Genomic DNA, 114,755 nt, shown 5'->3' on the forward strand with positions numbered 1-114,755 from the left:
TCCTCATGGCGGTCGCCGCCGGACGCTGCACCATGGGCCCCGAGCAGGGCGAGGGCCTCATGGTCGACGGGCGGCCGTGCTCGGACCAGTTCGCCGGCCACCGTCTGGTCCGGGCGGGCCTGGTGCGTCTCGTCGCCCAGCCGCCCGGACGGCCGAGCACCGTCGTCCTCTCGCCCGCCGGCGTCGCCCTGCTCGGGCTGCCGATCACCGTGTGACGGCCGTCCGACCCGGCTGGACCGGCATGTGCTCGTACCCGCGCAGGATGCGGGTCGGGCGGCGCACGGCATCGCCCGCCGGGGCGACGTGCGGGAAGCGCTCGAACAGCGCGCGCAGCGCGACCTCACCCTCCATGCGTGCGAGGGCCGCGCCCAGGCAGTAGTGGATACCGCTGGAGAAGGCCACGTGGTCGCGGGCGTTGGCCCGCCCGACGTCGAAGACGTCCGGGTCGGCGAACACCTCGGGGTCGCGGTTGGCGGCGGCGATGACGGTGACGACGAGCGCGCCCGCGGGGATCTCGCGGCCGGCCAGCACGGTGTCGCGCCGGGCCCGCCGCGCGGTCCGCGAGACCGGCGACTCCATCCGCAGCATCTCGTCGACCGCGTTCGCCCAGAGGGTCGGGTCGGCGGCGAGGCGCTCCCGCTGGTCGGGGTGGTCGAAGAGCAGGCGGCTCCCGTTGGCGATCAGGTTCACCGTGGTCTCGAACCCGGCGGCGAGCACCAGCAGGGCGGTCCCGACGAGCTCGCGCTCGGAGAGTCCCGACCCGTCGTCGTCGGTGGCGCTGACGAGGCCGGAGAGCAGGTCGTCCCCCGGCTCGGCCCGGAGCCGGCGCAGGTGCGCGGTCATCCACTCGTTCAGCGCCGCCACGTTGGTCTGGACCGTCGCCCAGCGGTGCCGCGGGAGACCGAGGTCCAGCGAGGCGGCCGCGCCGTCGCCCCAGGCGAGGAACTTCTCGCGCATCGAGGTCGGCACGCCGAGCATCTCGGAGATCACGGTGACCGGCAGCAGGCTCGCGTAGCGGGACACGAGGTCCACCGGGCCGGAGTCGTCGGCGAGCCCGTCGAGCAGCTCGGCGGCGATCTCCTCGGTGCGCCCGCGCAGCGCCGCGACCCGCTTCGCCGTGAACGCCCGGGTCACCAGGCGGCGGTACCGGGTGTGCTCCGGGGCGTCGACGGCCAGCATCGACGGCGGGTCGATCGGCCCGGGGTGCGGCGGCGGCCCGGCCAGCCGCAGGGCCAGCCGCACCGGTGCCGGCATGGCGGAGTCCCGGTTCGCCACCCCGAGGTCGTCGCTGCGCAGCACCTCGGTGCACACGTCGTGGTGCACGGTGACCCGGGAGAACGCGCCGTGGGCGAACGGCCGCTCCGCGCGGAGCCGCTCGTACTGGGCGAAGGGGTCGACGCCCAGCTCGGAATCGAGCAGGAGCGCCGCGTCGGCATTGCCCCGGCGGGCCTGGCGTCGGATCGCGGTCCGCATGACCCCGTGCGTGGCCGCCCACCGGAGGGTGTCCCGGATCATGGCGTAGATGGTACGCGTCTGTACCTGTGGCGCGGGTACACCCCGCAGCGTGCGCACCACCGTCGCCGCCCGAGGCCCGCTGCCCGCCGACCAGGCGTGGGAGCGCTACGCCGACCTCGACGCCTGGCCGCGCTGGGCGCCCCAGCTGACGGGTGCGAGCGCGCCGTCGCGTCGACTCGTCCCGGGGCTGCAGGGGGTCGTGCGGGCCGTCGGGGTGGTGCACGTGCCGTTCGAGGTGCTGGCGGTCGACGAGGCGGCCCGCACGTGGTCCTGGCGGGTGCGGGTGGGCCCGGTCCGGCTCGTGCTGCACCACGGCGTCGAGGCCGACGGTGCCGGATCGCGCACCTGGCTCGTCACCGAGGGCCCCGCCGTCGTCGTCGCGCCCTACACGCCCCTGGCCCTCGTCGCGCTGCACTCCCTGGTGCGGCCGTGACCGCGTCGGAGCGCCTCGTGCTCGTCTCCGACACCCACGCCCGCACGATCCCGGAGCAGGTCTGGGCCGCGGTGGACGACGCGGACCTCGTCGTGCACGCCGGCGACTGGACCGACGCCGCCACCGTCGACGCGTTCGAGGCCCGGGCACGACGGCTGGTCGCGTGCTGGGGCAACAACGACGGGCCCGAGCTCCGGGCCCGGATGCCCGAGGTCGCCCGGCTGGTGGTCGGGGGTCTCCGGGTCGCGGTGCTGCACGAGACCGGTGACGCCCGCGGGCGCGAGCGGCGCTGCGACGCGTGGTTCGGCCCGGGGTCCGACGACCCGGCCGACGTGGTGGTGTTCGGCCACAGCCACATCCCCTGGGACACCACGACCGCCGGTGGGGTGCGCCTGCTCAATCCCGGATCACCCACGGATCGGCGACGTCAACCCTTCTGTACCTTCATGACGGGTGCCGTGCGCGACGGAGCGCTCGCCGTCACCCGCCACGACCTCCCGCCACGCCCCGCCCGAGGGACGCGATGATCACGCATCGTCACGTCATCTGTCCTGCTCCGGGTCGTCAAGACGGTGTGTGATCGGGGATCCGACCCGATTTCCGGCACCGGGGCAACGTCGGGGTGCTCCCGACCGTCCCCCTTCACGAGCACGGTCAGTGATGCCCGTACCGTTCTCCCGGCACCGCGCGTGCGGGGCGGATGCACGACGCGGGACACGGCGACGACCAGACGACGGGAGGACGGCGACCGGCAGGCGCCCCGACTCGGGGCGGTGCGCCGAACGCCACGAACGACGAGGTACCCAGGGACAGCTCGAGTCGCTCCCCGATCCTTGCCTTCGAGACGAAACGGCCGATGACGCTTCTAGCCGAGAGACCTGCCGACGAGGTCGACGAGAGCGAACTCGTCGTCGGTCGTCGCATCCAGGAGTTCTCGCAGCTCGCCGGACCGGTCCGGGAGCTGGACGGGGACGGCAGCGACTACCGCGTCTCCTACCGCGGGGTCGACGCCGTGCACGGCAAGGGCCGTGTCTGGCGCTCCCTCCTCGTCGCCGGCCTGAACTTCGCGTTCGAGGCGCTCTTCTTCCTCTGGCTGCTGCACCCGTCGCACCGCCCCGGGATCGACCCGAACGCTCCGGTGTTCGCGACCTACGCGAACTGGGTCGTCATCGGCTCCATCGGCCTGATGGAGCTGCTGCGGCTGATCAACGTCTTCTCGTTGTCGCTCGCCTCGGTGATCTCCCGCGATCCCGTCCCGGTGCCTCCGGTGGCGAACCAGCGGATCGCCTTCCTGACGACGATCGTGCCGAGCAAGGAACCCATCGACGTCGTCCGCGGGACGCTGCAGGCCGCCCTGCGCATCCGCTACCAGGGCATCCTCGACGTCTGGATCCTCGACGAGGGCGACGACCCGGCGGTGCGGGCGATGTGCCGCGAGCTCGGCGTCAACCACTTCACCCGCAAGGGCATCGAGAAGTACAACCGCAAGAAGGGCGCCTTCAAGGCGAAGACGAAGCACGGCAACTACAACGCCTGGGTCGCGGAGCACGGGGACTCCTACGAGATCTTCCTGTCCGTCGACCCGGACCACGTGCCGCTGCCGAACTACGCCGAGCGCATCCTCGGCTACTTCCGCGACCAGGACGTCGCCTTCGTCGTCGGGCCCCAGTGCTACGCGAACGACGAGACCTTCGTGACCCGCGCCGCGGAGTCCCAGCAGTTCCCGTTCCACTCGCTGATCCAGCGCGCGGCGAACCGCTACAACGCCGCCATGCTGGTCGGCACGAACAACGCCATGCGGATCAGCGCGCTCAAGGGCATCGGCGGGCTGTCCGACTCGGTCACCGAGGACATGGCGACCGGGCTGAAGTTCCACGTCCGCCGCAACCCGCAGACGAAGGCCCGCTGGAAGTCGGTCTACACGCCCGACGTCCTCGCCGTCGGTGAGGGCCCCTCGTCGTGGGGTGACTTCTTCAGCCAGCAGATGCGGTGGTCCCGGGGCACCTTCGAGGTCCTGCTGACCGAGTTCTGGCGGCGCCTGCCGCTGCTCTCGCCGGGGCGCGCGCTGCACTACATCCTCATCACGACGTTCTACCCGTCGATGGCGATCGGCTGGGTCCTCGGCGCGGTCAACGCGGTGCTCTTCCTCGCGCTCGGCGTGCAGGGCGTCGTCGTGCCCGTCCAGCTCTGGCTCGCGCTGTACGTCGACGCCACGGCGTTCCAGCTCTGGGTCTACCTGCGCAACCGCCGCTACAACGTCAGCCCCTACGAGGCCGAGGGCTCCTCGGGCGTCAAGGGCATGCTGATGTCGATCTTCGCGTCGCCGATCTTCGCCGCCTCGCTCATCGCGACGCTGCTCCGGCTGCCGGCGAAGTTCGTGGTCACGCCCAAGGGCCTCTCCTCGAGCGCCGACCACATCCTCACGTTCCGCCGCCACCTGCAGTGGGCGGTGCTGCTGCTCGGCGCCATCGTCACGTCGATCTTCATGGGCTACGCGACGCCCGCGGTGCTGCTGTGGCCGGCCGTGGCGCTCTGCGCCTGCCTCGCGCCGCCGGCGCTGTGGGTCGTGGAGCGCGTCGTCGGTCGCCAGCCGGTGATCACGGCCGAGCCGACCCGCACCTCCACCGGCCGGACCGGCATCACCACCGAGTCGCTCCAGCGCGCCGCGCTCGACGCGATGATCGCGGAGGGCCCGGCGTCCGCACCGTTCCGTTCGCCGCTGGTCGGCAAGCTCCCCGAGGGCTGGATCCGCTCCGGTGGGGACCGCCAGCCGGTCGCCGCCACGGCCGTCGTCGGGGCCGACCGGGGCGGACGCACGGAGGCCGTCGTGCCGCGGGACGGTGGCGGCGACCGCTACCGCCCCCTGCCGCCCGGCTGGGTGCGCCAGGGTGAGGCGCCGGCCGGACCCGCACCGGTGTCCCCGGCCGTCGGGACCCCCTCGCCGGGCCCGCGCCCGCCGTCCCCCGGCCCGCGCCCGACCCCACGGCCGACCGCCGACGGTGCTCCGCGCCCGGGAGGACCTCGCCCGCACCCCGGGCCGGCGCAGCCGCCCGTGACGCCGGGGCAGCCGGCTGCGGCGCAGGCCACCGGCCAGCCGGGCCAGCCGGGCCAGCCGGCCGCCGGCACGCCGGGGCAGCAGAACGGTCAGCCGGGTCCCGCGGCGCGTCCCGGCGGGCCGGCAAAGCGTCCGACGCCGGTTCCCCGCACGGGGACACCGCGCCCCGGTCCGCAGCCCGGTCAGCCCGTGCCGCCCGCTCCCGGCCAGCCGCCGCAGGCCGACCGGCCGGCCGCCGAGCAGCCCGGTCCGGGACGTCCCCGCCCGACGCCGCCCCGGCCGGAACAGGCCCGCCCGGACCAGGCCCGCCCGGACCAGGCTCGTCCGGATCAGGCTCGTCCGGATCAGGCCCGGCCCGAGAAGCCCGCGGCCGAGATGCCTCGCCTGCGTCCGGCTCCCGCACCCGGGACGACGCCCGAGGCGCCGTCCGAGACGGCGGCGACGGTGCACCGCAACGGGATCGCGCCGCCCGAGCGCCGGTCGCGGCCCGCGGCGGAGGGTCGTCCCGCGGCCGCCGCCCGCCCGACGCAGAACGGTGCCTCGAACGGTGCGGCCGTGAACGGTGCGGCTCCGAAGAGTACGGCTCCGAAGAGTGCGGCTCCGAAGAGTGCGGCTCCGAACGGCGTCGTGACGAACGGTGCCTCGGCGGACAGCGGCCCGGAGAACGGGACGAACGGGGTCCGGCACACCGTGGTCTCACCGGTCGGCGGCGACGATGCCGACGGGCACGACGACGGCCTGACGACGAGCGAGCGTGCCCTGCACGCGTCGACCGTCGCCGTCCGGGTCGTCGCGCTCGCCGCCGTGGCGCCGCCCGCCGGGCGGCCGGACGACGCACGTCGCGTCCGCCGGCCGGAGCAGACGGAAGCGAGCTGATCCGTTCGGTCGCCGCGTGCGAAGACCGACGGGTACCTCGGCCGGGAGCAGGGGTGCGAGCGGGTCACATCGAGGTGGATGGGACTCTGAGCGGCAGGACTCGACCACGCCGCCGACCGGCGGCGACGAACGGACACCGGGGGTGGCTCGGCAGGATGTCGGCACGACGGAGGCACATCGCCGCGGGCGCGCTCGCCATGATCGCGGCGTTGACGCTCGCCGGATGCTCCGGGGGCGGAGGGTCCGATCAGCCGGCGCCGCCGCAGACGGTCGTCCCGGCCGCCGCCGGGGAGTTCTGGGTGGACCCGGCGTCGACCGCGGCCAAGCAGGTCGAGGAGTGGCGCGAGCAGGGCCGGACCGCGGACGCGACGGAGCTGGAGAAGATCGCGCGCCAGCCGGTGGCCCGCTGGATCGGCAGTGACGGCAACACCGGCGACGAGGTCAAGGGCCTCGTCGGCCAGGCGAAGGCCGCGGGCCGCACGCCCGTCCTGGTCGCCTACAACATCCCCAACCGCGACTGCGGGCTCTACTCGCAGGGCGGCGCCTCCGACGAGGGCGCCTACAAGGACTGGATCGGCCAGTTCGCGTCCGGGCTCGGCGGGACGAAGTCGATCGTCATCCTCGAGCCCGACGCCCTGCCGCAGACGCTCACCAACTGCGAGGGCCAGGGGGAGCAGGACGGCCGGGAGGCGCTGCTCGCCGACGCGGTGCGCACGCTGTCCCAGGCGGGCGGCGAGGTCTACATCGACGCCGGCAACCCCGGCTTCGTGACGGACACCGGCAAGCTGGCCGACGGCCTGCGCAAGGCCGGCGTCTCGCAGGCCGCCGGGTTCGCGCTGAACGTGTCCAACTTCCAGGACAACGAGGCGGTCGAGTCCTACGGCAAGAAGGTCTCCGACGAGCTCGGCGGCGCCAAGTTCGTCATCGACACCAGCCGCAACGGCAACGGGTCCTACGACGGGCCGCAGCAGCCGACGTGGTGCAACCCGCCGGGGCGCGCCCTCGGGACCCCGCCGACGCGCGACACCGGTGACTCCCGGGTGGCCGCGTTCCTGTGGGTGAAGGAGCCCGGCGACTCCGACGGCGAGTGCCGGGGGTCGCCCAAGGCGGGCGAGTGGATGCCGGACTACGCCCTGAGCCTGGCGAAGGCCGCCAAGTCGTCCTGACGACGAGCCTGACCGAAGGGCCCCGTCGCTCGAGTAGATCGAGCGACGGGGCCCTTCGGTCGTCTCCGGGGGACGTCCTCAGGTGCTGTAACCGTGGATCACGGCCGCCATGTCCTCGGCGCCGTGTCCCGCGGCGCTGGCGGCCGCGAGCCGGTCGGCGACGGCGTCGGCCAGCGTGCTCGCCGTGCCCGCCTCGGCGAGCGCGTCGCGGATCAGGTCGGTGTCCTTGATGACGCCGTCGAGCTCGAACGAGGGCGTGTAGTCGCCGGTGATCATCGCCTTGCCCTTGAGCTGCACGTAGGGCGAGTCCACGGCCTGCCCGTCGACGGCGTCGAGGAACTGCTGCGGGTCGAGACCGAGCCCGCGGGCCAGCGCGATCGACTGCGCGGTGCCGTTGACCATGACCCCGATCCAGGCGTTCACGGCCAGCTTGAGCTTGCTCGCGTCGCCCAGGGTCTCGCTCACCCACTGGGTCCGGGCGCCCATCGCGTCGAACGCCGGGGCGACCTTCTCCCGCAGCGACGACGGGCCCGACGCGAGCATCACCAGCTTGCCGTTCTCCGCCGGGGCCTTCGTGCCGAGCACCGGGGCGTCGAGCACGTCGATGCCGTGGTCACGGGCCAACGCCTCGACGCGCCGGGTGCCCTCGATCCCGATGGTGCTGGCCTGCACCCACACCGCGTCGGGACGCAGCGAGCCGGCGGCGTCGGCCATGACCGAGAGCACGGGCTCGACGTCGAAGAGCATCGTGACGACGACGTCGGCACCCGAGACGGCCTCGGCCGCGGTGCCGGCGACGGTCGCGCCGTCGTCGGCCAGCGGCTTCGCCTTCTCGGGGCTGCGGTTCCACACGGTGACGTCGAGGCCCTCGCGCAGGAGGCTGCGCGCCATCCCCGCGCCCATGATCCCGGTGCCGAGTACTGCCACTCTCGACGGTCGAGCTCCGCTCCGCTCCGTCTCCGAAGATGTCATGGACGTCGGTTACCCCTACCGACCCATGGTGAAGAACTCCGCGTTGGGTCGCAGCGCCGTGAGATGGGCCAGGCGGTTGGACATCGCGAACAGGGCCGTGATGGACCCGACGTCCCAGATCTCGTCGTCCGAGAGCCCGGCCTCGCGGGCCGCGTCGACGTCGTCGTCGGTGAAGGACGCGGAGTCGACGGCCAGCGCGAGCGCGAGGTCCACGATCGCCCGGTGCCGCCCCGTGAGCTCGGCGCCGTAGGGGTTGGTGCCGACGAGGTCCGCCAGCTCCGGGTCCTTCGTGCGCACCCGCAGGATCGCCCCGTGGGCGATGATGCAGTAGCTGCAGTGGTTCGCCCCCGACGTCGCGACGACGACCAGCTCGCGCTCGGCCTTGGACAGCCCGTCGTTCGAGTCCATCAGTGCGTCGTGGTAGTCGAGGAACGCCCGCAGCTCGCGGGGGCGACGCCCGAGCGCGCGGAAGATGTTCGGCACGAAGCCGGACTTCTCGGCGATCGCACCGACCCGCTCACGCAGGTCGTCGGGCAGGTCCTCGAGCTCCGTCACGCCGAAGCGGCTCACCTGGTCGGCCATGCCCCGAACCTAGTGCGCGGAGCCTCCTATGCCGACGGCCGGAACGTGACGTGGCAGCGGGCCGCGGTCACGTCCTTGATGCGCTGGACCGCGGGCTGCGACTGCTGCTCGAGCCGGGTGAGCGCGGCGCGGTCGATCCGGTTGGGGTCGCCCCTCGTCGCGGCGAGCGAGGACAACGCCTCGTCGTTCAGGTCCTTGACGGTGCGCCAGTCCGCAACCAGCTCGGGCGGCGCGGTCGCGACCAGGTCGGTGACCTGCTTGCGCGCCGCGTCGCCGGCCACCTGCACGCCGCCCTGACCGGCCTGCGGGGAGGTCTGCTCGGCCTGCACGCGCACGACGGTGTCGCAGTAGGACTTCACGGCGGGGTCGACCGGCGGCGGCCCGGCCGCCTCGTCGGTGCCGCCGCACCCGGTGAGCAGCAGCGCACCCACCGCGCACCACCCGGCCAGCACCCGTCGTCGCACCATCGCCGCCTCCCGCTCGCGTGACCCGTTCGAGATCGTGTCAGCCTCCCCGTCCGGTTCCGTCGCCGGGCTGCCGTCGGCGGTGGCCCGGAGCGCGGCGAGGGTGACGAGGAGGGGACGGGGCTCCCGCGCGGAAGGGTGGCCGTGTCACAGTGACCCCGTGCAGCCCGTGGCCGCGCGACACGGAGCGTGGTCGACGCCAGGGACGAGGAGAAGGGGCCGAGCCGACGTGCAGGTGACCGACGAGCACCGTGCGATCGTCCGCCGCTGGTGCGTGGCGCGGGTGCCGGACGCGCAGCGCGACTCCGTACAGATCTCCTACTCGGAGCGCGCCGGGCGGATCACGCTGTCGTGCCGCCGGGCGCCGGTGTTCCCCGAGCTCGACACCGAGTGGTCCACCGCCCCGATCGCGCAGCTGCGCTTCGACGCCGCCGACCAGCGCTGGGTGCTGCTCTGGCCGGACTCCGGCGGCCGCTGGCACCGCTACCCGGACGAGACCAAGGCCGCCACGCCGGCGCCGCTGCTCGACATCGTCGACGCGGACCCGACCGGCATCTTCTGGGGGTGAGTGGGGCGAGCGGAGCGACGGGGGAGCCGGGCCCTCCCGATCCGGCGACCGTCGCCGCCCGCGTCGCCGCGTTCTCCTCCCGGTCCCGACGGCGGGTCGACCCGGCCGGGCTGCCCGAGGTCCCGTCCCGGGACGGCTCGATGCGCCCGGTGCGGCGGGCCGCCGTGGCGGTCGTCGTGCTCGACGACCCGGAGCGCGGGCCCGGCGTCCTCCTCACGCGGCGCACCTCGAAGCTCCGCGACCACCCGGGCCAGTTCGCCCTGCCCGGTGGCTCGCTCGATCCCGGCGAGGACGAGGTCACCGCCGCCCTGCGGGAGCTCGACGAGGAGCTCGGCCTGCCGCTCGCCGCCCCGGACGTGGTGGGCCTGCTCGACGACTACCCGACCCGGTCGGGCTTCGTCATGACCCCCGTCGTCATGACCAGCACCGCGCCGCTGGACTCCCTGGTGCCCTCCCCGGACGAGGTCGCCCGGATCTTCCACGTGACGTTCGACGAGCTCGACGTCGAGCCGTACTACCTGGACATCCCGGAGTCCGACCGGCCCGTGGTGCAGCTGCCGATCGTCGGGCACCGGGTGCACGCGCCGACCGCGGCGGTCCTGCTGCAGTTCACCGAGGTGGCCCTGCGCGACCGCCCGACGCGGGTCGACGGGCTCGAACAGCCGGTGTTCGCCTGGCGGTGACGGCGGGCCGACGAGGAGTACCCGTTCCGTCCGGGTTTTCGTCCTGGACCGTTAACGATGCGTGACGAGCGCCCCGATCTGAGGCGTCGCGGGAGCCACCCGTGTATCTGTGGTCAGGCACCCTGACGAAGGAAGCGTGACGCTCGTGTGCGGAATCGTCGCTGCGTACGGTGACATCGACCCCGACAAGTGCGAGCGCATGCTCGCCCGGATCAACCACCGGGGCCCGGACGACTCCGGTCGGATCCAGCTGGAGAACGCGTGGCTCGGCCACCAGCGTCTCTCGATCATGGACGTGACCGGCGGCAAGCAGCCCATCGCCGACGAGACCGACTCGGCCTACGTGGTCGGGAACGGCGAGATCTACAACCACGAGGACATCCGGGAGGCGCTCTCCGAGGTCCGCTTCGCCACCGACTCGGACACCGAGTCGGCCTTCCGCCTGGTCCTGCGGGACGGCTCGGCCGCGCTGCACGACCTGCGCGGGATGTACGCGCTCGCGATGGCCCACACCGACGGGCACGGCGTCGTCGCCCGCGACCCGATCGGCATCAAGCCGCTCTACTGGGCCAAGCTGCCCGGGGTCACCCTGTTCGCCTCCGAGCTGCGCGCCTTCGACGAGGCCGACCAGCCCTTCGTCGAGGCCTTCCCGCCCGGGTACGTCTGGAGCCCGGGCCTGCCCGGTACCGAGGTGGCCGACGGCACGATGGTCCGCTTCGCCGACGCGGTTCCGGTCCACGTCCGCCCGGCGCGCTACGCGCCGGACAAGGACTGGGACGAGGCCGTGCTCTCGCACGTCCGGATGGTCCTGATGGACTCGGTGCGCCGGCACATGATGTCCGACGTGCCCGTGGGCGTGTTCCTCTCCGGGGGCCTGGACTCCGCGATCGTCGCCGCGGTCGCCGCGAAGGTCGCCGCCGAGAAGGGCGAGACGCTGCCGACGTTCGCCGTCGGCACCGAGGGCAGCGGGGACCTGCTCGCCGCGCGGGCCGTCGCGAAGTACCTCGGCACGGACCACCACGAGATCGTGCCCACCGCAGAGGACCTCGAGGAGGCCCTCGACGAGGCGGTGACGGTCATCGAGCACTTCGACCCGGCCCTGGTCCGCTCGGCCGTGCCGAACCTGCTGCTCGCCCGCGAGGCGGTCAAGCACGTCAAGGTCGTGCTCACCGGTGAGGGCGCCGACGAGCTCTTCGCCGGCTACAGCTACGTCCACACCGACCCGGCCTTCGCCACCCCGGACGCGCTGCAGGCCGAACTGGTCCGCTCGATCGAGACGCTGCACGAGCTCAACCTGCAGCGCTGCGACCGCACCACCATGAACTACGGCCTCGAGGCCCGCGTGCCGTTCCTCGACGCCACCGTCATGGAGGAGATGCTCGCGATCCCGGCCGAGTGGAAGCTCATGGGCGAGGGACGCACCGAGAAGCAGCTGCTGCGCGAGGCGTTCCAGGACATGGTCCTCGACGACATCCTCTGGCGCGGCAAGGAGCAGTTCGGCGACGGCTCCGGCGCCGGCGACGTCCTGGCGAAGCTGGTCGAGAAGGAGAAGGCCAAGGAGGGCGCGCAGGGCGCCGAGCCACCCGCCGTCGAGAACGGGTGGGATCTGCGCAGCGACGAGGAGATCGCGTACTACCGGACGTGGTACCGGTCGTTCTCCGGCGTGAAGCCGAACGCCACGCTCGGGGCCTTCGCCACGGCGTGACGCGATCCGCGGGCGCGTCGCGGTTGACGCCGCGACGCGCCCGGGTATGCGCAGGTATGACCAACGTTCCCGGCATCGAGCTCAACAGCGGCGCGACCATCCCGCAGCTCGGGTTCGGCGTCTTCCAGATCGACCCGTCGGACACGGCCGAGACCGTGCAGAAGGCGCTGGAGATCGGCTACCGCCACATCGACACCGCCCAGATGTACGGCAACGAGGCCGAGGTCGGCCAGGGCATTCGGACGTCCGGCATCGACCGCGGCGAGATCTTCGTGACGACGAAGTGCAACAACTCGAACCACGGGCGTCTCGACGCGCAGAAGGCACTCGACGAGAGCCTCCAGAAGCTCGGCCTCGACTTCGTCGACCTCTACCTCATCCACTGGCCGCTCCCCGGCAAGGACCTCTACGTCGACACGTGGAAGGGCTTCGAGGAGGCCGCGGCCGACGGCAAGGCCCGCTCCATCGGGGTGTCCAACTTCCAGGACCACCACCTCGACCGGCTCGCCCAGGAGTCCGACACGGTCCCCGCGGTGAACCAGATCGAGCTGCACCCGCACCTGCAGCAGATGGCGATGCGCTCGTACGACCAGCGGCACGGCATCGCCACCGAGGCCTGGAGCCCGATCGGCCAGGGCAAGGGCGTCATCGACGAGCCGACGATCGAGGGCATCGCGAAGAAGCACGACAAGAGCGGTGCGCAGGTGACGCTGCGCTGGCACATCCAGCTCGGCAACATCGTCTTCCCGAAGTCGGTGACGCCGTCGCGCATCCAGGAGAACTTCGAGATCTTCGACTTCGAGCTGTCCGACGAGGAGATGTCGTCGATCGCCGAGCTCGAGCGGGCCGAGCGCCTGGGTCCGGACCCCGACCAGTTCGACCGCTGAGGCCTGTCCTCCTCGCACTCCCTCGTCGAGGAGGACCCCTGATCGGCCCGGGCACCGCCGTCGCCCCCACGTCGGTGTCCGGGCCGATCCATGTCCGCACCACCCGCCGGTGGCAGCAGAGCCCTATCGGCGTGCTCCCCTTGATTTGCATCCAGTGGCAGAGAACCCGCATCGTCGGTCGCCATGATCACGAGTGCTGACCTGCGCCACCGGCACGCCGAGGTCTGGGACGCGGCCGTGCGGCACCGGTTCGTCGACGAGCTGTGGGCCGGCACCGTCGACGACGCGGTGATGGCGCGCTACCTGGCCCAGGACGCGCTGTTCCTCGACGCGTTCGTGGCCCTGCTCGGTGCGGCGGTGTCGTCGGCGGACGAGCCCGGGGCGCGCATGGCGGTCGCCCGGCAGCTCGGTCTGGTCGCGGGCGACGAGGACGACTACTTCACGCGTGCCCTGGCGCGCCTCGATGCGGCCGGGCCGGTCGAGCCGCTGCCCCCGACGGCGGGATTCCTGACGCTGATGGAGTCCGCCCGCCGCTCCGGGGAGTACGCGACGATCATGACGGTGCTCCTGGTCGCGGAGTGGCTATACCTCGACTGGGCCGACCGCCCCGACCCCGCGCCGACCGACTGGCTGCACGCCGAGTGGATCGAGCTGCACCGCGGGCCCGCGTTCGCCGCCTGGGTGGCGCTCCTCCGGACCGAGGTCGACCGGGTCGGCGCGGACGAGGCGGTCTTCGCGCGGGCCGTCGACCTGGAGCGGGCGTTCTTCGACGCGGCCTACGGCTGACCGGCCGGCCGCGAGTGCGACGTGGCGCAGGTTCCCGGGCGCCGGGACCTGCGTGGTGTCGACCTCGCGGAGCCGAGCCGGCCCCTCAGGCCGCCCGGTCGGTCCGCTTCGCCAACCGGCGGCGCTGGGCGTCGAGGTGCGGGCGGGCGCGCCGTTGACCACCGCGGTCGGCGATGGCGGCCTCCAGGTCGTCCAGGACGCGGGCGAGTCGCCCGACGTCCGGGGTCCACCCGCGTCGTTCGCACTCCTCGAGCCAGTCCACCGCGCCCCGGTGCCCCCGCTCACCGTTGCACCGCCGGCACGCCGCGACCTCGTTCTCCAACCACGACGGCCCGCCCTTGACCTTCGGGATGACGTGGTCGGTCGTGGCGGTCACCCGCCCGTCGAGCGGGCGCCCGCACCACAGGCACGTCGACCCGTCACGCGCGTGCGCGGCCACGAGACGGGCCGCCCGACCGGGTTGTCGCATCGCCCTCCAGCATCCCCCGCCGAGCACGAGATCGCCTGTCCTCGTTCGCCGCAAGCGCTTGCGGTCCGCCCCGTCACGACCCGTACGCTCGACGTCGTGACTCCCGAGACCTCCGAGGCTCCGTGGTGGCGCGAGGCCGTCATCTACCAGGTCTACATCCGCAGTTTCGCGGACGGCGACGGCGACGGGATCGGGGACCTCGCCGGCCTGCGGGACCGGCTGCCCTGCCTGCGCGACCTCGGCGTCGACGCGCTGTGGATCAACCCGTGGTACGCCTCCCCGCAGGCCGACGCCGGCTACGACGTCGCCGACTACCGGGCCATCGAGCCCGCGTACGGCACGCTCGCCGACGCGGAGAAGCTGATCACCGACGCCCACGAGTACGGGCTGCGGATCATCCCGGACATCGTCCCGAACCACCTCTCCGACCACCACGTGTGGTTCGTCGAGGCGCTCGCCGCCGGGCGCGGGTCGGCGGCCCGCGAGCGGTTCGTGTTCCGCGAGGGTCGGGGTCCCGACGGTGCGGAGCCCCCGAACAACTGGCTCTCGCACTTCGGCGGGCCGGCGTGGACGCGCGTCGAGGACGGGCAGTGGTACCTGCACCTCTTCGCGCCCGGGCAGCCCGACGTGAACTGGGAGGACCCCGACGTCGCCGCCGAGTTCGAGGCGGTGCTCCGCTTCTGGTTCGACCGCGGGGTGGACGGGTTCCGCATCGACGTCGCCCACGGTCTGGTCAAGGACGTCGACCTCCCCGACCTGGAGGACCCGCACGACTTCGGCGGTACCTCGGTGGGCTCCGGGCAGCACCCGTACGTCGACCGCGAGGCCGTCGTCGACGTCTACGAGTCGTGGCGCCGGATCGCCGACGAGTACCCGGGCTCCCGGATGTTCGTCGCGGAGGCCTGGACGCCGAGCCCCGAGCGGCTGTCGCGCTACGTCGCGTCGGGCCGGCTGCACACCGCGTTCAACTTCGACTACCTCGTCGCCCCGTGGGACCCGACCGCGCTGCGGGAAGCCATCGACACGACCACCGGGTACCTGCACGCCGTCGGCGCGCCGGCGACGTGGGTGCTGGAGAACCACGACGTCGTGCGCGCCCCGAGCCGCTACGGCCGTCCCGCGACCGACCGTCGGGGCAACGTCACCTTCGACGAGTCCGACCCGGTCGACGTCGAGCTCGGCGTCCGCCGTGCCCGCGCCGCGTTCCTGCTCTACTCCGCGCTGCCCGGCGGCATGTACGTCTACCAGGGCCAGGAGCTCGGCCTGCCGCAGGTCGACGACATCCCCGACGACGCCCTGCAGGACCCGACCTGGGAGCGCTCCGGGCACACCGACCGGGGGCGCGACGGGTGCCGGGTGCCGATCCCGTGGACGGCGTCCGGCTCGACGTACGGGTTCGGTCCCGACGGCGGGGCGCGCCCCTGGCTCCCGCAGCCGGACTGGTTCGGCGCCTACGCGGTCGACGCGGAGACCGGGGTGGACGGCTCGTTCCTCGAGCTCGCCCGGGCCGCGCTCGCGACCCGACGTCGGCACCCGGCCCTGGGCGAGGGCGACCTGAGCTGGGAGTCCGCCCCGGGGGACGCGGTGCTGGTGTTCCGGCGGTCGCCGGCGTTCTGCTGCGTGGTCAACCTGTCGGACGCCCCGGTCGACCTGCCCGACCACGACGGCGTGCTGCTGGCCAGCGGCCCGCTCGACGACCGGCGGCTCCCGCCCGACACGGCCGTCTGGCTCGCCGCCCACTGAGGCGCCGCCCGGATTCGAGCGGCCCCGTGGTGAACGAGCGGCACCCTCGCAGCTTCTACGTGCGCGAGAGTGCCGTTCGTTCACTCCGGGCGGGGGCCCACCACCGGCAGATCGTTCGCCGTGTCGGCGACGAGCGCCCGGGCGGCCGAGTCGGTCGGGGCCTTCTCGGCGAGGGCCTCCAGCGCCGCGTCGGTGCCCACGTCGTGGCCCGCGTTCTCGGAGAGCAGCCAGCGCACCTCGAGGAGGTCGCACCAGGCCTGCACCGCCGTCCCCACGTGCCCCACCGCCGCGTGGGCGCGGCGCATGCCGGGGGTGAGCACGTCGTGCAGCCAGCTCGGCGCGGCCTCGTCCTCGTTGACCGCACGCCCCTGCTCGCGGGCGAGCGCCCCGCGGTGGGCCTGCAGGTCGCCGAGGAGCACCCGCGCCTGCCCCTCCCCGACGTCGAGCCCGGTCAGCTCGCGCAGCCGCTGGGCGTGGAACCGGCGGTCGCCGACCCCCACCCGCAGCCGCACCCCGCCCCCGTCGACCGGCGCCAGCGTGACCTCGTCGACCACGAAGCCGAGCTCCTCGAGGCCGCGCACCGTGCTCTCCACCCGGTACCGGTCGGAGAACGCGAACTGCGGCTCGGCGTGCAGGGCGTCCCACAGCGCGCGGTAGCGCTCCGGCACGCCCAGGGCCTCCTCGATCAGACGCGGCTCGATCTCGGGGGGCCGCCCCAGCTCGGCGGCGACGTCGATCAGCCCCGAGGCCACGTTCTCGACGAGGATGTCGAGGTCGTGCTGCCGCTGCCCGTCGGACAGCGTCTCGTGGATCTCGGTGGTCTCGGCGTCGACGAGCTGGGCGGCGAGGGCCTGCCCGTCGCGGGAGAAGAGGGTGTTCGCGAGCGAGCAGTCGCCCCAGAACACCCCGTGCCGGTGCAGCTCCACGAGCAGGCCGGCCATCGCGTCGAGCAGGCGCGCGCGGTGCGCGGCGCGGTCCGGGGGAAGGCGGGCGAACAGCCGGCGGTACTGCCACGAGCCGGTGAGGAAGCGTGTGACCAGCACCGCCGAGTCCTCCGCGACCGACCGGACGACGAGGCCGGCGGCCCGCACCGACGGCAGCCCCATCGCCTCCATCCGCCGCAGGGCCGCGTACTCCTTGTCGGCGAGCCGGACCGGGAGCTCCTTCATCGCCCACAGGACGCCGTCGGCCACCACGAAGCGGACGAGATGCCGGCTCGGCCCGACGGCGAGCTCGCGCAGCGCGACCCGGTCCGGGTCCCACTCGACCAGAGGGACCTCCCAGGGCAGGGCCAGCAGCTGCGGGGACGGCCGCCGCAGCCGCAGCTCGGGGTCGGTCACGGCGCCGCCTCCCGCGGGGGCGCGGTCGTGCCGCGGAGCACCAGCTGGGTGGGCAGGACGCGCGACGGGGGCGGCTCGCCGCCCGCCAGCAGCGTCCGCACCATCCGCCCGGCGACCACGCCCTGCTCGTGGACCGGCTGTGCGACGGTGGTGAGGTCGAGGAGCTCGGCGATCGGGTGGTCGTCGATCCCGACCACCGACACGTCCTCGGGCACCCGCAGGCCGGCCCGCCGCAGGGTCCGGACGGCGCCGGCGGCGATCTCGTCGGAGTAGGCGAAGACCGCCGTCGGTGGGCGGCGCAGACCGAGCAGCCGGCTCATCCCGTCGGCACCCCCCGGGGCGCCGAACGCGACCCGGACGAGGAGCTCGGGATCGTCGGGGACCCCGGCGTCGACGAGGGCGGTCCGGTAGGCCTGCGTCCGGCGGTCCGGGCCGCGGTCGGCGGGATCGAGGGTGGCGAGCATCCCGATGCGCCGGTGGCCGAGGTGCACGAGGTGGTCGACGGCCTGCCGTCCGGCCCGGTGGTCGTCCACGGTGACCGACGGGAACGGCTCGGACGGCCCGCCGGCGGACACGATCGACACCCCCAGCAGCTCGAGCCGGCGCTGTTCGGCCTCGTCCACCTCGAACCCGACGACGACGGCCGCGTCGACCCGCCGTCGGGCCGGGAGGTCCTCGAAGAACGCCCGGCGCCCGGCCACGTCGCCGACCAGGAACAGCAGCTGGTCCACGCCGCGGGGATCGTCGCCGCGCAGGCCGACCTCGAGCCCCTCGAGCAGCCGCCCGAAGAACCACCGGGACAGGTGCGGCACGACGACGGCGACCCGCGCCCGGGAGCTGCCGCCGGCGAGCCGGGACGCGTCCGGCGACACGACGTAGTCGAGTCCCGCCGCGGCGGCGAGCACGCGCTCGCGGGTGGCTGCCGCGACCTGCGGGTGGTTGTTCAGCGCCCGCGACGCGGTCGACAGGGACACGCCCGCCAGCCGGGCGACGTCGTCGAGCCCTGCCCCGCCGGCCGCGCCGGTCCGTCCACCATGGTGAACCACGTCACTCAGCCTAGAGGGTTCCGCAAGCGCTTCCGGATCGATCATCCTGCAGATCGCCCTGAGCACCGGAGCTGGTGCGGTGGGTGACGTCTGCGTCCTTCTGTGCCGTTCGGACGCTTGACACCTGAGACCTGGGTCACCAAAGTTCCACCGCAAGCGCTTTCACGACGGCGGACGACGGCTGCGAGGAGAGACGGTGATGCGCCTCCAACGGTGGCGGCGGGGACGATCCGGAGCGGCCGCGGCCGTCCTGGTGCTGTCCGTGCTGGCCCTGCTCGGCGGGTGTGCGAGCGGGCCGGTCGGCCCGCCGACCCTGACCTGGTACATCAATCCCGACGACGGCGGCCAGGCCGAGATCGCGAAGCGGTGCACCGACGCCGCCGGCGGCCGGTACACGATCGCGACGTCCACGCTGCCCCGCGACTCCGGCGACCAGCGTCAGGAGCTCGTCCGCCGCCTCGCCGCGAACGACTCGTCGATCGACATCATGAGCCTCGACCCGCCCTACATCCCGGAGTTCGCCGAGGCGGGCTTCCTGGCGCCGCTGCCACCGGGGACGGCCGCGCGGGTCAGCGAGGGCGTCGTGCCGTCGGCCATCGAGGGTGCGTCCTGGCAGGGCCAGCTCGTGACGGTGCCGTTCTGGGCGAACACCCAGCTGCTCTGGTACCGCAAGTCGCTCGTCGCCGACATGGGGCTCGACCTCACGAGGCCGGTCACCTGGGACCAGATCATCGACGCCGCCGTCGCGAAGGGCACCAAGGTCGCCGCGCAGGGCAAGCGGGCCGAGTCCCTCATGGTGTGGACCAACGCGCTCATCCGCTCCGGCGGCGGGCAGATCATCACCAACCCCGGGGAGTCCAACCCCAAGCTCGTCCAGCTCGGCCTGACCGACCCGCCCGCCGTCGAGGCGGCCCGGATCATGAGCAAGCTGGCGAAGTCCCCGGCGGCGCCGCCGGCCTTCTCGACCGCGGACGAGGACGCGAACTCCGAGTCGCTCCAGGCCGGCGAGGCCGCGTTCATGGTCAACTGGCCGTTCGTCTGGTCCAAGGTCACGAAGGCCGCGGAGGAGGGTTCCGTCCCCGCCGACGTGCCGAACGACTACGGCTGGACGCTCTTCCCGTCGGTCCGCCCGGACCTGCCGTCGGCCCCGCCCTACGGCGGTATCAACCTCGGCGTCGGCCACTCGAGCCTGCACCCCGACCTCGCGTACGCGGCCACGGAGTGCATCACCAGCGCCCAGAACACCGCCTACTACTTCGAGAGCAACGGCAACCCGTCGGCGCGCGTCGCGAGCTACTCCGACCCCGCCGTCCTCGCGAAGTACCCGATGGCGCCGGTGATCCTGCAGTCGCTGACCCAGGCCAAGCCGCGTCCGCAGACCGCGTACTACGCCGAGGTGTCCGGCGGGCTGCAGCGCACGTTCCACCCGCCGGAGGCGATCGTCCCCGGCCCGACCAACCAGGCGGCCCAGGACCTGATCCTCGGCGTGCTGCGGAAGGACAGGCTGCTGTGACCGCGATCCAGGACCGTCCGGCCGCCCCGACGGCCCCGAAGCACGCGGCGAGCGACAAGTCCCGGTCCGAGGCCCGCCTCGCCTGGATGCTCGCCGGACCGGCGTTCGCGGTGATGCTGCTGGTCACCGCCTACCCGATCCTGCAGGCCTTCTACGAGTCGCTGTTCGACTACCGGCTCACCGACCCCGCGAACCGGTCCTTCACCGGGCTGACGAACTACGGCGTGATCCTCACCGACCCGGTGTGGTGGGACGCCTTCGGCGTGACCGTGCTGATCACCGTCGTGACGGTGGCGGTGGAGCTCGTCCTCGGGTTCGCCCTCGCGCTGGTGATGGTGCAGGCGCTCAAGGGCCTGCGTCCGGTCCTGCGGGCCGCGATCCTGATCCCCTACGCGGTGATCACCGTGGTCTCGGCGTTCGCGTGGCAGTTCGCGTTCGCGCCGGACTCGGGCTTCGTGAACTCGTGGTTCTCCTTCCTCGGGGTCGCGCCGGACACCGACTGGTTCGGCAGCCCGGGCTCGGCGATCTTCGTGATCTGTCTGGCCGAGATCTGGAAGACCACGCCGTTCATCTCGCTGCTGCTGCTCGCGGGCCTCGCGCAGGTGCCCGAGGTGCTGCAGGAGGCCGCGAAGGTCGACGGCGCGACCTGGTGGCAGCGGATGCGCAAGGTGACGATCCCGAACATGAAGGCGGCGATCATGGTCGCCCTGCTGTTCCGGACCCTGGACGCCTTCCGCGTCTTCGACTCGGTCTACGTCATGACGGCGGGTGCGAACGGCACCGAGGTGCTCTCGTTCCTCGCCTACCGGCAGACGATCGCGCGCCTGGAGATCGGGCTCGGGTCGGCGGTGTCGGTGCTGTTGTTCATCTCGGTCGTCCTGATCTGCGCCCTGTTCGTCAAGGGCTTCAAGGTCGACCTGTCGCAGGCCCGAGGGGAGTGAGCGCCATGTCCACACGGGAGAAGGTCGGCTGGGGGATCGGCGGCCTGCTGATCATCGTCTACTGCCTGTTCCCCATCGCCTGGATCGTCTCGCTGTCGTTCAAGTCGTCCGCGGACATCTCGAACGGTGAGTTCCTGCCGACCACGGCCACGTCGGAGAACTACGACACGATCCTGACCGGGGACGCGGCGGAACTGTTCCTGCCGGCGCTGCGGAACTCGTTCGGCATCTGTCTCATCGCGACGGCGCTCGCGTGTCTGCTCGCGATGTTCGCGGCCTACGCGATCGCCCGCCTCGACTTCCGGGGCAAGAAGCTCATCCTGTCGACGGCGCTGGCCGTCGCCATCTTCCCGGTGATCTCCATCGTGACGCCGCTGTTCAACCTGTGGCGCGAGATCGGGCTCTACGACACCTGGCTCGGGCTGATCCTGCCCTACCTGTCGCTGACCCTGCCGATCTCGATCTGGACGCTCTCGGCGTTCTTCCGCGAGATCCCCTGGGAGATGGAGCAGGCGGCCCAGGTGGACGGGGCCACGCCGTGGCAGGCGTTCCGGAAGGTGATCGTGCCGCTCGCCGCGCCCGGCGTGTTCACGACGGCGATCATCGCCTTCTTCCTCGCCTGGAACGACTTCGTCTACGGCATCTCGCTGACCTCGACGAGCGCGTCGCGACCGGTGCCCGCCGCCCTGGGCCTGTTCACCGGGGCCTCGCAGTTCGAGTCGCCGACGGGTCCGATCGCGGCCGCCGCCGTGATCGTGACGATCCCCGTCGTCGTCCTCGTCCTGATCTTCCAACGGCGCATCGTCGCCGGTCTGACCAACGGCGCCGTGAAGGGCTGAATTCTTCTCCGAAAGGAACTATTGGCCATGGCCGCGATCGAGATGAGCCACATCGTCAAGCGGTACGGCGACGGGTTCCCCGCCGTCAACGACGTCTCGCTGGACATCGCCGACGGGGAGTTCATGATCCTCGTCGGGCCGTCGGGCTGCGGGAAGTCGACGCTGCTGCGGATGATCGTCGGCCTGGAGGACATCACCTCCGGCGACATGGTCATCGGCGGCACGCGCGTCAACGACAAGGCGCCGCGCGACCGGAACCTGTCGATGGTGTTCCAGAACTACGCGCTCTACCCGCACCTGTCGGTCTACGAGAACATCGCCTTCCCGCTGCGGCTGGCGAAGGTCCCCGACGAGGAGGTGCGCCGCAAGGTCGAGGAGTCGGCCAACATCCTCGAGCTGCACGAGCACCTGCAGCGCAAGCCGGCCAACCTCTCCGGCGGGCAGCGCCAGCGCGTGGCCATGGGCCGGGCGATCGTGCGTCAGGCGGACGCGTTCCTCTTCGACGAGCCGCTGTCCAACCTCGACGCCAAGCTCCGTGGCCAGATGCGCGCCGAGATCGCCCGCCTCCAGCGCCGGCTCGGGATCACCACGGTCTACGTCACCCACGACCAGACCGAGGCCATGACCCTCGGCGACCGCGTCTGCGTGCTCAAGAAGGGCATCATCCAGCAGGTCGCGTCCCCCCGGGAGCTCTACGAACAGCCCGCCAACCTGTTCGTGGCCGGGTTCATCGGCTCGCCGCCGATGAACTTCCTGCCCGCGTCGGCGTCGGGCGGGAAGCTCGACACCCCGTTCGGTTCGATCCAGCTCGACGAGACCCGGGCGTCGAAGGTCGGCGACCGGGACCTCGTGCTCGTCGGCGTCCGTCCGGAGATGTTCGAGGACGCGTCGCTGGTCGACGAGGCCCTGCTCGACAAGGGTGCGCGGTTCACCGCGCAGGTCGACGTCACCGAGTGGCTGGGCGACTCGCAGTACGCCTACATCCCGTACGAGTCCTCCCCGGAGGCGGCGGCGAAGCTCAAGGAGCTCGCCCAGGAGCTCGACGGCGACCAGCTGCGCACCCAGGCGATCGTGTCGATCGACTCGACGTCGCGGATCCGCGAGGGCAACGAGGCCGAGTTCTGGTTCGACACCCGCAAGATCCACGTGTTCGACCCGCAGAGCGGCGAGAACCTGACGCGGGACGTCGAGGCGGGCGCCGAGCTCACCCGGCAGGCGAGCGAGGACCGGAAGGCCCAGGTCGAGCGGGCGCGGGCGAAGGCCTCCGCCTGACACCCCGGCCGGGAACGGCCCTCCCGCTCAGCGCGGCGTGAGGGCCCGTTCCCGCCGGGCCGGGACCCGGACCCCGGACAGGAACAGCACCCGGGCGAGCAGGAACACCACGACCGAGATCAGGTCGGCCGCCGTGACGCCGTGCGTGGCGTCGATGACGAACAGGGTCGGTCCCTCGATCGCGTGGTTCAGCGGCAGCCACGCGATCGCCGCCACGACCAGCAGGACGGCGACGACCTGGCGGGCACGTCGGGACCTCATGGCGGTGGGACGCCGGCCACGGCGGGGTCCTGACGGCGGGTCGTGCGGGCTTCACCCGACGGGGTCGCCGCCGTTGATCACGTGCCGGCGCTCAGAGCGTCAGCAGCGGGATCACGCCGGCGGCGATCGCGGCGACACCGACGACGACCCCGGTCGCGGCCAGCCGACGCCGCCGACGCTGGCGGCCGAGACCGAGCGCCGCGGTCCCCGTGCCGAGGACGGCGAGCCCGAGCTCGATCAGCAACGTCACGTGGGAGGCCCCGCGCGCCGCGGCGACGGCGGTGACCAGGGCCGCGACGAGCGCCACCACGGACACGACGAGTCCGACCAGCGCCGGTGCCGCGCCGGTGCCGGGTCCGTCCGGCAACGCGTTCCGCCCGGGGCGGGCGACGAGGTCGGTGACGGCCTCCTCGGCGGGCTCGTCGGTCGGCGTCCCGGTCACGACGACGGGTGCGGTGGGTTCCGCGGGCCGCGACGGCGCCGTGGGCACGGCCGACACCGCGGCCGACACCGCGGACGGGTCCCGACGGGCCACGCCCGGCCGGGACGCCGCGGCCCGGGCCGCCTCGACCCGGGCGAGCGACCGCGCCGGCAGCCCACCCGGCCCCGGGCCGTCGTCGGCGGTGTCGGGCCGGGCCCGGCGGTGTCGCGGCGGCCCGACCAGCGCCGCGGCGGCGAGCACCGGTCCGCCGTCGGTGGCGTCGGGGCTGCGGTGCCGGCCCCTCGTCGGCACCTCGGCGTCCCCGGCCGGCGCACCGCCGCCGGGCCTCGCCACCTGGACGGACACCCGACCCGGATCACGGCGGGTCGGTGGACGCGACATGGGCGAGGACTCCCGGGAGCCGGCGGACGAGGGCGTACGGAAGATCGACCCGGCCGCGCGCCGTGTTACCCGACCGTGACGGAGCGGGGTGCGGCGTCGTCCTGCATCCGGTGCCACGCCATCGCGAGCTGGGTCGCGATCGGGCGGATCACCCGGACGTCGTTCCAGTAGAACGGGTGTGCCAGCGGGGTCCAGCCGAGCCACCACGGGGCGACGTGCACGGTCCGGTCCTCGGCCACCGCGTCGCCGTAGGCGCCGTTGAGGGGACGCAGCGGCGAGGAGATGACGTCGTCGGGGTCCCAGACGTTGACCCACTCGCCGCCCACCCGGGGGTGGCGCTGCGCGAGCGCCGGGTGGGGCACCGTGAGCGGCGTCCCGAAGTCGGGGTGGCGCTGGGCGAACAGCGCCAGCGGCGAGCCGAGCGTGTGGAACCACCCGAGCGTCTCGCCCCGCTCGAGCGGGGTGTCGTCCAGCTCGTCGGCCACCTCCGGGGAGACCCCCGCCGAGCCGGAGGTGTGCAGCCCGCCCGCGACCTGCAGGTCGTAGAAGAAGTTGCTCGCCACCACGGTGCCCAGGGAGTGCGCCAGCACGCACAGCGGGGCATCGGTGCCCGCCTCGCCCGCGAGGTCGTGCAGGCACTGGGCGAGGTGCCGATGGACGCCGTCGTACAGCGTCCGGTCCACCGCGCCCGCCTGGTAGCTGATCGCGTCGCCGAGGTAGTGCACGATCAGCCACCGCAGCGTCGGGAAGTGGAAGTCCGGGGTGCCCGGCAGGCTGCGGACGAGGCCCGACGCGACCAGCCCGAGCAGCGCCCCGACCGAGCCGCGGTCGGCGGCGCCGCCCAGCGAGTCGAGCAGGTCGAACACCCCCTCGGCGCGGGCGCCGCCCATGCGGCGCAGCAGGGTGTCCTGGCGCCGCTCGTACTCCGGGGCCCAGAACGCCGTGTGCAGCGCGAGGGCGTCGTCGGCGTCCACCCCGGCGATGCGGGTGAACTCCTCGCGCAGCAGGGCGATCGAGGTGTCCGCGAAGCGGGAGTCCGCGATCTCGACGCCGTGCACCCACATCACGGCCAGCTTCGTCACGCGTTCTCCTTGGCGAGCTCCGAGTAGGGCGTCCGCAGCCCGTCGCGGACCAATCCCACCAGAGCCTTCCGCTGCCGGACGAAGAGGATGATCGCGAGCACCAGGTACACCCCGGAGAGGATGAGCAGCTCGGTCTCCTGGAGCGGCGCGGGCAGGAAGGCCGCGAGCAGGAACTGGGCGACGAACAGACCGAGGAGCGCCAGGGCGCCCTTCACCGAGATCGACAGGGTGACCAGCAGCGCCACCGCGAACAGCGACTGGGCGGCGGTGAGCAGCAGCTCCTCGCGCTGGTCGACGTCGATCGGCAGGCCGTTGAACGAGCCCGCCGCGATCGCGAAGACCAGCGGCAGCGTGCCCACCAGCAGCGACCACTGGTTGACCTTCGAGGAGACCAGGGTGGCCAGCGCGTCCGTCGTCTTCAGCCGCCACGCGTAGAGGCCCGCGACGAGCAGCTCCGGAGCCTCCGAGGCGAGCGGCGCGAGCCACTGGACGAGGAAGAACTGGCTGATCCCGAGTTCGGTGCCGGTCTCGACGAGGGCGTCGGCGAAGTGCTCGGCGCACGCGATGATGATCGCGGCCGCGAGGACGAACAGCCCGATGTACCAGGTGCGCCGCGGCGTGGTGGTCTTCTCCCCGATCCACGCCGACGGCCCGATGAGGTCCGGGTCCTCGGCGGGGGCCCGCGCGACCCGGATGCTGTAGGCCACGAAGATCCCGACGAGCACCACCAGGTCGACGAACGTGATGCTCACCCGCAGCGGCAGCGTCAGCGAGTAGAGGGTGGCGAGCAGCAGGAACATCAGCGGCACCGAGTCCGTGCGGCTGAGCGTGACGCGGGTGGCGTGACCCTCGCGATGGCTCGTCCCGCCGTCACCGATCGCGCCGTTGCGGCCGGCGGAGGTGCGCAGCCGGATCGCGGCCAGCAGCACGACCAGCGCCCAGCCCACGCCGACGAGGATCCGGTTCGCGCCGGTCATGTTGGCCAGCGCGAGGCCGCAGGGCGACTGCTCGGTGGAGCCCGGTGGCAGGCAGGTCGGGCCGAACTCGGCGTAGGCGTTGCCGCCCTGGATGGTGAAGACGAAGTCGACCGCGTACTCGGGCAGCACCGCGACGAGGGCGAGCAGGGCGATCGCGAGCCCGGCGGAGATGTCGACCTGGGCCGCCTCGGCCGCCCACGAGAGCAGGAAGGCGGCCCCGACGATCGCGAGGCCGTAGAGCAGGGCGTCGACGGGCGGGGTCAGCGACAGCCCCCCGAGACTCATCACGACGCCGGGTACGGCGACGAGGACGGCGCCCCCCACGAGCAGGGGCGAGCTGTTGCGGGCGGCCGACATGTCCGAATCACTACCCGAGTCGGGGCAGGTCCACCCGCCGGGCGCGCCGGAGCCCCCCGGTGTCCGTGCACCCGGCGTGGTCGGGCACCGTGGCGAGGCCTGCACATCAGCTCCCCGATCTGCACGCCGAGGTGATCCGTGCTCGCCCAGGCTCCCGGAATCCCTGCTCCGGACTGCGTCGCCGACGCCGGCTCCTGGTGCGCCCGCGTCTACTCCTGGACCGGAGTGGCGTGGCTCTCCCGCGACGCCGACTCGACGATCTCGGTCCTGGTGTCGGTGGTCCTGATCGTCGCCGTCGCCGCCCTCGTGCGGCTCGTGGTCAACCGCGTCATCACGCACGTCGCGACCGGGGCCGGCGTCCCCGGTCTCCTGTCGTTGCTCCGCCGACGGCGCGGGATGAGCGACGCCGAGCGGATCGAGGCCTTCGGGTCCGCCCGCCGCGCCCAGCGGGCCCGCACGGTCGCGTCCGTGCTGCGCTCGGCCGCGAGCATCCTGATCCTGGGGACCGCCTTCATGATGGTGCTCTCCCGGTTCGGGGTGAACCTCGCGCCGGTCCTGGCGTCGGCCGGGGTGCTCGGCCTCGCGGTCGGCTTCGGGGCGCAGAACCTCGTCAAGGACTTCCTCTCCGGGATCTTCATGCTGCTGGAGGACCAGTACGGGGTCGGTGACCACGTCGACCTCGGCGACGCCGTCGGGACGATCGAGCGGGTCGGGCTGCGGACGACGTCGGTCCGCGACGACGCCGGCGTGGTCTGGTACGTCCGCAACGGCACGATCGAGCGCGTCGGCAACGCGTCGCAGGACCACGCGGTCGCCGTCGTCGACGTGCCGCTGGAGCTCGACGCGGACGTCGAGGAGGCCGGCCGCGTCGCGGCGGAGGCCGCGCGGGAGGCGGTCGGTGCCGGCCTGGCCCACGACGTCCTCGAGCCGCCGCGCGTGCTCGGCGTGCAGTCGGTCACCGAGAGCGGCATGACGCTGCGGCTGACCACGAAGACCCGTCCGAACCGGCAGTGGGCGGTCAAGCGCGCCGTGACCGAGCGCGTCGTCAGCGACCTACGCACCGCCGCCTGACCCAGCCCACCGATGACCCTGCTGTCCGATCGCTCACGTTCCGCCGCCACCGGTGTACGGAACGGACACGGGCGCGGGCATCATCGGGGGGTGACTCGCGCGCGGTCCCGCTCGGCCGGGCGCCGCGCCGCGCCGTCCCGACGGCGGGGACTGCTCCGTCCGTCGCGCCGTCCCGGGTTCCGCCGGTCGGGCGGACTCCTGCTGACGGCGGCCGTCGTCGCGGTGCTCGTCGTCGGCGGACCCCTCCTGCTCGGGCTGCTCGACCCCCGGGTGGAGACCGAGCAGGTCGCCCCGGCCCCGACGCCGGTGGCGGCGCCCGCCCCCGTCCCGACGGTCACGCCGCCCCCGGCCGCGGCCCCCGCCCCGTCACCGGCGCAGGCCGCGGTGGAGGCGGCCGACGCGACCGTGACCCGGCGGGGCGCCGACGTGGGCATCGCCGTCCTGGACCGTGCCACCGGAGCGCTGGCGCTCAACGACGAGGCGGACGAGGCGATGAACTCGGCGTCGCTGTCCAAGCTGCTCACGGTCGTCGACCTGCTCGACCGGGGTGCGGAGGGCCGCGAGACGGTCACCGCCGGGGACCGGCGGCTGATCCGCGCCGCCCTCGGACCGAGCGACGACCCGTCGATGAACGCGCTGTGGAGCCGCTTCGGCGGGCAGTCGGGGATCACCCGGGTCGTGGAGCGGCTCGACCTGCAGGACACGGCCGTCCCGGACGACCCGTCGCAGTGGGGCGAGGTCCAGCTCTCCGCCCGGGACATGACCACGGTGTTCCGGCACGTCCTGGAGACGATGGCACCCGCCGACCGCGACCTGGTGCTCGGCGCCATGTCCGACGCCCCCACCACCGCCTCGGACGGTTTCGACCAGGGTTTCGGCCTGCTGGCCCCCGACCAGCGCGGTGTCGCGGCGAAGCAGGGCTGGCTGTGCTGCCTGCAGAGCTCGATCGACCTGCACAGCGCGGGCGTGCTCGATCCGCAGGGGCGCTTCGTCGTGGCGGTGCTGTCCAACCAGCCGTTCGGCTACGGCGCCGCGCGCGCGGTGATCGACGACGCCGTCGGCGCGCTGCGGGCGGCGCTGGTCTGAGCGGCGTCGGTGTGGCGGCAAAGCGTCGTTGCTGTCGTCCAGTGGCAGGATCGCCGCATCGTCAGGAACGGATCTCGGCCAGGACCGCGTCCGTGAAGGGTGGCCACGCCTCCTTCGCCCAGTCGCCGAAGTCGCGGTCGGTCAGGACCACACTCGCGGCGCGCACGTCCGGGTCGACCCACAGGAACGTGCCCGACTGCCCGAAGTGGCCGAAGGTGGACGGCGAGCTGTCCGCGCCGGTCCAGTGCGGCGACTTGTGGTCGCGCAGCTCGAAGCCCAGGCCCCAGTCGTTCGGCTTCTGGTAGCCGAGCCCGGGCAGCACGCCGGTGAGGCCGGGGAACTGCACCGAGGTCGCGTCGGCGAGGGTCTCGGGCGCGAGCAGGGACGGGGCGAGCAGCTCCCGGGCCAGGAGCACGAGGTCGTCGACCGTCGAGGTGGCGCCGTGGCCGGCCGAGCCCTCGAGCGTCGTCGACGTCATCCCGAGCGGCGCACAGACGGCCTCGTCGAGGTACTCGGGGAACGCGATGCCGGTGCGCTCCGCGATGTGGTCGGCGAGCACCTCGAACCCGGCCGAGGAGTACAGCCGCCGCTTCCCGGGCTCGGCCATCACCTTCTGCTCGTTGAACGCCAGGCCCGAGGTGTGCGCGAGCAGGTGGCGGACGGTGGATCCCTCCGGCCCGGCCGGCTCGTCGAGGGTGATCGCCTCCTCCTCGACGGCGAGCAACGCGGCCACGGCGACCAGGGGCTTGGTCACCGAGGCGAGGCGGAAGGCCCGGTCGGTCGGTCCGTGGGTGGTGGTCCCGTCCGCCGTCACGACCGCCGCTGCCACGTGGTCCACCGGCCAGTCGTCCACCCGCGCGAGGCTGTCCACGGCGGGCCACCCTAGAGGAGCTGATGTCAGCGGTGCGGCCATGCTGACACCGGACGTCACGGACGTCGGCGGTATCAGCGCGGCACGACGAGGAGCAGCGACGTCTCGCCGGCCCGCTCCACCCGCAGCCCCGCGTCGGCGAGCACCGCGAGGACGGCGCCGGTGTCCTTCGGGCGACGGCGGGTCGAGGCGAGCAGCCGGGCGGCGCGCCCCTTGAACGACTTGTTCGCGTGGCTGACCGTGCTCCGCGACCCGTCGGGCGCCTCGGAGACGACGTCCAGCGTGGTGGCGCCGCGGGCGGGCGCGAGGGCCATGTACCCGCCGGATCGCAGGTCGACCACGTGCTCGTCGAGATCGGCCAGCACCGGGCCCAGCACCGGCCGCCACACCGTGCGCAGCCCGCCGTACCCGGGCACGGCGGAGTCGGCGGACAGCCGGTAGGCCGGGATCGGGTCGGTACCCATGACGAGGCCGAACAGCGCCGAGCACACCGCGATCCGCCCACGGGCGCCCGGCGTCAGGGACGGGGCGTCCAGCGCGTCGTAGAGCACCCCGGTGTAGCGCCGCAGCGCCGGGGCCGTCCGGGCGGTCCACAGCGCGGCGTTGCGCTCGATCTCGTCGTCCTGGCGCTCGCTCACGCCGAGGGCGGTCCGCGAGGCGGGGACGTCGTCGGCGAGGGCGACGACGGCGTCGACGAGCTTCGCGCGGGTGTCGGTCAACGACGGGAACGACAGTGCATCCAGGTCGAGCGGCGTCCCGCGGCCGCCGGACGCCTTCGTCTCGGAGGGTGGGAGGACGACGAGCACCCCGGCATGATTCCTCCCCGGGCAGCGGGAGGTGACCGATGGGTGGGGTGGAGCAGCGGTTCGCGGCCGAACTCGCGTGGGCCGACGCCCGCACCACGCGCACGGGACCGCCCACGGCGCGTGAACGGTCCTGGGCCTCCGTGCTGCGCCTGCCGACCGCGGACGGCCCGGTGTGGCTGAAGGTCACGACGCCGCCCACGCGCCCCGAGGTCGGCCTGTACCGACTCCTGGCCGCGACGGTGCCGGACGCGGTCCTCGTCCCCCTGGCCCTCGACGAGGGTCGGGGGCTGCTCCTCCTTCCCGACGGCGGATCGACGCTCGCGGACGGTCCGCGCGAGCGGCTCGCGCCCGATCTCGCGGAGGCGTTCGCGGCGTACGGGCGGCTGCAGCGCGCCATGGCCCCGCACCGGGCGGAGCTGGTCGCGATCGGGCTCCCGGACGCCGCGCCCGCCGCGCTCGACGCGCGCTGCGCCGAGGCGGTGGCCGTGACGGGCCTTCCCGACGCCGAGGCCTGCCGGGCCGCCGTCGCCGGCTGGGCCCGCGTGTTGGCCACCGCGCCGGCTGCGGACCTCGTCAGTGTCGACCACCAGGACCTGCACCCGGGCAACGTGCTCACCTCGGGCCGCTTCTACGACTGGGGCGACGCGGTCGTCGCGCACCCCTTCGCGAGCATGCTCGTCGGGCTCGGCGCCCTGGCCCGGACACTCGGGGTCGATCCGGACGACCGCGCGGTGCGCCGGGTACGGGACGCCTACCTGGACGTGTTCGCCGACCTGGCCCCGCACGCCGAGCTGGTCGCGACCTGCACGCTGGCGTGCCGGGCCGCCGTCGTCGCCCGCGCGTTGGTCTGGCACCGCGCGGTCGGCGGGGAGGGGCCCTACGCCGACGCGGCCCGCGAGACCCTGGCGACGTACTCGGCGCCGTCGCCCTTCGCAGGCGCCTGAGAGGGGTTCCGTACCCTCCTCCGGGTGGATTCCCCTGCCCGGTGGCAGCCGTCGCGCGCCGGGATCCTGAACGTCTACCAGTACCAGGACGAGGTGCTGGACTTCGGCGGCGGCCGTCTGCTGCTGCGCGGGGTGAACGGCTCGGGCAAGTCGACGGCGATGAACATGCTGCTGCCGTTCCTGCTCGAGGCCGACGTGCGCAAGATCGACGCGGCCGGGGAGCAGCGCGGGGTGCTCCGCTCCTGGATGCTCTCGGACAACGAGGACACCCAGCGGACCGGCTACCTGTGGATCGAGTTCGTGCGGGCCGGGGAGTACCGCACGGTCGGCTGCGGGATCCGCGCCAACCGGTCGACCGACCGCGTCACCACCTGGTGGTTCTCCACCGACCGGCGGGCGAGGCTGGACTTCCGGCTCACCGAGGCCGACGTGCCGTTCTCGGCGGACGCGCTGCGCTCCGAGCTCGGCACCCGAGGGCAGGTGTTCACCTCCACCGCCGAGTACCGCGCCGAGGTCGCCCGCCGGTTCTTCGGCGGCACCGACCCGACGGCGTACTTCCGGCTGCTCCACCAGGTCCGCAACCCGCGCGTCGGTGACCGTATCGACACCGACCTGCCCCGCACCCTGCGCGAGGCCCTGCCCCCGGTGCCCGAGGACGCGGTCAACGACGCCGCGCAGCCCCTCGAGGACCTCGAGGACCACCGGCGCAACGTCACCGACCTGGCCACGACCGCTGAGGCGCTCGACGGGGTCGTGGAGGTCTACACCGACTACGCGCGCCGCGTGCTGATGACCGCGGTCGAGGGCGCCGCGGCCGCGGTCGACGCGGCCCGGACCGCGACCCGGCGCGTGGAGCGCGAGCGGAACGCCGCGCAGCGGGCCACGACCGCCCGCGACGAGGCCGTCCGCGTCGTCGGCGAGCTGACCGACGAGCACGCCCGCGCCACCTCCGAGCGGCAGGGCCTGGTGAGCCTGCCGGAGTACTCCGCGCACGCCGACCTCGTCCGCCGTCGCGACGAGCTGTCCCGCGCCGACGAGGCGGCGGGCACCCTGGACGGCGTCCGCGGCCGCGCGCTCGCGCGGGTCACCACGGCCGCCGGGAGCGCCGCCGGGGCGAAGGGGCAGGTGGAATCGGACCTCGCCGGGGTCGCGGAGCACCTGCGTGAGGTGGCGACGGCGGCCCGGGCGGCCTCCGCGCCGGTCCGGCTCCCCGACCCGCCGGCGCTCGTCACCGAACCCCGCGACGACGCCGCGAGCGGGACCTCGCTGGACGTCCCGGAGGACGGCGGCACCGAGCCCGCCGAGGACCTCCCCGCCGCGCTCGTCGGGGTGGCCGACGGGCTGCGTACGCACCGCACGACCATCCGCGACCTGCGTGAACGCGCCGGCGCGGCCGATCGCGAGACCGCCTCCGCCGCCCGCGCCGAGGACGAGGCGGCCGAGGCGGGCGAGCGCGCGGCCGAGGCCGCCGAGCAGGCCGACGTCGCCCGCCGGGCCGCGCGGGTGGCGGCCGACGAGCACACCGAGGCCGTTGCGGCCTGGCAGGAGCGGTTCCGGGCGCACCTCGCAGCGGTCCCCGCGGCCGAGCCGGGCGGCACCGCCGGCTGGCTGCCGGCCCCGGCCCGCGAGGCCGAGGGCGAGCCGGTCGACGACCTCCGGGCCCGCGCCGAGGCCCTCGTCGGCGCCGCCCGGCGTGCGGCCGACGACGCCTCCGGCGCACTGTCCGCGGCGCGGGCCCGCGCGACCGGCCGGGTCGGCGAGGTCGACGACGAGCTCGCCGCGCTACGCGCCGAGCACGCCCGGGTCGAGGCCGCCGGGGAACTGCCGCTGCCCCGTGAGCCGTGGCGGACGGATGCAGGCGTCGACGACGCCGTGCTGTTCGCGTCGCTGGTCGACTTCGCCGACGACCTCGACGACGCCGCCCGCGCGGGCCTCGAGGCGGCCCTGGAGGCCTCGGGTCTGCTCGCCGCCCGGGTCGACCCGGACGGGCAGCTGCGCGGGGAGGGTGGCGAGCTGCTCGTGACGGCGGGTCATCCCGTCGGCCCGGGACCCCGGCTGGTGCCCGTCGACACCGGCACGGTGCCCGTGGAGGTCGTGGCGGGCGTGCTCGGGGCCCTCGGGACGGCGCCGGGCGCGGCGCTGTGGGTCGGCGAGGACGGGTCGTTCGGGGCGGGCCCGCTGCGCGGCCGGCACACGAAGCCCGCCGCGGAGTACGTCGGCGCCGGAGCGCGCGAACAGGCCCGCGCCCGGCGGCTCGCCGAGCTGGCGGCGCAGGTGGACGACGCCGAGTCGCGCCTCGCGGCCGCCCGGGGGGTCGCTGAGGCCCTCGACGAGCACGCCGAGACCCTCCGGCGCCTGGTCCGCGAGCTGCCCGGCACCCGCACCGTGGACGACGCGGTGGTCGCCGCGACCGGCGCCGACCGCTACGCGCAGGAGGCCCGCGGCCGCGCCGCGGAGCGGACCGCGGCGGCCGCCGAGGCACGCCGTCGGGCGGACGATGCCGTCGCCCGGCTGCAGCAGGAGGCCGCGGAGACCGGCCTGCCCACCGACCCCGAGCGGCTCGAGGGCCTGCTCGAGGCGATCACGGACGCCGAACGGGCCCTGGCGGCCGTGGAGGCGGCCGGGGAGCGGGTGCGGCGCAGCACCCGGTCGTGGCGCGAGGCGATCACGGCGTGGGAGCGCGAGGTCACGGACCTGGGCGCGGCCGTGGCGGACCACCGCGCCGCCGCCGGCCACGCGGCGTCGGTGCGCACGGAGCTCGAGACCGCCGAGTCGGCCCTGGGCGAGGAACCGGCCAAGGTCGCGGCCCGGGTCACCGAGCTCGACGGGCACCTGCGGGAGACCGCGGGCCGGGTGGACGCGGCCCGCGAGGAGCAGACGACCGCGACGGTCGCCGTGCGGGAGGCGGAGCTGCGCGTGGAGTCCGCCCGCGAGACGCTCGCCGAGCGCGAGAAGGCCGCCGTCGGCGCGCGCGCCCGGCTGGTCGATGCGCTCGAGGTACCGGGGCTGCTGGCGGCGGCGGAGCGCGAGCCTGCTGCCGGTGGCGACCCCGCTCCTTCTGCACGAACGGGCCGTTCGTCACCTTCTTCCGTGACGAACGGCCCGTTCGTGCCGGAGGGCGGGGACGGCGAGAGCGCGGACAGCGCAGCCGACTGGTCCGAGGAGCCGATGCCGGTCACACCGGACACGGTCGAGGGTGCCGCGGAGCTGGTCGACGCCCTGCGCGAGCGGCTGCCCGCGCCGCGGCGTCAGGTCACCGAGGACGCGCTGGAGAAGGCGCTGCGCGAGACGCGCGACCGGCTGGCGTCGGGCTGGGACATCGAGTCCCGGCGCGGCCGGGACGGTGCCGACGGCACCCCGCTCGCCGTGCACGTCACCGGCCCGACGCGTGCGGTGCTCGCGCAGATGGTGCACCGGGTCGCGGTCCAGCGGCGGCGGGCGACGAGCCTGCTCTCGGCGCAACAGGACCAGGCGCTGCGCAACCTGCTGCACGGCCGCATCGCCCGCGAGGTCGCGGACGCACTGTTCGCGGCCGGTGAGCTGGTCGAGCGGATGAACCGGATCCTGCGCGGGGTCACGTCCAGCCAGGGGATCGGCGTCCGGCTCCAGTGGCGCCCGCGGGGCGATCTCGAGTCGGAGACGGCGACGGCTCTCGAGCTGCTCGGCAAGCACCCCGACCTCCGGTCCCCCGAGGAGGACGACCAGGTCCGCGAGGCGGTGAAGACCCTCGTCGAGCAGGCCCGCGCGGCCGACCCGGAGGCGTCCTACCGCACCGTCATCTCCGACGTCCTGGACTACCGGACCTGGCACGAGATGCGCATCTACCTGCGCCGTCCGGGGCGCAACGACGAGCTGCTGACGCGGCGCACGACGCTGTCCGAGGGCGAGAAGAAGCTGGTCACGGTGCTGCCGATGGCCAGCGCGGCCGCCGCGAGCGCCGCCGCCCACGACCCGCACGCGGTCGGTGCGCCGCGCCTGGTGCTGCTCGACGACGCGTTCGCGAAGGTCTCCGAGGACAACCACGCGAAGCTGTTCGGGCTCCTCGTGGACCTGGACGTGGACTTCGTCGTCACCTCCGAGCGGCTCTGGGGCACGCACCCCAACGTCCCCGAGCTCGCGATCACCGAGGTGCTGCGCGACCCGGAGCTGCGCGCGATCGCGCTGGTGCACTACCGCTGGAACGGCCACGAGCTGTCCGTGGGGGCCTGACGTGGGCACCACGATCCGGCCGGTCGTCTTCTCCTACGTCACCGAGTCGCCGGAGTACCGGTGGATCCTGGCCGTCTTCGCGGGCACGTTCTTCGCGGAGCTGACGCCGGGGGAGGTCGCCGCGCGGCTGGCCGAGGCCGGGCACGAGCTGGACGAGGCCACCGTCAAGATCCGCCTCGACCAGCTGCGGACGTGGGGCAACCTCGAGGTTTCCGCGTCGGTCGGGCAGGTCGGCACGGTCGAGGACTACTACCGCCGTCGGGACCGCTACCTGATCACGCGGGTCGGCCAGGAGGTGCACGACCTCGTCGAGGGGGTCCTCGCGCAGGTCGACGACGTCCGGGACGTCTCGCTGGGCCGCCTCGAGCAGCTCCGCGCCGCGCTGGATACGCTGTCCGGGCTGGACGCCGCGACCGCCCCGCCGGACCGGCTCGCCGAGGCCGTCCGTGCGGTGTTCGACCCGCACGTCGCGTTCTCGGCCGAGATCACCCAGTTCTTCGCGGCGATCAACCAGTGGCAGTCGCGGTTCGACCTCGACGAGGACGAGTTCGCGTTCTTCTCCGAGGTGCTGATCGGCTACGTCGGCGAGCGGCTGGAGACGCTGCGGCGGTCCGCGCGCCCGATCGCGGGCCTGCTCGTCGAGCTCGGACCCGTCGTCGGGACGATCGTGGACCGGGCGGCCGACGGCCTGGCCGCCCGCGTCGCCGCGGCCGGCCTGTCGGCGGTGCGGGTCCGGCGGGAGCCCGGTGGGGCGACCGCGGACTGGGACAACCTCGCCTCGTGGTTCGTGTCCACCCCGGGCCGCCCGAGCCGGGTCCAGACGCTGGAACGGGACGCGGTCGACGCCGTCCGGACCCTCACCCAGAACCTGACCCGCCTCTCCCGCACCGGGACGGCGGGATCGTCGCGGCGGGTGGACTTCCTGCGGCTCGCGGGGTTCTTCGCGCACGCCCCCGCGCCGCGCGCGCACGAGCTGGCCGCCGCCGCGTTCGGGCTCTACGGCGCCCGGCACCTCGGTGTCGCCGGCGGCGACGACACCGATCCCGTCGACCCCACCGTGTCGTGGTGGGACGCGCCGGTCGCGACGGTGCCGGTGTCGCTGCGCGAGCGCGGCGACACGACCAGCCGTGGCCGGACCTCCCGCGTGCAGGACCGCACCCAGGAGCGTCGGCACCTGCTGGCCCGCAAGGCCGAGGTCGAGAAGCGGGCCGCCGCGGCGCGGGCGGAGCTGCTCGAGAGCGGTGCGGACGGGTTCGCCGCCCGCCTCTCCGAACCGGCGCTGCGCGAGCTGCAGCGGGTGCTCACCCGCGCGGTGGCGGACCTGGGCCCGGACTCGTCGTCGGGAAGCATCGTCCTCGACGGCGTGCGCTGCGAGGTCCGGCGGGAGCCGGGGACGACGACGTCCGTGCCGACCCACGCGGGCGCGCTGCGGGTGGAGGGTCTGGTGCTGACGGTCGAGGCGGCGCCGTGAGCGCATCCGGGGTGAACGAACGGCACTCTCGCGCGCCTGGAGGTTGCGAGAGTGCCGTTCGCTCCGGACGAGGCAGTGCCCCGTGAGCGCGCCGGCCACCGACCCGCAGCGCGACGGCGAGCTCGTCGCGGCGACGCGGGCCCTGCTCGCGCGGCCGTGGCGCACCGCGGAGACCGACCCGGACCTCGTCGCCCTGATCCGGCGGCACGCCGACGCCCTCGACGCGTGGTTCACGCAGGAGCTGAACTACCGGCTCGTCGTCACCGCGGACACCGTGCGGCTGGTGAAGACGGGGCACGTCCCGGCGGACCGCCCGCTGCGCACGGTGTCCGCCTCGCCGCGGCCGTTCACCTCGGCCGAGTACACCGCGTTGGCGCTGGTCCTGGCGGCGACGACGTCGGGTCCGGACCGCACCAGCCTGCGCGACCTGGTCAACGCGGTGCACTCCGCGGCAGCGGAGGCGGGGGTCGTGCTCGACACCGACGCCGCGTCGCGGCGGGCCCTGGTGACGGCGCTGCGCTGGCTGATCGCGCAGGGGATGATCCGCGAGCTCGACCGCGGGGTCGCGGTCTACGAGCACGACGCGGACGCGGATGCGCTGCTCGAGGTGCGTCAGGACCGGATGGCGCTGCTCCCGACGGGGGCCGTCGTGGGCGCGGAGACGCCGGACGAGCTCGTCGACCGGGCGCGGGAGCGGGGCTCGGCGGCCACGGCGGCGCGGCGGCGGCTGGTCGAGGACCCGGTCGTGCTGGCGTCGGACCTGGACACCGCGCGGTTCGCCGAGCTGCGTCGCCGCGCCGGGGACGAGGGCCGCCGGATCGAGGCGCGCACCGGTCTCGTGCTCGAGGCGCGCGCGGAGGGGCTCGCGGCGCTCGACGTCGACGGTGGGTGCTCCGACGTCGCGTTCCCGACCGGCGGCACCGTCCCGCACGCGGCGTTGCTGCTGGTCAGCGAGCTGGTGTACCAGTTCCGGCCCGCCGAGGACCCGGAGCCGATCCCCTGGGCCTCCGTGCGCGAGGTCCTCGACGAGCTGGTCGCCGAGCACGGCCGGTACTGGTCGAAGGCCGCGCTCGCCGATCGCGACCGGTTCGCCGCCGACGTGCTCGCCCTGCTGGTGTCGATGCGCCTGGTCGGGGTGGCCGACGACGGCGCCGTCCGGGTGCTGCCGCCGGCCGCGCGGTACACGCCGGACGTCATAGTCGTCGAGGGCGAGGACGTCGAGGAGCAGCCGACGCTGCTGTAGCCGTCGCCCTGGTGTCAGCAGTGCGGCCATGCTGACACCGGACGTCACACATGCCGCCATGATCACGGCGCCCGGTGGCACACCGCCTCCAGGTTCACGCCCTCCGGGTCGCGGACGAACGCGCCGTAGTAGTCCGGGTGGTACTCCGGGCACACGCCCGGCTCGCGCAGCACCGTGGCCCCGGCGGCGAGCGCGGCCGCGAAGAACGCGTCGACCACGTCGCGGTCCGGGGCCGTGAACGCCACGTGGGTGTCGCTGTCGTGGTGCACCTCCCGCCCGGCGTCGATCACCCAGAAGAAGGGCTTCGCGTCGACGCCGAACGCGTGCATCGCCTTCTGCCCCGACGCCGGGTCGGGCAGGACGTGCAGGAGGCTCGTGATCCCGAGCGGTGCGAGCGCGGCGGTGTGGAACGCGATCGCGCGGTCGAGGTCGGCGACGGGCAGGTTCAGGTGGTCGATCGACGATCCTTCGAGGCTGGTCATGTCCGCACGATGGCAGCAGGAGCGGCCGCCGGATGGCCGCTTGTCCGGCAGGATGCAGGATCGTGGCCACCACCTCGGCGAGGACCCTGCGCCTGCTGTCGATGCTCGGTGCGGGACGGACGTGGTCGGGGCCGGAACTGTGCGACCGGCTGGGCGTCTCGCCACGGACCCTGCGCCGCGACGTCGAGGTGCTGCGCGAGATGGGGTACGCCGTCGACCCGGTCAAGGGCATCGGCGGCGGCTACCGGCTCGGCCCCGGCGGGGCGCTGCCGCCCGTCGTGCTGGATGAGGACCAGGTCGTCGCGGTCGTGGTGGCGCTGCAGACCGCGTCGACGGCGTTACGGGGGATCGAGGAGTCCGCGCAGCGCGCACTCGCCGCGCTGCGCCACGTCATGCCGCGCCGGCTGCGGACGGACGCCGACCTGCCGATCATCCCCGTCGTCAACCAGTGGGAGTTCCCGGCCGAGCCGATCGAGGCCGCGCTCGTGCGCGAGGTCGGGGCGGCGGTCCGCCGCCGGCAGGTGCTGCGCCTGGACGACGACGGGGACCCCCTGCGGGTCGAACCCCACCACCTCGTGGTCTGGGCCGCCCGCTGGTACCTGGTCGCCTTCGACCTGTGGGCCGCACGGTGGCGGGTCCTGCGGCTCGACCGGATCACGGTGCACCCCCCGACCGGGGCCGGGTTCGCCGAGCGACCCCTTCCCGACGGCGGGCCCGTCGAGTTCGTGCGCCACACCGCCGACCGCGGCGACCGGCCGGCGCCCTGGCCCTGCCTGGGCCACGTCGAGCTGGCGCTGCCCGCCGCGGTGGTCGCGGAGTTCGCGCCGGGAGGGGCCGTCGTCGAGGCGGTCTCGACGACGAGTTGCCGCCTCACGATGGGCGCGTGGTCCTGGAGCGGGCTCGCCGGGTTGTACCTGACCTTCGGAGCGGAGATGACCCACGTCGAGCCCGCGGAGCTGCGGGAGGCGTTCGGCGCGGCGCACGCACGTCTCGCGCGGGCCGTGGTCGTCGGGGGGTCGTCCTAGTGTGCGGGGCGTGGACGTGATGGCGGAGGTCGGGGCGGCGGTCGAGCAGGGGCGGGCGGGCGAGGCGGCCGAGGCACGGCGTCGGCTGACGCAGCTGTGGCACGACCCGGCGGCGCAGGCCGACCCGTTCCGCCGGTGCGCGCTGGCCCACTACGCCGCCGACCTCGAGGAGGACGTCCTCGACGAGATCCGTTGGGACCTCCGGGCGCTCGACGCGGCCGACGCGATCCCACCGGACCACGGGACCCCGGTCGACGTCGCGGCCATGTACCCGTCGTTGCACCTCAACCTGGGCGACGCCTACCTCCGGGCCCGGGATCTGCCGAGCGCCGTCCACCACCTCGAGCGTGCGCGGGCCGCGGTGGGCGCCCTTCCCGACGACGGGTACGGCCGCATGATCCGCGGTGGCATCGACGGCCTGGCGGAACGCGTCGCGGACGAGCACGCACGTCAGGGTCGTCGCTGGTGAACCGGTCGCTCGGTGAGGAGCCGGACCACACCGCGGTGGTGCACCCGGGATGACGCTTCCGCCGGTCCTGCTGCAACCTGAATTCCTCCCGCTGTGGCAGCACGTGTCGGCAACGCTCGACCGGCGTGGCCTGCACGATCGTGGCTGGGTGTCCCTGCCCGACGGACTCCCGCCGGCCGTCCGCGCCCGCCTCCGGGAACTGGTGCCCGGCCGCTCGACCCGCCGTCTGGACCTCGCCCAGCTCGACCGCGCGCTCGATCGCCACGGCGCCGACCTGCTCACCCTGCTCGTGGCCGCGGGCTGCTCGCCGACGGGCCGGCGCGAGGCACGCGATGCCGACCGCGATCGGCGGGCCCGGCGCGACGGCGCACTCGTGGACGCCGCGCGGGCGTCGCTCGGGGAGCAGCCGTGGGTGACGGCGTGGGTCGAGGTGGTCCGTCCGGGGCTCCCCGACGACGAGGCGGCCCGGGCCGCCGTCGACACGGTCGCCCGCGTGCTCGCCGTCGCCGGCGAGCCGGGACCGCGCAGCCGGGCCGAGGTCGCCGCGCAGGCGCTGGGCGACGCCCACGAGCTCGACCGCGGCACGCCCTCGCGCCGGCTGGTCGGCCAGGCGCTCGCGTGCCGATCGGGTCGGGACCGCTGGGACGACCCGGCCCTCTGGGAGGACGCCGGGCTGCCCGGGGACCTCGTCGCGACCCCGGTCCTCACCTGGGGGCTGCCGCTGCTGGGCGGCGGCCTCGCGGCCGCGACCCGGGCGGCCACCGGAGCCGGCGCACCGAGCTACCTGTCGACGCTGAACCTCCGGGACCTCGCCGTCGACGTCCCGCCCGGCACGGTCGTGCTCGGCGTGGAGAATCCCCGGCTGCTCGAGGCGGCCGTCCAGCGCGGACTGGACGTGCCGATGCTGTGCACCCTCGGCAACCCGACGACCGCGCCGCTGACGCTGATCCGGGCCCTGCTCGAGGCCGGCGCGGAGGTGCGCCACCACGGCGACTTCGACCCGGCCGGCGTCGCGATCACGGCCCGCCTGGCGCAGCTCGGCGTCGTCCCGTGGCACATGACCGCGGCCGACTACCGGCAGGCGCTGACCCCCGACCTGCGTCGCTTCACCGACCCGGTCCCGCCGACGCCGTGGGATCCGGAGCTGCAGCGCGCCATGACCGAGCACGGCCGTGCCGTGGACGAGGAGCGGGTGATGGACGAGCTGCTGGCGAGCATCGACGGGTGACCGGGACCGGTCGTCGTGCCACGCTCACCGGATGGGGGATGCGCAGGCGGCGATGGCCTTCTACCAGCTGCTCGCCTCGGTCAGCTTCACGCTGCTCGGGCTGTGGTTCACGGCGCTCAACCTCGCGCACGCCGACTGGCGGCACCCGGGTCGACATCGCGAACGGCTCCACGTGGCGCTGCTGTTCCTGCTGCCCGGAACCCTCGGTCTGACCTCGGTGCTCGCCGGCTCCAACCCGATCGCGTGGCGGGTGGTGTTCGTCCTCGGGGGCGTCATCGGGCTGGGGGAGTCGCTGGTCTTCCTGATCCGGCGCCGCGGGCTCCCCGGCGCCGGTGAACGGGTGCTCGCCGTCCTCGCCCCGGTGCTGTACGCCCTGGTGGTGGCGACGGCGTTCGTGCCCACCCCGGTGGCGGGACTCGTGCCCCTGCAGATCGAGGGGTTCGTGGTCGCGGCCGTGTTCCTCGTCGGTCTGACGCACGTGTGGCGCGCCTTCGCCGAACGTCCGGCGCCGGCCACCTGACCGTCCGCTCCGTCCGGCGGTGGGCGCCCACGGCCCGCCTAATCGACTGAGGGGGCCCTCCGCTCGACGGGTGGCGGCGCGGGGCGGGCCGGGACGCCCGTCGGCTCGCCGAGCATCTCCCGGGCCACCAACGTCGCCGCGGCCGCACCGATCGGCACCGCGACGATGCCGACCAGCGGGATCAGGCAGAGCAGGTAGGTCGGCACCCCGACCGCCCAGCCGAGCACCCGACGGGACCGCACGACCCGTCGTCGGGACCCGAACCCGACGCCCCGCCGCTCCAGGGCGGGCGCCGTCAGCTCCAGGACGAGCAGGCGTCCCCCGACCAGCGCCGCGACCACCGGCACGACCGTCTGCCCCACGACCGGCAGGAACCCGGCGGCGAACAGCGGGATCGCCACCAGCACCGACATCCCCACCAGCAGCAGCCCGTCGCGCGCGCCGCGGGCCAGAGCCACCGCCCACGACCGCTCCGGCCCGGCCGGCACCCCGCCCACCGTGTCGTCCACGATCTCGGAGAGCTTCTCGTAGAACGGTCCGCCGATCGCGAGGGTCACGGCGACGAACGTCAGCACCGCGACCAGCGCCACCGCCGCGAGCACCGCGATCCCGACGACGACCTCGGTCGCCTCCCGCGCAGTGGGGGACCACGCGTCCGCGAACCCCGTGAGCACGCCGACGAGGTCGCCGAGGTACCGGACGAGCACGACCAGGGCGACGGCGTAGAGCAGCGCCGTCACCACCGCGGGCAGGGCCCCGAGCCGCAGCAGCCGCGGCGAGCGCAGCACCATCCCGGCCGCCCGCAGGTAGAGGCGGACACCGAGCGCGAGGTCGGACACGTCCCGGATCGTCCCACCCGCGCAACTCGGGTGACGGGCGGCGCGGGCGCGTGCTTGCCTGGTGGGCGTGGAGGTCGAGTTCACCAGGCGGGCCGACGGCGGATCGGTCGCCGAGATCGCCCGCGTCGACGGGGTCCGCCTGCGCATGCGCTCCTACGACGTGACCAACCAGGTCCCGCACGACGCCATCCACCTGATCGGCGAACGCGCGCTCGGCATGTCCGACGGCCTCTTCGGCTCGATCGCCGCCGGGGCGGTGTTCGAGTCCATGGAGGTGGTCGGGGGGAGGCAGCGGCACGACCGCCGGCAGCGCTCCGAGGAGATCCGCCGTCGGCACGCGGGGTCGCTGCGCCTCGCGGAGACGCTGGTGGGCGCGCTGCAGGGCAGCCTGGACGCCGACGCGGCAGGGGCGAAGGACCGGCTCGACGCCGCCTGGGGGATCACGCGCACCGGCGCGAGCCCGTTCTCCGCCGAGCAGGCCGACCGTGCGGTCCGGGAACTGCGCCGGCTGCGCACCGAGTGGGCCGGGCTCGCCGTGGGCGGTCCGGGTGTCCGCTACACGTGGCCGGAACCCGCAGGGCGACGCCGGCCCCGGGGGTCGAACTAGCCTCGACGGTCATGCGGATCGCGTCGCTGCTGCCGGCCACCACCGAGATCGTGGGCGCCCTCGGCCGCGCCGACGACCTCGTCGCGATCACCTTCGAGTGCGACCACCCGCCGGGCCTGACCGCGCCCGTCGTCGTCCGGTCGGCACTCGCCGGCGACCTGACCCCGGGCGAGATCGACCGCACCGTGCGGGAGCGGGCCGCGGCCGGGCTGCCGATGTACGACCTCGACCGCGAGGCGCTCCGCGCGGCCGCCCCGGACGTCGTCCTCACCCAGGACCTCTGCGGGGTCTGCGCCCTGCCCGGCCACACCGTCACCGAGGTGCTGGCCGAGATCGGCCTGCCCGACGTCGCGGTCCACTCCTTCGACCCGCACACCTTCGACGAGGTCCTCGGCGGGATCGCCGACCTCGCCGCGGCGATCGACGCCGACGCGGGCCCGCTGCTGTCCGACCTGCGTCGACGCCTCGCCGCCGTCGAGACCGCGCTCGTCGACGGCCGCGTCCGCGCACCCTCGTGCTGGAGTGGACCGACCCGCCGTTCCTCCCCGGCCACTGGGTCCCCGAGCTCGTCCGCCGCGCCGGGGCCGTCCCGACGGCCGGTGCGGACGGCGGGCGGAGCCGCGCGGTGGCGTGGGAGGACCTGGACGTCCCGGACGCGGTGATCGTCACCCCGTGCGGCTACGACCTCGACGGGGCGGTGGCGCAGGCCGGCCCGATCGTCGAGCGCTACCCGGAGGTGCCGGTGATCGCGATCGACTCGGCGTCCTACGTGGTGCGGGCCGGCCCGCGTCTGGTGGACGGGGTCGAGGCGCTCGCGCGCGCCCTGCACCCGGCGTGCTTCGCCGACGGGCCGTCCGACCACGCCGTGCTCACGTGCCGAGCACCCGCGGCCCCGGGCCCGCCTCCCCGAGCCGGTCGCCCGGGTTGACCATCTGACAGCGGTCGATGGACAGGCAGCCGCAGCCGATGCACCCGCTGAAGTCGTCCCGGAGCTGGGTCAGGCGCCGGATGCGCTCGTCGAGCTCGGCCCGCCACGACGCGGAGAGCCTCTCCCAGTCCGCGCGGGTCGGGGTCCGGCCGTCCGGGAGCGCCTCCAGCGCCTCGCGCACCTGCGCCAGGGGCACGCCCACGCGCTGGGCGATCCGGATGAACGCGATCCGGCGCAGCACGTCCCGCCGGAAGCGGCGCTGGTTGCCCGCGGTCCGGCGGCTGGAGATGAGCCCCTCGCGCTCGTAGAAGTGCAGCGCCGAGACGGCCACCCCGCTGCGCGCCGCGACCTCCCCGACGGACAGCTCGCCGGCGCCTGGCGTCATGATCCGACGGTGGACCTCGAGAATGGTCCAGGTCAAGGGGGACGCGTCACCACGCGTCGCGCACCGGGTTCCGGCCGGGAGGGCGGACGCACCACACGCCCGCCCTCCCGGACCGGTCGGACGGGGGAACGGACCCCCCGGTCCCGACCCCGTCCGATCCGCCGTCGCCGGCGGAGGTCCCCCGCGGGCGGCGTGCCGCCCACACGGGTCCCAACGGCCGGGCCGCCCGCGGAGCACGGCTGCGCGCCACGAACCCCCTCGAACGGATGAGTCGAGTCGTACGGCAGACGTGTCGCGCGTCGGTCGGCGCGGGATCAGCCCCGTCCCGCGAGCACCCGCACGGTCGCGACGGCGGCCTCCTCGGTGGTGACCCCCTCCGCCTCGGCCCAGTGCGAGGCGGGGCGCTCACCGCCGAGGGCGGCACCGAGCCCCGGTCCGGGCGTCGGGTCGAGTCCGGCGAGCACGGTGTCGCACGCGGCGAGGATCTCGGGTCGACGGCGGGCCAGGTGCTCGGCGAGCAGGTGGCGCAGCTCGGTGAGGGCCTCCTCGCGACCGTCGGCGAGGTCGGCCCCGGCGCGGCGCAGGAGGCGCTCGAGGGTCTCGGCCGGGAGGCCCCGGCCCAGGTCGGCGTCGGCGGGCCGCGACGTCACGCCGCGACGCCGGTCCCGCTGGCGTTGCTTGGCGGCCCGACGCTCCCGGTTCGACAGACCCATGGCGACGATGGTGGCACCTACTCCCGCAGCGCCTCCCGGCCCACCCGCAGGCTCGCGGCGTCGGCGGCGTCCCGGCCCGCCCGCCACCCGGCGGCGTTGCCGACCGAGAAGCGCTTGGTGGTCAGGCGCGGGAACAGCTCGGACACCGTGCGCTCCACCACCTCCCCGCGCGCGGCCAGCACCGGCAACAGGGCGTCGCCGCTCTCCGCCCGCGCCGCCGCCTCGGCGGCCGCGCCGGCCTCGCGCAGGCGCTCGCCGATCCGCGTCGCGTAGGAGAGCAGGAAGGCGTGCCGGAACGAGCGGGTACGCGAGCCCGGGCCGGCGCCCGCCATCGCCCGGCCGGCCTGCACGAGCAGGGAGGTGGTGAGCAGCTCGACGGTGTCCAGGTCGGTCGGGTGCCCGACCACGGTGACCAGGTCCAGCGCGGTCAGGCCGACCGCGCGGCACCGGTTCGCGACGGCGACCTGGTGGACCAGGCTCGACTTGGCCGAGACGTAGGGCGCGTCGAGCCAGAGCCGCCGCACGCCCGCCGTCGGGACCGAGGGGGAGTCCGCCCCGACGACGGCCGCGGCCAGGGCGTGCCGGGCCATCAGCTCCTGCGCCTTGGCCGAGAGCGCCTCCGCCTCCTCGGCGAACGTGGTCGACTCCGCCTTCGCGAGCAGGCCGCGCACCCGCGCGAGCACCCGGGGGTCGATGCCGGTGGCGTCCGGCTCCTCGGCGGGCACGGCCGGCAGTGCGGGCAGGACGAGCAGGGTCCCGACGAGGCGCACGACGGCCGCGCTCGCCTCGGCTCCGGTCAGTCCGCGCACCGCCCACGCGGACAGCATCGGTGCCGCGTCGTCCCACCAGACCCGCGCCTCGACCCCTGCGGTCGACCAGGTGGCCGGCCGGCGCACGGCGTCGGCCGCGACCAGGTCCTCGGCCAGCGGCACCGTCGCGGACCCCAGCCGCCGCCGGACGACCTCGACCACGTCGTGCGGGGTCCAGCCCCGGTCCCACAGCGGGTCGATCGCGTCGAGGAGGGCACGGTCGGCCCCCGGTCCGAGGGCGGCCGGCGGCACCCGCTCCGCGAGCAGCGCCACCGCCCGGGTCACGGCGTCGGGCGCCACCCCGCCCCGGGCGAGCTCGGTGATCAGCGAGGCCGCCACGGCGACCTGGTCTCGGGACATCAGGGCTCCGATCATCGTCGTCACCCCCTTGGAGGGGACGGCGGCCCCCGCGGTTCCCGCGGATGATGAACTTGGGCCGAACCGCAGCGCCCACTGCGCCGTTGAGCCCCCGGGAGGTGGAGCAGGAGTGACGGCCATGGCGGAGCGGGGTCCCTCGCCAGACACGGGGGACGACGGACCCCGACCGGGTGGGTCGAGCCCCGCCGCGGAGCTGGCGGCTCCCACCACCGCGGTGCGTCCCGGACCCCCGCCGCCCCCGCATCGGACGGTCGCCGACCGCCTGCGCGCGGAGCCGGGCGGCCTCGTCGTCACCGGCCTCGACGACGAGCACCGCACCGCCCTCGTCGACGGGCTGCGCACCGCCGGGCACCGGCCGCTCGTGCTCGCCCCGACCCCCGCGGCGGCGCGGGCCTGGCGCGAGCGCCTCGGGGAGGCCCCGCTGCACTCCCACCGGGTCGCCGCGGGCGTGGTCGGGACCCTCGACGAGATCGCCGAGCAGCTCGCCGCCACAGCTCAGGACGCGTGGCTGACCGACCTGCTCGGGCCCGACGACCCCCTGGATCCGCCCACCGCGACCGGTCCGACGCCGCCCCTCGAGGCCCGCGAGCTCGCCACGCTGCGCCGGCTCCTGCTCGCCGAGCACGGCTCGCGCGCCCTCGACCCGGCGCGCCGCCGGCAGGTCCTGCCGCCGCCCGCCGAGCTGCCGCCCGAGCAGCACGTCGAGCAGCTCGCCGCGGAACTCCTCGACGTGGCCGGGCCGGCCGGCTCGCCCGCCCGCGAGGCCGCCCGCCCGCTCCTCGCCGCGCTCGCCGGGCTGCCCCCGGACTCCGCGGCCGCCCTCGGGCCGACCCTGGGCCGCATCGACGAGACCGTCCTCGCCCTCGGGCGCGGCGGTGAGGACGCCGCGTGGGCGCGGGCCACCGTCGACGCGGTCCTCGGCGGCCGGGCGGCCCCGGCCTGGGCCCGTGCGGTGGCCGCGCTCGCCACGGTGGACGACGTCGCCGACCACGACCGGCGCAGCGGCTCGGCCCAGGTGCGCGTCACCGACGACGCCCTCGACCTCGACGCCGCGGCCGACACCGTGGAGCGCTTCGCGGCCTTCCTGACGGCGGGTGGCTCGCTGCGGCGGATGTTCAAGTCCGAGGAGCAGCGGGCGGTGGAGTCCGTGCTGCCCGCGCTCGCGGTGAACCGGGTCGACCCGATGACCGCCGAGGGCGCCGACGCCGTGGCCCACCACCTGCGGCTCCGCTCGATCGAGGCGACGGTCGGTGCGGCGCTGGCGCCGCTCGGGCGGGTCGTGCGGCCCGCCGAGGCGCGGGCGCTGCTGGTGCACCGGCTCCTGTCGGTGCGCGAGGTCGTCCGCCGGGTCGGGGACGTCCTCGACGCCGTCGGCCGGCTGCGCGGTCTGCTGGTGGGCCTGCCCGCCGACGTCCGTCCCCCGACGGACACGCTGCCCGCGGTCGGGCGCGTCGTCGCGACCGGCCGGCGGATGACGTCCCGGCCCTCCGCCGACCTCGCCCGTCGGGAGCTCGGCGAGGTGCTCGTCCGCCTCGGCGACGGGGCGCTCCCCGCCGAGCAGGCCCCGGAGCTGCGGGTCACGATCGCCGCGTTGCGACGCCTGGACACCGCCGGCTACGCCGAGGCGGTCGAGGCCGTGGACGCCGCCCGCGTCGAGCAACGGGACCTGCGCCGCTCCGACGCGCTGGCCGCCCGGCTCGCGGAGTGGCCCGCCCTGCTCGAGGCGCTCGACCGGGACACCTCCGACGAGACCTGGGTGCCGCGCGAGGAGCGCTGGTCGCAGGCGTGGTCGTACCGCCGGGCCGCCGCGTGGCTCGCGCACCAGGACCGGGCCGGGTCGGCGGTCACCGTGCCGGCGCTGCTGGCCACCGTCGAGGGGCACGACCTGCTCGTCGTCGGCCCCCTGCGCGACGAGGTGCCGGCCGGGATCGAGGTCCCCGAGCGGGTCGCCGACCTGGCGGGCTTCCCCGACGACGGACGCCGCCTGTTGGTCCTGCCGGTCGTCTGAGCGGCGCCTACGCCCAGCCGTCGGGGTCCAGCCCGGCCGTGCGGGCGAGCCGCCGGTGGTGCCCGGTCCGGCGCGCGAGGCGGGCGAGCCCGCCGAACACGGCCCGCTGGACGGCGGGCGGGATCCCGACGACGTAGCCGTCCTGGAGGTCCCAGAGCAGCCCCAGGGCCAGTGGGTCCCACGGGATCCCGCCGGGTCCGAGCCGCCCCGCGCGGTCGAGCGCGTCCCGTGAGTCCACGCCGACCTCCTACGACGCAGCGTAGGAGACCAGCTCGTCGTCGGGAAGGGCGTACTTCTCGCGGAGGAAGCGCTCGGTGTAGAGGTGCTCGGCGGTCTCCAGGACCCGCGCGACCTGGCGGCCCGACAGCCACACGCCCAGGCCGATCCCGATCGCCGGCAGGGGCTTCACGACGACCGGTGGGGCCGGGGCGAGCCCGGCCGCCAGCACGGCGAGGGCGAACTCGCGCTCGGAGGGTTCGGCGGTGTCGTAGCCGTAGTGCGCGGCGACGCGGGCGACCGCGCGGGCGCAGGTCGCGGCGGTGAGCACGCTGTCCAGCGCGAGGGCCGCGAGCCCCGCGGTCAGTCCGATCGCGGCGCTCGAGGCCCCGGCGGCCGCCCCCGCGGCCGCGCCGGTGAGCCCACCGCGCAGCCCGGCCGCGGCGACGTGCACCCGCTCCAGGGACCCGCGGGCGGCGCGGAGCACGTCGACGTCGAGGTGGCGGAGGTCGTCCAGCGCGACGACCTCGTGACCGGCGGCGGCCAGGACGGCGACGACGCGGTCCGCCCGACCCGCCGTCCACCAGCCGAGGGCGAGGCCGGCGTCGCGCAGCGGGTCGCCGACCACCCCGAACACGCTCGTCTCGACGACCTGGTCGACCAGCCCGGCACCCGGGAGGTGCCGCAGCCCGGTGACGACCCAGGACCCGAGCCGACCCCACCAGCCGGGTCCCCGATCGGCCGTGGCCCGCCAGCGCTCGACGGCCTCCCACGCGCGCGCGTCGCCGTCGGACATGCAGCCGGAGAGTGCCGCCGCGGTCATCTACGCGACGGTAGGGACACCGGTGGGCGACGTCGTGGAGATCACATGGACGGCGGGTGAATCAGCGGTATCGGTCGGGCGGAGTCGTCCGCGACCCACTCCGGGGGATCGTCGGTGAACGGGACGTCGTACTTCTCGTACAGGAACCGTTCGCGGTAGAGGTGCTCGGCCGCGTCGACGACCCGGGCCAGCAGTCGCGCGGACAGCACGGCGCCGATCCCGATCCCCGCGAACGGGACGAGTTGGGCGAGCTCGCGCTGACCGATCTGCGAGAGCAGCCGCTGGTGCACCGCGGTGGCGAGGCGCCGGAGCTGGCGCTGGCGCCGCTTCTTCTTGCCACCCTCGGCGACCTGCGTGATCAGCGACGAGACCTCCTCGTACGCCTCCGGAGCGTCGGCGTCGCTCGACAGCCCGACCGCGAGGATCGCGAGCGCCAGGATCTGCTCGGAGCGCCTGGTGACGTCGTAGCCGTAGTAGGCGCCGACGTGCGCGACCGCGCGGGTGCACGCGCCGACGGTGAGCAGCGCGTCGGCCGTGAGCGACGACGCGATCACCGCGACGCCGGGCAGCCCGCCGATCCCGAGCAGCGACGACCCGCCCGTGGCCGCCGTGGCGCCCGAGGTCATGAGCAGCGAGGTCGTCCCGCCCTGCACGGCCGCGAACACCGGGTAGGCGAGGTCGAGCCGCGGCATCGCGGCCTGGACGTCGGTGACCTCGAGGCGGCGGATGTCCTTGAAGTCGCGGACGTCGTGGCCGAGGTCGCGGAAGCGGGCGAACACGGCGTCGCGGCGCAGCGTGGCCGCCCCGGCGCCCGCTCCGGCCGCCGCGATCTGGTGCAGGACGTCGTGCACCCCGTCGTCGACCTGCTGGATGCCCGGCACCCGCCGCAGGAGGGACTGCAGGCCGGCCCGCACCTCACCGACGGAGTCGCGCAGCGGGGAGAGCAGCGGGTTCGAGGACTGGACCCGTTCCTTCCACTGCTCGACCTCGCGCCACTGGTCGGCGTCGGTGCTGACCGGGGCCTCGGTCGTTTCGGCCGTCACACCGGGCAACGTACCCACTCACGGCCGTCGCGCCGCACGATCACGTCCACCGCGGCCCGCGTGCCCTGTCTCGCCTCGAGGTCCCGCTCCTGGCGTTCGAAGGCGGCGCGGTGCGGCGCGTAGTCCGCCCAGTCGCCGCGGGCGTGCAGCCGGGCCTCCCGCTCGGCGGGCGTGGCGTCCACCCAGACCGAGAGCGCCGCGACGTCGCGCAGCGGGCGGGCGGCGGCGCCGACCCCCTCGAGGACGAGCGGACCGGGCACGACCCGCCGTCGGGACGGGGCGATCTCGTCGCGGCGCCAGTCCCACACCGCGACGACGGGCACCTCGCCCCGCAGCAGCGGGGCCACGAGCTGCTCGAACGCCCGTCGCGGCCCGGCCGCGAGCCCGTCCCACCCGAGGTAGAACTCCTCGATCGACTGGACCGTCACCGCGGGGTCGGCACGGCGCAACTCGTCGGCCAGGGTCGTCTTCCCGGCCCCGGAGAACCCGTCGACCAGGACGACGGGCCGGTCGGCGCGGGCGCGGGCGAGCGCCAGCAGGTCGGCGGCGGTGATCACCTCGATGCCCGCAGGGTAATCGGTGGGGACCGCGCGGCTCTGCCACGATCACGTCCATGACCACCGTGACGACGGCGGGTCTCTCCGCCGCCGAGGCGGCGCGGCGTGCCCGGGACGGGCGGGCCAACACGCCGGTCCGCGGCTCGAGCCGCACCACCGCGACGATCCTGCGGACGACCGTCTTCTCCTTCTACAACAACGTCCTGTTCGTCATCGGCATCGCGCTGCTCGCGCTCGGCCGGTACTCGGACGCGCTGGTCAGCGTCGGACTCGGCATCATCAACGCCGCGCTGGCCGCGGTGCAGGAGCTGCGGGCCCGCCGGGCCCTGGACCGCCTCCAGCTCCTCGCCCGGGAGCCGGTGACGGTGCTGCGCGGCGACGTCGAGGTCGACCTCTCCCCGGCGGAGGTGGTGGAGGGGGACCTGCTGCGCGTGCGCGGCGGGACCCAGGTGGTGGTCGACGGGCCCCTGGTCGAGGGGGCCGTCGAGGCCGACGAGGCGCTGCTGACCGGGGAGTCGGACCCGGTGCCGAAGCCCGTGGGGGCGACGCTGCTGTCGGGGAGCGCGATCTCCTCGGGGGAGGGGTGGCAGCGGGCGGAGGCGGTGGGTCCGGCGAGCCACGCGGGGCGGCTCACGCTGGCCGCGCGGGCGGACACGACCGACGTCACGCCGCTGCAGTGGCGCATCGACCTCGTCGTGCGGCTGGTCATCCTGCTCGTGGTGCTGATGAGCGGCGCGATCCTCGCGCAGGCGCTGCTCGACGGCTCGACCGTGCTGCGCTTCGTGCAGACCTCTGCCGTGCTCTCCGGGCTGGTGCCCTACGGGCTGTTCTTCCTCATCGCCGTCGCCTACGCGGTGGGCGGCGCGCGCATCGCCGGCCGGGGGGCGTTGGTCCAGCAGACCAACGCGGTCGAGGCGATCAGCCGCGTCGACGTCGTCTGCACCGACAAGACCGGCACGCTGACGAGCGGGAACCTGGGCCTGGTGGAGGTCGTCGCGATCTCCGACTCGCCGGTGCGCGAGCTGCTCGGCACCCTCGCGCGGTCGGTGCGGAGCACGAACGCCACCACGGCCGCGCTGACGGGCCTCCCCGGCCGGCCGGTGGAACCGGTCGACGAGGTCGAGTTCCGGTCCGCGCTGCGCTGGAGCGGCCTCGGGCTGCCCGTCGAGGCCGCGCCCTCCGCGTCCGCCCGGCGCACCCTGGTCCTGGGCGCGCCCTCGGTGGTGGTCGACCGGCTCGCCGACGACGAGGTCACCGTCGATCTGGTCCGGCGCGAGTCGCGGGCGCGGGCCGAGCGGGGGTTCCGGGTGCTGGTGCTGGCCTCGTCGTCGGGACCCCTCCGGGACGCCGGGGGCCGGCCGCAGCTGCCCCGGCTGCGCGCCGAGGGCCTCGTCGTGCTGGGTGACGAGCTGCGGCCGGGCGTGGAGGAGACGCTCGCCGGGCTCGCCGCGGACGGGGTCGCGGTGAAGGTCATCTCCGGTGACGACCCGGTCACCGTGGCCGCGCTGGCCCGCCGCGCCGGACTGGTCGGTGCGGCCCTCGGGGGCGCCGAGCTGGCCGAGCTGACCGGGGAGGCCTTCGACGACGCCGTCGACGCCACCACCGTGTTCGGCCGGGTCGCGCCGGAGCAGAAGGAGGAGATCGTCGCCGCCCTGCGCCGCCGCGGCCACCACGTCGCGATGGTCGGCGACGGGGTGAACGACGCCCGGGCGCTCAAGCGCGCGCACGTCGGCGTCGCGATGCGCTCGGGCAGCTCGGTGACCCGCGACGTCGCCGACATCGTGCTGCTCGACGACTCGTTCGCGACGCTGCCGCCCGCCCGGACCGAGGGCCGGCGCATCGTCGCCGGCGTCGGCTCGTCGATGTACCTGTTCCTGGCCAGGGTGGTTACCCAGATGCTGGTCATCCTCACGGTGACCCTGCTCGGGCTGGGCTTCCCCTACACCCCGACCCAGGTGGGCCTGACGCTGTTCACCGTCGGGCTCCCGACCTTCTTCCTGACGATGTGGGCGCGCCCGGCCCCGCCGTCGGAGGACCTGCTCGTCTCGCTCGCCCGCTTCGTGCTGCCGGTCGGCGTCCTGACGGCGGGCTTCGCGACCGCGGTCTACGCCTACCTGTTCCGCCTGGTCTCCGACGGCCTGTCCGACGGCGGGTCCCGGGGGGTGGCGATGTGGGAGCAGTACACCGGGCTGGCCGCCGACGACCCGGACTTCGTCACCGCCGCGGCGACGCTCGGCGGGCAGAGCGGGCTCTCGGTGTTCGTCTCGACGACGGCGATCGTGCTGATCCTGCTGCTCGAACCGCCGCACCGGGTCTTCACCGCGTGGCGGCCGGTGTCGGAGGACCGGCGGCCGACCTGGCTCGCGCTCGGTCTGTTCGTGGCCTTCGTCGTCGTGCTCGTAGTCCCGGCGACGCGCAGCTACTTCGGCCTGACCGCGCCGGATCCGCCCGTCGTCTACGTGAGCCTCGTGGCGCTCGTCGCCTGGTTCGTGGTGCTCACGCTCGCCCTGCGCTACCGCCTGCTCGAGCGGGCGATCGGGCTGACGCCGCCCGGCCGGGAACGGGCCGGGACGCGGACCCACCACGCGGGGTGAGCGCTCAGAAGACGGTGACCCCGTCGCCGATGCGCAGGTGGTCGAAGAACGCCGTCGCGTCGGCCGCGGAGAGGTGGATGCAGCCGTTCGACGACGTCGTCAGGCTGCCCTCGTGGAAGGCGATCCCGCCCGGCGCGAAGTAGACGGCGTGGTTCATCGGCTCGTCGAACTCCGAGCTGTATCCGTCCGCGTCCTTGCGGAGCACGTGGAAGGCGCCGGTCGGGGTGGCCGAGGAGGTCGGCCCCGGCGGCCGCTTGAAGGTGTCCGCGCCCGGCAGCATCGGCACCGGTCCGAGGACCACCTGCCCGTCGCGCTGCAGCCACGCCGTGCGGGCGGCGAGGTCGACGCACGCGCCGGCCGTGGCTCCGCACCGCGCCGCCTCGGCGGGGGTGACGACGTCGGGTGCCGGCCGGGGCTCCTGCGCGACCGCGGGTGCGACGGGTGCTGCGGGCACGGCCGTCACCGCCGCGGCGGCCGGCGCGACGGCGGTGTGCGTGGTGGCGACCAGGGCGATCACCGTGCCCATCGCGAGCAGCACGCCGAGGGCCGCGAGCAGGGCCGGGGCGCCGCGCCGGCGGGGGCGGGCGGCCCGGGAGGCGTGACGGGGTGCGATGGCACGACTCCTCTCCGCACGGCGACCGACCGGCTCACGGTAGCCAGCTGCCCGTCCGGGGTGCGGCACGGGTGCCCGCGCCGCGCCCCGGACAGGGGGACGAACACCCCTCTCGGGACGATCAGCGCCTCTCGAGCAGCACGACCGGGATGGTGCGCGTCGTCTTCGACTCGTAGTCGGCGAATCCGGGGTAGCGCTGCTTCTGGGTCTCCCACACCGGGTCGCGCTCGTCGGCGGGCAGGTCCCGGGCGTGGACGTCCACGGTGTCGATGCGCGTGCCGTCCCCGAGCTCGACCGCGACGTCGGGCTGCGCGAGCAGGTTGTGGTACCAGTCCGGGTTGTCCGGCGCGCCGGCCTTGGATGCAAAGACCGCCCACGCGTCGCCGACCTGCTGGTACATCATCGGCGTGAGACGGTCGGCGCCGGTCCGACGCCCCACGTGGTGCAGCAGGAGGAGCGGAGCGCCCTCGAACTGCCCGCCGACGTGTCCGCCGTTCGAACGGAACTCCTCGATGATCTGCTGGTTCCAGTCGCTCATGACGTCAGTGTGGCCTCGGGCGTGGCCTCGTGGCTGACGTGCTCGCCGGAACGGTGGATGCGGCACTGCTCGCGGAGTTCGGGGAGCTGGAGCTCTGGACGGCGACCGCCACGGTGGCCCGGGCCGCCACGGCCGCCGGGCACGCGCGCCTGGGCCGGCTCTCCGGCTCCTTCCACGCGGCCGAGCGGATCCGGGAACGCGCGGGCCGGCTGCTCGACCCGGCCTACCCCGCCTTCGAGCGGCAGACCGGCCTCGACGCGACGGTGCCGCCCACGGCGCTGGAACGGGACGCGCGGGAGGTGGTGGTGACCGGGGCCCTGCGGGCCGACCACGCGGTCGACGCCGCCCGGCTCGCCGTCCTCGCCGAGGTCGGGGTGCCGCTGATGGCCCTCGACGCGGGCCGCACCGACGGGCCCTGGCGCCTGACCGCCACCGCCGGCGAGCCCTACCGGGACGGGACCGGCTCGGCGCCGGGCGACCTGGTGGTGGCGGACGCGGTCGGGCCGGTCGCGCCGGTCGTCGGGGACCCGCCGGGTCGGCTGGTGGCGGGCGCGAAGGCGCGGACGGTGCTGCTCTACGCGGTGCGGGTCCCGGGCGTCGCGAGCTGGGAGGTCAGCGAGGCGGTCTGGCGGGCGGTGCACTACCTGGCCGCGACCTGACCTGGCGCTCACGCGCGGCGACGCGCACACTCTCCGGGGTCCCACCGAGGGAGGTGCACGTGACCTCGACCGAACCCCGCCCGGATCTCGCCCTGGAGATCCTCGAGGGCCTCGACGCGTCCGAGACGGCCGCCTCCCGGCGCGGGCTGCGCGAGCAGGTCGCGTTCCTGTCCGAACGGCTGCGGACGGTGCTCGAGGCGGACTGGGCCCCGGAGGTGCTGGCCGCGGCGGCCGTGTCGCCGGTGGCCGAGCGCCCTCGGCTGCTCGACCTCGGTGAGCTCGAGCGGGTGCGCGACGAGCTCGTGACCTGCCTCGACGCGGTCCGGGTCGCCGCACTCGCCCGCCGCGAGCGGCAGGCCGCGAACCGCGCCCTGCTCGAGCGGATGTACGCCGACCCGGACGCCCACCGCGGGATCCGGCTCACCACCGACGACCTGGGCCTGCCCGGGTGCTGCCGCTGGCAGGTGAGCCCGGTGCTCGGCGTCGTCGGGCGACTCGCCGGCTGGTGGCGGGTGAAGGTCTCCTCCGGCTGCCCTTGACGTCGCCCGGGGTGCTCCGGGTGGGCCTCCACGAGACTGTCGGAGGGCGCGGCTAGCGTGCCGGGCATGGCGCTCCTGGTCCACCGCGCGGAACGGGCGGACACCCTCGCGGAGGCGCTGGCGGACGTCCTGGCGGTGCCGCCGGACGACCCGTTCACCCCCGACGTGGTCGCGGTGCCGACACGCGGGGTGGAGCGCTGGCTGGCCCAGCGGCTCTCCCACCACCTGGGCGCGCGGGCGGGCGACGACGGGGTCTGCGCCAACGTCGTGTTCCCCCCGCCCGCCGAGCTGGTCCGCACCGCCCGCGGGTCGCAGGACGAGCCCTGGCGCCCGGAGCGGCTGGTGTGGCCGCTGCTGGAGACGATCGACGCGTGCGCCGGCGAGGCGTGGCTCGCGCCGCTGAACACCTACCTCGGCGTGGTCGGGGACACCGCCGGGACCCGGGCAGGGCGGCGGTTCGCGGCCGCGCGCCACCTCGCCCGGCTGTTCGACGCCTACGCCGAGCACCGGCCGGCCACGGTGCGGGCGTGGGCCGCGAAGGACGACGAGGGCGTCCCGGCCGACCTGGCCTGGCAGCCCGAGCTCTGGCGGCGCCTCCGGGAGCGGCTGGGGGTCGCCGGGCCGGCCGAGACGCTGCCCGAGGTCGCCGGTCGCGTCGCGGACGCCGACCTGCCGGCCCGCCTGTCGGTGTTCGGGCCGACCCGCCTCTCGACCACCGAGCTCACCGTCCTCGAGGCGCTCGCCGCCGACCGCGAGGTGCACCTCTGGCTCCCGCACCCGTCGCCGGCCCTGTGGGATGCCGTGCGGGGCACGCGCGGGGTCCTGCGCCGCCGCGACGACCCGACGGCCGACGCCGCGGCCCACCCGCTGCTGCGCTCGCTGGCGCGCGACGCCCGCGAGCTGCAGCTGCGCCTCCCGGCCGACACCGTCGACCGGCACCACGCCCCGGCCGGCCCCGCCCCCGCGACGCTGCTGGGGCGGCTGCAGGACGACCTGCGCCACGACCGGGCGCCGGCCCTGGCCGACCTGCCGTCCGACGAGAGCGTCGTCGTGCACTCCTGCCACGGGCCCGACCGGCAGGTCGAGGTGCTGCGCGAGGCCGTCCTCGGGCTGCTCACCGACGACCCCACGCTCGAGCCGCGGGACATCGTCGTCATGTGCCCGGACGTCGAGACGTTCGCCCCGCTGGTCACGGCGGCGTTCGGCGGCTCCGCGGAGGACGGCGGGCACCCGGGGCACCGGCTGCAGGTCCGTGTCGCCGACCGGTCGCTCACCCAGGTCAACCCCGTCCTCGGCGTGCTCGCCACGGTGCTCGACCTCGCCGACGCGCGGCTCACCGCGAGCGAGCTGCTCGACCTCGCGGAGAGCGAGCCGGTGCGGCACCGTTTCCACCTCGACGACGAGGCGTGCGAGCGGCTGCGCGTCCTCGTCGGCCGCGCCGGGGTGCGCTGGGGCCTCGACCGCGAGCACCGCGCGGAGTACAAGCTCGGCCGGGTCGGGGAGAACACCTGGGAGGCGGGCCTCGACCGGCTGCTCGTCGGCGTGGCGATGTCCGGCGACGAGCAGGTGTGGCTGGACTCGGCCCTCCCGCTCGACGAGGTCGACTCCCGCGACGCCGACCTCGTCGGCCGGCTCGCGGAGTTCGTCGACCGGGTCGCCGAGGTCCTGGGCCGGCTCCGGGGTGAGCAGCCGCTCTCCGCGTGGCTCGACGCGCTCACCCTCGCGCTCGACGCGCTGACCGCGACCGTCCCGGCCGACGTCTGGCAGCTGACCCAGGCGCGGGCGGTGCTCGCGGAGGTGCGCGGGTCCGCGGCGGGCTCGGACGAACCGCCCCGGCTGACGCTGCACGACGTCCGGGCGGTCCTGTCCGACCACCTCGCCGGGCGCCCCACCCGCGCGAACTTCCGCACCGGGACGCTGACGGTCGCCACCCTGCTGCCGATGCGCAGCGTCCCGCACCGCGTGGTCTGCCTGCTCGGCCTCGACGACCAGGTGTTCCCCCGCGACACCCGCACCGACGGCGACGACGTCCTCGCCCGTGACCCGCGGGTCGGCGAGCGCGACGCCGCGTCCGAGGACCGCCAGCTCCTCCTCGACGCGATCACCGCCGCGACCGAGCGCCTCGTCGTCGTGCACGCCGGGGCCGACGAGCGCACCGGCGCCACGCGCCCGCCCGCGGTCCCGGTCGGCGAGCTGCTCGACACCCTCGACGCCACCGCGACCCTCGACGGGCGCCCGGCCCGCGAGCACGTCGTCCGCCGCCACCCGCTGCAGCCGTTCTCCCCGGCGAACTTCCGGACGACGGGTCGGTCGGTCCGCCCGTTCAGCTTCGACGCGACCGCCCGCGACGGCGCCCGCTCGCTCGTGACCGGACGGACGACCCCGCCGGCGTTCCTCGCCGGGCCGCTGCCCGAGCGCCCCGCGGCCGAGGTGGACCTGGCCGACCTGGTCGCGTTCGTGGAGCACCCGGTGCGGGCGTTCCTGCGCCAGCGGCTCGCGCTCGTCACACGCGGCGACGAGGAGGAACCCGACGAGGCGCTGCCCGTCGAACCCGACTCCCTCGCGCGCTGGTCGATCGGCGAGCGCCTGCTCGCCGACCGGCTCGCGGGCCACGACGTCACGGCGTGCATGGAGGCCGAGCGCCGGCGCGGGAGCCTGCCGCCGGGTCGGCTCGGCGTCCGCCTGCTGCGCTCGGTGGGGCGGCAGGCCGAGGAGCTCAAGCGCGCGGCCGACCCGCTCTGGGCCGAACCCGCGCACGACCGCACGGTCTCGGTCACCCTCGACACCGGCATCACGGTCGTCGGGACCGTGTCCGGGGTGCGTGGCTCGACGCTGGCCGCGGTGAGCTTCTCCCGGCTCGCGCCGAAGCACCGGGCGGCGGCGTGGGTGCAGCTGCTCGCGCTCGCGGCCGCGTACCCCGACCGGGCCTGGTCGTCGACGACGATCGGCAAGGGCGGCAAGGACTCTCCCACCGCCCGGGCCACCGTCGCGCAGATCGACCTGGCGCACGCACGGGCCGTGCTGGCCGACCTCGTCGCCCTGCACGCCGAGGGCATGCGCGAGCCGCTGCCGCTGTTCGCCAAATGCTCCGAGCGCTACGTGAGCGAACGCGGACGGCGGACGACGAAGCAGGCGTTCGACTCCGCGCGCCGCGAGTGGTCGGGGCGGTTCGGCGAGGCCCTCGACCCGCCGCACGTCCTCGTCTGGGGCCGCGCCCGGGCCCTGGACGACGTGGCGGGTCCGGCCGGTGCCGTCGAGTCGACCCGGTTCGGGGAGCTCGCGGTGCGGTTCTGGAAGCCGCTGCGCGAGGCCGAGAGCGGCCGTGAGGAGCACTACCGGTGACGACGACCCTCGAGGAGGCCCCGGCGTTCGACGTGTGCGGTCCGCTGCCCGACGGCACGACCGTGCTCGAGGCGAGCGCGGGCACCGGCAAGACCTACACGATCGCGGCGCTCGCCGTGCGCTACGTCGCCGAGGGCCGGGCGGGCCTCGACGAGCTCATGCTCGTCACGTTCGGTCGTGAGGCCACCCGCGAGCTGCGGGAGCGGGTGCGCGAGCGCTTCGTGGCCGTGGAGCGGGCGCTGCGCAGTCCCGGCGACCCGACCGACGCGGTGACGGCCCTGATCACGGAGGTCGACGACACCGAGCGGGCGCGGCGCCGCCGCCGGCTCGCGCACGCCCTGGCGCACTTCGACACCGCGACCATCGCCACCACCCACCAGTTCTGCCAGGACATGCTGGCCGGGCTGGGGGTCGCGGGCGACACCGATGCCGACGCGGTGTTCGTCGAGACCATCGACGACGTCGTCACCGAGGTCGTCGACGACTTCTACGTCCGCGCCTACGCCCCCGAGTCGGCGGGCGACCCCCCGTTCGACCGGGCGACCGCGCTCACGCTGGGCCGCGCCGCCGTCGGGGACCCGACGGCCCGGCTCGCACCCGCCCCGGGCGAGACCACCGGCACCGCCGACGTCCGTGCCCGCTTCGCGGCGGCCGTGCGCGAGGAGGTCGAGCGGCGCAAGCGCCGCCGTCGGCTGTTCACCTTCGACGACATGCTCACCCGCCTGCACGCCGCGCTGACCGACCCCGCCCTGGGCGAGGCGGCCTGCGCGCGGCTGCGGGAGCGCTACCGCGTGGTGCTCGTCGACGAGTTCCAGGACACCGACCCGATGCAGTGGGACATCCTGCGGGCCGCGTTCCACGGGCACGTGGCGCTCACCGTGATCGGCGACCCCAAGCAGGCCATCTACGCCTTCCGCGGCGCGGACGTCGTCAGCTACCTCGCGGCCGCCCGGTCCGCGGGCACCCGCGCCACGCTCGCCGTCAACCACCGTAGCGACGCCGGGCTGCTCACCGCCCTCGAGCGCGTCTTCGACGGCGCCGCCCTGGGCGACGACCGCATCGTCGTGCACCCGGTCGGCGCGGCCCACGAGCACGCCCGGCTCGCGGGCGCCCCCGACCCGACGCCGTTCCGGCTCCGGGTGCTGCCGCGAGGGGGCCTCCGGGCGAACTACCGCACCGGGCTGCCGGAGATCGGCCCGGCGCGGGCGAAGGTCGTCGCCGACCTCGCCGCCGAGATCGGCACGTTGCTCGCCGCCGACTCGACGTGGGACGGCCGCCCGCTCGGGCCGGGTGACCTCGCGGTGCTCGTGCGCACGAACGCGCAGGCCGACCTGGTCCGCGACGCCCTCGCCGCCACCGGGGTGCCCGTCGTGCTCGCGGGCGCGGCCGGCGTCTTCGCCACGGACGCCGCGCGGGAGTGGCTGACGCTTCTGGAGGCCCTGGAGCAGCCCGGGCGAGTCACCCGGGTCCGGGCGGCGGCGCTGACCTGCTTCGTCGGGCGGCGGGCCGCCGACCTGGACGCCGCCGGATCGGACGCCGGGGCCGCGTCCGAGGTGCTCGCCGACGTCGGTGAGCACCTGCGGCGGTGGGGGACCGTCCTGCGGGAGCGGGGCGTGGCGGCCCTGCTCGAGGCCGTCTCGACGGCCACCGACCTCACCCGGCGCGTGCTGGCGACGACCGGCGGGGAGCGCCTGCTCACCGACGTCCGCCACGTCGGCGAGGTGCTGCACGCCGAGGCGTCCGCGCACCGGCTCGGCGTCGTCGCCGTCGCCGAGTGGCTGCGGCTGCGGATCGCCGAGACCAGCGGCTCCGCCCGCGAGGCCCGGCCCGAGCGCACCCGCCGTCTCGAGTCGGACGCGGACGCCGTGCAGATCCTGACCGTCCACAAGTGCAAGGGCCTGGAGTTCCCGGTCGTCTACGTGCCCTTCGGCTGGGACCGCTGGACGCGGGACGCGCCGGAGGAGGTGCTCCACCACGACACCGCGGGCACGCGGGTCCGGGCGGTCGGCGGGTCGACGGACCCGGCGTGGGTGGAGCACTGCACCGCGCAGCGCCGGGAGGACGACGGCGAGGACCTGCGGCTGCTCTACGTCGCTCTCACGCGCGCCCGCAGTCAGGTCGTCGCCTGGTGGGCCCCGTCGTCGCAGACCGCGCCGTCGGCGTTGAACCGCCTGCTCCGCGGAGCGCGGCCGGGCGCCGAGCCGGACCCGGTCGTCACCCTCGCCGACGACACCACGACGTCCGCGGAGTTGGCGGCATTCGCCGGCCCGCACCTGTCGGTGGAGGTCGTGGAGCCCCGGTCGGCCCCGCCGTACGTCCCCGACGCGGGCGAGCACGGGGTCCTGACGGCGGCCCGGTTCGACCGCGAGCTCGACCTCGCGTGGCGGCGCTCGTCGTACTCCTCGCTCACCGCCGACGCGCACGCCGCGCACGCCGAGCAGGCCGCCACCTCCGAACCCGAGGAGGCTACGCTCGACGACGAGTCCGAGCCGGGCGAGTACGAGGTGACGCCCGCGGCCGGTTCCGTCGCCGTGCCCTCACCGATGGCCGACCTGCCGGTCGGCGCCGCGTTCGGTGTGCTCGTGCACACGGTGCTGGAGACCGTGGACATCTCCGACCCGTCGGCGGCGGCCGTCGACCTCGCCCTCGTCGAGGCGGCCGGGGAGGCCCTCGCGCACCGGCCGGTCGCGGGGGTCGGCGCCGTCGACCTCGCCGCGGCGCTCGAGCCGGCGCTGCGCACGCCGGTGGGTACCGCCTCGACCGGGCCGTGGGCCTACGGCGACGTGGTCCCGCGCGACCGGCTGGCCGAGCTGGACTTCGAGCTGCCGCTCGCGGGGGGCGACCGTCCCGGGGCGGCGACGGTGACCCTCGGCGGTGCGGCATCGCTCCTGCGCGAGCACCTCCCGGCGGACGACCCGCTGGCCGACTACGCCGAGGTCCTCGAGGGACTGTCGGGAGCGGTCCTGCGCGGCTACCTGACCGGCAGCATCGACGCGGTCCTGCGCGATCCCGACGGCCGCTACGTGATCGTCGACCACAAGACGAACTGGCTCGGTCCGGTCTCCACCACCGGGGTGCCGGAGCCCCTGACGAGCGCGCACTACGGCCCCGAGCAGATGCGCACCGCGATGATCCGGGCGCACTACCCGCTGCAGGCCCTGCTCTACGGGGTGGCGCTGCACCGGTTCCTGCGCTGGCGGGTCCGCGACTACGAGCCCGAGACCCACCTCGGCGGCGTCGCCTACCTGTTCCTGCGCGGGATGTGCGGGCCGGACACCCCGGTCGTGGAGGGCACCACCTGCGGGGTGTTCCGCTGGTCGCCGCCCCCGGTCCTGCTCGTGGCCCTGTCCGACCTGCTGGCGGGAGTTACCGCATGACCACCGTCGAGTTCGCGGCCGAGGAGGGCGTGCGGTTCGCCGCGCGCGCGTCCGGACTGCTCGCCACGTTCACCACCCGCGGCGTGCTCGCCCCCTCGGACACCGCGGTCGCCCGTCGGCTCGGGCGCCTCGGACGGGAGGACGACGAGGAGGTCCTGCTGGCGGCCGCCCTGGCGGTGCGGGCGCTGCGCGCGGGTTCGGTGTGTCTCGGGCTCGCGGACGTCGACCGCGTCGTGCTCACCGAGGACGGCACCCTCGACGACACCTCCGACCTGCCCTGGCCCGCCGACCCGGCCGCCTGGGAGGCCCGGCTGGCGGCGAGCCGGCTCACCGCGCCCGGCGGCCCGCTGCGCCTCGACGACGGCCTGCTGTGGCTCGACCGCTACCGCCGCCAGGAGGACGAGGTCCACGCCGACCTCACCGCCCGCGCCGTGGCCACGCCCCCGCCGGTCGACCACGACCGGCTGCGTGCCGCCCTGGACCGGCTCTTCGCGGGCGCCGCCCCCGACGACCACCAGCGGCTCGCCTGCGCCGTCGCCACCCTGCGCTGGACCGCGGTGATCGCCGGCGGGCCGGGCACCGGGAAGACCACGACGGTGTCGCGGCTGCTCGCGGTGCTGCGCGACCAGGACCCGACGTGCCGCATCGCCCTCGCCGCTCCCACCGGCAAGGCGGCGGCCCGCCTGGGGGAGGCGGTGTCGGCCGAGGCGCTGCCGGCCGACGACCGGGCCCGCGTCGGCACCGTCGAGGCCTCCACGATCCATCGCCTGCTCGGGTCCCGCGCCGACACGTCGTCGCGCTTCAAGCACGACCGCCACCGTCGCCTCCCGCACGACGTGGTGATCGTCGACGAGACCTCGATGGTGTCGCTGACGCTGATGGCACGCCTGCTGGAGGCCGTGCGCGACGACGCCCGGGTGGTGCTCGTCGGTGACCCCGACCAGCTCGCCCCGGTCGAGGCGGGCGCGGTGCTCGGCGACCTCGTGTCGGCGCCCGAGCTCGGCCCGGCCCGGCCGGACCCGGAGACCCTGGCGGCGGTCGGCTGCACCGCCCGGCCCGACCCCAACGGCGTCGTGCGCCTGGACCGGAACTACCGCAACAACGCCGACATCGCCGCGCTCGCCCGGGCGATCCGGGCCGGGGACGGCGACGAGGTCCTGCGGTGCCTGCGGGCGGCGCCGTCGCTGGACTTCGTCGAGTCGGTCGATCTCACCGAGCGCGAGCCCGCAGGGCTGGCCGCGCTGCGCGAGGAGGTGGTGAGCGGCGCCCGCGAGGTCGCCGCCGCGGCCCGCACCGGGGACGCGTCCCGGGCCCTGTTCGCCGGCGAGGAGCACCGCCTGCTCTGCGCGCACCGCCGCGGGCCGTACGGCGTCGCGCGGTGGGCCGCGCAGGTGGACCGCTGGCTCGACGAGGACGGCGGGGTCGACGCGGACCGGGAGGCCGGGGTCGTGTGGTGGCCCGGCCGCCCGCTGCTGGTCACCGAGAACGACTACGACCTCGGCCTGTACAACGGCGACACCGGCGTCGTCGTGGCGCGGGGCGCCCGCACGGTGGCGGTGTTCGGGCGGGGCGACGTGCCGCTCGAGCTGCCGCCCGCGCTGCTGGGCGACGTGACCGGGGTGAACGCCATGACGGTGCACCGCGCCCAGGGCAGCCAGTACTCCACGGTGACGGTCCTCCTGCCCCCGCCGGAGTCGCCCCTGCTCACCCGGGAGCTGCTCTACACCGCCGTGACGCGCGCCCGGGACCGCGTCCGCGTGGTCGGCTCGCCCGAGGCGGTGCGCGCCGCCGTCGACCGGCCGATCAGTCGGGCGTCGGGCTTCGCACGTCACCGGTGACCGGCGGCGTCGGGCCGGGTATAAGAGCAGCCATGGACCCCGACCTGGCCCGCAATCCCGCCGCTCTCCCGGACTCCACGCCCGAGAAGCAGAGCGAACTGAAGCTCAACGTCGGGATCGGCGTCCTCGGCACGCTGCTCTCGCTGTTCTGCGCCGTCATCTTCTTCACCCCGGTCGACGAGATCATCCTGGCGATCGTCTTCCTGGTGGTGACCGTGATCTCGGCCGTGGTGACGCTGCGCTTCTACGGTCGGCTCAAGAAGGCCCGGAGCAGCAGCTAGGCGTCGTCAGCCGACGACGAGGCCCAGGGCCCGGCACACGTCCGCGGCCTGGGCCTCGCTGACGATGGCGCCCCGCAGGGTGCGCGAGGCGTCCTCGGTGAGCTCGCCGAGGTCCGCACCGCGCAGGTCCGCCCCGCCGAGGCGCGTGTGGCCGAGGTCGACGTCGCGGAGCACGCAGTCGACGAGCACGGCCTCGCGGAGGTCGGCGCCCCGCAGGTCGGCCTCGGAGAGGTCCACGCCGCGCAGGTGCACCCGGCGCCAGACGACGTCCTGGAGGTTGGCCAGGCCCAGGTTGGAGCCGTCGAGGCGGTAGGAGACGGCGAGTCCGCGCAGCCCCGCGAGGTCGGCGCCGATCATGCGGCAGTCGGCGAACCGGGTCTCGGTGAGCAGCGCGCCGGTGAGCCGGATCCGCGAGAGGTCCACGGCGTCGAACACGGTGTCGGTGAGGTCCGCGTCGATCAGCAACGCCCCCGCCAGCGACCCGCCCCGGACCGTCGCCCCGTCGAGCGTGGCGCCCCGCAGGTCCGCGCCGGTCAGCCGGCAGTTCTCCAGCGTGATCCCCGAGAGGTCGAGCCCGTGCAGGTCGGGTTCCTCCGTGGCGACGTCGCGCACCGTCCCGCCCTCGGCCAGCAGCTGCGCGAGCTCCGCGCCGGTCACCTCACGCACGACGGCCATCGTCCTCCGGCCGCCGGCCCGTCGATCCCGGCCCCCGTGCCGGACGGCGGCCCGCCGATCTGCTCTCGCCCGCGCCATTCGAGTGCGGCGTGGGGCAGGTTCGGTGGGCGCGGGACCTGCGTGGTGTCGCACTCGGCGTGTGCCGGACCCCCTCCTACCGGTAGCCCCGGTACCCCGCCCAGGCGAGGCGGCGACCGCGGCGCGGGTCGGACTCGATGCGGTCGTGGGCGTCGATGATCCGGGTGAGGCGGTCCTCGACGGTGTAGCGCGGCCAGTGGGAGGCGGGGGCACCGGTGCGGGCGAACGTCGTCCAGTCGCGCCGCACACTGCGGGAGATCACGCTGAGCGCCCGGCGCCCGCCCAACGCCGTCATGACCCTGGAGAACCGGGATCCGCCGAGGCCGAACACCGCGTAGAGCTCCGCGCCGTGGGTGGCGCGGAGCCCGAGCAGGTGCATCAGGCGCGGGGCCAGGTCGTAGCGGTAGGCGTACACCGCGTTCCCTGCTGCACTGTGCGCCTCCATGACCTGCACCGACGGGTACCAGAACAGGTAGTCGCCGCCGAGGTCGCGCCGGTGCGGGGTGCCGCGGTAGGCGGCGAGGACCTGGTCGCGCAGCTCGGGCTGGGTCGCCGCGAACACGGCGTCGGCCCGCTCGTCGGTGACCATCAGGTCCATCCGCAGGCCCGGGAGCTCGAAGAGGCGGCCCTCGGTGTCGTTCGTCCCGATGATCAGCGGCACGGGGTGGCTGCGCCCGGCCGCGAACGCGTCGAGCGGGGCCTCCGGCAGCAGGTCGCCGTCGACCACCGGCGCCGTCATGAGCACGCCCGGGGTCTCGTCGGCGACGTGCCGGAAGCGCCGGGCCGCGTGCAGGAGCTGGTCGGTCGAGGCCGTGTCGAGCAGGCCGACGGGATCGCCGCTGCGTCCCATCACGTGCGCGAGCTCCTCGACGAAGCGCCCGCCCCACGCCCCGGCGCGCTCGCGCGAGTAGGCCACGCCGGGCGCGGAGCTCTCGGCGATCGCGCGGTGGAACAGGCCGCGGGCGGAAGGCACCGTCATCAGCGTCGTCACCGAGATCGCGCCGGCGGACTCCCCGAAGATCGTCACGTCGTCCGGGTCGCCGCCGAACGCGGCGATGTTGTCGCGGACCCACCGCAGGGCGGCGAGCTGGTCACGCAGGCCGAGGTTCGACTCGATCGGCCGCTCCTCGGAGCCGAACGCGGAGAAGTCCAGGTAGCCGAGCGCGCCGAGGCGGTAGTTCACGCTGACGTAGACGACGTCGCCGGTCCGGACGAGGCCGTAGCCCCGGTACGTGGAGGCCGACGCCGCGCCGACGACGAACGCGCCCCCGTAGAACCACACCATCACCGGCCGGGGCTGCTCGGACGGGGCGGACGGCGCCACGACGTTCAGCGTCAGGCAGTCCTCGTCCATCGGGGTGTCCTTGCCGGCGCCGAGGAACTCCCCGGTCCGTTCCTGGGGTGGCACCGGGCCGAACGTCGTGGCGTCACGGACCCCCGACCAGGGCTCGGCCGGTGCCGGCGCCCGCCAGCGGCGCGGGCCGACCGGCGCGGCGGCGTAGGGGATCCCGCGCCAGGACAGCAGCCCGCCGCGCTCGCGACCCCGCACCGCTCCCGCCGTCGTGAGGACCTCGACATCGGTACGCGTGCGTTCCACGCCCGCCACTCTGCCAGCGGAGGACGGACCGCGACGGCGTTCCCCGCTCGGCCGTACGCAGGATCACGAAGAGTGACACCATCAGGTGGGAAGCGCCCGATCAGTGGGGCGTGTCGCCTTGTCAACCCCCAGAATCGCCGACGTGGAGGCGGAGGTCGCAGCGGCGTTGTGGCAGGTGGAGGCCGCCTTCGTCGCGCACCCGGCCCGGGACGTCCTGGAGAGCTGCACGCCGCGGCAGGGCCCGGTGGTGCTGGCCGACGCCGATCCGCTCGCCCTCGCGCTCGGTCTCGGGACGACGATCGGGGCCCCGGACGACGTCCGGGCCCTGACCCCCTGGCTGCTCCGGGCGGTCGTCACCGACGACCGCGTGGACCTGCACTCGGTCCTGTCCCGGATCGCGGTGTTCTGGGAGAGCTGGACCACCCGGGAACGCGCCGCCGTACGGGACTTCGTCGACACGCTCTGGGTCGCCCTGCTCGACCGGCACCCGGGCCCGTTCGTGGACCTGCCGGTCGCGACGGCCACGTCCTTCCTCGACGACGCCTCGGGGCTCGGTGACGGACCGTCCCGCCTGCTCGGAATCTGGGAGTACAAGGACACCGCGAGCGCCGACCACCACCTCGCCGAGCTGATCATCGACGCGCACTACGGCGCCCGCGTCGAGGAGATCGTGGTGGCCTGGACCCGCGCCCGCCCCCAACGGGAACGACTGGAGCGGGCCGCGGACCGTGACCGTGACGAGCCGTGGGCCGGGGATCTCGGAGCAGCACTCGATCTCCTTGCGTCCAACCCGAACTGACGACATCGAAGCGCCGGGCCGACTGCCCTCCGTGCTCGCAAGGCACGGTCGAGTGGCTCACCGCAGCCTCACACCGGTGGGGACACCGGTCTCCGTCCGTGTCCGGACGTGACTCCGTCCGGCCGTCCGTGCACGACGAGGGGAACTGTTGCCGCCTTCCGGTGGCGGAGGGTCACGACGTTCCGGCGCACCTCGTTGAGAGCACGACGCCGCCCCGGGCGGCACCGCTCCCCTCGAACGCACTGGAGATCCCCATGATCGCGAAGCTCGGCATCGCGGGCGTCGGCGTGGCCGCCGGCCTCGTCGCCCTCGCCCCCCTCGCGTCGGCCACCGAGTCGCACGGCGCCCCGCAGCCGGGCGGGCCGTCGTCGACCTGCTCCGTCGCCGGCGGCGACGCCGCCGCGGCCAACCGCGGCGACAGCGAGGGCCTCGTCGGGGCCGTCGTCCAGGCGCCGGTCGGTGGCCTCAACGCCGCCAACATCGTCTGCAACTCGATCCTCAACGACAACCTCAGCCAGAACGTCGTCGACGTGTCCGTCCTGGGTGACGGCCTCGACCTGCTCGGCCTGCTGGGCCTGTAAGCGACCGACGACGGAGAAGGAGGAGACGAGATGGACATCCGCAAGCCCGCCATGGTGACCCTCGGTGTCGCCGCCGGCCTCGTGGCGGTCGCGCCGTTCGCGTCCGCCCACCAGGACGACCACGGGCCCCGGCCCGCCCCGGCCCCGAGCCAGACCTGCTCGGCGCAGGGTGGCACCGCCACCGCGGCGAACCAGAGTGACAGCGGCGGCCTCGTGGGCGCCGTCGCGCAGGCCCCGGTGGGCGGCCTCAACGCCGCCAACATCCTGTGCAACGACATCCTGAACAACAACATCAGCGGGAACTCGCTGATCGCGGACGTGCTCTGACGCGAGCGCGCACGCGGCACGTCCCACGGCCCGGTCACCCGCGAGGGGACCGGGCCGTCGGCCGTCCCGGGCCGTCCGGATCCGTGACAGGCTGACGGGGTGGTGGACCCCGACATCCCCGCGGGCGGCCCGCCGGCGACGGACTCCCCGGGCGGCGACCGGCTCTCCGGGGAACTGCTGCGGCGCGGCATCGGCGGCGCCGGCCCCTGGCACCCGGCCCGCCAGGTGGCCGAGGACGCGGTGGCCGAGGTCGACGGCGACGTCGAGGCCGCGGTCCGCCGTCTGATCTCCGCGCACGTCCGGCTCGCCGCGAGTTCCGGGCTGCTCACCAGCCTCGGCGGCGCCGCGACGATGCTGATCACCGCGCCCGCCGGCGCCACCGGGCTCTACCTGGTCTGCACCCGCCTGGCCGCCGCGATCGCCCACGCGCGCGGGCACGACCTCACCGACCCCGTGGTGCGCACCGCGGTCCTGCTCTGCGTTCTCGGCGCGGACGGCTCCGAGCTCGCCGAGCGCACCGGGATCGACCTCCAGGAGGTCTCGCTGCTCACCGGCCTGCGGCGCCTGCCCGTCGAGGTCCGCGAGCAGCTCGACCGGCGCATCGGCTACCGCCTGGCCAGCCGGGCCGGGCGCCGCGGCGTCCTCAACCTGACCAAGCTGATCCCCGTCGTCTCCGGGCCCATCGGTGCGGGCGCGGACTCCATCACCACCCGCTCGGTCGCGACCTACGCCGACGTCGTCTTCTGGGACCGCTCCGGATAGAAGATCACCCGCCCGGGGGGTGCGTCGCCGCACTCCTGGGGCGCATGTGGGTGACACAGTCCTCCCCGGCGCGGAACGACGGTGGAGTGGAGGACGACGGATGACGTCGCGGTGGTCGCCTACGAGTGCCCGACGGCGGGTCGTCCCGACGGCTCCGCCGCGGCGCCGGCTCCGCCGGGTGCTGCTCGGGCTGGGGGCCTTCACCGCCCTCGCGGTGGCGGCCCCGGCGGCGGTGGCCGTCACCGCGGCGGCCCCCCCGGGCGCGACGGCGGTGTCCTCGCTCCCGGCGGCGACGCTGCCGCCCGCGGACGCCGGGGACCCGTCGATCTCGCCGGTCCCGCTCAGCCCGCAGGGGCGGGACGGCACGGGGACGCAGGTCGCGCGCTCTGCGGCCCCGTTGCAGCTGGTCGCGGTGACCTGGACCGGGCCCGACCCGGACTCGGTGGCGCTGCGATCGACCGACGACAGCGGGGCGTGGGGCGCCTGGCTGCCGTTGGACGCCAACGACGACGAGCGGGACGGGACCGCGGCCCGCAGTGCGACGTCGCAGGGCGGCACGGACCCGGTGTGGGTCGGCGAGCGGAACGCGGTGGAGGTGCGCGCGACCCGCGGCGGGGCGCCGGTGACCACCGGGCTCGGCGTCCAGCGCATCGACCCGGGGACCTCGGCCAACGACGACGCGATCGGCGCCCGCGCGCGGGAGCGGCAGACGGCCGCCCGCGACGGGGCGCCGCCCGCCCCGGCCTACGTCACGCGGGCCCAGTGGGGCGCGGACGAGTCGATGATGACGTGGCCGCCGGAGTACTCGCCGACGACGAAGGCCGTGACCATCCACCACACCGCCGAGTCGAACGACTACAGCCCCGAGCAGTCGGCCGCGATCGTGCGGGGCATCTACGCCTACCACGCGAAGCAGAACGGTTGGGGCGACATCGGCTACAACGCCCTGGTCGACAAGTACGGCACGATCTTCGAGGGGCGCGCCGGCGGGCTCGACCGGCCGGTCGTCGCCGCGCACGCCGGGGGCTTCAACCGGGACACGTTCGGCATCGCGATGATGGGCAACCTCTCCGACACCGCGCCGACGCCGGCCACGCTGACCTCCGTCGAGAAGCTCGCGGCCTGGAAGCTCGGCGGGATGTACCGGGACGCGGCCGCGAAGGTCACGCTGACCTCCAACGGCGGCGGGACCTCGAAGTTCGCCAAGGGGAACGACGCGACCGTCGACGCCGTCTTCGCCCACCGCGACGTCGGGAACACCGCCTGCCCGGGCAACGCCGGGTTCGCCGCGATGGACACGATCCGCGCCGAGGTGACCAAGCTGGTCGCGGCCGCGGGCACGGACGTCCGCGCCGCGTGGACGGACCGGCCGGGTCTCGGGGAGCCCGACCGCGTCGAGCAGCCCACCTCCGACGGCCGCGGCCGGTTCGCCGACTTCGCGCACGGCTCGCTGTACTGGTCGCCCGACACCGGCGCCCACGAGGTGGCGGGTCCGGTCCGCGACGCGTGGCGGGCCCGGGGTGCCGAGCGCTCGGACCTGGGGCTGCCGACCGGCGAGGAGTTCGGCACGTCCACCGGACGCGCGCAGGCCTTCGAGCACGGTGTGCTCCGGTGGGACCGGACGACCGGGGCGACCGAGATCACGCCCAGCTGAGCGGGGGCGGGCCGCGCGGGGGAGGATGCGCGCGTGCCCGCCGACCCCGAGGAGCCGACGCCGGACCCGCACGGGTCGGCCGACGCCGTGGCCCGGTTCGCCGCGCTCGTCGAGGCCGGGGACCCGCCGCTGGACCGGGCCGCGCTGGAGGTCGCCCGTCTGGCCCGGCCCGACGCCGACGTCGACGCGGCCCTGGCCGAGCTGGACCGCCTCGCGACCGGGATCGGCGGGATCGACGAGCTCGTCGTGCGGCTGTTCACCGAGGAGGGCTTCCGCGGGAACCGCGACGAGTACTACGACCCGCGGAACTCCTCGCTGGTCGAGGTACTGGAGCGCCGGCTGGGCATCCCGATCACGCTGGCCGTCGTCGTGATCGAGGTCGGCCGCCGGGCGGGGCTCACGGTCGAGCCGATCGGCATGCCCGGCCACTTCCTCGTCCATCCCGCGGGCTCGGCCTGGTACGTCGACCCCTTCACCGGGACCCTGCTCGACGAGGCCGACTGCCGCGCTCTGTTCGTCGCCTCGACCGGCGCGAACCCCGGGATCCCGTTCCACGCGGACCTGCTGGCCCCGATCACCACCGAGGCCGTGCTGGTGCGGATGCTGACCAACCTGCGGATCGTGCACCGGGCCGCGGGCCGGGTGCCCGAACTGCGCCGGGTGCTCGAGGCGCGATTGCACCTACCCGGTGTGACCGCCGACGAGGTCGTCGAGCTGGCCGCGACCATGGGGCACCGCGGCGAGTACCTCGACGCCGCCCGGCTGCTCGACACCTGGCGCGAGCGCATCCCGCGGCGGGGTGCCGACCTCGCCCGCGCCGCCCGGGTCTGGCGGGCGCACCTCAACTAGGTGGCCTCACCTGGCGAAGCCACCCAACTCCCGTGGAAGCCCGCCGGGACGCCGCGCGGCAGGGTCACCGCGGCCACCCGACGGGTGACGTCCGACGCGTCCAGCACCAGCAGCTGTGACGCCGAGCCGTCGACCCTCGTGGTAATCGTCAGCAGCCACCCGTCGTCCTCGGCGGTGCCGCCCGCGGCGGGCACGAACACGGCCTCCCCGGCCGCGACGTCGGCGCCCAGCTCGTGGCTCGTCGTCGTGCCCGCGTGCACGTCGAGCTTCACGATCGCGTGCCGCCCGCCCGCCGAGGACACGGCGTAGCGGTAGCGGGCGTCGCGGCCGACCAGCGCGTCGGACAGCGTCGGGAACTCCACGGGCCGCTCCGCGAGCGGGGTCTCGGTGACCCGTCCCGACGCCGGGTCGAGCGTCCAGCGGTGCATCCGTGCGGCTCCCGTCGCCGCCGCGCGGGAGGCCGCGTCGCGGCCGAGGGCGGCGCTCGAGGTCGCGGCGCGGTCGCCGGACCACATCGCCACGGCGTCGGCCGGGGCGTAGCGCGCGGCGTCCAGCACGATCCGGCCCTGCGCGTCCTCGTGGGCGGTGCCGACGTGGAAGACGTAGCAGGGCTCGATCTCGAACCACCGCACCGTCGCGGTCGGGTCGTCGTGGCGCATGACGCCGAGCCGGGCGCCGTAGCCCTCGTCCCAGCCGAACGGCATGCCCTGCGCCAGCCGCTCCCACGAGAACGTCATCGGCAGGTCGAGCCACACGACGTGGTGGGCGGTGATGGCCGCGTCGTGCATCATCGTCGGCCCCCGCACCTCCACCGGCCGGGAGACGACGAGCTCGCCGGCCGCGGAGAGCCGGTGGTAGGTCAGGAACGGCGCCACCGGCGAGTAGCCGTAGAAGTGCAGGTCCCCGGTGTCCGGGTCGGTCTTCGGGTGGGCCGTCATCGCCGTGTGCAGCCGGCCGTCGAAGTCGCACGGCCCGACGGTGCCGAGGTCGGCGTCGACCTCGTACGGCAGGCCGCCCTCCACCAGGGCGAGCAGTCGACCGGCGTGCTCGACGACGTGGGTGTTCGCCACGACGGCGGTGAGGTCGACCCCGTCCGGGCCGAGCATGCTGCGGCCGGCGAGCGCCCCGGTGCGCACCCACCGGTTGCGGTACCACTCCGCCCGACCGCCCCGCAGCCGGACGCCGTGCAGCATCCCGTGGCCGAGGAACCAGTGGCCGGGGTCCTCGCCCGGGAGCGGGTTCGGGCCGTTGCGCAGGTACCGGCCGTCCAGCTCGGGCGGGAGCGTGCCCTCCACCGGGAGGTCGACGGCGTCGATCTCGTCGGGCACCGGGGCGTACCGCCCGGCGAGGTACACGGGGCGGTCCGCGGTCTCCGTCATGACCTCAGCCTGAACCTGTCCTCTTCGACATGTCAATACTGACATGTCGAGGGTGGAGGGTAGGGTCGCCCGCATGTCGCTGCGCCACGCCCTGCTGGGTCTGCTCGCCGACGGGCCGGCGAGCGGCTACGACCTCACCCGGTCCTTCGACGGCGACCTCGGGCGCTACGCCTGGCAGGCCGGTCACACCCGCATCTACCCCGAGCTGGTGAAGATGGCCGACGCGGGCCTCGTCGCGGTCGAGTCGACCGGCCCCCGCGGGCGCAAGAGCTACGTCCTGACCGACGACGGGCGGGCGGAGCTGCGTCGGTGGCTGCTCGACCCGCCGGAGCAGGGAGCGGTGCGCAACGAGACCGTGCTGCGGATGTTCCTGGTCCAGGCCCTGGAACCGGAGGACGCGCGGCGCTACCTGGAGGCGGTGGCCGACCACTGCACCGCGGAGGTCGAGCGGCTGCGCCCGGTGATGGACGACCTCGACGAGCACGAGGGCGTCGACACCCTGCCGTTCGGGCGGCTCGCCGGGGAGTACGGGCTGCGCCAGTACGAGGCGGTGGCCGCCTGGGCGGCCTGGTCGCTGGACCGGCTCGCGGCGTCGCAGGAGCAGGACGCCCGACCCGCCGTCGGGAACGCCCCGGCCTAGTCGGTGCTCCCGTCGTCCGCCGGATCGACGGTCGAGCTCGGCTGCGCCCCGTCTCCTGCGAAGCGCTGCTGCGCCCGATAGGCGTAGACGGCGTTCCAGCCGCCGAGCAGCGTGAACGCCGCGACCTGCAGCGCGGTGGAGGCGCCCACCGCGACGTCGAGCGGGAGGGCGTAGATCAGCGGGACGCGCAGGCCGGCCTCGGCGAGCAGACCCAGGCCCCAGACGACGGCGCTGACCCGGAAGGTGTGCCGCACGCCGGGCTCGTCGTCCCAGACCGCGTCGAGCTCCGCGGCCTCCGTCGGCTGCCAGGCGCGGTAGGCCGAGAAGGTCAGCGGTCGGGTCCCGAGCAGGCTCGCGAGGAACACCAGGCCGACCCCGCCCGTGGTGAAGGAGTCCTTCACCAGCAGGAACCGGGGGTCACCACCGACGAAGGCGAGCGCGAGCCCGATGCCGAACACGGCGAACATCAGCGCGCCGAACCACGTGATCCGGCGGGTACGGGCCGCGACCCACACGAGCCGGACGCCGGCCGCGCCCGTGGCGGCGAGCAGGGCGGTCCAGTCCGAGGTCCCGGCGGCGTGCAGCGCGTAGTAGGTGACCAGCGGCAGGCCCACGTCCCAGGCGAGCCCCACGAGCGGGCCGAGTCGGCTGCCCCGGGCCGGGGTGGCGGGGACCGTCAGAGGGTCGGCGGTGGCAGTCATGGTGGGCTCCTCGGTGCGGGATGTACCGAGGAGCTTGGACCTGTCACCTCCGACATGTCAATGATGACATGTCGAGGCCGGAGGGTCAGGCGTCCGCGTCGAGTCCCTGCTCGATCGCGTAGCGGGTCAGCTCGACGCGGTTCGTGAGCTGCAGCTTGCGCAGGGCGTTCTGCACGTGGTTCTCGACGGTGCGGTGGGAGAGCGACAGCCGGTCGGCGATCTGCCGGGCGGTGAGCCCCTTCGCGACCAGCCGCAGCACCTCGGTCTCCCGCGGGGTCAGGGCGGGCTCGCCGGAGGCCTGCCGCTCCGGTTCCCGCTTCGCCGCCGCGTCCCGACGGCGGAACTCGCCGAGCACGAGGCCCGCCAGCTCCGGACCGAACACCGCCTGCCCGTCCGCGGTGCGCTGCACGGCGTCGGCCAGCTCCGCGACCTGCGCGGACTTCACCAGGTAGCCCGCCGCCCCCGCGCTGACCGCCCCGAGGACGTCCCCGTGCTCGGCACTCGCCGAGAGCACCAGCACTCGGGTGCCGGGCAGGGCCGCCAGGATGGCCGCGGTGGCGCCCGCCCCGTCGAGGTGGGGCATCTGCAGGTCCATCACGACGACGTCGGGCCGCACCGCCGGGGCGATGCGGACCGCGGCCGCCCCGTCGCCCGCCGTCGCGACCACGTCGAAGCCGCGTTCGCCCAGGTCCCGGGCCACGCCCTCCCGCCACATCGGGTGGTCGTCGACCACCATCACCCGCACCGCGTCCTCCGTCATGGTCGAGCTCCGCTCCGCTGCGTCTCCGCGTCCGTCATCGAGGAAACCTCAGCTCCCACTCCGTGCCCTGCCCGGGCGCCGTCACCAGGTCCGCCGTGCCACCGATCTCGGCGGTGCGGCCGCGGATCGAGGACGCCACGCCGAGGTGTCCCTCCTCGCGGGCCGCCTCCAGCCGGCCGGTGGCGATCCCGGGGCCGTCGTCCCGGACGGTCACCGTGATCGCGTCGTCCTCGTCCTCGACGAGCACCCACAGGCCGGAGTCCGGGCCGGCGTGGGCGTCCGCGTTCGCCGCCGCCTCGCGGACCACGGCCACGATCGCGCGGGCGAGCCCACCGGGCACGTCCACCGGCTCGGGCGGCACCGCGAGCACGGCCCGGGCGGGCAGCGTCGCGCCGACCGCCGCGCCCAGGTCGACGGGCTCGTCGTCGGGACCGTCGAGCCCGGGCGGGCCCCGCGTGATGAGCCGGCGCAGCGAGACCTCCTGCTCGGCGGCCTCCCGGACCAGGTCCGGGTCGCCCAGCGCCGGGCCGCGCCGGCGGACGAGCGCGAGGACCTGGAGCACGCCGTCGTGGATGTCGCGGGCCAGCCGGTCGCGTTCCGCGGCCGCGGCCTCCGTCGCGATCGCCTCCTGCAGGCGCTGGGCGGAGCGGCGCATCGCGACCGACGCGAACCCGACCGCGACCCCGGCGACGAGCAGCAGCTGGGTGTCGGACAGGAGGGCGGCGTCGAGCGCCCGGCGGGTGAACGCGAGCGCGGCCACCGACGCGACCACGGCCGCGACCGCGGGACGGATGCCGAAGGCGATCGCGACGGCGAGCACCGCCGCGGCCGACCACACGGTGGTGATCACGGGCTGCCCCGAGGCGATGCGCGCCGGGTCGTCGACCAGGACGGTCGTCATCGTCGTGCCCATGGTCACCAGCAGGTCGACCACCGCGAGCCGGCGCGCCCCGCGCAGGTAGGCCACCGAGGTGACCAGCGTCCACACCGCCATGAACACGACCACCCCGACGCCGAGGGCCGGGCGGACGTAGGCCTCGGCGAACCGCACGACGTTCGCCGCCGCGTAGGCGAGCGCGACGACGCGGTAGAGGACCAGCCCACGCCACAGCGGCAGCAGCGTGGCGTGGACGTCGACGGTCGCGCCCCGCCCGCCCTGCCCGTGCCGCCGGGTGGCCGATGCCGTCCCGACCCCGGACGACCGCGCCCCTGGAGCCACCGGCGTTCTCCCCCGTGTCCACCGGGCTGCCCCGGCCACGTCATTCCTCCGGGGCGGTCGCGTCCCCCCACCGGGCGGCCCGGCGTCGCCCCGGGCCTGCACCGCGTCAGCATGCCGCACGGGTGTGACGGCGACCATGGCCCGATGTCCGGAACGTCCCATCGGCGGTGGCGGGGCCGTCACCGGTGGTGGGGGAGGTGGACCACCGCACTACCGTGGACGGCGCTCGCGGTGCGACTGGGGTCTGAGTCCGGGGGCGGATCGAGGGAACGAGGAGGAGGCCGGGTGAGCAGCTGGGTGATGGCGGTCGAGGTGACGCCGTCGGAGCTGGTCGCGGTCGAGGTGGACCGGGCGGCCACCGGGGCCGAGGGCGCGCCGCGGCGTCCGCGGACGGTCACCGTCGACCCCGGGTCGGACGTCGACGGCGTCGACCGCCTGGCCGACGCGTTCACCGCGCTGCTCGACGGTGCCGCGCCGCCGGCGCGCCTCGTCGTCGCGACCCCGCCCGACACCGAGCGCCGCCGTTTCGAGGAGATCGCCGAGGCGACCGCGCTGGTCGGGCTGCCGGCGCCGTCGTGGCTGCCCGGCCCCGTGGCACTGGTGGGCGAGCGCATCGCCGCCGGCGTCCCGGTCGGGGGCCGCGCCGTCGTCCTCGACGCCCGGGACGGCGCCCTGACCGCGTGGCCGGTGCGGCGGACCGCCGACGGCGCCGAGATCGGCGCCCGCGGGCCGGTCGCCACCGGGACCCGCCTGGACCAGCTGCTCCTGGGTGTCGTGCGCGCCCAGCTGCACTCGCTCGACCCGGCCTCCGGCGACCACGGGGGTCCTCGGCCCGGTGCCCGCGAGGACTCCGACGCGCGCGGTCGCGCCGCACGGCTGCGACGGGAGGTCCGCCGCGCCCGCGCCCTGCTCGCGGACGGCGACGCCGACGAGGCCCGGGTCGGGTCCGACGGCCACACCGTGACGGTCGAGCGTGCGGTCTTCGACCAGCTCGTGGAGCACGCCCTGCGGGAGACGGTCGACGAGATCGAGCGCGCGGCCGGGCCCGACGACGCCGGGCCGGGCCCGGTGCACGTCCTCGCCGACCGGCCCACCCCGCTCGCGCGACGGCTCGCCGCCCTGACCGACGGGGGCGACGCGGCGCTCGCCCTCCCGCGCGACCCCACCGACGGTGTGCTCGGGATGGCGGCCCTGCTCCTGCCCGCCCGGCCCCGGGCGGCCCGTGCCGCGTCCGGCGCGCAGGCGATCCGGTCGCGACGCGGCCTGGGCGGCTCCCCGGCGCCCGTCGGGGTCGGTGCCGTGGCGGGTGCGGAGGCGGCCGGGGACGACGGGTCCCGCACCCCGCCGCGCGGCCTGCCCCTGCCCGGGGCCGGACGCGAGGACGCCCTGGTGGCCGCGGACCGGACCGCGGTGGAGGTCGAGGCCCCCGGCGTGGACGAGGCGCCCGCGATCCCGGCCGCCCGGGTCCCCTCCACCCCCGTGCAGGCGCAGCGCGGCCCGGACGAGGCGTTCGGGAGCGGCGCCGGGCTGCTGACGCACCCCGCGGAGGCCGGCACCCGCCCCGCGGTCAACGGCGGCGGCCAGGGTCACGCCGCGCTGGCCGGCGCCCGCCCGCACGAGGCGCGTCCGACCTCGGACGCCCCGCCCGGGAACTCCGGCCCCCTGCCGCTCCCCGACCTCGACGAGCACGACGCGGCCCCGTCCACCGGGACGCCCTCGGGCGGCACGGCGGTCGCCGCCGGCCGTCGACGCGGCCCGGACACGGCGCCGCAGCCGATCCCGGTCGAGCCCGAGCGGCGGGCACCGCGGGGGGCGGTGCCCGTGCTCGTCGTGCTGCTGCTGGTCGCCGTGCTGGCGGCCGCGGGCGTCCTCGTGCTCGGCCCGGACCAGGTGAGCGCGGCCTTCGCCGGGATCGGGGCCGGCGTCGTCAGCCTCTAGAGGCCTGTTACGAGGTCACGGCCTCGACGTAGGCGTCCGGGTCCTTGTCGGCGAAGTCGAGGCCCCGGGCGTGCGCGTGCTCGGACTTGAACTGCTCGAACTTGGCGCCGAGCTCCTGGCGGAAGGCGAGCGAGGTGACGCGACGGAAGGGCGCGAGGTCGTCGCTCTCCTCCTCGGACATGTGGTGGTTGTTGGCCTTGTCGCACTCGTCGATCGCGGCCCACCACTGCTCGCTGCCGACCTCCTGGTCGAACGCCTTGCGCGCCCCGGCCCGGATGTCGTCGTGGTCGCCGACCGCGTCCTCGGTGGCCGAGGCGTCCTCGTCGTCGGCGCGGCGGGCCATCGACGGGTAGAAGTGCTGCTCCTCGGCGGAGGCGTGCACCTCGAGGTGGCGGGCCAGCTCGTCCCAGATCCTCGCCGCCTCGTCCAGCCGGTCGGTGTCGTCCCGCAGCTCGGCGAGGAGCAGGAACTGCCGACGGAACCAGTCGTGGTCGTCGAGGATCATCTCGGTGATGTCCGCGGACATACTCGGAACTCCTTCGTGTGGTGGTCCGCTGGAGCTACCCGGGCTCGTGGGCGGGCAACCCGTCAGGAGAGCTGGACCTGCCCCGCGGCGTCGACGAACCACACCTCCGTGCGCGCCCCGTCCAGTGTCGACGCGGCGTCGGCGGCGAGCCCGCGGTAGCGGCGGGTGTCCGGCAGCGCGATCACGATCCGGCTGCGCGGGTGCGCCCGGCGGCGCTGCACGGCCGCGGCGCTCGCGGCCCGGAACCAGTCCGCGGCGAGCGTGCTGGGGTGGGACCGCGCCCCGTCCGGGGGCCACCCCGTGACCTCGACGTGCACGTCGTCGCCGTCCAGGGACGCCACCAGGTCCAGCGCCGGCCCCTGCTCGGTCACCCGCCGCACGCTGCCGCCGCGGCGGGTGAGCCACGTCGTCACCGCCGCCGCCACGTTCTGGGTGCGCGACCAGCCCTGCAGCACGTCGCGGACCGGGAGCACGACCTCCTGCGCCCGCTCCGGCACCGCGCGCAGCGCCGCCCGCTGGGCCAGCCGCTCGCGCAGGACGACCGTGGCCGACGCGGAGAACGGCAGGAAGCGCAGCGGCGGGTCGTCGGGGTCGTCCCCGTCGCGCTCGGAGCGCCGGATGCGGGCGACGTCGTCGCTGGGTGCCTTCGGACGGTGCCGCGGGCGCCGGGACCGGGCGGGGGCGGGCTCCGGCTCGTCCGGAGCGTCCGGAACGGCGCTCACGGGCGCCGGTCGGGCCTCCACGGTGGCCTCGGTGGCCTCGACGGGCAGCGCCTCCTCGCCGGTCCCGCCGACCGCCGGTCCGGCCGCGGCCGCCGCCTCCTGCCCGGCCTCGGTCAGCCGGGTGCGGATCGGTGCGTCCCTCGACCGTGCGGACCGCTCGACCAGCCCGGCCTTGACCAGCTTGCGGCACTGGTAGTTGAAGGCCTTCGGGTCGACGTCCGGGTGCCCGGGGGCCAGGGCGGCCGCGATCTCGTTGTCGGTCAGGCCGTCCGGTGCCCCGGCGAGGGCGGCGAGGACGCCGGCCTGGACGGGCGGGAGGCCCGGGGTGGTCGGCGCGAGGGTCACCTCAGGGTCATCGGTGTCGCCGTCGTCGTCCCGGATGGGCCGGTCGGGTGCGGCAGGGTCGTCCTCGCCGGGCGCCGCCGCCGCGTACGCCCGGGCCATCGCCTCGGCCGCACCCGGCAGCAGGCGGGTGCGCACCGGCCGTGTCCCGACCCGCTCCACCGCGCCCACGCCCACCAACTTGCGGCACTGGTGGTTCACGGCCTTGTAGTCCAGGCCCGGGTGGTCCGGCGCGAGCGACTCCGCGAGCTCACGGTCCGAGAGCCCCTCGGGGACGTCGGTGAGCATCCGGAGGATGTCCTCCCGCGTCCCGGCGGCCGATTCGGGGACCGGGAGTGCCATGGCCGCTCTCCTCCGTGACCAGGCGCCGGGCCGGTGGACCAACCCGTGTGATGGCGCGCGCGCTGACGTGCGTGACCTTTCCGTGATCCGTATGGTAACGGGGCATGCTGGCACTGACGGAGACGGCGGCCGAGGCGATCTCCAACATCCTCGAGACCAACGAGATGCCCGAGGGATCCGGTCTCCGGATCGCCGCCACGCCGAACATGGCGGAGGAGGGCCTCGAGCTCTCCGTGGCACCGAACCCGGCCGCGGACGACACCGTCCTCGAGGGCGGCGGCGCCGTGATCTTCCTGGAGCCGATGGCCGCGTCCGCGCTGGACGACAAGGTCCTCGACGTCGAGCGCATCCCGGAGAACGAGACGGACGGCTCGGGCGACGAGTACCGCTTCGCCATCACCCCGCAGTCCGAGCTCCAGACCTAGAGCGGGTCCACGACGGCGGGTGCGGGGCACCCGCCGCCCGGACGGTGCTCCCGGGTCGAGCTCCGCTGAGGTCCCGTCAGGCCTGGACCGTCTCCACGGGCCCGCCCACGCGCGTCACCAGCTCGCCGTCCTCGGACGGCACCAGCTCGACGTCGCGCACCCGGCCGGCCGCCTGCACGTCGCCCAGCACGACGCGCAGCGCCTCCAGCTGCGCCTCCGGCGCCGAGACCGACAGCGACTCGACCTCGGTGCGGATCGAGAGCTTCTGGTCGGACTTGCCCCGGCGGATGCCCGAGATGACGTCGGACGCGACGTCCAGCACGCCCTCGTCGACACCGTCGGTGCCCGGCAACTCGGCGGTGGTGGGCCAGGCGGCCCGGTGCACCGAGCCGTCCTGCCACCACGACCACACCTCCTCGGCCACGAACGGCAGCACCGGCGCGAACAGCCGCTGCAGCACCCGCAGGGCCACCGCGAGCGTGGCCCGGGCCGAGTCGCGGCCGGCGTCGTCGAACTCGCCGTAGGCCCGCGACTTCACCAGCTCGAGGTAGTCGTCGCAGAAGAACCAGAAGAACTGCTCGGTGACCTCGAGGGCCACCGCGTAGTCGAACCGCTCCAGGGCGTCGGTGGCCTTCGTGACGACGCCCGCGAGCCGCGCGAGCAGCGCGCGGTCGATCGGGGCCGTCACCGACCCGACGTCGGGAAGACCCGCGCCGACGCCGACCCCGAGGATGAACTTCGAGGCGTTGAGCAGCTTCATCGCGAGCCGCCGGCCGACCTTCATCTGCCCGCGGTCGAACGCGGTGTCGACGCCGGGGCGCCCGCCGGCCGCCCAGTAGCGGACCGCGTCGGAGCCGAACTCCTCCAGCAGACCCATCGGCGTGACGACGTTGCCCTTGGACTTCGACATCTTCTTGCGGTCCGGGTCGAGGATCCAGCCCGAGAGTGCGGCGTGGGCCCACGGCAGCTCGCCGAACTCCAACGAGCTGCGGACCACCGTCGAGAAGAGCCAGGTGCGGATGATGTCGTGGCCCTGGGGGCGCAGGTCCATCGGGAAGACGCGGCCGAACAGGTCGTCGTCGACGCTCCAGCCGCCCGCGATCTGTGGGGTCAGCGACGAGGTCGCCCAGGTGTCGAGCACGTCCGGGTCGCCGGTGAAGCCGCCCGGGACGTCCCGCTGGTCGGCGGTGTAGCCGGGCGGCACGTCGGTGGTCGGGTCGATCGGCAGCGCCGTCTCGTCCGGGGTGAGGACCTGCTCTCCCAGGACCTCGCCGTCGGCGTCGAGCGCGTACCAGACCGGGATCGGCACGCCGAAGAACCGCTGGCGGCTGACCAGCCAGTCCCCGTTGAGCCCGCGGACCCAGTCGGCGTAGCGGTGGCGCATGTAGTCCGGGTGCCACACCAGCTCGTCGCCTCGGCGCAGCATGGCCTCGCGCATCTCGGTGTCGCGTCCGCCGTTGCGCAGGTACCACTGCCGGCTGGAGACGATCTCGAGCGGCTTGTCGCCCTTCTCGAAGAACTTCACGGGGCGGGTGACCGGCCGGACGTCGCCCTCCAGATCCCCGGTCTCCGCGAGCATCGCGACGATCTTCTCCTTGGCGGTGAAGACCGTGGCGCCGGCGACCTCCTCGTAGCGCTGACGGCCCTGCTCGGAGGTGATCCACTCCGGGGTCTCGCGCAGCAGGCGGCCGTCGCGGGTGATGACGGTGCGGTTGGGCAGGTCGAGCTCGCGCCACCACTGGACGTCGGTGAGGTCACCGAAGGTGCAGCACATCGCGATGCCCGCGCCGCGGTCCATCTCGGCGGCCGGGTGCGCGAGCACGGGGACCTCGACGTCGAAGAGCGGGGACCGCACCGTCGTCCCGAAGAGCGGCTGGTAGCGCTCGTCGTCGGGGTGGGCGATCAGCGCGACGCAGGCCGGGATCAGTTCGGGACGCGTGGTCTCGATGTACACCGGCGCATCCGCGCCGTGGTAGGCGATCCGGTGCCACGCGCCGGTGTGCTCGCGGTCCTCCAGCTCGGCCTGCGCCACGGCGGTGCGGAACGTGACGTCCCACAGCGTCGGCGCCATCGACACGTACGCCTCGCCGCGGTCGAGGTTGCGCAGGAAGGCGCGCTGGCTGATCGCGCGGGCCCGGGCGTCGATGGTCTGGTACGTGTGCGACCAGTCGACCGAGAGCCCGCCGCGGCGCCACAGCGCCTCGAAGGCCTGCTCGTCCTCGGCGGTCAACGTCTCGCACAGCTCGACGAAGTTGCGCCGCGAGATGGCGATCTGCTGCTTGCCCGGCTTCTCCGGCGGGGTGAAGTCGGGGTCGTAGGGCAGGCTCGGCTCGCAGCGGACGCCGTAGTAGTTCTGGACGCGACGCTCGGTCGGCAGCCCGTTGTCGTCCCACCCCATGGGGTAGAAGACCTGCTTGCCGCGCATGCGCTGGAACCGCGCCACGACGTCGGTGTGGGTGTAGCTGAAGACGTGCCCGACGTGCAGGGACCCGGAGACCGTCGGCGGCGGCGTGTCGATGGAGAAGACGTCCGCGCGCTGGGCCGTCCGGTCGAACGCGTAGGTGCCCTGCTCCTCCCATACGGGCGCCCAGGTGTCCTCGAGACCGTCGAGCGTCGGCTTCTCGGGAACCCGGGGGGACTGCGTCATGCTCCCAGTTTACGGAGGGTGTCGTCGGCGTTCCCGGGCGCGGGTCCCCCGGTCCGGCGGTGCTGCTGGGCCGGGTGGGTGGAACCGGTAACGCTGCGGGGGCCCGCGGGGACAGAGTGGTCGGGGTCGCGCACGTGGCGGCTGGAGTACGTCTGTTCGGGGGAGTGGATGTCGATGCCGGCGCAGGACTCGCAGCAGGCCCGTCACCGGGCCACCGGTGGCCGGGGGTACGGCCGGGAGGCCGGGGAGCCCGGAGTGCCGAGCACCTACACCCCGCCGCGCCGCGAGGGCGGCCGGCACCGCGCGCCCGACGCGGCGCCGTCCACCGAGTTCGCGAACGTGCCGATGCAGCAGCGCGGCTCGCTCGACTCCCCGCCCTCCGGGTTCCGTCGCCTTCCCCCGGCCTTCCCGACGACGGGTGCGGTGCCTGCGCAGGCGCCGCCCGGGGGCACGCGGCCGACGTCGGACGTCGGTGCCGCGTCACGCCCGCCGGAATCGCCGGCCGAGGACGCACGGCACGGCAGCGGCGGCACACCGCTGACGTCGGACGCCGGCAGGTCGCCGCGGCCGCCGGAGGCCCCGACCGAGGACGAGCCGGTCACCACGCCCGTGCGGCGGACCGACCTGGACCGCGCCCGTCGCCGGGCGGACCACGCCGCGGTGCCGCGGCAGCGTCCGGCCGCCGACTCGTCCTTGCGAGCGCTCTCGGTCCGCCCGACGTCGGGACGGGTCGGTCCCGGGGCGTTCGGCACCGGTTCCTACGGCTCGACCGGCGTCGGCCCAGCTCGGGCCCGGACGCCCGTCGCGGCCCGCCAACCCCTGCCGTGGGAGCGCCGCCTCGAGGGCCGTACGGGCCTCGTCGGGACCGTCGTCGGCGCGATCGGGGTGCTGATCGGGCTCGCGCCGTGGTCCGGGCTGCTGCCGCGCGTGATGCCGGCCGACGCGCTCGGCAGCACGCCGTTGTTCAACCTCGTCGGCGCGCTGTTCGGGGTGGCCGCGCTGGGGATCGGTGCCTTCGCGATGTTCCGGGCCGACGGGGTCGGACGCGGGCTCTACCTCGGCGTCGGGGCCGCGTGCCTGGGAGCGGCCGCGGTCGTCGTGGGTCTCACGGTCTGAGGCCAGCCCGGGGTCGGTGTCGACGTCGGCGTGACTGTCGGGGGGTCGCGCTATTCTTCGAACATGAGTTCGGACGGTGGTGGGGACGCGGTCGGCGTGGAGCTGACCGCGCTGCTCGCACGCCTCGCCGAACTCGCCGATCAGCCCACCGACCCGTCGTGCGGAGTCACCGACGCCGCCCGGATCGACCGGATCGCGCTGCTCGAACAGACCCGCTCCGCGCTGGCCGCCGCCCAGCACACCGAGATGGTCGCCTTCGCGAAAGCCCACGTCGAAGCTCAGGCCGACCTGATCGCCGCCCACGAACTCGACCCCCGCGACCTCGGCAGGGGCATCGCCGACCAGATCGCGCTGGCCTGCCACGTGTCCCCGACAGTGGGCTCCCGGCGGCTCGGGGTCGCCCAGGCGTTGGCCGACGATCTGCCGTGCACCCGCGGGATGCTGGCCGCGGGCAGGATCAGCGAGCGGCTCGCCGAGCACGTCGTCTCGCTGACCAGTCACCTCGACCCGGAACTCCGCCGGCTGGTGGACCAGCAGGTCGCCGCCTCGGGAATCGAGACCCAGAGCCGGTTCGCCGCCGAAGCGACGATCAAGCGGTTGGCCTACGAGGCCGACCCGGCCGGGTTCACCCACCGTGGGCGGACCGCCCGAACGCAGCGGCGGGTCACGCTGCGCCCCGCCCCGGACACCATGTCCATGCTGTCGGGGCTGTTGCCGGTCGAGCAGGGCGTCGCCTGCATCACCGCGCTCCGCACGTACGCGGACACGTTGATCGCCGGCGGCGACGCCGACGGGCGCAGCCGGGACCAGATCGTGGCCGACACCCTGGTCGAGCGGATCACCGGGCAGACCTTCGCCGAGGACGTCACCGTCGAGGTCGGCATCGTGCTCCCCCTCGACGCCCTCACCGACCCCGACAGTGGGAAGACCGGGGAGGTCGTCGGCTACGGGCCGCTACCCGGCGGGATCGTCGCCGACCTGCTCAACACCACCCAAGGCAAGAAGTGGTGGCGGCGGCTGTTCACCCACCCCCGCTCCGGACGCCTCGTCGGCGGCGACCCCCAACGCCGACTGTTCGACGGGTTCCTCGCCACCCTGATCCACTACCGCGACCACGGCCGCTGCCGCGACCCCCTATCGGCGTGCTCCCTTGAACCTGCGGCAAGCCCCCGCCCGGCACACCGACCACATCCGCGGCCGCACCGCCGGTGGCCCGACCAGCCTGGGCAACGGGCGCCGTACGTGTGTGCGCGGCAACCAGGTCAAAGAACTCCCCGGCTGGTCCACCGATCTCATCGACGACGGCCTCGGCGATCAGCCGCACACCGTGCAGACGACGACCCCGACCGGCCACACCTACACCAGCCGCGACGGACCATGAGCCGCCGCAGCTCAGCCCAGGGCCGACACCCGGAACCAATCCTGGGCCACCGCAGGGTCGCCGAACACCTCGACGTGCCCGAGTTCCGCCCGTCCCGTGACGACCGCCAGCAGGTCGACGGCCCGTCCGCGCACGGCCACGTCCGCCTTGACGTGCTCGCGCGTGATCGTCACGCCCTCGGGCCCCCGCCGGATCAGCCACTCGCCGTCCGGGGCGTCCGTGACGTGCAGGTGGATCGTCTCCCCGGAGCCACGCACCCGCCGGGAGCCGCTGCGGAAGTCGGTGAGCAGGTCGTACCACTCCGCGATGCCGTCGACCGCCAGCTCGGGGGCGACGTCGGCCAGCGGCTCGAGGCCGACCGCGAGCTCGGCGTCCAGGCGGTGCACGAGGGTCTCGTGGAGCTGGCGGCGCTCCCACCAGGCGACGGTGGTCGGGCGGCCGAACCCGCCGACCTGCCGGTCCGGGCCGCTCGCCCGGAAGGTCCCGGCGAGGGCCGCGGCTCCGCGGAGCAGCCAGGTGGCGACCTCGTCCCGGGAGTCCGGCGGCACGCCGTCCGGGACATCGGCGTCGCGGTCGAGCATCTGGTCCGCCCCGGTCTCGATCGTCGCGGTGACCCGGCGGTGGACGCGACCGAGGTGCGCGGCGAGGTCACGCACCGTCCAGTCCCCGCAGGTCGGCACCGGAGCGGACAGGTCGTCGCCCGCGGCCGGCGCGCTCACGGCGTCGGCGAAGGCGGTGGCCTGGAGGAGCAGCTCGTCGCTGGGCACGAGAGTGCAGCCTGCCCTACGGGCCACGAGACTCACCACGAGTTCGCCGTCCTCGTCGGTCGCGGTGTACGCCGCCACGTCGTCCACCCCGCCACCGGAGACGCACTCGCCCGTGGCCAGCCGGAACTGGTGGTTGTGCAACGGGCACATCACCAGGTCGGCGTCGACGAGCCCGTCGGCGAGCGGGCCGCCCCGGTGCGGGCAGGTCGCCCGCAGCGCGTGCAGCCCGCCCGACCGTGGCCGGAACACCGCCACCGGCTCGTCCCCGACCAGGAACGCGCGCCCCTCTCCGAGCGGGATCTGGTCCACCGGCCCGAGCCGGGTCCGCACCGCGCCGCTCACGAGCGCACCGGGACCTGCGGCAGCGGCACCAGCGGCAGGGCGTCGTGGAACTGGCCCGGGGTCGCCTCCTGCTGGTCGGCGGCCCAGGGGTCGACGTAGGCGTCGACGGCCTCCTGCATCCGCGCGTCGAGGTCCGCCGCGATCCCCTCGGCGTCGTCGACGACCACGGCGATCAGGTGGTCCAGACCCATCCGCGGCACGAAGTCGTAGGTCCGCTCGAGCCAGTTGGCGTTCTCCCGGTAGTACTGCAGGAACCGTCCGGTGATCCGGACGGCCTCCTCGTGCGAGTCCACGGTCGCGAGCACGTCGCCCTTCCGGATCGTCGCGCCGGCGGCCCCGCCGACGTAGATCTGCCACTGCCCGCCCTCGACGGCGACGAGCCCCACGTCCTTCACCATCGACTCCGCGCAGTTCCGCGGGCACCCGGAGACGGCGAGCTTCATCTTCGCCGGCCCCTCGATGCCCTTGTAGCGCTCCTCGAGGTCGATGCCGAGCTTCGTGGAGTCCCCGAGCCCGAAGCGGCAGAAGTCGGTGCCGACGCAGGTCTTCACCGTCCGGAACGACTTGCCGTACGCCCAGCCCGACGGCATGTCCAGGTCCGCCCACACCTCCTGGAGCTTCTCCTTCGGCACGCCGAGCAGGTCGATGCGCTGGCCGCCGGTCAGCTTCACCATCGGGATGTCGTGCTTGTCGGCGACGTCGGCGATCCGTCGCAGCTGGTCGGGGCTGGTGACGCCGCCCGACATCCGCGGCACCACCGAGAACGTGCCGTCCCGCTGGATGTTGGCGTGCACCCGGTCGTTGATGAACCGGCCGTCCCGCTCGTCGACGACGTCGTCCGGCCACATCATCCGCAGCAGCGCGGTCAGCCCCATCTTCGAGCCGACGTCGTCCTTCCCCTCCGGCGCCAGCGCCTCGAACACCGCGGACACGCTCTTCAGCTCCCGCGCCCGGATCTCCGCCATCAGCGTCGGCTTGTCCAGCGGGATGCCGGGGACGTAGTACGACTCGGCCGGGTCCGCCGCGCCCCCGCCGCCCAGCGCGGCCTCGACGACCTCGTGGACGAGCCCCTTGCACGACCCGCAGCCCTTGCCGGCCCGGGTCGCCGCCATGCACGCCGACACCGAGTCCGCGCCGTCGTGCACGCACGCCACGAGGTCGCCCTTGGAGACGCCGTTGCAGTTGCAGATCTGGGTGTCGTCGGGGAGGTCCGCGGCCGAGGCCGAGTCGTCCGCCGAGCCCAGGTCGAACAGCAGCTTGACCCGTTCCTCGGGCAGCGCCGAGCGGGAGTCGAAGGCCTGGGTCAGCGCCGCGACCTTCGAGACGTCGCCGACCAGCGTCGCCCCGATCAGCGTGCCGTCCCGGATGATCACCGTCTGGTAGACCCCGCGGCCCGTCTCGGAGAACTGGACGAACTCGTCACTCGCGCGCTCCGGGGTCTTGAGCCCCATCTGCGCGACGTCGACCCCGGCCACCTTGAGCTTCGTGGCCAGCCGCGACCCGTGGTACTCCGCGTCCGGGTTCGCGCCCGTGACGACGTCCGCGAGCACCTCGGCCTGCTCCCACAGGGGCCCGACGACGCCGTACACCTCGCCCCGGTGCTGCGCGCACTCCCCGACCACGAAGATCGAGTCGTCGTCCACCGAGCGCATCCGGTCGTCGACCACGATCGCGCGCTGCGTCTCCAGGCCGCTCACCATCGCCAGCCCGATGTTCGGCCGGATGCCGGCGGTGACGACGACCATGTCGCAGTCCAGCGTCGACCCGTCGGTGAACCGCACGCCGGAGACGGCGCCGTCGCGGCGTCCTCCGGTCGAGCTCCGCTGCGCTCCGTCTCCCACCAGGATCTCCGAGGTCTTCACCCCGAGGTGCATGTGCATCCCCAGGTCCTCGAGCTTCGAGCGCAGCACCTTCGACGCCTCGGCCTCGAGCTGCTGGTTCATCAGCACCTCGGTCGGGTGCACGACGTGCACCGCCACCCCGTGCGCCTGCAGTCCCGCGGCCGCCTCCAGGCCGAGCAGACCGCCCCCGATGACGACGGCCGTCCGGTGCTCCCGGACGTGCGCCAGCATCCCCTGGGCATCGTCGAGCGACCGGAAGCCGAACACGCCCGGCGTCAGCTCGGTCCGCGACGCCCACATGCCCTCCATGGGCGGGAAGAACGAGCGCGACCCGGTCGCCAGGATCAGCGTGTCGTAGGGCGTGACCGACCCGTCGTCACCCTGCACCACCCGGGCGTGCCGGTCGATCCGCACGATCCGGACGCCCGCGTGCAGCGTGATGCCGTTCTCGACGTACCAGTCGACGGGGTTGAGGAACAGTTCGTCGTCGTCCTCGCCCGACGCCGCGTTCGCGAGCACCTCGGAGAGCAGGATGCGGTTGTAGTTGCCGTACGGCTCCTCGCCGAAGACCGTGATGTCGAACAGGTCGCCGCCGCCGCGCGCGAGGATCTCCTCGAGCGCCCGCGCCCCCGACATCCCGTTCCCGACGACGACCAGCTTCGCGCGGCCCGGCTCCGGGGTCCCGGCCTCCTGCCCGGTCGCGAGCGTCGCCGTCATCAGACCTCCACCAGGCCGCAGTCGACGACGAGCGTCCCGGAGACCCCGGCAGGTGCGGAGTAGTGGATCTCCACGGTGCTCCCCGCCAGGAGGTCCTCGACCACGCGCAGCGAGACGTGCATGTCCTGCTTCGCGCCCACCGGCAGCCAGCGGGCGGGGGTGCCGTCGAACGCGAGCACGACCGTCGCGAGCTCGTCGGAGGAGTTGCCGGCCCGGACGTAGAGCACCTGGCCGGTGACGCCCTCCGGCACGGTGTAGGTCAGCGACGGGTGCAACAGGGCCGGTTTGTCCAGCCCCTGCCCCTCGAAGGCGAACGCGCCCTGCAGGAATCGCGGCGTGGTCATCATACTCCGGGGACCTCTTCCGTGGTGGTGGTGGCGGCTTCGAGGGCGACCGCGCAGACCTTGAACTCCGGCATCCGCGAGGCCGGGTCCAGCGCGGGGTTGGTGAGGGCGTTGATCGTCTGCTCGCCGGCCCAGTGGAACGGCGCGAAGACGGTGTCGGGGCGGATCTCGCGGGAGAGCCGGGCCCGCATCCGCGCGGTCCCCCGCCGGGTGCGCAGCAGGACGTCCCCGCCCTCGGCGACCCCGAGGCGCGCGGCGAGGTCGGGATGGATCTCGACGGCGGGTTCGGCCTCGGCGTCGAGCAGCGCCTTCGTCCGCCGGGTCTGGGTGCCGGACTGGTAGTGGGCGCGCGAGCGACCCGTCGTCAGGCGGTAGGGGTACTCGTCGTCCGGGCTCTCGGCCGCGGCGCGGTGGTGCACGACGTGGAAGCGGGCGCGGCCGTCCGGGGTGGCGAACCGGTCGCGGAACAGCCGCGGCGTGCCCTCGTGCTCGTCGTCGGGGCAGGGCCAGAAGACGCCGCGCTCGGCCTCGATGCGCTCGTAGCTGATGCCCGCGTAGTCGGCCTTCCCGCCGGACGAGGCGCGGCGCAGCTCGTCGAACACGGTCCGCGGGTCGTCGGAGAAGAACGCGCCGCGGCCGAGCCGGTCCGCGAGCTCGGCGAGGACCTCCAGGTCCGAGCGCACCCCCTCCGGCGGCCGCGCCGCCCGCCGTCGTCGCAGGACCCGTCCTTCGAGGTTCGTCATCGTCCCCTCCTCCTCCGCCCACTGGGCGCAGGGCAGGACGACGTCGGCGAGCTCCGCGGTCTCGGAGAGGAACATGTCCGAGACGACCAGGAAGTCCAGCGCCTGCAGCCGCTCGCGGACGTGCGCCGCGCGGGGCGCACTGACCACGACGTTCGACGCCACGACCATCAGCGCACGCACCCCGCCGGGGGTGCCGAGCCGGTCGAGCATCTCGTAGGCCGAGACCCCGGGCCGCGGGAGCTCGTCGGGGTCGACGCCCCACACCCCGGCGACGTGGGCGCGCGCGGCGGGGTCCGCGAGCATCCGGTAGCCCGGCAGCTGGTCGGCCTTCTGCCCGTGCTCGCGTCCGCCCTGGCCGTTGCCCTGACCCGTGACCGTCGCCCACCCCGAGAACGGGCGCCCGGGCAGTCCGAGGGCGAGGGCGAGGTTGATCCACGCGAGTGCCGTGTCCGAGCCCTTCGCGTGCTGCTCGGCCCCGCGGGCGGAGAGGATCATCGTGGCGCGCGACTCGGCGAGCATCCGCACGGCGCGTTCCATGACCCGCACCGGCACCCCGGTGATGCGCTCGACCCGGTCCGGCCAGTACTGGCGCATCGCGCGCCGGACGGCGTCCCAGCCGGTCGTGCGGTCCGCGACGTAGGCGGTGTCGACCAGCCGGTGCTTGATCGCGAGGTGGAGCAGCCCGTTCGCGAGCGCCAGGTCGGTGCCCGGCACGGGCTGCAGGTGGACGTCGGCGGCGGCCGCGGTGGCGGTGTACCGGGGATCGACGACGAGGTGCCGGGCGCCGCGCTCGCGGCCGGCGGCGAACCAGCGCATGGCGGGCGGCATGGTGTCGGCGGGATTGGAGCCGACCAGCATGACGGTGTCCGCCCGGGCGACGTCCGCGAGCGGGAACGGCATGCCCCGGTCGATCCCGAAGGCCTTGTTCGAGGCCGCGGCGGCGCTGGACATGCAGAAGCGGCCGTTGTAGTCGATCGAGGCGCTGCCCAGCGCGACCCGGACGAACTTGCCCGCCTGGTAGGCCTTCTCGTTGGTGAGGCCTCCGCCGCCGAACAGTCCCGCGGCGTCGGGCCCGAACCGCTCGCGGGCCACCGTCAGGCCGGCCACGACCCGGTCCAGCGCCTCGTCCCAGGTGGCCTCCCGGAACGGCTCGTCGCGGTGGTCTCGGACCAGCGGGGTGGTCAGACGGTCGGGGTGGGCGAGCAGCTCGACCGAGCTGCGGCCCTTCTCGCAGAGCGCGCCGCGGTTCGTCGGGAAGTTCGCGCCGTCGACCTCGTAGCCGCCGCCCTCGGCCTCCGGGCGCGCCGTGATCGTCATGCCGCACTGCAGGGAGCAGTAGGGGCAGTGCGTGTCGACCGGACCGGTCGACACGTCGACGAGGGGGAGGCTCACGGCGTCCCACGTTCCGTGCCGGGTGTGTCGCGGCCGTTACGTGAGCGCTACACCTCCCGACCCGCCCGTGAGGGGCCGGTGAGGAGTGCGACGCCGGTCATCTCGATCGTTCAGCCTGCCCCGAAGCGAGACAGGTCACATGCTGGGCACGGCACCCGGTCTACTGTCCGCCGCACGGCCGTCGGTGGATCCGGCAGCCGGAGCAGGCCCCCGTCCGGGGCCCGAGCAGAAGGGGCGCGAGCGTGCGCATCGGTGTCCCCCGGGAGACCCGGGAACGCGAGACCCGTGTGGCGGCGACGCCGGCGACGGTGATCGGGCTGCAGAACCTCGGCTGGACGGTCACCGTCGAGCCGGGTGCCGGCGCCCGGTCGGACTTCCCCGACGAGGCCTACGTCGCCGCCGGCGCCGAGCTCGGCGACCCGTGGTCGGCCGACGTGGTCCTCGCCGTCAACACTCCGGCGCCGGAGGACCTGGCCCGCCTGCAGGAGCGGGCGACGCTGGTCTGCCGGGTCGCGCCCGCGCAGCACGCCGAGCTGGTCGCGGACCTCGCCGCCCGCGGGATCACGGTCCTGGCCACCGACGCGGTGCCCCGCATCTCGCGGGCCCAGTCGCTGGACGTGCTCAGCTCCATGGCCAACATCGCGGGCTACCGCGCGGTGATCGAGGCGGCCAACCGGTTCGGGCGCTTCTTCACCGGCCAGGTCACCGCGGCGGGCAAGGTGCCGCCGGCCAAGGTGCTCGTGGCGGGCGCCGGTGTGGCCGGGCTCGCCGCGATCGGGGCGGCGTCGTCGCTGGGCGCGATCGTCCGCGCCACCGACCCCCGCCCGGAGGTGGCCGAGCAGGTCAGCTCCCTGGGCGGGGAGTTCCTGACGGTGGACGTGGAGCAGGAACGCTCCACCGACGGCTACGCGCGGACGACCTCCGAGGCCTACGACCGACGCGCCGCGGAGATCTACTCCGAGCAGGCCGCGGACGTCGACATCGTCATCACGACCGCGCTCATCCCGGGCCGCGCCGCCCCCCGCCTGCTGACCGCCGCCGACGTCGCCTCGATGAGGCCCGGCAGTGTCGTCGTGGACATGGCCGCGGGGATGGGCGGCAACGTCGAGGGCTCGGTGCCCGACGAGGTGGTCGTCACCGCGAACGGCGTGACCATCATCGGGGACACCGACCTCGCGGCGCGGCTGCCGGCGCAGGCCTCGCAGCTCTACGGGACGAACCTGGTCAACCTGCTGAAGCTGCTGACCCCGCAGAAGGACGGCGAGCTCGTCCTGGACCTCGACGACGTCGTCGTGCGCGGCATGACGGTCGCGAAGGACGGCGAGGTGATGTGGCCGCCGCCCCCGGTGTCGGTCTCGGCCGCGCCCGCCGCGGCGCCCGCGATCGAGGAGTCCACGCCCGTCGTCGAACCGGCGAAGCCGCGCTCGCCCGCGTGGCGCTACGGGGGCATCGCCTTGGGGCTGGCGCTGCTGTTCGTGGCGACCGCGTTCGCGCCCGCCGAGCTCGCCACCAACCTGACGGTGTTCGTGCTCGCCGTCGTCATCGGCTACTACGTCATCGGCAAGGTGCACCACGCGCTGCACACGCCGCTGATGTCGGTCACCAACGCCATCTCGGGCGTCGTGATCGTGGGCGCCCTGCTGCAGTTCGGGCAGCACGGCCTCGTCGTGTCGGTCCTCGCGTTCATCGCGATCGTGCTCGCCAGCATCAACATCGTCGGCGGCTTCGCGGTGACCCGCCGCATGCTCGCCATGTTCACGAAGGGTCCGGCCGCATGAGTCCCGAGGCCGCGGCGACCGCCGCGTACATCGTCGCCGCGCTGCTCACCGTGATGAGCCTCGCGGGGCTCTCGAAGCACGAGACCGCCCGCAACGGCGTCGTCTACGGCATCGCCGGCATGACGGTGGCCCTGGTCGCCACCGTGGTCCTGGCCGCCGGGTCGCTCGAGGCCGGGGCGGTCGCCCTGCTCGTCGCGGGCTTCGTCATCGGCGGCGGGATCGGGCTGTGGCGGGCGCGCGTGGTCGAGATGACCGGCATGCCGGAGCTGATCGCGCTGCTGCACAGCTTCGTCGGCCTGGCCGCGGTGCTCGTCGGGTGGAACGGCTACCTCGAGGTGGAGGCGGTCGGCGCGGCGCAGACCACGGTGGCGCCGGAGCTGCTCGGCATCCACTCCGTGGAGGTCGGCGTCGGCGTGTTCATCGGCGCCGTGACCTTCACCGGCTCGATCGTCGCCTACGGCAAGCTCTCCGGGCGGATGAAGTCCCGGCCGTTGACCCTGCCGGGCAAGAACGCGCTGAACCTGGGCGCGCTCGTGGCCTTCGCCGCGCTGACCGTCGCGTTCGTCGTCGCGCCGTCGCTCGGCGTCATGATCGCCATCACCGCGGTCGCCCTCGCGCTCGGCTGGCACCTGGTGGCCTCGATCGGCGGCGGCGACATGCCCGTCGTCGTGTCGATGCTGAACAGCTACTCCGGCTGGGCCGCGGCCGCGTCGGGCTTCCTGCTGGACAACACGCTGCTGATCGTCACCGGCGCGCTCGTCGGGTCCTCCGGTGCCTACCTGTCCTACGTGATGTGCCAGGCGATGAACCGCTCGTTCATCTCGGTGATCGCCGGCGGCTTCGGCGTGGAGTCCGGGACCGCGGCGGCCGTCGAGGGCGAGCACCGGGAGGTCGGCGCCGACGAGGTGGCCGAGATGCTGCGCGAGGCGTCGTCCGTCGTCATCACGCCGGGCTACGGCATGGCGGTCGCCCAGGCGCAGTACCCGGTGGCGGACCTGACGCGGAAGCTGCGGGACAAGGGCGTCGAGGTGCGCTTCGGCATCCACCCGGTCGCCGGCCGCCTCCCCGGGCACATGAACGTGCTGCTCGCCGAGGCCAAGGTGCCCTACGACATCGTGCTCGAGATGGACGAGATCAACGACGACCTCGCCTCCACCTCGGTCGTCCTGGTCATCGGCGCGAACGACACCGTCAACCCGGCCGCCATGGAGGACCCGGGCAGCCCGATCGCCGGCATGCCGGTGCTCCGGGTGTGGGAGGCGAAGAACGTCGTCGTCTTCAAGCGTTCGATGGCGGTCGGCTACGCGGGCGTGCAGAACCCGCTGTTCTTCCGCGAGAACACGTCGATGATCTTCGGCGACGCCAAGAACCGCGTGGAGGACATCCTCGCGGCGCTGTAGGGCCACGCCGGAATTGAGCGAAGGGCCCCTTCGGTCGATCTAGTCGACCGGAGGGGCCCTTCGCTCGTTCGGGCTCGGCTTGGTGAGGGGCGCCCACGGCCCGTCTATTCGACCCGAGGGGCCCTTCGCTCGACGGTGGCGGTCAGGCCGGCGTCAGAGCCGACGTGCCCAGCGCCTCGGCGACGAGCCGGACCGACTGCCGCCGCTCGGCCGGGTCGTGGATCGCCGTGGTGATCATGAGCTCGTCGGCGTCGGCCTCGCGGGCCTTGCGCTCGAGGTCCTCGGCGACCTGCTCCGGCGTGCCGACGGAGACCTTCGAGGCCATCGAGCGGGCGATGTGCTCCTCGGCGGCCGACCAGTCGTGGGCGAGCGCCTCCTCCGGGCTGGGCAGCGGGCCCGGGTTGCCGGTGCGCAGCCGGGCCATCGACAGCGCGTTCGCCCGACCCAGGGCGTACGCCCGCTCGGGGTCGGGGTGGGCGATCGCCGCGGCACCGAGGATGACGTGCGGCCCCTGCGCGCCCGCGGCGTCGCTGGGCCGGAACGACTGCCGGTAGATGCGGGTGGCCTCGCCGGCGTCCGCGCCGCCGAAGTGGCCCGCGTAGGCGTAGCCGGTGCCGAACGCGGCGGCGGCCTGCGCGCCGTAGTAGCTGGACCCGAGGATCCAGACCGGCGGCAGCGGCACGTCGTCGGGGGCGGCCACGATGCCCGCGAACGGGTGGTCGGCGTCGAAGCCGTCGACGTAGCCGCGGAGCTCCGAGAACTGGTCCGGGAAATCGTCGGCGGTGAGCGCCTCGTGCGAGCGGCGCAGCGCGATCGCGGTGCGGGGGTCGGTGCCCGGCGCGCGCCCCAGACCGAGATCGACGCGGTCGGGGAAGAGACCGGCGAGCGCGCGGAACGTCTCGGCGACCTTCAGCGGGCTGTGGTTGGGCAGCATGATCCCGCCGGAGCCCACCCGGATCGTGCTCGTCGCGCTCCCGACGGCGGCGATCATCACCTCGGGCGCGGAGCTCGCCACGCTCGCGATGCCGTGGTGCTCGGCGAGCCAGTAGCGGCGGTACCCGGCGGCCTCGGCGGTCCGGGCGAGCTCGACGGTGTCGTGCAGGGCCTGCGAGGCGGGCGCACCGGAGGGGACCGGGGACAGGTCGAGGACCGAGATCGGGATGCCCATACCGGGGGCAACGCACCGATGCGGCAGCGTCATCCCGGATCGGTCGCCGGCGTGGACTTCCGCCGCGTGCAGGGGTTCGATCCCGAGGGCATGGGGAGCAGCACCTGGTCCACGGGCGCGGTGGAGCAGGGCGAGGCCTTCGACTACTGGCGGGACCTCATCTGCGACGCGTTCGTGCAGCTCTCTGCCCGGCCGCGGGGCGAAGGTCCGTTCCGCGGGGCCATCGAGCACAGCGCCCTCGACGAGGTCGAGCTCTCGCTGGTCGACGCGGCCGGTCAGCGGGTGGACCGGACGCGCACGCTGATCGCCCGCAGCCACGAGGACTACCTGCTGGCCAGCATCCAGCTCGACGGACGGGGGACGGTGCACCAGGCCGGCCGGGTGGCGCCGCTGACGGCGGGCTCCATGGCCTTCTACGACAGCACCCGCCCGTACACCCTCGAGTTCGACGACGCGTTCCGCCAGCTCGTCGTCCAGGTGCCCCGCAGCGCGATCCCGGGGGCCCGGGTCGACGGGGCCACGGCGGTGCCGCTCGACGGGTCGGGCGCGGTCCGCCTGGTCACCGACTTCTTCCGCGGCATGGTGCGCGAGCACCACGCGGGACGCCCGACGCCGGGCCTCGCGCCGCACGCCGTGGGCCTGCTCGAGTTCGCGCTCGGGCTCGCCGCCGCCTCCGCGTCCACGCCCGGGGCCGAGGCCGCGACCCGCCAGCTGGTCCGCCGGGCCGTCGCCCGCGCCGCCGGCACCCCGGGGGTCACCGCCGACGACGTCGCGGCCGCCTGCCACCTCTCCCGCCGCACCCTCTTCCGGGTCCTCGCCGCCGAGGGGTCGACCCTCTCCGAGCTGCTCCGCCGCGAACGGGTCGCCCGGGCGCGGACCCTGCTGCGCTCCGACCCCGACCTCCCCGTCGCGGCCGTCGCCGCCCGGTGCGGGTTCGCGGGCCCGGCGCAGTTCCACCGCGCCTTCCGCGCGGCGACCGGCTCCTCGCCGGGGGCCTACCGCACGCAGGACGGCACGCCTGGTGACCCCGGCCGGCACGCGTCGTCACCCGGGGGCCGCCCCGACGGCGCACCCTGCTGATCGGGCACGACGGGCGAGGACCCGTCGACGATCGACGAGGAGTGTCCCCATGACGCACGTGGTGCGCGCCGCCGCGGTCCAGGCCGAACCCCGCTGGCTGGACCTGGACGCGGGCGTGGAGCACATGATCGGGCTGATCGGGGAGGCGGCGGCGCAGGGCGTGCAGCTCGTGACGTTCCCCGAGACGTTCGTCCCCGGCTACCCGTGGTGGATCTGGCTGGACGCGCCCGCCATGGGGATGCAGTACGTGCCCCGCTACGCCGAGAACTCGATGACCCGCGACGGCGAGCACATGGCCCGGATCGCCGCGGCGGCCGGGCAGCACGGGATCCACGTCGTGTTCGGCTTCAGCGAGCGCGCCGGCGGCAGCCTCTACATGTCGCAGGCGCTGATCTCCGACACCGGCCGGGTCGTCAGCGTGCGCCGCAAGCTCAAGCCCACCCACGTCGAGCGCTCGGTGTTCGGCGAGGGCGACGGCAGCGACATCCAGGTCCACGAGACCCCGCTCGGCCGCGTCGGCGCCCTGAACTGCTGGGAGCACTTCCAGCCGCTCACCAAGTACGCGATGTACAGCATGAACGAGCAGATCCACGTCGGCGCCTGGCCGAGCTTCTCGGTCTACCGCGGCGCCGCGCAGGCCCTCGGGCCGGAGGTCAACAACGCGGCGAGCCTCGTCTACGCGGTCGAGGGCCAGACGTTCGTCGTCGCGCCGTGCGCCGTCGTCGGGCAGGCCGCGCACGACCTGTTCTGCGACACCGAGGTCAAGCGCCAGCTGCTCCTGCAGGGCGGCGGGTTCGCCCGGATCTTCGGCCCGGAGGGCAGCCCGCTGGGCGAGAACCTCGCCGAGACGCAGGAGGGCATGGTGGTCGCCGACCTGGACTTCTCGTTGATCGCCATCGCGAAGTCCGCCGCCGACCCGGTCGGGCACTACTCCCGGCCCGACGTGATGCGGCTGCTGATCAACCGCGCCCCGAACCCCGTCGTCGTCGACCGGAGCGTCCCGACGATGCCGGCCTTCGTCGACGCCGACGACCTCGCCGCGGCGGAGTGATCAGGTCTCCAGGAGCCCGAGCAGATCGTCGCGGCCGAACATCCGGGCGGTGTCGACGGCGGTCGGATGACCACCCCGCGGGTCCGCCCCGCCGTCGACGAGGGCGCGCACCACGTCGTCCTCGCCCTTGAACACGGCACCCGCCAACGGGGCCTGGCCGCGGTCGTTCACCCGGTCGACGTCCGCGCCCCGCGCGACGAGCGCCCGGACCGCCCCGGCGTGGCCGTGGTAGGCGGCGAGCATGAGGAGGGTGTCCCCGGAGCCGTTGGTGAGGTTCACAGGCACACCAGCGTCGACGTAGGCCGCGAGCGACTCCGCGTCGCCGGCCCGGGCCAGGTCGAAGAGGCGGCCGGCGAGCTCGGCGAGCTCGGGCGGGGCGTCGTCGGTCACGACCGGGACAGCGGCGCCGCGACGTCGGGATCCGGCGTGGGCTCGGGGGCGTCCTCGCCGTCGTCGTCACGGCCCCAGCCGCAGTACGGGCACCACGGCTCGACCCGGCGGTGCAGCACCGTGAGCGCCATCGTCCCGAGCGGCAGGAGGAGCACCAGGTCGCCCCAGCCGGGGCGGATGAACAGCCCCGCGGCGACCCCGACGGCGGCCACGACGACGAGCATGGAGATCCCCGCCGTCGTCGTGGCGGTGTGGAAGAGCCGCAGCCAGTGCCGGCGGCGCTCGACGACCTGCGCCGGGTTCGTCGGGCTGTCGGCGATGCAGCGCAGGCAGAGCCGGTCGTCGTGGGCGAGCGTGAAGAGCTGCACGACGATGAACACCACGACCGCGCCGAGCGAGACCAGGCTGGCGTCCCGCACGTCGGAGAAGCCGGCCACGATCGCGACCGCGATCAACGGACCGCCCACGAGCAGCGGGTGGTGGGCGATGGACGCCCGGACCCGGACCAGGAGCGAGTCGGGAGCGTCGTCGCGGCTCCCGGTCTCGTCGTGCACGTGCGGGCTCACGGGCCACCCCTTCCCTGTGCGCTCGTGAAAGCAGCGTATGGGCCGAACGGTGCGGACGCGACCGCCCACCCCGGATCCCGCCGTCCGGCCGCACCCGGACGGGTGCCTCAGCCGCGGGCCACCAGGAGCGGGACCAGCTGTTCAGCTGGGGTCAGCGACCCGTGGTGCCCGACGAGGGCGGTCTCGCGCGGCTCGTTGCGGGAGCGGACCAGCGTCCAGTTGCCCCGGGCGGCGGCGATGACGTCGCCGATCCGGCCCCGGGCGGTGTCGGTGACGCCCGGTCCGAACCACCCGGCGTCGACGGCCTCCTCGCGGGACACCACCCAGGCCGCGTCGCCGAGCTCCGCCCGCCAGGCCGCGAGCACGTCGTCGGCCGCGCCGTCGATCGCGTGGACGTGCCGGACGCGGGTCTCCCCGGCCAGCCGCCGCACGCCGGTGAGCAGGGCCGGGGTGTGGTCGAGATCGACGTGCCAGCCGCGATCGGTGGCGACCATGCCGTGGTCGGCGACCACCAGCAGCACCGCGCCCGGCCGCAGGCTCTCCGCCAGTGCCGCGACCAGCCGGTCGACGATCCGCAGCTGCATCCGCCAGGGCAGCGAGCCCGGCCCGTGCTGGTGGCCGATCATGTCCAGGTCGCCGTGGTAGGCGTAGACCAACGCCCGTTCCTCCGCCTCGACCGCCAACCCGTGCAGGACCTCCGCGGCGAGGTCACCGAGCGCGGACACCCCGTGGAACCGCCCGCCGCGCAACGCGGCCCGGGTCAACCCGGAGCGGCGCTGGACCTCGGGGGCGACCTGGGTGACGGCCACGCCGTGCCGGAGGGCCTGCTGCAGCACCGTCGGCCGGGGCTGGACCTCCTCGGGCGGGAGGTCGGCGAGCAGGTCGACCGGGTCGGTCGCCCCGTGCGCGCACCAGCGCAGGGTGTTCAGGACGACGTCCGGGGCGGCGGAGGGCTCGTCGAGCGGCGGGACGCCCATCGAGTAGCCCTCGATGCCGTGGGCGCCGGGGGTCAGGCCGGTCCCGAGCGAGGTGATGCTGACCGCAGTGGTCGCGGGGAAGCAGGACGTCAGCTCCCGGGAGTCGGCCGACGACGCGAGCTCGTGCAGGGCGGGGGCGTCGTGCGGGTGCGCCGCGAGCAGCGTCGCGCCCAGCCCGTCGACCAGCAGGACCCCGGCCGCGGTGACGTCGGCGGCGTGCCGGGCGACGCCGACGGTGTCGGTGAAGCCCGGCACCCCGAGCGCCGCCGCCGTCGACGGCATCACCTCGGCCAGCGTGCCGTGCCCGTACGCGGGGAGGAACGGCGCCGCACGATCCCCCGTGCTGGTCATGCCGGGGGATCGTAGGCGCCGCGGCCTACACCGAGGAGACGGCGTCCGGCGTGGTCGACTCCGGCACCCGGGTGGCGTGGTAGTCGCCGGACCGGGTGTGGTCGGCGCCCTCGCGGGTCTTCGTCGCCCGCAGGACGAGCGTCACGACGACGGCCACCAGCAGGTTGCCGACGAGCGCCACGGCGCCGACGTAGATCTGCACCTTCGACCCGCCGAAGGGCGTCCACCCGAAGATGTCCAGCCCGCCGAGCGCGAGCGCGGAGCCGCCGAAGTGCTGCTTGCCGTTGGCGGGGTTGGGGATGCCGTACAGCATGATCATCCCCCAGATCAGCCCGACCGCCCAGCCCGCGAGCAGCGCCCACCGGTGGAACCACCGGGTGTACAGCGCGATCGCCACCGCCGGCAGCGTCTGCAGGATGATCACGCCGCCGATCAGCTGCAGGTCCACCGAGAACTGCGGGTCGACGACGACGATGAACAGCACCGCGCCGACCTTGACCACGAGCGAGGCGAGCTTGGCCTGCCGGGCCTCGTCGGCCGGGGACGCGTCCCGGCGCAGGAACTCCTTGTAGATGTTGCGGGTCCACAGGTTGGCCGCGGCGATCGACATGATCGCGGCGGGCACCAGGGCGCCGATCCCGATCGCCGCGAAGGCGACCCCGGCGAACCAGGACGGGAACTGCCCGGCGAACAGGGCGGGGACGATGGTGTTCGAGTCCGGGCGCCCGGTGGAGCCGTTGACGATCGGCTTCGTCCCGGCCGCGATCGCGACGTAGCCGAGCAGTGCCAGCAGCGCGAGCAGGAACGAGTACGCGGGCAGCGCGGTCATGTTCCGGCGGATCGTGGCGCGGCTCGAGCTGGACAGCACCCCGGTCACCGAGTGCGGGTAGAGGAACAGGGCCAGCGCCGAGCCGAGGGCCAGGGTCGCGTACTGCAGCTGGTTGTTCGCCGTCAGCAGCGTGGAGCCCGCGGGCTGCCCCGTCGTCGGCGAGGGCTGGGCGAGCTTCGCGGACCCGGCGTCGAAGATCGCGCCGAACCCGCCGAGCTTGAGCGGCAGGTAGATGATCGCGACGAGGATGACGATGTAGATCAGGACGTCCTTGACCACCGCGATCAGCGCCGGCGCCCGCAGCCCGGACTGGTAGGTGTAGGCCGCCAGCACCACGAACGCCACGAACAGCGGCGCGTGGCCCCAGAAGCCGGAGCCGTTCAGCCCGATCGTGCGCAGCACCGCCTCGAGTCCCGCGAGCTGCAGGGCGATGTAGGGCATCGTCGCGACGATGCCGGTGACCGCGATCGCGAGGGCCAGCACGGGCGAGTCGTAGCGGCCGCGGACGAAGTCGGCCGGGGTGACGTAGCCGTGCACCCGCGACACCGACCACAGGCGCAGCAGCGGCAGCATGACCAGCGGGAACGCGATGATCGTGTACGGCACCGCGTAGAAGCCGAGTGCGCCCGAGGAGAAGAGCAGCGCCGGGATCGCGACGAACGTGTACGCCGTGTAGAGGTCGCCGCCGAGCAGGAACCACGTCACCCACGACCCGAACTTCCGCCCGCCGAGCCCCCACTCGTCGAGGTGGTTCAGGTCGTCCGCGCGCCGCCACCGGCTCGCCATGAAGCCCATGACCGCGACCGCCAGGAACAGCAGCAGGAACACCACCAGCTGCACCACCTGCGCGCCGGTCACCGGTGGCCCTCCTCGTCGTCGTGCCGCGTCACCAGGTGGACGGTCAGGGTGCAGATGATCCCGATCGGGATGACGAGGATCTGGAACCAGTAGAAGAACGGGAGCCCGACGAGCGTCGGCTCGCGGACGTTGAACAGCGGCGTGATCAGGCTGACGAGCGGGACGAGCAGCAGCAGGTTCCAGGCGCGGAACCGGAACGACGGCTGCGCGGGAGCCGGATCCGGGGTCTCCGGTTCCAGCGTGGATGACGACATCGGCGATCCTTCGCGTCGGTGGACGCGCGGATGTTAGGCCCGTGTACAGGTACGCACCAGGGCGTCTACCGTTCGGTAACCCGTTCCGTCTTGTTTGTCCGCTTTTTCCGACGGCGGGTCTCGCGCCAGAGCAGCACGGCTGCGACGATCACGACGACGGGGATCGGGCCCCAGGCGAGGTAGCGCGCGACGGTCTCCAGCGAGAGGGCGAAGACGAAGCCCAGCAGCACGCACCCGCCGCCCCAGAGGATGCCGCCGACGGCGTTCCACGGCAGGAAGGTACGCAGGTAGGGCATGCGGGCCATCCCGGCCATGCCCGGCACGAGGGCGCGCAGCAGCGCCGTGCCCCGCCCCAGCAGGACGGCCTTCCCGCCGTGGCGGTGCAGGAAGTCCTCGGTCGCCTGCCAGCGGTGCGCGCCGACGAGGCGCCCGACCCGCGAGGCCTGCAGCCGGGGGCCGATCAACCGGCCGACCTCGTAGCCGACCGAGTCGCCCGCGATGGCGCAGACGATGGCGACGACGATCATCGGGACGAGTCCGATGATCCCCTCGTGCGCCGCGAACCCGGCCACGAGCAGCGCCGTCTCGCCCGGCAGCACCACCCCGACCATGACGGCGGCCTCGGCGAACGCGAGACCCCCGGCGATCACGTAGAGCCAGGGCCCGACGCTCTCGCCGATGCCACGGAGGAACTCCAGCACGCCGACCATCGTGCCGCAGCCGCGCGACCCGGCGTCGGGAACCGTCCGGGAACGAGCGAAGGGCCCCTTCGGTCGAGTAGATCGACCGAGGGGGCCCTTCGCTCAGTGCAGGGTCAGGCGTTCAGGCGCTGCTTCAGGGCCTCGAGCTCGTCGCGCATCGAGGTCGGCAGGGAGTCGCCGATCTTGTCGAACCACTCCTCGATGAGCGGCAGCTCCTCGCGCCACTCCTCGAGGTCGAAGCGCAGCGACGCCTCGATGTCCTCCATCGGCTCGCTGATCCCGTCGAGGTCGATCTGGTCGGCGCTCGGGATGTGGCCGATCGGCGTCTCGGTGGCGGCGGCCTTGCCCTCGAGCCGCTCGATGATCCACTTCAGCACGCGGCTGTTCTCGCCGAACCCGGGCCACAGGAAGCGGTTGTCCTCGCCCCGGCGGAACCAGTTGACGTAGAAGATCGACGGCAGCTTGGTCACGTCGGCGCTCTTGCCCACGTTCACCCAGTGCTGGAAGTAGTCGCCGACGTTGTAGCCGAGGAACGGCAGCATCGCCATCGGGTCGCGGCGGACCTGGCCCTTGCCGCCCTTGGCCGCGGCGGTCATCTCGGACGACATCGTGGCGCCCATGAAGGTGCCGTGCTGCCAGTCGAAGGACTCGGTGACCAGCGGGACGGTCGTCTTGCGACGCCCGCCGAACAGGATCGCCGAGATCGGCACGCCCTGCGGGTCGTCCCACTCGGAGGCGACGACGGGGCACTGCGAGATCGGCACGGTGTAGCGCGAGTTCGGGTGCGCGGCCGGCTTGGCCGACGCCGGCGTCCACTCGTCACCGGTCCACGAGGTCAGGTGCTGGGGGTCGCCCTCCAGGCCCTCCCACCAGACGTCGCCGTCGTCGGTCAGCGCGACGTTGGTGAACAGCGCGTTCCCGTGCTCGATGGTGCGCATGGCGTTCGGGTTGGTGTTCCAGTTCGTGCCCGGCGCGACGCCGAAGAAGCCGAACTCGGGGTTGACGGCGTAGAGCCGGCCGTCGTCGCCGAAGCGCATCCACGCGATGTCGTCGCCGACGGTCTCGGCGCGCCACCCCGGGATGGTGGGCTGCAGCATCGCGAGGTTGGTCTTGCCGCAGGCCGACGGGAACGCCGCCGCGACGTAGTACGCCTTGTCCTCCGGGCTGATCAGCTTGAGGATCAGCATGTGCTCGGCGAGCCAGCCCTCGTCGCGCGCCATCACTGACGCGATGCGCAGCGAGTAGCACTTCTTGCCGAGCAGGGCGTTGCCGCCGTAGCCGGAGCCGAAGCTCCAGATCTCCCGGGTCTCCGGGAAGTGGCTGATGTACTTCGTCTCGTTGCAGGGCCACGCGACGTCGGCCTGGCCCGGCTCGAGCGGGGCGCCGATCGAGTGCAGCGCCGGCACCCACTCCGAGCCGGCCTCCTCGAGGCGCTCCTGCACCTGCGCGCCCATGCGGGTCATGATGTGCATCGACACCACGACGTAGGGGCTGTCGGAGATCTCGACGCCGAGCTTGGGGTGCTCCGCGTTCGTCGGGCCCATGCAGAACGGGATGACGAACATCGTCCGGCCGCGCATGCACCCGCGGTACAGCTCGGTCATGGTGGCCTTCATCTCGGCCGGGTCCATCCAGTTGTTCGTGACCCCGGCGTCCTTCGGGTCCACCGAACAGATGAAGGTCCGCTCCTCGACGCGGGCGACGTCGTCGGGGTCCGAGGCGGCGTGGAAGGAGTTCGGCTTCTTCTCCGGGTCGAGACGCGTGAACGTCCCGGCCTCGACGAGCTCGTCGGTGAGGCGCGTCCACTCCTCCGCCGATCCGTCGCACCACACCACCCGGTCGGGCGTGGTGAGCTCGGCGACCTCCGCCACCCAGTCCAGCACCTCACGGCGCTGCAGCGGCGGGTTGTCGAGCCCGGGGATGGTGGGTGCGGCCGTCATGCCTCGTGTCACTCCTCGTTCGCCGGTCAGTGTCGAGCGACGACCAGGCGGTCGCCACGCAACGGGGTCACGGCCTGAGTGCACCGGCGTGCGGGCAATCGGGCGGCCGATACACATCGCCGTGCGGCCCCGTCGGAGTACTTCGACGTTAACGACAGATGTTGCACACGGAACCGCCAGCGGGTGTTCGAGGCACCACTTCCACGATCAAGCTGAACGATTCAGGCTCCCAGGGCCCTGACCAGGGCCGGAAGGACCTCACCGAGAGGTGACGAGAGCCGCACGCCGGCCAGGTCGTCCGCGCGGCTGGGACCGGCCGTGACGATCGCCACCGGGATCCCCGCCCGGGTGGCGGCGCGGGCGAAGCGCAGGCCGGACATCACGGCGAGTGACGACCCCAGGACCACCAGGGACCGCGCCTGCTCCACCAGATGGAAGCACTCCTCGACCCGCGGACGGGGCACGGACTCGCCGAAGAAGACCACGTCCGGCTTGAGCGGACCGGCCCCGCACGCCGGGCAGTCGATCATCGTGAAGGCGTCCTCGAGCTCGGACGGCAGCTCGACGTCGCCGTCCGGGTTGACCTGCGTCTCGCGCAGGCCGGCCACCGCGGCGTCGAAGTGCGGGTTCACCCTCGCGAGCTCCGCCTGGACCGCGGCCCGGTCGGACTCCGCGCGGCAGGCCAGGCACACCACGCGCGCGAGGGCCCCGTGCAGCTCGACGACGTCGCGGGCGCCGCCGGCCTGGTGCAGCCCGTCGACGTTCTGGGTGATCACGGTCTCGACGAGGCCCGTGCGCTGCAGCGCCGCGACGGCCTCGTGGGCGGGGTTCGGACGGGCGCGCTCGATCTGCGGCCAGCCGACGTGGCTGCGGGCCCAGTACCGGTGGCGGGCCGCCGGGTCGTGCACGAACGCCTCGTACGTCATCGGCGTGTGCCGGCGGGCCGCGCTCGAGGGCCCGCGGTAGTCCGGGATGCCGGAGTCGGTGGACATCCCGGCGCCGGAGAGCACGCACACCCCACCCGACCCGACCAGCGCCGCCAGGTCGTTCACGTCGCCGCGGACGGGGGTCTCCGCGGCCCAGCTCTCCTGCACGACCGTGCCCGGGTACCGCATGACGACCTTGCCCACGGACCCCATGGTGCCCGCGTCGCGCACATGGCGTCGGAGGCGTCGGGTCAGGCGAGACCGGACCGGGGCCGGCCGAGCAGCCGCAGGATCCCGACGACCACGGCGCCGACCAGCAGCCACAGCAGCGCCGGGAGCCCGTAGGAGACGATCACCTGCGCCGTGGGGTTCCCGAGCAGGAAGAGGTCCCGCAGCCCGAGGGTCAGGGCGTCCGCGAGTGCGGCCACCAGCTGAGTGATCCCGTTCGCGGGGTTCGCGCCCAGGATCACGAGCACGATGTGCACCACGAGCACCGCCGCGAACAGCCCGGTCACCAGGCGGACCAGGCCGCCGACGAGTCCGAGCACGCCGCGCACGGCGCCCCCGGCACGGCTGCCACGACGGCCGTCCAGTTCGGTCATGTCGGGCGGGTTCCCGTTTCGGCGGACCGTCCCGCACCCGGGCGGTCACGACTGGGTCACGCAAGGACGCCGTGTGCGCCACCCGGCGCAGCGGCTACTCCCGTCCGGTGCCCACCACCACACCCACCCTCCCGGCCCACCACGCCTCGCTCTGGCTCGACCGCGGGGAGCGTCCCGTGCACCCCGCGCTGCGCGGCGACCTGCGGGTCGACGTCGCCGTGGTGGGCGGCGGGATCGCCGGCCTGACGACGGCCGTGGCGCTGCACCGGGCAGGCGTGTCGGTCGCGGTGCTCGAGGCCCGCCACGTCGGCGCGGTCGCGAGCGGCAACACGACGGCGAAGATCTCGGTGCTGCAGGGCACGCGGGCGTCGACGCTCGCGCAGCGCCACCCGCGCGAGGTCGTCGAGGCCTATCTCGCCGCGCACGGTGCGGGTGCGGACTGGATCGCCGCTCGCGCCGCAGGGGTCGACTGCAGCTTCGAGCGGGCCCCGGCCGCCACCTTCTCGACGGCGGGTCGGGACAGCACGGGCGCGCGGACCGTCCGGGCCGAGGCGGACGCCCTGCGGGCCGCCGGGCTGCCCGCGACCCTCGACGCCGACCTGGACCTGCCGTTCGGGGTGTCCGAGGCGGTGACGCTCGCCGACCAGGCCCAGTTCGACCCCGTGCCCTACCTGCAGGACCTCGCCCGGGAACTGGTCGACGGCGGGCAGGCGGTGCACGAGCACACCCGCGTGCGCTCGGTGTCCCTCGCTGCATCGTTCGGTGCATCCCCCGAGCTCCGGACCACCCACGGCACGCTCCGCGCCGACCGCGTCGTGCTCGCCACCGGCAGCCCGGTGCTCGACCGCGGGCTGTACTTCGCCCGCCTCGAGCCCGCCCGCTCCTACGCGCAGGCGGTCCGCGTGCGGGACGAGGACTCCCTGCCCCGCGGGATGTACCTGTCCGCGGACTCCCCGGCCGTGTCGATCCGCACCGCCCTCGTCGACGGCGAACGCCGGCTGCTGACCGGCGGCTTCGGGCACCGCGTCGGGACCGACACCCCGATGTCGCACCACGAGCGCGAGCTCGCCGACTGGTCCGCCCGCCGGTGGCCGGTCGGGGAGATCACCCACCGCTGGTCGGCGCAGGACTACGAGCCGGAGGACGGCCTGCCGTTCGTCGGGCCGATGCCGCTGCAGCCGCGGGTCCTCGTCGCGACCGGCTTCGCGAAGTGGGGCATGACCGGCGGCACCGCGGCCGGGCTCGCCCTCGCCGACCACGTCCTCGGGCGTGACACCCCGTGGGCCGCGTCGTGGGCGGCCGACCGGACGCCGCGCGCGAACGCGGTCCCCGTGCTGGCGAGCTACAACGGGCAGGTCGCGAGGTACCTCGCGACCGGCTGGGCCCGCCCGGACCTGCCGTCGCGCACGCCGCTCGCCGAGGGCGAGGGCCGGGTGGAGACGACCCCGCGCGGCAAGGTCGGGCGCTGCCGGGTCGGCGGCGTCGAGCACGAGGTCGGCGCCGTGTGCCCGCACCTCGGCGGGATCCTGGCCTGGAACGACGCGGCGTCGAGCTGGGACTGCCCGCTGCACGGGTCGCGCTTCGCGCCCGACGGCACCGTCCTCGAGGGCCCGGTCACCGAGGGGCTGGGCGCCCCGCCCGGGCTCACCCGGGTGATCGCGCCGCGGTCGTGACTCAGGAGGCCTGCGAGACCGAGGACATGTTGAAGTCCGGGATCCGCAGCGGCGGCATCGCGACGCGGGTGAACCAGTCCTTCCACTCCCGCGGCAGCGTGAGCTCGGTCGCGCCGGCCTCGGTCGCGCGCCGCACGAGGTCGAGCGGGGACTCGTTGAACCGGAAGTTGTTCACCTCGCCGACCACCTCGCCGTCCTCGACGAGGTAGACCCCGTCGCGGGTCAGGCCGGTGAGCAGCATCGTCTCCGGGTCGACCTCGCGCATGTACCAGAGGCACGTCAGCAGCAGACCGCGCCGCGTGCCCGCCACGAGATCGGTCAGGGAGGCGTCCGACCCGCCGGTGAGCAGGAGGTTGTCCGACGGCGGGGCGAAGCGCGTGCCGAACTCCGCGGCCGCCGCCCGCGGATAGGCGAGCTCGCCGACGTGGCCGTCGCGCAGCCAGTCCACCCGCCGCGTCGCCGCGCCGTTGTCGAACACCGAGACCTCGTCGCCCGAGGAGGTCGTGGCGAGCACCGGCTCGTAGGCCAGCGTCGGGTAGCCGGGCGCGTCCGGGTCGCCGGCCAGCGTCAGCGGCAGGTCGGTGAGGCGCTCGCCGACCCGCGTGCCGCCGGGGCGGGACAGCGCGCTGCGGCCCTCCTGCGCCGGGCGCCCCCCCATCGACCACGCCAGGTAGATCATGAAGTCGCTGACCGCCGACGGCGGCAGGATCGTCTCGTAGCGGCCCGGGTCGAGCGCCACCCGCCGTCGTCCCCAGGCGAGCCGGGAGCGCAGGTCGGTGAGCAGGGCAGGCAGGTCGAGGTCGGTGAAGTCGCGCGTGGACGACCCTCCCCAGACCGAGCTGCCCGCCTCCTTGAGGTTCACCTCGACCGCGCCGGCCGGCTCGACCCAGCGGCGCCGCACCCCGGCGGACGTGGCGAGCCACGTCGTGGTCACGTGGTGGTCGGCGAAGCCGGCGCTGTGGTCGGCCCCGAAGGAATCGCCGAGGGCGGCGGCGAGGTCGGCGAACACGCCGATCGAGGTCTCGTCGGCCGGGTCGTCGACGGGGTCGGCCGGGCCGGTCGGCGGCGGCAGCTCGGCGGCGTCGCGGGCGGCCCCGGAGTCCTCGGCGGCCCGGACGGCGGCCCGGACCGCGTCGGTGAGCCGGGAGCCGGCCTCCGCCCCGCCCGCGAGCAGGGAGTCCGGCGCCGAGAGCCGGACCACCCCCGCCCCCGTGCCCCCGCTCGCGAGCGGGACCAGGAGCACGAGGCCGAGCGTGCGGTCGGTGGTCGCGCCGTTCGTCGTCATGGTCGAGTTCGCCCAGCGCAGCACGACCTCGCTGGTCTCGCGCAGGAGCACCGCGGCGCCCGCGTCGGGGCGGATCCGCCGCGCCGTCTCCAGCACGCGCTCGACCAGGCTCATCGGGTGCCCTCGCTCGCGGTGTTCAGGACGTTGATGCCGCGGAACAGCGCCGACGGGCAGCCGTGGCTGACCGGGGCGACCTGACCGGGCTGCGCCTTGCCGCAGGTGAAGGCGCCGCCGAGCCGCCAGGTCGACGGCCCGCCCACCGCCTCCAGCGCGCCCCAGAAGTCCGTGGTGGTCGCCTGGTAGGCGACGTCGCGGACCTGCCCGGCGAGCTCGCCGTCGCGAACTCGGTAGAAGCGCTGCCCGGTGAACTGGAAGTTGTAGCGCTGCATGTCGATCGACCACGACCGGTCGCCGACCACGTAGATGCCGTCGTCGACCCCGGAGATGAGGTCGGCGGTGGTCACGTCCCGCGCGGCGGGCGTGATCGACACGTTCGCCATGCGCTGCAGCGGGACGTGCTCGGCGGAGTCGGCGTAGGCGCAGCCGTTGGAGCGCTCCAGGCCCAGGCGCGGCGCGAACTGCCGGTCGACCTGGTAGCCCACCAGCACACCGTCGCGGATCAGGTCGAACTCCGTGGTCGCGACGCCGTCGTCGTCGTACCCGACCGACGCGAGCCCGTGCGGCACCGTCCGGTCGCCCGTGACCTGCAGGACCTCGCTGCCGTAGCGCAGGGAGCCCAGCAGGTCCGGCGTCGCGAAGCTGGTGCCGGCGTAGTTGGCCTCGTAGCCGATGGCCCGGTCGTACTCGGTGGCGTGCCCGATGGACTCGTGGATCACCAGCCACAGGTTCGTCGGGTCGATGACGAGGTCGGTCGGCCCCGCCTCGACCCCCGGGGCGCGCAGCTTCTCGGCGAGCAGCTCCGGCAGCTCCGCCAGCTCGGCGTCCCAGTCCCATCCGGTGCCGGTCAGGTACTCCCAGCCGCGACCGGCCGGCGGCGCCACCGTGCGCAGCGACTCGAACCCGCCGCCCGCGCGGTCGACCGCGGTGACGCTCATCCCCGGGTCCACCCGGACCCGCTGCTGGGTGGTGACGGTGCCCGCGAGGTCGGCGTAGAAGACCTGCTCCTTGACCTCCAGCAGGCCCGCCTCGACGTGGTCCACGCCGGGTGCCGCGAGCAGCGTCGACGACCGTTGCGCCAGGAGCCCGATCCGGTCGGCCTCGGCGACGTCGAACGGGTCGACGTCGTACTCCGAGACCCACGTGACGTCGCCGTGGACCGGCTCGGGGGCGAGGGTGACGGTCTCCCGGGCGACCGCGGCGAGGGTCGTCGCGACGTCGATCGCGCGGCGGGCGGTCGCGGCCGCGGTGGCGGGCGTGACGTCGACGTGGGCGGCGAACCCCCACACTCCGCGCAGCAGCACCCGGACGGCGAGCCCCATCCGGTCGGAGTCCGACGAGCTCACCACCCGCGCGTCGCGCAGCTCCAGGGACCGGCTGCGCAGGCGCTGGACCCGGACGTCGGCGTGCTCGGCGCCGGCGTCGCGCGCGACCTGCAGGGCCGCGTCGGCGACCGCCCGCAGCGGCAGGGCGAGGAAGTCCGGGTCGACGGGGCGCGTGCCGGTGGTCGGGACGGAGTCGATCGGCACGGCACCGACGGTATCGGGCACTCAGTCGCGCACCCACTGCCCGGTCAGCGGGTCGACCGACGGAGCGGGCGGGGGCGCCGCTCCCCACGGGCGTTCCTCCGGCGGCCCGCCGTGCCGGGTGGTGACGACGCCCTCCGGTCCGATCCGGGTCACGACGTCGGCGAGCCCGTCGTGGTCGAGGTCCGTCGCGAGGACCAGGGCGTCGTCCTGCGGTGCCACGGTGGTGTCGGCGGCCCCGTCGAGGTCGGAGTCGACGGTCGGCGCGGCGAGGACGGGGGCCCCGGGCAGGAGCTCCCCGGTCGCGAGCGCGGGCGCCTCCGGCGGGTGCGGGAACACCGCAGGCTCCTCGTGCAGGCCGTCCTCGGTCACGGCGTCGACGGTAGGCGGCCCGGCGCGCGCACGGGTGCGGTTCGGGGAAGTCAGGTCGCCCGGGCCGCGGCGAGCCGGTCGAGCACCACTGCGGCGCGGGCCGTCGCCTCGGCCAGCCGACGCTCGAGCGCACGGTCGTGAGTGAGGTCGGCCCGGTCGGCGTCCAGCCGCTCGTCGAGAGCCCGGTCCAGGGCGAGCGTGATCTCGCGCTCGGCGACGATCAGCGCGTCCGAGAGGACCCGTTCCAGGTCGGTCCGGGCCTGGCCGAGGGCCTCCGCGAGCCACGCCCGCGCGTGCGCCCGGTCGGCCGCCCGCCGCCGCACCCGCGCGAGCCACCCCGCGGCGCCGAGGCCGAGCCCCACGGACACCGGCACCAGGGCGGCCCCGACCACGGGCGCGACCGGCACCGCGAGCAGCGGCAGCAGCGCGAGCCGGGACAGCCCGAGCCCGGTGCTCGCGCCTGCCACGACGAGCATCCGGTCGGCCGCGCGTGGGCCGCCGTCGGGCGGTGCCGCGGGCGGGACGGGCGCCGGGATGTGCACCGCGGCCAGGTCGGCGGGGGTGAGCAGTCCCGCGAGGGTCTCGACGACGAGCTCGCGCAGCCGGTCGCCGAGCCCCCCGACCGCGGCGTCGGCGACCGTCTCGAGGTCGCGGGCGAGGTCGGTCCCGAGCGAGGCCAGCTCCGCGCGCGAGGCGTGGTCGATGCGCTCGCGGTGGCGCGCGGCGAGGGCGCGGACCCGGCGGGCGAGGTCGTCGACGACCGCCACCCGGGCGGCGGCGATCCCGGACCGCCACCGCACGTGGGCCTCGCGCCGCAGCCCGGTGTCGCCGCGGGCCACCGGGGCGGGGGCGCGCGCACCCGCCGTCGTGAGGGCGCGGCGCAGGCCGTTCGCCTCGTCGAGCATGCGGCGGCGCCGGGCGACGAGCCGGTGCAGGTGTTGCTGGAGCGGGGCGAGGCCGGCCCGGACCCGGAGCGGCGCCCCGTCGGTCCCGGTGCCCCGGGCCGCGACCGCGAGCGCGGGGGATACCGGGAACCACGGCGCGTCCGCCAGCCGCGGGACGTGCTCGGCCACCAGCTCGCGGTCCGCGTCCAGCACCGTCCGCCACCCCCGGTGCGCCTCGGTCCCGACCAGCGCGAACACCACGGCCTCGACGCGCCCTGCGACCTCGGCCAGGCGGTCGAGCTCGTCGCGATCGAGCGGGGCGCCCGCCGAGGCCACGACCAGCAGCGCCGAGGCCGTGCCCGTCGCCCACGCGCCGCTCCGGGGTCGGGCGGGGAGCAGGAGGTCGAGCTCGTCGAGCAGCGGCACGTCGAGGTCGGCCGCGGTCAGGCGGTCCGCGTCCCCGACGGCGGCGGGGCCGAGGTCGAGCAGGGCCGCGGCGAGGGCCCGGCGCCCGCGCCCGGGGGCACCGACGACGGCGACGGAGGGCGCGCCCGGGACCGGGTCCGGCCCGACGACCGGCGTCCCGGCCTCGACGAGCAGGCGCTCGAGGCCCCGCCGCGCCGCGGTGACCTCCGTCGGCAGGTCCGACCACCGCGCCGCGGCGGTCACCCCGTCAGCTCCCCCCACAACCGCGCCCACCCGCGGTGCACGGTGTCCGCGACGTCGGACCGGTCGGGCGGCGTGCCCCAGGTCGCGTACGCCCGCCAGGTGGCGGCCCGGCGGGCGGCGTGGCCGGCGAGCTCGGGCGCCGGGATCGCGAGCCGCGCCGGGAGGTCGTCCGGGGAGGCGAGCAGGTCGAGCTCGGCGGCGAGCTCGTCGGGCAGCGTCAGGGCGCCGCTGCGGTGGCGGGCAGCCGCCTCCACGAGCGCGAGGTCGAGGTGCAGCGGGCGGGCGTGCAGGTCCTCGACGAGGTCGGTGAGCCGCTCGAGGTCACGCCCGCCGGTCGGGACGGTGGACGTGCCCGGCCCGGGCGCCCGGGCCCGTCCCCGCTCCGCCCGGACGGCGGCCCGTTCGGCGTCGGCGAGCGCCGCGACCCGCCGTTCCGCGGCCACCGCCGCCAGCAGGTCCGCCCGGCCGCGCACCTCCGCGCGCAGCCGCTCCACCACGCGGTCGAGCCCGGACGCCGCGAGGAGCGCCGCGCAGACGTCCCCGACCCCGGCGTCGGGCCGCTCGCGCAGCAGCGCCAGGGCGATGGTGATCCCGCGCCGGTCGAGCAGGTCGAGCAGACGGGACCGCGTCGCGGCGTCGACCGGCAGCCGCGCCCCGACGAACATCTCCGGGTCGAGCAGGGCGGCCCCGGTGGCGTCGTCGGCCGCGAGAGCGCGCAGGGCCGCGACGTCGGCGCTGCGCAACGCACCCGTGGTCGCGGTCTCGGCGAGCAGCCCGACGACGGGCGTCACCGGCCCCAGCCGGGAGCCCAGCCGACGGGACAACGTCTCCGCGACACCGGCCGCGTCGGCCTGGGAGCCGACGGTGTCGGCGCGGCCCAGGACC

General features: G+C 74.8%; 104 protein-coding genes and 1 pseudogene (2 of these 105 running past the window's edge). 53 read left to right on the top strand and 52 right to left on the bottom strand.

Translation table 11 applies throughout. The features are described 5' to 3' along the window. Positions 1-215: the 3' portion of a hypothetical protein gene (locus tag QRT03_RS03060; protein WP_286051000.1), read on the top strand. It extends 121 nt beyond the left edge of the window; only the last 215 of its 336 coding nucleotides appear in the window; its start codon lies beyond the left edge, outside the window; the stop codon is at positions 213-215. On the opposite strand, the gene QRT03_RS03065 is transcribed toward QRT03_RS03060, so the two are convergent. After that, positions 205-1,515, bottom strand: a complete 1,311-nt coding sequence (locus QRT03_RS03065) for a cytochrome P450 (RefSeq protein WP_286051002.1) — start codon at positions 1,513-1,515, stop codon at positions 205-207. The two genes, QRT03_RS03060 and QRT03_RS03065, sit on opposite strands and share 11 nt — an antisense overlap. A 49-nt stretch (positions 1,516-1,564) precedes the next feature. Here QRT03_RS03065 and QRT03_RS03070 point away from each other — a divergent pair, with 49 nt between their 5' ends. From QRT03_RS03070 to QRT03_RS03085, 4 genes are all read left to right on the top strand, one after another. Beyond that, positions 1,565-1,948: an SRPBCC family protein gene (locus QRT03_RS03070; RefSeq protein ID WP_286051004.1), complete on the top strand. Its 384-nt coding sequence runs from the start codon at positions 1,565-1,567 to the stop codon at positions 1,946-1,948. Beyond that, entirely contained in the window at positions 1,945-2,475 is a 531-nt protein-coding gene (locus QRT03_RS03075; protein WP_286051006.1) for a metallophosphoesterase family protein, read from the top strand. Before QRT03_RS03070 ends, QRT03_RS03075 begins: the two co-directional genes overlap by 4 nt. 329 nt (positions 2,476-2,804) lie before the next feature. Further along, positions 2,805-5,879 (top strand): glycosyltransferase family 2 protein, encoded by a 3,075-nt coding sequence (locus QRT03_RS03080; RefSeq protein WP_286051007.1) that lies wholly within the window; start codon positions 2,805-2,807, stop codon positions 5,877-5,879. Between the two features lie 155 nt (positions 5,880-6,034). Then, positions 6,035-7,045 carry a glycoside hydrolase family 6 protein gene (locus tag QRT03_RS03085; protein ID WP_286051008.1) on the top strand — a complete coding sequence of 337 codons (1,011 nt, stop codon included), beginning with the start codon at positions 6,035-6,037 and terminating at the stop codon, positions 7,043-7,045. Positions 7,046-7,123: 78 nt separating this feature from the next. On the opposite strand, the gene QRT03_RS03090 is transcribed toward QRT03_RS03085, so the two are convergent. The 3 genes from QRT03_RS03090 to QRT03_RS03100 are packed head-to-tail and all read right to left on the bottom strand — an operon-like array spanning position 7,124 to position 9,066. Continuing rightward, positions 7,124-7,972 (bottom strand): NAD(P)-dependent oxidoreductase, encoded by an 849-nt coding sequence (locus tag QRT03_RS03090; RefSeq protein ID WP_286051009.1) that lies wholly within the window; start codon positions 7,970-7,972, stop codon positions 7,124-7,126. 60 nt (positions 7,973-8,032) lie between these two features. Continuing rightward, on the bottom strand, positions 8,033-8,599 hold the full coding sequence (locus QRT03_RS03095; protein WP_286051010.1) for a peroxidase-related enzyme: 567 nt from the start codon (positions 8,597-8,599) through the stop codon (positions 8,033-8,035). Between the two features lie 26 nt (positions 8,600-8,625). Next, positions 8,626-9,066 carry a hypothetical protein gene (locus QRT03_RS03100; RefSeq protein ID WP_286051012.1) on the bottom strand — a complete coding sequence of 147 codons (441 nt, stop codon included), beginning with the start codon at positions 9,064-9,066 and terminating at the stop codon, positions 8,626-8,628. Between the two features lie 226 nt (positions 9,067-9,292). On the opposite strand from QRT03_RS03100, the gene QRT03_RS03105 reads away from it, so the two are divergent. From QRT03_RS03105 to QRT03_RS03125, 5 genes are all read left to right on the top strand, one after another. After that, positions 9,293-9,631, top strand: coding sequence for a DUF3024 domain-containing protein (locus QRT03_RS03105; RefSeq protein WP_286051013.1), 339 nt, complete (start codon positions 9,293-9,295; stop codon positions 9,629-9,631). After that, positions 9,628-10,314, top strand: a complete 687-nt coding sequence (locus tag QRT03_RS03110) for an NUDIX hydrolase (protein ID WP_286051014.1) — start codon at positions 9,628-9,630, stop codon at positions 10,312-10,314. Before QRT03_RS03105 ends, QRT03_RS03110 begins: the two co-directional genes overlap by 4 nt. A gap of 136 nt (positions 10,315-10,450) precedes the next feature. After that, a complete protein-coding gene (asnB, locus tag QRT03_RS03115; protein WP_345783229.1) occupies positions 10,451-12,019 on the top strand; it encodes an asparagine synthase (glutamine-hydrolyzing) in 1,569 nt (522 codons plus the stop codon). 56 nt (positions 12,020-12,075) lie between these two features. Further along, a complete protein-coding gene (locus QRT03_RS03120) occupies positions 12,076-12,906 on the top strand; it encodes an aldo/keto reductase (protein WP_286051015.1) in 831 nt (276 codons plus the stop codon). Positions 12,907-13,089: 183 nt separating this feature from the next. Continuing rightward, on the top strand, positions 13,090-13,692 hold the full coding sequence (locus tag QRT03_RS03125; protein ID WP_286051016.1) for a TenA family protein: 603 nt from the start codon (positions 13,090-13,092) through the stop codon (positions 13,690-13,692). 85 nt (positions 13,693-13,777) lie between these two features. On the opposite strand, the gene QRT03_RS03130 is transcribed toward QRT03_RS03125, so the two are convergent. Next, on the bottom strand, positions 13,778-14,161 hold the full coding sequence (locus QRT03_RS03130) for an HNH endonuclease (protein ID WP_286051017.1): 384 nt from the start codon (positions 14,159-14,161) through the stop codon (positions 13,778-13,780). A gap of 96 nt (positions 14,162-14,257) precedes the next feature. On the opposite strand from QRT03_RS03130, the gene QRT03_RS03135 reads away from it, so the two are divergent. Further along, the gene (locus QRT03_RS03135) at positions 14,258-15,904 is read left to right on the top strand and encodes a glycoside hydrolase family 13 protein (RefSeq protein ID WP_286051018.1); all 1,647 of its coding nucleotides are present in this window, start codon (positions 14,258-14,260) and stop codon (positions 15,902-15,904) included. An 80-nt stretch (positions 15,905-15,984) separates the two neighbouring features. Here QRT03_RS03135 and QRT03_RS03140 read toward each other — a convergent pair whose 3' ends face one another. Then, positions 15,985-17,244, bottom strand: coding sequence for a DUF4032 domain-containing protein (locus QRT03_RS03140; protein ID WP_286051019.1), 1,260 nt, complete (start codon positions 17,242-17,244; stop codon positions 15,985-15,987). Then, entirely contained in the window at positions 17,241-18,290 is a 1,050-nt protein-coding gene (locus tag QRT03_RS03145) for a LacI family DNA-binding transcriptional regulator (RefSeq protein ID WP_286051020.1), read from the bottom strand. Before QRT03_RS03145 ends, QRT03_RS03140 begins: the two co-directional genes overlap by 4 nt. 199 nt (positions 18,291-18,489) lie before the next feature. Between QRT03_RS03145 and QRT03_RS03150 the strand changes: the two genes are divergently transcribed. Genes QRT03_RS03150 through QRT03_RS03165 form a run of 4 tightly spaced genes read left to right on the top strand, consistent with a single transcriptional unit; the run spans position 18,490 to position 22,855 of the window. Then, complete coding sequence (locus QRT03_RS03150) at positions 18,490-19,803, top strand: extracellular solute-binding protein (protein ID WP_286051021.1); 1,314 nt, start codon at positions 18,490-18,492, stop codon at positions 19,801-19,803. Continuing rightward, positions 19,800-20,744, top strand: coding sequence for a carbohydrate ABC transporter permease (locus tag QRT03_RS03155; RefSeq protein WP_286051023.1), 945 nt, complete (start codon positions 19,800-19,802; stop codon positions 20,742-20,744). The genes QRT03_RS03150 and QRT03_RS03155 overlap by 4 nt, the downstream gene beginning before the upstream one ends. A gap of 5 nt (positions 20,745-20,749) precedes the next feature. Next, a complete protein-coding gene (locus QRT03_RS03160; RefSeq protein WP_286051024.1) occupies positions 20,750-21,583 on the top strand; it encodes a carbohydrate ABC transporter permease in 834 nt (277 codons plus the stop codon). A 27-nt stretch (positions 21,584-21,610) separates the two neighbouring features. Next, positions 21,611-22,855: an ABC transporter ATP-binding protein gene (locus tag QRT03_RS03165; protein WP_286051026.1), complete on the top strand. Its 1,245-nt coding sequence runs from the start codon at positions 21,611-21,613 to the stop codon at positions 22,853-22,855. Between the two features lie 27 nt (positions 22,856-22,882). Here QRT03_RS03165 and QRT03_RS03170 read toward each other — a convergent pair whose 3' ends face one another. From QRT03_RS03170 to QRT03_RS03185, 4 genes are all read right to left on the bottom strand, one after another. Beyond that, positions 22,883-23,116: a hypothetical protein gene (locus QRT03_RS03170; RefSeq protein WP_286051027.1), complete on the bottom strand. Its 234-nt coding sequence runs from the start codon at positions 23,114-23,116 to the stop codon at positions 22,883-22,885. Positions 23,117-23,207: 91 nt separating this feature from the next. Beyond that, positions 23,208-23,849, bottom strand: coding sequence for a hypothetical protein (locus QRT03_RS03175; protein ID WP_286051028.1), 642 nt, complete (start codon positions 23,847-23,849; stop codon positions 23,208-23,210). 155 nt (positions 23,850-24,004) lie between these two features. Further along, entirely contained in the window at positions 24,005-25,021 is a 1,017-nt protein-coding gene (locus QRT03_RS03180; protein WP_286051029.1) for a hypothetical protein, read from the bottom strand. Then, positions 25,018-26,355: a sodium/calcium exchanger protein gene (locus QRT03_RS03185; protein ID WP_286051030.1), complete on the bottom strand. Its 1,338-nt coding sequence runs from the start codon at positions 26,353-26,355 to the stop codon at positions 25,018-25,020. The genes QRT03_RS03180 and QRT03_RS03185 overlap by 4 nt, the downstream gene beginning before the upstream one ends. 138 nt (positions 26,356-26,493) lie before the next feature. On the opposite strand from QRT03_RS03185, the gene QRT03_RS03190 reads away from it, so the two are divergent. Both QRT03_RS03190 and QRT03_RS03195 read left to right on the top strand, forming a co-directional pair. Beyond that, positions 26,494-27,426, top strand: coding sequence for a mechanosensitive ion channel family protein (locus QRT03_RS03190; protein ID WP_286051031.1), 933 nt, complete (start codon positions 26,494-26,496; stop codon positions 27,424-27,426). A 90-nt stretch (positions 27,427-27,516) separates the two neighbouring features. Then, complete coding sequence (locus QRT03_RS03195) at positions 27,517-28,512, top strand: serine hydrolase (protein ID WP_286051032.1); 996 nt, start codon at positions 27,517-27,519, stop codon at positions 28,510-28,512. A 61-nt stretch (positions 28,513-28,573) separates the two neighbouring features. On the opposite strand, the gene QRT03_RS03200 is transcribed toward QRT03_RS03195, so the two are convergent. After that, positions 28,574-29,383 (bottom strand): serine hydrolase domain-containing protein, encoded by an 810-nt coding sequence (locus QRT03_RS03200; protein WP_286051033.1) that lies wholly within the window; start codon positions 29,381-29,383, stop codon positions 28,574-28,576. A gap of 74 nt (positions 29,384-29,457) precedes the next feature. Further along, on the bottom strand, positions 29,458-30,189 hold the full coding sequence (locus tag QRT03_RS03205) for a YaaA family protein (protein WP_286051034.1): 732 nt from the start codon (positions 30,187-30,189) through the stop codon (positions 29,458-29,460). Positions 30,190-30,227: 38 nt separating this feature from the next. Between QRT03_RS03205 and QRT03_RS03210 the strand changes: the two genes are divergently transcribed. The 4 genes from QRT03_RS03210 to QRT03_RS03225 all read left to right on the top strand — a co-directional run bounded on the left by QRT03_RS03210 (position 30,228) and on the right by QRT03_RS03225 (position 38,056). After that, positions 30,228-31,133 (top strand): phosphotransferase, encoded by a 906-nt coding sequence (locus tag QRT03_RS03210; protein ID WP_286051035.1) that lies wholly within the window; start codon positions 30,228-30,230, stop codon positions 31,131-31,133. A gap of 24 nt (positions 31,134-31,157) precedes the next feature. Continuing rightward, on the top strand, positions 31,158-35,342 hold the full coding sequence (locus QRT03_RS03215; RefSeq protein ID WP_286051036.1) for an SbcC/MukB-like Walker B domain-containing protein: 4,185 nt from the start codon (positions 31,158-31,160) through the stop codon (positions 35,340-35,342). Between the two features lies 1 nt (position 35,343). Next, positions 35,344-36,813 (top strand): TIGR02677 family protein, encoded by a 1,470-nt coding sequence (locus tag QRT03_RS03220; RefSeq protein WP_286051037.1) that lies wholly within the window; start codon positions 35,344-35,346, stop codon positions 36,811-36,813. 82 nt (positions 36,814-36,895) lie between these two features. Beyond that, positions 36,896-38,056 (top strand): TIGR02678 family protein, encoded by a 1,161-nt coding sequence (locus QRT03_RS03225; RefSeq protein ID WP_286051038.1) that lies wholly within the window; start codon positions 36,896-36,898, stop codon positions 38,054-38,056. Positions 38,057-38,118: 62 nt separating this feature from the next. Here QRT03_RS03225 and QRT03_RS03230 read toward each other — a convergent pair whose 3' ends face one another. Continuing rightward, positions 38,119-38,538, bottom strand: coding sequence for a VOC family protein (locus tag QRT03_RS03230; RefSeq protein ID WP_286051039.1), 420 nt, complete (start codon positions 38,536-38,538; stop codon positions 38,119-38,121). 62 nt (positions 38,539-38,600) lie between these two features. Between QRT03_RS03230 and QRT03_RS03235 the strand changes: the two genes are divergently transcribed. The 4 genes from QRT03_RS03235 (at position 38,601) to QRT03_RS03250 (ending at position 41,780) form a co-directional block, all read left to right on the top strand. Beyond that, a complete protein-coding gene (locus QRT03_RS03235; RefSeq protein ID WP_286051040.1) occupies positions 38,601-39,563 on the top strand; it encodes a helix-turn-helix transcriptional regulator in 963 nt (320 codons plus the stop codon). A gap of 10 nt (positions 39,564-39,573) precedes the next feature. Continuing rightward, positions 39,574-40,032, top strand: coding sequence for a hypothetical protein (locus QRT03_RS03240; protein WP_286051041.1), 459 nt, complete (start codon positions 39,574-39,576; stop codon positions 40,030-40,032). Between the two features lie 148 nt (positions 40,033-40,180). Beyond that, positions 40,181-41,260 (top strand): DUF2399 domain-containing protein, encoded by a 1,080-nt coding sequence (locus tag QRT03_RS03245; protein ID WP_286051042.1) that lies wholly within the window; start codon positions 40,181-40,183, stop codon positions 41,258-41,260. A 31-nt stretch (positions 41,261-41,291) separates the two neighbouring features. After that, positions 41,292-41,780: a hypothetical protein gene (locus QRT03_RS03250; protein ID WP_286051043.1), complete on the top strand. Its 489-nt coding sequence runs from the start codon at positions 41,292-41,294 to the stop codon at positions 41,778-41,780. Positions 41,781-41,818: 38 nt separating this feature from the next. Here QRT03_RS03250 and QRT03_RS03255 read toward each other — a convergent pair whose 3' ends face one another. Continuing rightward, the gene (locus tag QRT03_RS03255) at positions 41,819-42,619 is read right to left on the bottom strand and encodes an EI24 domain-containing protein (RefSeq protein ID WP_286051044.1); all 801 of its coding nucleotides are present in this window, start codon (positions 42,617-42,619) and stop codon (positions 41,819-41,821) included. A gap of 67 nt (positions 42,620-42,686) precedes the next feature. Here QRT03_RS03255 and QRT03_RS03260 point away from each other — a divergent pair, with 67 nt between their 5' ends. Genes QRT03_RS03260 through QRT03_RS03270 form a run of 3 tightly spaced genes read left to right on the top strand, consistent with a single transcriptional unit; the run spans position 42,687 to position 44,154 of the window. Next, entirely contained in the window at positions 42,687-43,226 is a 540-nt protein-coding gene (locus QRT03_RS03260) for a hypothetical protein (protein WP_286051045.1), read from the top strand. A gap of 11 nt (positions 43,227-43,237) precedes the next feature. After that, positions 43,238-43,888: a TroA family protein gene (locus QRT03_RS03265; protein ID WP_286051046.1), complete on the top strand. Its 651-nt coding sequence runs from the start codon at positions 43,238-43,240 to the stop codon at positions 43,886-43,888. Next, positions 43,852-44,154, top strand: coding sequence for a substrate-binding domain-containing protein (locus QRT03_RS03270; protein WP_286051047.1), 303 nt, complete (start codon positions 43,852-43,854; stop codon positions 44,152-44,154). The genes QRT03_RS03265 and QRT03_RS03270 overlap by 37 nt, the downstream gene beginning before the upstream one ends. Here QRT03_RS03270 and soxR read toward each other — a convergent pair. From soxR to QRT03_RS03285, 3 genes are all read right to left on the bottom strand, one after another. Then, on the bottom strand, positions 44,096-44,539 hold the full coding sequence (gene soxR, locus QRT03_RS03275) for a redox-sensitive transcriptional activator SoxR (protein WP_286051049.1): 444 nt from the start codon (positions 44,537-44,539) through the stop codon (positions 44,096-44,098). The genes QRT03_RS03270 and soxR overlap by 59 nt on opposite strands. Positions 44,540-44,853: 314 nt before the next feature. Further along, complete coding sequence (locus tag QRT03_RS03280) at positions 44,854-45,252, bottom strand: hypothetical protein (protein ID WP_286051050.1); 399 nt, start codon at positions 45,250-45,252, stop codon at positions 44,854-44,856. 17 nt (positions 45,253-45,269) lie between these two features. After that, positions 45,270-46,436, bottom strand: coding sequence for a DUF2786 domain-containing protein (locus tag QRT03_RS03285; RefSeq protein ID WP_286051051.1), 1,167 nt, complete (start codon positions 46,434-46,436; stop codon positions 45,270-45,272). A gap of 121 nt (positions 46,437-46,557) precedes the next feature. Between QRT03_RS03285 and QRT03_RS03290 the strand changes: the two genes are divergently transcribed. Then, the gene (locus QRT03_RS03290) at positions 46,558-48,447 is read left to right on the top strand and encodes a hypothetical protein (RefSeq protein WP_286051052.1); all 1,890 of its coding nucleotides are present in this window, start codon (positions 46,558-46,560) and stop codon (positions 48,445-48,447) included. Between the two features lie 7 nt (positions 48,448-48,454). On the opposite strand, the gene QRT03_RS03295 is transcribed toward QRT03_RS03290, so the two are convergent. From QRT03_RS03295 to QRT03_RS03310, 4 genes are read right to left on the bottom strand one after another with little or no spacing between them, the layout of a single operon-like run. Further along, positions 48,455-48,685, bottom strand: coding sequence for a hypothetical protein (locus tag QRT03_RS03295; RefSeq protein WP_286051054.1), 231 nt, complete (start codon positions 48,683-48,685; stop codon positions 48,455-48,457). 9 nt (positions 48,686-48,694) lie between these two features. Further along, positions 48,695-49,486 carry a hypothetical protein gene (locus tag QRT03_RS03300; RefSeq protein WP_286051056.1) on the bottom strand — a complete coding sequence of 264 codons (792 nt, stop codon included), beginning with the start codon at positions 49,484-49,486 and terminating at the stop codon, positions 48,695-48,697. Between the two features lie 41 nt (positions 49,487-49,527). Beyond that, on the bottom strand, positions 49,528-50,529 hold the full coding sequence (locus QRT03_RS03305) for an EcsC family protein (RefSeq protein ID WP_286051057.1): 1,002 nt from the start codon (positions 50,527-50,529) through the stop codon (positions 49,528-49,530). Then, entirely contained in the window at positions 50,526-51,086 is a 561-nt protein-coding gene (locus tag QRT03_RS03310; protein ID WP_286051058.1) for a uridine kinase family protein, read from the bottom strand. Before QRT03_RS03310 ends, QRT03_RS03305 begins: the two co-directional genes overlap by 4 nt. 56 nt (positions 51,087-51,142) lie before the next feature. Between QRT03_RS03310 and QRT03_RS03315 the strand changes: the two genes are divergently transcribed. Then, entirely contained in the window at positions 51,143-53,680 is a 2,538-nt protein-coding gene (locus QRT03_RS03315) for an HAD-IC family P-type ATPase (protein ID WP_286051059.1), read from the top strand. Between the two features lie 4 nt (positions 53,681-53,684). Here QRT03_RS03315 and QRT03_RS03320 read toward each other — a convergent pair whose 3' ends face one another. Both QRT03_RS03320 and QRT03_RS03325 read right to left on the bottom strand, forming a co-directional pair. Further along, positions 53,685-54,206, bottom strand: coding sequence for a L,D-transpeptidase (locus QRT03_RS03320; RefSeq protein ID WP_286051060.1), 522 nt, complete (start codon positions 54,204-54,206; stop codon positions 53,685-53,687). A gap of 208 nt (positions 54,207-54,414) precedes the next feature. Next, positions 54,415-54,831, bottom strand: coding sequence for a nitroreductase family deazaflavin-dependent oxidoreductase (locus QRT03_RS03325; RefSeq protein ID WP_286051061.1), 417 nt, complete (start codon positions 54,829-54,831; stop codon positions 54,415-54,417). 29 nt (positions 54,832-54,860) lie between these two features. Between QRT03_RS03325 and QRT03_RS03330 the strand changes: the two genes are divergently transcribed. From QRT03_RS03330 to QRT03_RS03355, 6 genes are all read left to right on the top strand, one after another. Further along, a complete protein-coding gene (locus tag QRT03_RS03330) occupies positions 54,861-55,490 on the top strand; it encodes a hypothetical protein (protein ID WP_286051062.1) in 630 nt (209 codons plus the stop codon). Between the two features lie 59 nt (positions 55,491-55,549). After that, positions 55,550-56,029 (top strand): hypothetical protein, encoded by a 480-nt coding sequence (locus tag QRT03_RS03335; protein WP_286051064.1) that lies wholly within the window; start codon positions 55,550-55,552, stop codon positions 56,027-56,029. A gap of 66 nt (positions 56,030-56,095) precedes the next feature. Then, complete coding sequence (gene recC, locus QRT03_RS03340; protein WP_286051065.1) at positions 56,096-59,371, top strand: exodeoxyribonuclease V subunit gamma; 3,276 nt, start codon at positions 56,096-56,098, stop codon at positions 59,369-59,371. After that, entirely contained in the window at positions 59,368-62,748 is a 3,381-nt protein-coding gene (locus QRT03_RS03345; RefSeq protein WP_286051066.1) for a UvrD-helicase domain-containing protein, read from the top strand. Before recC ends, QRT03_RS03345 begins: the two co-directional genes overlap by 4 nt. Further along, a complete protein-coding gene (recD, locus tag QRT03_RS03350; RefSeq protein WP_286051067.1) occupies positions 62,745-64,586 on the top strand; it encodes an exodeoxyribonuclease V subunit alpha in 1,842 nt (613 codons plus the stop codon). The genes QRT03_RS03345 and recD overlap by 4 nt, the downstream gene beginning before the upstream one ends. Positions 64,587-64,618: 32 nt before the next feature. Continuing rightward, entirely contained in the window at positions 64,619-64,867 is a 249-nt protein-coding gene (locus QRT03_RS03355; protein WP_286051068.1) for a hypothetical protein, read from the top strand. A gap of 6 nt (positions 64,868-64,873) precedes the next feature. On the opposite strand, the gene QRT03_RS03360 is transcribed toward QRT03_RS03355, so the two are convergent. After that, positions 64,874-65,533 carry a pentapeptide repeat-containing protein gene (locus QRT03_RS03360; RefSeq protein WP_286051069.1) on the bottom strand — a complete coding sequence of 220 codons (660 nt, stop codon included), beginning with the start codon at positions 65,531-65,533 and terminating at the stop codon, positions 64,874-64,876. 163 nt (positions 65,534-65,696) lie between these two features. Then, entirely contained in the window at positions 65,697-67,217 is a 1,521-nt protein-coding gene (locus tag QRT03_RS03365; protein WP_286051070.1) for a carboxylesterase/lipase family protein, read from the bottom strand. A gap of 142 nt (positions 67,218-67,359) precedes the next feature. Here QRT03_RS03365 and QRT03_RS03370 point away from each other — a divergent pair, with 142 nt between their 5' ends. The 6 genes from QRT03_RS03370 to QRT03_RS03395 all read left to right on the top strand — a co-directional run bounded on the left by QRT03_RS03370 (position 67,360) and on the right by QRT03_RS03395 (position 72,189). Then, on the top strand, positions 67,360-68,016 hold the full coding sequence (locus QRT03_RS03370; RefSeq protein WP_286051071.1) for a hypothetical protein: 657 nt from the start codon (positions 67,360-67,362) through the stop codon (positions 68,014-68,016). A gap of 254 nt (positions 68,017-68,270) precedes the next feature. After that, positions 68,271-68,597, top strand: a complete 327-nt coding sequence (locus QRT03_RS03375; RefSeq protein WP_286051072.1) for a hypothetical protein — start codon at positions 68,271-68,273, stop codon at positions 68,595-68,597. Between the two features lie 30 nt (positions 68,598-68,627). After that, positions 68,628-68,924, top strand: coding sequence for a hypothetical protein (locus QRT03_RS03380; protein ID WP_286051074.1), 297 nt, complete (start codon positions 68,628-68,630; stop codon positions 68,922-68,924). A 99-nt stretch (positions 68,925-69,023) separates the two neighbouring features. Next, on the top strand, positions 69,024-69,686 hold the full coding sequence (locus QRT03_RS03385; RefSeq protein WP_286051075.1) for an EcsC family protein: 663 nt from the start codon (positions 69,024-69,026) through the stop codon (positions 69,684-69,686). Positions 69,687-69,786: 100 nt separating this feature from the next. Then, the gene (locus QRT03_RS03390; RefSeq protein ID WP_286051077.1) at positions 69,787-71,340 is read left to right on the top strand and encodes an N-acetylmuramoyl-L-alanine amidase; all 1,554 of its coding nucleotides are present in this window, start codon (positions 69,787-69,789) and stop codon (positions 71,338-71,340) included. A 33-nt stretch (positions 71,341-71,373) separates the two neighbouring features. Continuing rightward, positions 71,374-72,189 (top strand): SirB1 family protein, encoded by an 816-nt coding sequence (locus tag QRT03_RS03395; protein WP_286051079.1) that lies wholly within the window; start codon positions 71,374-71,376, stop codon positions 72,187-72,189. Here QRT03_RS03395 and QRT03_RS03400 read toward each other — a convergent pair. Beyond that, positions 72,186-73,568: a carotenoid oxygenase family protein gene (locus QRT03_RS03400; RefSeq protein ID WP_286051080.1), complete on the bottom strand. Its 1,383-nt coding sequence runs from the start codon at positions 73,566-73,568 to the stop codon at positions 72,186-72,188. The genes QRT03_RS03395 and QRT03_RS03400 overlap by 4 nt on opposite strands. Positions 73,569-73,641: 73 nt before the next feature. Here QRT03_RS03400 and QRT03_RS03405 point away from each other — a divergent pair, with 73 nt between their 5' ends. Continuing rightward, complete coding sequence (locus QRT03_RS03405; RefSeq protein ID WP_286051081.1) at positions 73,642-74,208, top strand: PadR family transcriptional regulator; 567 nt, start codon at positions 73,642-73,644, stop codon at positions 74,206-74,208. Here QRT03_RS03405 and QRT03_RS03410 read toward each other — a convergent pair. From QRT03_RS03410 to macS, 3 genes are all read right to left on the bottom strand, one after another. Beyond that, positions 74,205-74,909, bottom strand: coding sequence for a VC0807 family protein (locus QRT03_RS03410; RefSeq protein ID WP_286051082.1), 705 nt, complete (start codon positions 74,907-74,909; stop codon positions 74,205-74,207). The genes QRT03_RS03405 and QRT03_RS03410 overlap by 4 nt on opposite strands. Positions 74,910-74,994: 85 nt before the next feature. After that, positions 74,995-75,669 (bottom strand): response regulator, encoded by a 675-nt coding sequence (locus QRT03_RS03415; protein WP_286051083.1) that lies wholly within the window; start codon positions 75,667-75,669, stop codon positions 74,995-74,997. 34 nt (positions 75,670-75,703) lie between these two features. Next, the gene (gene macS / locus QRT03_RS03420) at positions 75,704-76,888 is read right to left on the bottom strand and encodes a MacS family sensor histidine kinase (RefSeq protein ID WP_286051084.1); all 1,185 of its coding nucleotides are present in this window, start codon (positions 76,886-76,888) and stop codon (positions 75,704-75,706) included. 285 nt (positions 76,889-77,173) lie between these two features. Here macS and QRT03_RS03425 point away from each other — a divergent pair, with 285 nt between their 5' ends. Then, positions 77,174-78,826, top strand: coding sequence for a hypothetical protein (locus tag QRT03_RS03425; protein ID WP_286051085.1), 1,653 nt, complete (start codon positions 77,174-77,176; stop codon positions 78,824-78,826). A 7-nt stretch (positions 78,827-78,833) separates the two neighbouring features. Here the strand turns inward: QRT03_RS03425 and QRT03_RS03430 are convergent, their stop codons facing one another. Both QRT03_RS03430 and QRT03_RS03435 read right to left on the bottom strand, forming a co-directional pair. Then, a complete protein-coding gene (locus QRT03_RS03430) occupies positions 78,834-79,352 on the bottom strand; it encodes a hemerythrin domain-containing protein (RefSeq protein ID WP_286051087.1) in 519 nt (172 codons plus the stop codon). A gap of 62 nt (positions 79,353-79,414) precedes the next feature. Next, positions 79,415-80,758 (bottom strand): hypothetical protein, encoded by a 1,344-nt coding sequence (locus tag QRT03_RS03435; RefSeq protein ID WP_286051088.1) that lies wholly within the window; start codon positions 80,756-80,758, stop codon positions 79,415-79,417. Between the two features lie 104 nt (positions 80,759-80,862). Here QRT03_RS03435 and QRT03_RS03440 point away from each other — a divergent pair, with 104 nt between their 5' ends. Beyond that, on the top strand, positions 80,863-81,183 hold the full coding sequence (locus QRT03_RS03440; RefSeq protein WP_286051089.1) for an adhesin: 321 nt from the start codon (positions 80,863-80,865) through the stop codon (positions 81,181-81,183). Between the two features lie 76 nt (positions 81,184-81,259). Here the strand turns inward: QRT03_RS03440 and valS are convergent, their stop codons facing one another. Next, on the bottom strand, positions 81,260-83,830 hold the full coding sequence (gene valS / locus QRT03_RS03445; RefSeq protein ID WP_286051091.1) for a valine--tRNA ligase: 2,571 nt from the start codon (positions 83,828-83,830) through the stop codon (positions 81,260-81,262). Positions 83,831-83,998: 168 nt separating this feature from the next. On the opposite strand from valS, the gene QRT03_RS03450 reads away from it, so the two are divergent. The 3 genes and pseudogenes from QRT03_RS03450 to QRT03_RS03460 all read left to right on the top strand — a co-directional run bounded on the left by QRT03_RS03450 (position 83,999) and on the right by QRT03_RS03460 (position 86,327). Then, entirely contained in the window at positions 83,999-84,946 is a 948-nt protein-coding gene (locus QRT03_RS03450) for a hypothetical protein (protein ID WP_286051092.1), read from the top strand. Positions 84,947-85,192: 246 nt separating this feature from the next. Beyond that, a pseudogene (locus tag QRT03_RS03455) lies at positions 85,193-85,753 on the top strand (DUF222 domain-containing protein); the annotation flags it as partial. A gap of 343 nt (positions 85,754-86,096) precedes the next feature. Then, positions 86,097-86,327 (top strand): hypothetical protein, encoded by a 231-nt coding sequence (locus tag QRT03_RS03460; RefSeq protein ID WP_286051093.1) that lies wholly within the window; start codon positions 86,097-86,099, stop codon positions 86,325-86,327. A gap of 11 nt (positions 86,328-86,338) precedes the next feature. Here QRT03_RS03460 and QRT03_RS03465 read toward each other — a convergent pair whose 3' ends face one another. The 4 genes from QRT03_RS03465 to QRT03_RS03480 are packed head-to-tail and all read right to left on the bottom strand — an operon-like array spanning position 86,339 to position 92,473. Then, positions 86,339-87,436, bottom strand: coding sequence for a maleylpyruvate isomerase family mycothiol-dependent enzyme (locus QRT03_RS03465; RefSeq protein WP_286051094.1), 1,098 nt, complete (start codon positions 87,434-87,436; stop codon positions 86,339-86,341). Further along, positions 87,433-89,994, bottom strand: coding sequence for a nitrite reductase large subunit NirB (gene nirB / locus QRT03_RS03470; protein ID WP_286051096.1), 2,562 nt, complete (start codon positions 89,992-89,994; stop codon positions 87,433-87,435). Before nirB ends, QRT03_RS03465 begins: the two co-directional genes overlap by 4 nt. After that, positions 89,994-90,338: a molybdopterin oxidoreductase gene (locus QRT03_RS03475; protein WP_286051097.1), complete on the bottom strand. Its 345-nt coding sequence runs from the start codon at positions 90,336-90,338 to the stop codon at positions 89,994-89,996. Before QRT03_RS03475 ends, nirB begins: the two co-directional genes overlap by 1 nt. Further along, positions 90,338-92,473 carry a molybdopterin oxidoreductase family protein gene (locus QRT03_RS03480; protein WP_286051098.1) on the bottom strand — a complete coding sequence of 712 codons (2,136 nt, stop codon included), beginning with the start codon at positions 92,471-92,473 and terminating at the stop codon, positions 90,338-90,340. Before QRT03_RS03480 ends, QRT03_RS03475 begins: the two co-directional genes overlap by 1 nt. Before the next feature lie 242 nt (positions 92,474-92,715). Here QRT03_RS03480 and QRT03_RS03485 point away from each other — a divergent pair, with 242 nt between their 5' ends. Together QRT03_RS03485 and pntB are read left to right on the top strand one after the other, a co-directional pair. Further along, a complete protein-coding gene (locus QRT03_RS03485) occupies positions 92,716-94,251 on the top strand; it encodes a Re/Si-specific NAD(P)(+) transhydrogenase subunit alpha (RefSeq protein WP_286051099.1) in 1,536 nt (511 codons plus the stop codon). Then, positions 94,248-95,651, top strand: coding sequence for a Re/Si-specific NAD(P)(+) transhydrogenase subunit beta (gene pntB, locus QRT03_RS03490; protein WP_286051100.1), 1,404 nt, complete (start codon positions 94,248-94,250; stop codon positions 95,649-95,651). The genes QRT03_RS03485 and pntB overlap by 4 nt, the downstream gene beginning before the upstream one ends. 142 nt (positions 95,652-95,793) lie before the next feature. On the opposite strand, the gene QRT03_RS03495 is transcribed toward pntB, so the two are convergent. Continuing rightward, positions 95,794-96,819 (bottom strand): LLM class flavin-dependent oxidoreductase, encoded by a 1,026-nt coding sequence (locus QRT03_RS03495; protein WP_286051101.1) that lies wholly within the window; start codon positions 96,817-96,819, stop codon positions 95,794-95,796. 51 nt (positions 96,820-96,870) lie between these two features. Here QRT03_RS03495 and QRT03_RS03500 point away from each other — a divergent pair, with 51 nt between their 5' ends. Further along, complete coding sequence (locus tag QRT03_RS03500) at positions 96,871-97,899, top strand: AraC family transcriptional regulator (RefSeq protein ID WP_286051102.1); 1,029 nt, start codon at positions 96,871-96,873, stop codon at positions 97,897-97,899. Positions 97,900-97,948: 49 nt separating this feature from the next. Further along, positions 97,949-98,950, top strand: a complete 1,002-nt coding sequence (locus QRT03_RS03505; RefSeq protein ID WP_286051103.1) for a carbon-nitrogen hydrolase family protein — start codon at positions 97,949-97,951, stop codon at positions 98,948-98,950. Here the strand turns inward: QRT03_RS03505 and QRT03_RS03510 are convergent, their stop codons facing one another. The 9 genes from QRT03_RS03510 to QRT03_RS03550 form a co-directional block, all read right to left on the bottom strand. Further along, the gene (locus tag QRT03_RS03510) at positions 98,951-99,340 is read right to left on the bottom strand and encodes an ankyrin repeat domain-containing protein (protein ID WP_286051104.1); all 390 of its coding nucleotides are present in this window, start codon (positions 99,338-99,340) and stop codon (positions 98,951-98,953) included. Further along, positions 99,337-99,906, bottom strand: coding sequence for a hypothetical protein (locus QRT03_RS03515; protein WP_286051105.1), 570 nt, complete (start codon positions 99,904-99,906; stop codon positions 99,337-99,339). Before QRT03_RS03515 ends, QRT03_RS03510 begins: the two co-directional genes overlap by 4 nt. Positions 99,907-100,013: 107 nt before the next feature. After that, the gene (locus QRT03_RS03520; protein WP_286051106.1) at positions 100,014-101,234 is read right to left on the bottom strand and encodes an alkaline phosphatase family protein; all 1,221 of its coding nucleotides are present in this window, start codon (positions 101,232-101,234) and stop codon (positions 100,014-100,016) included. Positions 101,235-101,259: 25 nt separating this feature from the next. Beyond that, a complete protein-coding gene (gene mctP, locus QRT03_RS03525) occupies positions 101,260-102,921 on the bottom strand; it encodes a monocarboxylate uptake permease MctP (RefSeq protein WP_286051107.1) in 1,662 nt (553 codons plus the stop codon). Continuing rightward, positions 102,918-103,175 (bottom strand): DUF3311 domain-containing protein, encoded by a 258-nt coding sequence (locus tag QRT03_RS03530; RefSeq protein ID WP_286051108.1) that lies wholly within the window; start codon positions 103,173-103,175, stop codon positions 102,918-102,920. The genes mctP and QRT03_RS03530 overlap by 4 nt, the downstream gene beginning before the upstream one ends. Before the next feature lie 65 nt (positions 103,176-103,240). Beyond that, positions 103,241-103,876: a DedA family protein gene (locus QRT03_RS03535; protein ID WP_286051109.1), complete on the bottom strand. Its 636-nt coding sequence runs from the start codon at positions 103,874-103,876 to the stop codon at positions 103,241-103,243. Between the two features lie 113 nt (positions 103,877-103,989). Then, complete coding sequence (locus QRT03_RS03540; RefSeq protein ID WP_286051110.1) at positions 103,990-105,816, bottom strand: phosphoenolpyruvate carboxykinase (GTP); 1,827 nt, start codon at positions 105,814-105,816, stop codon at positions 103,990-103,992. A 221-nt stretch (positions 105,817-106,037) separates the two neighbouring features. Then, entirely contained in the window at positions 106,038-106,931 is an 894-nt protein-coding gene (locus QRT03_RS03545) for an NAD-dependent protein deacetylase (RefSeq protein WP_425604796.1), read from the bottom strand. A gap of 62 nt (positions 106,932-106,993) precedes the next feature. After that, positions 106,994-107,344 carry a hypothetical protein gene (locus QRT03_RS03550; protein ID WP_286051112.1) on the bottom strand — a complete coding sequence of 117 codons (351 nt, stop codon included), beginning with the start codon at positions 107,342-107,344 and terminating at the stop codon, positions 106,994-106,996. A gap of 71 nt (positions 107,345-107,415) precedes the next feature. Here QRT03_RS03550 and QRT03_RS03555 point away from each other — a divergent pair, with 71 nt between their 5' ends. Then, complete coding sequence (locus QRT03_RS03555) at positions 107,416-109,017, top strand: FAD-dependent oxidoreductase (protein WP_286051113.1); 1,602 nt, start codon at positions 107,416-107,418, stop codon at positions 109,015-109,017. 1 nt (position 109,018) lies between these two features. On the opposite strand, the gene QRT03_RS03560 is transcribed toward QRT03_RS03555, so the two are convergent. The 5 genes in view from QRT03_RS03560 to QRT03_RS03580 are tightly spaced (at most 50 nt apart) and all read right to left on the bottom strand, a layout consistent with a single transcriptional unit that may run on beyond the window. Continuing rightward, positions 109,019-110,416, bottom strand: coding sequence for a metallopeptidase TldD-related protein (locus QRT03_RS03560; protein WP_286051114.1), 1,398 nt, complete (start codon positions 110,414-110,416; stop codon positions 109,019-109,021). Next, positions 110,413-111,948, bottom strand: coding sequence for a TldD/PmbA family protein (locus QRT03_RS03565; protein ID WP_286051115.1), 1,536 nt, complete (start codon positions 111,946-111,948; stop codon positions 110,413-110,415). The genes QRT03_RS03560 and QRT03_RS03565 overlap by 4 nt, the downstream gene beginning before the upstream one ends. Positions 111,949-111,969: 21 nt before the next feature. Next, positions 111,970-112,317, bottom strand: coding sequence for a DUF6802 family protein (locus QRT03_RS03570; protein ID WP_286051116.1), 348 nt, complete (start codon positions 112,315-112,317; stop codon positions 111,970-111,972). A 50-nt stretch (positions 112,318-112,367) separates the two neighbouring features. After that, positions 112,368-113,870: a hypothetical protein gene (locus QRT03_RS03575; RefSeq protein ID WP_286051117.1), complete on the bottom strand. Its 1,503-nt coding sequence runs from the start codon at positions 113,868-113,870 to the stop codon at positions 112,368-112,370. After that, positions 113,867-114,755, bottom strand: the 3' portion of a protein-coding gene (locus QRT03_RS03580; RefSeq protein WP_286051118.1) for a dynamin family protein. 575 nt of this gene lie beyond the right edge of the window; 889 of the gene's 1,464 nt are visible here — the last part of the coding sequence; the start codon falls outside the window, past its right edge; it ends in the stop codon at positions 113,867-113,869. The genes QRT03_RS03575 and QRT03_RS03580 overlap by 4 nt, the downstream gene beginning before the upstream one ends.

The sequence above is a fragment of the Actinomycetospora termitidis genome (genome assembly GCF_030286555.1).
GTDB lineage: Bacteria > Actinomycetota > Actinomycetes > Mycobacteriales > Pseudonocardiaceae > Actinomycetospora > Actinomycetospora termitidis.

What these genes read in the sequence shown, in the direction of transcription:
- QRT03_RS03210 (WP_286051035.1), top strand. Translation starts at nt 30,228, where the DNA reads ATGGGTGGGGTGGAGCAGCGGTTCGCGGCCGAACTCGCGTGGGCCGAC.
- QRT03_RS03300 (WP_286051056.1), bottom strand. Translation starts at nt 49,486, where the DNA reads ATGACCGCGGCGGCACTCTCCGGCTGCATGTCCGACGGCGACGCGCGC.
- QRT03_RS03440 (WP_286051089.1), top strand. Translation starts at nt 80,863, where the DNA reads ATGCTGGCACTGACGGAGACGGCGGCCGAGGCGATCTCCAACATCCTC.
- QRT03_RS03495 (WP_286051101.1), bottom strand. Translation starts at nt 96,819, where the DNA reads ATGGGCATCCCGATCTCGGTCCTCGACCTGTCCCCGGTCCCCTCCGGT.
- QRT03_RS03540 (WP_286051110.1), bottom strand. Translation starts at nt 105,816, where the DNA reads ATGACGGCCGCACCCACCATCCCCGGGCTCGACAACCCGCCGCTGCAG.
- valS (WP_286051091.1), bottom strand. Translation starts at nt 83,830, where the DNA reads ATGACGCAGTCCCCCCGGGTTCCCGAGAAGCCGACGCTCGACGGTCTC.
- recD (WP_286051067.1), top strand. Translation starts at nt 62,745, where the DNA reads ATGACCACCGTCGAGTTCGCGGCCGAGGAGGGCGTGCGGTTCGCCGCG.
- QRT03_RS03320 (WP_286051060.1), bottom strand. Translation starts at nt 54,206, where the DNA reads ATGGGCACGGTGATCGCCCTGGTCGCCACCACGCACACCGCCGTCGCG.
- QRT03_RS03375 (WP_286051072.1), top strand. Translation starts at nt 68,271, where the DNA reads ATGATCGCGAAGCTCGGCATCGCGGGCGTCGGCGTGGCCGCCGGCCTC.
- QRT03_RS03325 (WP_286051061.1), bottom strand. Translation starts at nt 54,831, where the DNA reads ATGAGCGACTGGAACCAGCAGATCATCGAGGAGTTCCGTTCGAACGGC.
- recC (WP_286051065.1), top strand. Translation starts at nt 56,096, where the DNA reads ATGGCGCTCCTGGTCCACCGCGCGGAACGGGCGGACACCCTCGCGGAG.
- QRT03_RS03405 (WP_286051081.1), top strand. Translation starts at nt 73,642, where the DNA reads ATGTCGCTGCGCCACGCCCTGCTGGGTCTGCTCGCCGACGGGCCGGCG.
- QRT03_RS03095 (WP_286051010.1), bottom strand. Translation starts at nt 8,599, where the DNA reads ATGGCCGACCAGGTGAGCCGCTTCGGCGTGACGGAGCTCGAGGACCTG.
- QRT03_RS03410 (WP_286051082.1), bottom strand. Translation starts at nt 74,909, where the DNA reads ATGACTGCCACCGCCGACCCTCTGACGGTCCCCGCCACCCCGGCCCGG.
- soxR (WP_286051049.1), bottom strand. Translation starts at nt 44,539, where the DNA reads ATGACGCCAGGCGCCGGCGAGCTGTCCGTCGGGGAGGTCGCGGCGCGC.
- pntB (WP_286051100.1), top strand. Translation starts at nt 94,248, where the DNA reads ATGAGTCCCGAGGCCGCGGCGACCGCCGCGTACATCGTCGCCGCGCTG.
- QRT03_RS03085 (WP_286051008.1), top strand. Translation starts at nt 6,035, where the DNA reads ATGTCGGCACGACGGAGGCACATCGCCGCGGGCGCGCTCGCCATGATC.
- QRT03_RS03280 (WP_286051050.1), bottom strand. Translation starts at nt 45,252, where the DNA reads ATGGGTCTGTCGAACCGGGAGCGTCGGGCCGCCAAGCAACGCCAGCGG.
- QRT03_RS03380 (WP_286051074.1), top strand. Translation starts at nt 68,628, where the DNA reads ATGGACATCCGCAAGCCCGCCATGGTGACCCTCGGTGTCGCCGCCGGC.
- QRT03_RS03415 (WP_286051083.1), bottom strand. Translation starts at nt 75,669, where the DNA reads ATGACGGAGGACGCGGTGCGGGTGATGGTGGTCGACGACCACCCGATG.
- QRT03_RS03520 (WP_286051106.1), bottom strand. Translation starts at nt 101,234, where the DNA reads ATGACCAGCACGGGGGATCGTGCGGCGCCGTTCCTCCCCGCGTACGGG.
- QRT03_RS03400 (WP_286051080.1), bottom strand. Translation starts at nt 73,568, where the DNA reads ATGACGGAGACCGCGGACCGCCCCGTGTACCTCGCCGGGCGGTACGCC.
- QRT03_RS03265 (WP_286051046.1), top strand. Translation starts at nt 43,238, where the DNA reads ATGCGGATCGCGTCGCTGCTGCCGGCCACCACCGAGATCGTGGGCGCC.
- QRT03_RS03315 (WP_286051059.1), top strand. Translation starts at nt 51,143, where the DNA reads ATGACCACCGTGACGACGGCGGGTCTCTCCGCCGCCGAGGCGGCGCGG.
- QRT03_RS03505 (WP_286051103.1), top strand. Translation starts at nt 97,949, where the DNA reads ATGACGCACGTGGTGCGCGCCGCCGCGGTCCAGGCCGAACCCCGCTGG.
- QRT03_RS03450 (WP_286051092.1), top strand. Translation starts at nt 83,999, where the DNA reads ATGTCGATGCCGGCGCAGGACTCGCAGCAGGCCCGTCACCGGGCCACC.
- QRT03_RS03430 (WP_286051087.1), bottom strand. Translation starts at nt 79,352, where the DNA reads ATGTCCGCGGACATCACCGAGATGATCCTCGACGACCACGACTGGTTC.
- QRT03_RS03475 (WP_286051097.1), bottom strand. Translation starts at nt 90,338, where the DNA reads ATGACCACGCCGCGATTCCTGCAGGGCGCGTTCGCCTTCGAGGGGCAG.
- QRT03_RS03185 (WP_286051030.1), bottom strand. Translation starts at nt 26,355, where the DNA reads ATGTCGGCCGCCCGCAACAGCTCGCCCCTGCTCGTGGGGGGCGCCGTC.
- QRT03_RS03545 (WP_425604796.1), bottom strand. Translation starts at nt 106,931, where the DNA reads ATGCGGTACCCGGGCACGGTCGTGCAGGAGAGCTGGGCCGCGGAGACC.
- QRT03_RS03550 (WP_286051112.1), bottom strand. Translation starts at nt 107,344, where the DNA reads ATGACCGAACTGGACGGCCGTCGTGGCAGCCGTGCCGGGGGCGCCGTG.
- QRT03_RS03120 (WP_286051015.1), top strand. Translation starts at nt 12,076, where the DNA reads ATGACCAACGTTCCCGGCATCGAGCTCAACAGCGGCGCGACCATCCCG.
- QRT03_RS03355 (WP_286051068.1), top strand. Translation starts at nt 64,619, where the DNA reads ATGGACCCCGACCTGGCCCGCAATCCCGCCGCTCTCCCGGACTCCACG.
- QRT03_RS03065 (WP_286051002.1), bottom strand. Translation starts at nt 1,515, where the DNA reads ATGATCCGGGACACCCTCCGGTGGGCGGCCACGCACGGGGTCATGCGG.
- QRT03_RS03285 (WP_286051051.1), bottom strand. Translation starts at nt 46,436, where the DNA reads ATGATCGGAGCCCTGATGTCCCGAGACCAGGTCGCCGTGGCGGCCTCG.
- QRT03_RS03130 (WP_286051017.1), bottom strand. Translation starts at nt 14,161, where the DNA reads ATGCGACAACCCGGTCGGGCGGCCCGTCTCGTGGCCGCGCACGCGCGT.
- QRT03_RS03435 (WP_286051088.1), bottom strand. Translation starts at nt 80,758, where the DNA reads ATGGCACTCCCGGTCCCCGAATCGGCCGCCGGGACGCGGGAGGACATC.
- QRT03_RS03160 (WP_286051024.1), top strand. Translation starts at nt 20,750, where the DNA reads ATGTCCACACGGGAGAAGGTCGGCTGGGGGATCGGCGGCCTGCTGATC.
- QRT03_RS03150 (WP_286051021.1), top strand. Translation starts at nt 18,490, where the DNA reads ATGCGCCTCCAACGGTGGCGGCGGGGACGATCCGGAGCGGCCGCGGCC.
- QRT03_RS03170 (WP_286051027.1), bottom strand. Translation starts at nt 23,116, where the DNA reads ATGAGGTCCCGACGTGCCCGCCAGGTCGTCGCCGTCCTGCTGGTCGTG.
- QRT03_RS03230 (WP_286051039.1), bottom strand. Translation starts at nt 38,538, where the DNA reads ATGACCAGCCTCGAAGGATCGTCGATCGACCACCTGAACCTGCCCGTC.
- QRT03_RS03100 (WP_286051012.1), bottom strand. Translation starts at nt 9,066, where the DNA reads ATGGTGCGACGACGGGTGCTGGCCGGGTGGTGCGCGGTGGGTGCGCTG.
- QRT03_RS03250 (WP_286051043.1), top strand. Translation starts at nt 41,292, where the DNA reads ATGGGGGATGCGCAGGCGGCGATGGCCTTCTACCAGCTGCTCGCCTCG.
- QRT03_RS03165 (WP_286051026.1), top strand. Translation starts at nt 21,611, where the DNA reads ATGGCCGCGATCGAGATGAGCCACATCGTCAAGCGGTACGGCGACGGG.
- nirB (WP_286051096.1), bottom strand. Translation starts at nt 89,994, where the DNA reads ATGACGGCGACGCTCGCGACCGGGCAGGAGGCCGGGACCCCGGAGCCG.
- QRT03_RS03530 (WP_286051108.1), bottom strand. Translation starts at nt 103,175, where the DNA reads ATGTCGTCATCCACGCTGGAACCGGAGACCCCGGATCCGGCTCCCGCG.
- QRT03_RS03390 (WP_286051077.1), top strand. Translation starts at nt 69,787, where the DNA reads ATGACGTCGCGGTGGTCGCCTACGAGTGCCCGACGGCGGGTCGTCCCG.
- QRT03_RS03290 (WP_286051052.1), top strand. Translation starts at nt 46,558, where the DNA reads ATGGCGGAGCGGGGTCCCTCGCCAGACACGGGGGACGACGGACCCCGA.
- QRT03_RS03080 (WP_286051007.1), top strand. Translation starts at nt 2,805, where the DNA reads ATGACGCTTCTAGCCGAGAGACCTGCCGACGAGGTCGACGAGAGCGAA.
- QRT03_RS03560 (WP_286051114.1), bottom strand. Translation starts at nt 110,416, where the DNA reads ATGAGCCTGGTCGAGCGCGTGCTGGAGACGGCGCGGCGGATCCGCCCC.
- QRT03_RS03125 (WP_286051016.1), top strand. Translation starts at nt 13,090, where the DNA reads ATGATCACGAGTGCTGACCTGCGCCACCGGCACGCCGAGGTCTGGGAC.